We start from the raw sequence: 113,831 nt of genomic DNA, 5'->3' as shown, positions 1-113,831 counted from the left end.
GAAGGTCCGGCCGCCATGCGCGCATTCGCTCTGCGCGACCTCGTTCTCGTGGTGCGGGAACTGCAGGTCGACGCCGCCGGCGTGGATGTCGATGGTTTCGCCCAGGTGGGCGGCGGCCATCGCCGAGCATTCGATGTGCCAGCCCGGGCGCCCGCGGCCCCAGGGTGAATCCCAGCCGGGGAGGTCGTCGGTCGACGGTTTCCACAGCACGAAGTCGCCTGGATTCTTCTTGTATGGCGCGACCTCGATGCGGGCGCCGGCCAGCATCTCATCCAGGTCGCGGCGCGACAGCTTGCCGTACTCGTCGAAACTGTCGACCGCGAACAGTACATGTCCGTCGGCGGCATAGGCGTGACCGCCCTCGATCAGCCGCTCGATCATTGCAATGATCTGTGGAATGTGGGCGGTCGCGGCCGGCTCCAGATCGGGTGGCTTCACCCCGAGCGCCGCCATGTCCTCGCGATAGGCGGCGGCGAAGCGGTCGGTGATGGCCGAGATCGGCACGCCCTGCTCCTTCGCCGCGGCGTTGATCTTGTCATCGACGTCGGTGATGTTGCGGGCGTAGGCGAGGGTGCCGAAGCGCCGGCGCAATACGTCGGCAAGCACGCCGAACACCACCGGGCCACGTGCGTTGCCGATGTGGACGTAGTTGTAGACCGTCGGCCCGCACAGGTACATCGTGGTGCGCGCCGGATCGGCCGGCGAGAAGGCTTCGACCCGCCGGGTCAGGCTGTTGTAGAGATGGAGGCTCATGGGAGATGCAACAGGAAGTCGCGGCATTCTAGCCCGTAAGTTCGGCGGCTTGCCTGTCGCGGTGGCTGCCACACGGTGTTTTCCGGGCAGTGTTTTCCAAAGCGCATTGCATGCGGCCAGGTGGCGGGCCGCGAGCCGGGCAGGTGACAGCGATGACGGAGGACCCGTTCCGGGGCCGGCTGGCGGGGCATGACAGCCGGGGTTCATGCCATACCCGCAGACTGCACTTACAATTTCTGAACAAACCTGACCGCGCCTGCGAGATGACCCGTCCCCCCCTGTTGTCCTGCCCGTTGAAGCTGGCCTTGCTGGCCCTGCTGATCGTCCAGATCGCTCCGATCGCCCGGGCGCAGGACAGCGTGGTCGTCCAGGCGGAGAACGTGCGCTACGACTACGCCCAGGTGCTGCGGGTCACCCCCGTCTACCAGACCCTTACGGCGACCCGGGTGGAAGAGGAGTGCGATCCTCCGATCGAGGAAGGCGATTCCCGTCTGTCGCGGATGGTCGGTGCGGTCCGCGATGCCCTCAGCCGCGACAGGGACAAGGGTGAGGAGGTTCCGGCGCCGGTCGAGTGCCGCCCGGTGCAGGTCGAGCGCGAGTTCCAGCGACCGATCGCCTATGACGTGGATTACCTGTACAAGGGCGCCAAGTACCGCTCGCGGCTGACCGAGGATCCCGGCAACCGGCTCCGGATCCGGGTTTCGATCACCCCCGTGGTGCCGGTCCGTTCCGGCGAATGAGCGTCGTGCCTTGCGCGCGCGCGCAGCCCGTGCGAGCATTCGCCTCCTGATGAATCCCTACTACGCCGACGCCGACATTCTGACTTCCGCCTGGATGGCGGCGGGGATGACCTCGCGCGCGCGCCGACCGTACCCGCCACGACTGGTTGGGTAGGCGACATCGCCTGTTTGTGAAGCATCCGTGATACACGGGTGACACATGAAAAGCCCAGCCTCGCCGCTGGGCTTTTTTGTTTTGGGCGATTTATTGCGTTTCCATCCGCGACACCCCCGCACATCCATGTGCGGACTTCCCAAGAAAGGCAGAATTCGATGACCCTCAAGCACTTCCTGAATACCCAGGACTGGTCCCGTCCCGACCTCGATGCGCTGCTGGAGCAGGCGGCCGGATTCAAGCGCAACAGGCTGGGCGACCAGCTCAAGGGCAGGTCGATTGCGCTGGTGTTCTTCAACCCGTCCATGCGCACCCGCACCAGTTTCGAGCTGGGCACGTTCCAGCTCGGAGGCCACGCCGTGGTGCTGCAGCCGGGCAAGGACGCATGGCCGATCGAGTTCGACCTCGGCACGGTGATGGACGGCGATACCGAGGAGCACATCAAGGAGGTCGCGCAGGTGCTGGGCCGCTACGTCGACCTGATCGGCGTGCGTGCGTTCCCGAAGTTCGTCGACTGGGCCAATGACCGCGAGGACCGGGTGCTGAAGAGCTTCGCGAAGTATTCGCCGGTGCCGGTGATCAACATGGAGACGATCACCCATCCTTGCCAGGAACTGGCCCATGCGCTGGCGCTGCAGGAGCATTTCGGCACCAGCGACCTGCGCGGCAAGAAGTACGTGCTGACCTGGACCTACCATCCCAAGCCGCTCAACACCGCGGTGGCCAATTCGGCGCTGACGATTGCCACCCGCCTGGGCATGGACGTGACCCTGCTGTGCCCGACCGAGCAGTACATCCTCGACGAGCGCTACATGGGGTGGGCGGAGCAGAACGTCGCCGAGAACGGCGGTTCGCTGGCCGTCAGCCATGACATCGAGAGCGCATACGCCGGCGCCGACGTGGTCTACGCCAAGAGCTGGGGCGCGCTGCCGTACTTCGGCAACTGGGCGCCGGAGAAGCCGATCCGCGACCAGTACAAGCACTTCATGGTCGACGAGGCGAAGATGGCACTGACCAACAACGGCGTGTTCAGCCACTGCCTGCCGCTGCGCCGCAACGTCAAGGCCACCGACGCGGTGATGGACAGCCCGCAATGCATCGCGATCAACGAGGCGGAGAACCGCCTGCACGTGCAGAAGGCGATCATGGCAGCGTTGATCGGCCAATGAGTTTGAAGCCCCTCTCCCCGCTTGCGGGAGAGGGGTTGGGGTGAGGGCAGGCATCGCCGCACCCCGTTGCCCCACCACAACCCTCCCCGCAAGCGGGGGAGGGGGAACAAAGACAGAGACTTTTCGACCATGAGCAAAGACATCGTCCTCGCCTTCTCCGGCGGCCTCGACACCAGCTTCTGCGTGCCCTACCTGCAGGAGCGCGGCTGGAACGTGCATACCGTGTTCGCCGATACCGGCGGCGTCGATGCCGGGGAGCGCGACTTCATCGAGAAGCGCGCGGCCGAACTGGGCGTGGCCAGCCACGTCACCGTCGATGGCGGCCCTGCGGTGTGGTCGGGCTTCGTCAAGCCGTTCGTGTGGGCGGGCGCGAGCTACCAGGGCCAGTATCCGCTGCTGGTGTCCGACCGTTACCTGATCGTCGACGCCGCGCTCCGGCGCTGCGCCGAACTGGGCACGAGGGCGATCGCCCACGGCTGCACCGGCATGGGCAACGACCAGGTGCGCTTCGACCTGGCGGTGAAGGCGTCGGGCGACTACGAGATCGTCGCACCGATTCGTGAAATCCAGAAGGAACACACCCAGACCCGTGCCTACGAGCAGGCCTACCTCGAGGAACGCGGCTTCGGCGTGCGTGCCAAGCAGAAGAGCTACACCATCAACGAGAACCTGCTCGGCGTGACCCTGTCCGGCGGGGAGATCGACAAGTGGGAGGCCCCGGGCGAGGGCGCACGTGGCTGGTGCAAGCCGCGCGCCGAATGGCCGGCCGAAGCGCTTCAGGTGAAGCTGCGCTTCGAGAACGGCGAGGCGGTCGCGCTCGACGGCGAGAAGATCGACGGCCACGAGCTGCTCGCGAAGCTCAACGGCCTGTTCGCGCGATATGGCGTCGGTCGCGGCATGTACACCGGCGACACCACCATCGGCCTGAAGGGCCGCATCGTCTACGAAGCCCCGGGCCTGGTCGCGCTGCTCACCGCGCACCGCGCGCTGGAGGAGGCGGTGCTGAGCAAGCAGCAGAACCGCTTCAAGCCCGATGTCGCACGCAAGTGGGTCGAGCTGGTCTACGAAGGTTTCTTCCACGACCCGCTCAAGACCGACCTGGAGGCCTTCCTCGCCTCCAGCCAGTCGACCGTCAACGGCGAGGTCACGCTGGAAACCACCGGCGGCCTCGTCAATGCGGTGGCCGTGGATTCGCCGCATATTCTCAATGCCAAGGGCGCGACCTACGCGCAGTCGGCGGACTGGGGCGTGGAGGAGGCCGAGGGCTTCATCAAGCTGTTCGGCATGAGCAGCACGCTGTGGGCCGAAATCAACCGCAGTGGACAGGACTGAGGGTCGGCCGGCGTGCTCTCCAAGACCCTCAAGCATCTCGAAGCGCTGGTGTCGTTCGACACCCGCAACCCGCCGCGTGAAATCGGCACCGGTGGCATCTTCGACTACCTGCGCGAACAGTTGCCGGGTTTCGAAGTGCGGGTAACCGATCACGGTGCCGGCGCGGTGTCGATGCTGGCCGTGCGTGGCAATCCGAAGCGGCTGTTCAACGTCCATCTCGACACGGTGCCGTCGTCGGAAGCGTGGAGCGCCGATCCGCACGTGCTGCGGGTCGAGGGCGATCGCGCGATCGGGCTCGGTGCCTGCGACATCAAGGGCGCGGCGGCCGGGCTGGTGACCGCGGCCTCGATGACCACGGGCGATGCCGCGTTCCTGTTCTCGACCGACGAGGAAGCCAACGACGCGCGTTGCATCGCAGGTTTCCTCGGCACCGATCATGGCTTCGACGAAGCGATCATCGCCGAGCCGACCCGCTGCGAGGCGGTGCTGGCCCATCGCGGCATCAGTGCGGTACGGATGGCATTCAAGGGTCAGGCCGGCCATGCCTCGGCCGAGAACGCGCTGTCGCTCAGCGCGCTGCACAACGCGATGCGCTGGGGCGTGTCGGCGCTGGACCATGTCGAAGCCCAGAAACACCTGCGCTTTGGTGGCTTGACCGGACTGCGCTTCAACATCGGCAAGGTCGAGGGCGGCATCAAGGCCAATATGATCGCGCCGAGTGCGGAAGTGCGGTTCGGCTTCCGCCCGTTGCCGTCGCAGGACATCGATGCGCTGCATGCGAGCTTGCGCGATATGGCCAATCCGGACGCACTCGCCGAATACGAAGAGACGTTCCGCGGGCCGTCACTGCCTTCGGGGGACGTGTCACGGGCGGAGGAGCGTCGCCTGGCCGCGCGCGATCTTGCCGACGAACTCGGCTTGCCGATCGGCAATGCGGTCGATTTCTGGACCGAGGCCTCGCTGTTTTCCGCCGCCGGCATGACCGCCTTCGTCTACGGCCCGGGCGACATCGCCCAGGCGCATACCGCCGACGAGTGGGTAGAGCTGCAGCAGCTGCAGCGCTATACCGAGTCGATCGTCCGGATTCTCAACAGTTGACCATAGCCCGGGTAAGGCAAAGCCGCGCCCGGGGAAGCATCAAGACAGTCCCGGGTGCGCTCCGCTTGCCCGGGCTACGTGGATCCCACACACACGAATGAACGCGAAACTTTCCAGCCACGACATCCAGACCCGCCAGACCATCGTCCGGCTGCTGTCGAGCATGGCCAGCGCGAAGGAAATCAGTCAGTACCTCAAGCGTTTCTCGCAGCTCGACGCATCGCGCTTCGCGGTGGTCAAGGTTGGCGGCGCGGTACTGCGCGATGACCTCGACGCATTGACCTCGTCGCTGGCGTTCCTGCAGGACGTCGGCCTGACCCCGATCGTGATCCACGGCGCAGGTCCCCAGCTCGACGCGGAACTGACTGCGGCAGGCATCGAGAAGCAGACCGTCGACGGCCTTCGCGTCACCTCGCCGGAGGCACTGGCGATCGTGCGCCGCGTGTTCCAGAGCCAGAACCTGAAACTGGTCGAGGCGCTGCAGGCCTTCGACGCCCGTGCGACATCGATCGTGTCGGGCGTGTTCGAGTCCGAATACCTCGACCGCGATACCTATGGCCTGGTCGGTGAGGTCAAGCGGGTCAATCTGGCGCCGATCGAAGCCGCGCTCCATGCCGGATCGATTCCGGTGATCGCCAGCCTCGGCGAGACCGCGGGCGGGCAGATCCTCAACGTCAACGCCGACTTTGCCGCCAACGAACTGGTGCAGGTACTGCAGCCATACAAGATCGTGTTCCTGACCGGCACCGGTGGTCTGCTCGACGACAAGGGCAAGGTGATCGATTCGATCAACCTGTCGACCGAGTACGACCATCTGATCGCACAGTCGTGGATCAACGGCGGCATGCGAGTGAAGATCGAACAGATCAAGGACCTGCTCGACAAGCTGCCGCTGGCTTCCTCGGTGTCGATCACCAAGCCGTCGGAACTGGCCAAGGAGCTGTTCACCCACAAGGGCTCGGGTACCCTGGTGCGGCGCGGCGAGCGGGTGCTGGAGGTGTCGTCCTGGGACGAACTGGACACCGCCCGCCTGCGAGGGCTGGTCGAATCCGCGTTCGGCCGCAGGCTGTTGCCGGACTACTTCGAACGCACCCCGCTGTACCGGGCCTATGTCAGCGAGAACTATCGTGCCGCGGTAGTCCTCACCCGGGAAGCAGAGGGCATCTACCTCGACAAGTTCGCCGTGCTCGACGATGCACAGGGCGAAGGCCTCGGCCGTGCGGTCTGGCTGGTCATGCGCGAGCAGAACCCGCGCCTGTTCTGGCGCTCGCGGCACGGCAATGCGGTCAATCAGTTCTACTACTCCGAATCGGACGGCTGCTACCGGCAGGAGAAGTGGAAAGTGTTCTGGTACGGGATCGAGGATTTTGGCGAGATCGAGCGCTGCGTGGCGCATTGCGCCGGGCGTGAACCCACGCTGGCGGATGCGGCACGGGAGGTGGCACGGTGATTCGCCGGATCGGCATCGTTGGTGCACGCGGCCACGTCGGGTCGGAACTGATCCGGCTGTTCGCCTCGCACCCCCGGTTCGAATTGGCCTTCGTGTCGTCGCGCGAGCGGGCGGGACAGAAGCTTTCCGATCATGAGCCGGACTACGAAGGTGATCTGTCGTATGTCTCCCATGGGCCCGACGAGGCGGCCGGGCAGGGCGTGGATGCGTTGGTGCTGGCACTGCCCAACGGCAAGGCGGCGCCGTTCGTGGCCGCGGTGGATGCGCGGGCGCCGGATACCTGCATCGTCGACCTGTCGGCCGACTATCGTTTCGACGATGGCTGGTACTACGGCCTGCCGGAACTCACCCGGGACAGATACGCCGGGCAGCGGCGGATCAGCAACCCCGGCTGCTACGCGACTGCGATGCAGCTGGTCGTCGCACCGATGCTCGATGCACTGGCCGGGCCGGTGCAGTGCTTCGGCGTGTCCGGCTACTCCGGTGCCGGCACCACGCCGTCGGACAAGAACGACGTCGAGCTGTTGCGCGACAACCTGATGCCGTATGCGTTGACCAACCACATCCACGAGCGCGAAGTCACCCGCCAGCTCGGTCACGAGGTGCAGTTCCTTCCGCACGTGGCGCCGCATTTTCGCGGGCTGACCATCACCGCCAACATGCCGCTGGCGGCTGTTTTCGAGCTCGACCAGATCGTCGCGCGCTACCGTGAACGCTATGCCGGCGAGCCGTTGGTGCGGGTGGTCGAAGGGACGCCCTGGGTCAGCCGCATCGCCAGCCGCCACGACGTCGAGCTGGGCGGCTTCACGCTGTCGCCGGACGGGCGCCGGCTGGTCGCGGTCGCGACCGAGGACAACCTGCTCAAGGGCGCGGCGACGCAGGCGTTGCAGAACCTCAACATCGCCTTTGGATTTGACGAGATGGCGGGCATCCCCGTCGCGGAGCGGAATACATGAGCCAGTTGCTGTGGCAGAAGCCCGGGGTCAAGGTCGACCAGCGCATCCAGCAGTTCCTCGCCGGCGAGGACGTGATCCTCGATCGCGAGTTCTTCCTGTTCGACATCGAGGCCAGCCGCGCGCATGCCGAGGGGCTGCAGCGCATCGGCATCCTGGACGACGACGAGCTGGATGGGCTCAAGCGCGAGCTGGCGGTACTGGCCGATGACTTCAGTGCCGGCCGCTTTGTGCTCGACGAGCAGTACGAGGACGGCCATTCTGCGATCGAGGCGCGGCTGGTCGAGCGTCTTGGCGACACCGGCAAGAAGATCCACACCGGTCGCAGCCGCAACGACCAGGTGCTGGTCGCGACCCGGCTGTGGCTGCGCGACCGCATGGAGTGCGTGGCCGCGGTGTCGCGCGAGGTGGCCGAGGTCGCGCTGGCGCGGGCCGAGGCCGAGCGCGACGTGCCGCTGCCCGGCTACACCCACCTGCAGCGTGCGGTGGTGTCGTCGCTGGGCATGTGGTGGGCGGCCTGGGCCGAAGGCTTCATCGACAACGCGCAGCGCGCCGCGCAGACCCGCGCCTGGCTCGACGCCAACCCGCTCGGCAGCGCCGCCGGCTACGGCGTCAACCTGCCGCTGGACCGCGACCACACCACGCAGGCACTCGGCTTCGGCCGCATGCAGGTGGCGGCGACCTACGCCCAGCTCTCGCGCGGCAAGTTCGAGATGGCGGCGATCGAGGCGTTGTCCTCGGCGCTGCTCGACCTGCGCCGGCTGGCCTGGGACCTGAGCCTGTTCACCAGCGGCGAGTTCGGCTTCGTCGAACTGCCATCGCAGTACACCACCGGCAGTTCGATCATGCCGAACAAGCGCAACCCGGACGTGATCGAATTGATGCGTGCGAGCTATTCGGCCGCCGCAGCGGCGCGTACCGAGATCGAGCAGTTGCTGTCGCTGCCGTCGGGTTACCACCGCGATCTGCAGTTCTCCAAGGGCGCGATCTTCCATGCCTTCGGTCGTGGCCTCGGCGCGCTGGAGCTGCTGCCGGACCTGCTGCGCAACCTCGAATGGCGGCAGGACCGGATGCGTGCCGCGCTGGAGCCGTCGATGTACGCGACCGACCTGGCCGTCGACATGGCACGCGAGGGCCTGCCGTTTCGCGAGGCCTATCGCCAGGCCGCCGACCCGGCGCGTTGGGCACAAGGCGATCCCGATGCCAGTCTCGCCGCGCGCGTGTCGCCGGGCGCGGCAGGCGAGTTGCGGCTGGATGTGCTGCGGCGGCGGCTGGAGGCGCTCGACGCGGCATGACGACATGATGCTTGGTTATCCAGGCCCTGCCTGGTGCAGGCCAGAATGAAGCAGCCCGGGCAAGGCGAAGCCGCACCCGGGGTTCCGCCAGGCATTCCCGGGCGCGGCTTCGCCTTACCCGGGCTACTAATTCCGTGACCCAATGACCTCATGAGCGCGTCCGACTTCACTCCACAGCCTCTGCCGAACTGGCGCCGTGCCGTGCTCAAGGTCGGCAGCAGCCTGCTGGCCGGCGAGAGCGGGTTGGATGCGTGCCATGCCGGAGCGTTGGCCGGTTTCATCAGCGGCGCGATGGCAGACGGACGCGAAGTGGTGCTGGTGTCGTCTGGCGCGGTCGCGGCCGGTCGTGGCCGGATCCACACCGCGGGTAACAGCTTCGCCGGCCACAGCATCGCCGGTAACAGCAGCACCGGCAGCGGGCTGGTGCTGCGCCAGGCGCTGGCCGCGTTGGGCCAGGCATCGCTGATCGGCTTCTGGCAGCAGCTCATCGAGGTTCCGGTGGCGCAGGTGCTGCTCAGCCACGACGACCTGCGCAATCGCCGGCGCTACCTCAACGCGCGGGCGACGCTGCGCGAGCTGTTGCGGCTGCGCACGCTGCCGGTCATCAACGAGAACGACACCGTCGCCGTCGATGAACTCAAGCTCGGCGACAACGACAATCTTGCCGCCGCGGTGGCCTCGCTGGTCGATGCCGACCTGCTGTTGATCGCCACCGACATAGGCGGGCTGTATAGCGCGAATCCGCATCGCGACCCGGATGCGCGCGCCATCGACCGCATCGAACATCTGACGCCTGAACTCCTGCGCGCGGCCGGTGGCGACGCTGGCATGCTTGGCACCGGGGGCATGCGCACCAAGCTGGAGGCGGCGTCGAAAGCGGCGACTGCAGGCATCCGTACCGTGTTGTTCTCCGGCCGCGATGCCGACGTCGTCGCCGCGCTGTCCCGGGGCCTGCTGAGCGGCACCCTGGTCGATGCTCAAGGCGACCGTCTGCGCGCCCGCAAGCAGTGGTTGCGGCATGCGCCGGGTGCGGGTTCGCTGTTCGTCGATGCCGGTGCTGCCCAGGCCCTGCGCGGTCGTGGTGCGTCGCTGTTGCCGGGCGGGGTGGTGCGGGTGGTGGGCGACTTTCGCCGCGGCGACGTGGTCGAGGTCATCGTCGATGAGGATGACGTGCAGCTTGGCCGTGGCCTGACGCAGTACAGTGCCGACGAGATCCGCCGGATCGCGCGGCGGCGCAGCCACGACATCGAATCCATCCTTGGTTTCCGCTACGGAGAATCCGTGATCCATCGTGACGACCTGGTGCTTCTGAAAGGCCCCTCTTCCATTGCCGGAGGAGAGAGTGGAGTGGGGGCCTCATGAGCGGCTACGTGCGCGCGTTGGCCGAGCAGGCGCGGGCGGCACAGTCGGCGATTGCCGCGCTGGAGCCCGAGGCCAGGCGGCGCCTGATCGAACGCATGGCCGATCGCATCGAATCGGACCAGCCAGCGGTGCTGGCCGCCAATGCCGAAGACATGGTGCGTGGCGAGGCAGCGGCACTGTCGGCCGCGATGCTCGATCGCCTGCGGCTCGACTTCGACCGGCTGGCGTCGATCGCCCGGGCATTGCGCGAGATCGCCGCACAGCCCGACCCGGTCGGCGAGGTCACCCGCAGCGAAACCCTGCCCAACGGCCTGCTGATCGAGCGCAGGCGCATTCCGCTCGGGTTGGTGGCGATGATCTACGAGTCGCGTCCCAACGTGACCGCCGATGCCGCCGCGCTATGCCTGAAGGCCGGCAACGCGGTGCTGCTGCGCGGCGGGTCGGAAGCGCGCTCGAGCAATGCCGCGATCGCCGCCTGCCTGCATGCGGCGCTGCGCGACGAGGGCCTGCCGGAGGCGGCGGTATCGCTGGTGGCCGACCCGGCGCGCGAACACGTGCTGGAACTGTTGCAGCTCACCGACCTGATCGATCTGGCCATTCCGCGTGGCGGCGAGGGCCTGATCCGCTTCGTCGCCGAGCACGCGCGCGTGCCGCTAATCAAACATTACAAGGGCGTTTGCCATCTGTACGTGGACGCGGCCGCCGACCTCGACGTGGCTCGCGACCTGCTGGTCGACGGCAAGGCCTCGCGGCCTGGCGTATGCAATGCGCTGGAAACCCTGCTGGTGCACGAAGCCGTGGCCCGGCCTTCCTGCCCGGCGCGGTGGAGGCGTTGCGTGAGCGCGATGTCGAGGTGCGTGGGTGCGCACGTACCCGGGCGCTGTGCCCTGATGTCGTGCCGGCGGGCGAAGACGACTACGCGGCCGAGTTCCTCGACCTGGTCATCGCGGTGCGCGTGGTGCCCGACCTCGGTGCGGCGTTGGCCCACATCGGCCGCTTTGGTTCGGACCATACCGAGGTCATCGTCACCGCCGATGCTCCGGTGGCCGATGCATTCGTGCGCGGCACCCGCAGCGCCGCGGTGATGGTCAACGCATCCTCGCGCTTCAACGACGGGGGCGAACTCGGCCTCGGGGCCGAGATCGGCATTTCGACAACGCGTCTGCATGCCTACGGCCCGATGGGCGCCGAGGCATTGACCATCGAGCGCTTCGTCGTTCGTGGCCAGGGCCAGGTCCGTCATCCGCAGTCGCGGACGACGTCCTGACCGGACAGGCAGAGTCCGGTCGCCGGGCCGATTTCAGGCCAGGGCTGCCGCCTCGCCTTCCGGGACCGGGCGCGAGTGTGCGATGGCCGCATGGGGGCAGGCCTGCTCATCCATCCTGACCACGATGGTCTTGCCGGCCCGCAGTGTGTCGGCGACCGCCTGCGTTGCGCCCAGGGCATCGGCCACCTCTCTTGCGCTCGCGTCAGGAGTGGCCGAACGGCGTTCGCGGTTGCCGAACCGTGCCCGGTTGAGCTCGGCCCAGCTGATCAACAGCACCGCGACGGCCAACGCGAGCAGAGGCAGTGCCATCAGCATGAACGGCTCCACCTGGTTGTTGCGCAGGTACAGCTCGGTGGCGGCGGTGTGCACGCCGAAAAGCCACAGGATCAGGGTCAGCAATGGCAGCCACAAGTAGGCATACAGCCCCCAGCAGATCGCGGTGACCACGCCCCAGGCGGTGCGGACGGCCAGCGGGCGCGACCTGGAATTCTCGATCAGCAGCGAGTCGTATTTCATCGTACTCCCCTGTCCGGGCTGACCCATACGGCCCGGGTGTTGCGGCGCTTGAGGATGCCCTTGGGTACCGCGACCACGGTGGTCAGCATGCCGACCAGCCAGTAGACCATCGGGTACCAGATCATCCAGTAATAGTTGCGGCCGACCCGGGCTTCATAGCGCCGGTCGATGATGATGCTGGCGGCGAACTGCAGCATGCAGACCAGCGCCAGGATCACGCCGTGCCACTGCGGTAGCAGCGTTTCGATATGCAGCGCGGGCGGAAGCGCGATGAACTTGCCCAGTGCCCACAGCACCATGATCAACAGCATCGTGTAGGCCCAGGTCACGCTGAGCAGGTATTCGCCCAGCACCGCCCACATCCGCCGCTTGCGCCACGACAGCAGGTCCGGGCTGTGCTGGAGCATGACCTCGACGCCACCCTGCGCCCAGCGCAGGCGCTGGCGCCACAGGCCTTTCAGCGTTTCCGGCATCAGGATGAAGCACAGCGCGTTGGGCTCGTAACGGATGTCCCAGTGGTCCATCTGCAGCCGCCAGCTGATGTCGATGTCCTCGGTGACCATGTTGTCGGCCCAGTAGCCGATCCGGTGCAGGGCGGTGCGGCGGAATGCGCTGATCACGCCGGACACGGTGAACAGACGGCCATACACGCGCTGGGCACGCTTGATCATGCCGATGATCGAGGAGAATTCGCCGACCTGCATCCGGCCGAGCAGGGTCGAGCGGTTGCGGATGCGCGGGTTACCGGTGACCGCACCCACGCGTGGTCCGGAGGTCAGGTGCCAGACCATCCAGTGGGTCGCATATTCGTCGAGCAGGGCATCGCCGTCGATGCAGACCAGGTACTCCGAGCGTGCCGCGAGCGTGCCCATGCGCAGGGCGTTCGCCTTGCCCATGTTGCGGTCGAGGTGGACCACCCGCAGGCGCTCATGGTGTGCGGCAAGGCGGTCGAGCTTCTCCGCGGTGTCGTCGCTGCTGCCATCGTTGATCGCGATGACCTCGAAGTCCGGGTAGCGCTGGGCCAGCGCGGCGGCAATCGTCTCGTCGACCTGCTCGCTCTCGTTGAAGCATGGGATCAGGATCGAGGCCATCGGCATGCGGTCCATCGCCGGCGGGCTGGTGCGCGGCGGCGCTTTTCGCTCGCGGCGCCAGTAGTAGTACAGGCCGCCGGACATCCAGAAGAACGACATCACGATCGGGTAGTAGAACGCGAAGCCGAACAGCCAGAAGGGGATGCTTTCCATGTCGGCTCCTCAGGGTTCCAGGTAGGGGAAGGAACGTGCCGAAATCGCTTCACGCGCATCGGACATCGGCGGCACGTCGTCGATGAAGTTGTCCGGGTACCAGGCCAGGTGGCGCACGCCCTGGGCCTGCAGACGCCTGACCTGTGCCTTCAGCAGGTCGGCGGGGATCGGCCTTCCGGTATTCCAGTCGACCGTCTGCAGTTCGAACACGGTCCGCTCTGGTGCGCCGGGGTGGCGCCAGACCTCCTTCACCAGCCGGTCCAGCCACGCCTGCGGCCGGGCGCTGCCTTCCATCCACGGCATCGCCATCACCGCGGTGTAGTCGTAGGCGGCGTTGAATGCATCGAGCCGCTGCGCGAACCAGGCCTCGCTCTCCGGTTGCAGTACCGGTGCGGCGAACAGGTTGCGCACCGTTTGCAGCTTCGGCCGCCACTTGCCGGCGGCGTCACGCAGCTCGAGGGTGAAGTCGATCAGTGCCTGCGTGCGCGCGGCAGGAGTGGACGGGGCGGCGTCGGCCAGTTCGTCCTCGCGCAGCAGGGCATCGTCGTGGAACAGCAGGCCTTCGAAGTAGCTGCTGGCAGCCAGATCCTCGTAGACCTCGGCGATGATGCGCCGGGCTTCGGGTTGGAACGGGTCGAGGCGGAAGGTCTCGGCCGGATTGCTGCTTTCGATCGCCAGCGATCCGCGCAGGCGCGCATCCGGCAGTTCGTAGCCGAGCACAGGCAGCCAGGCGAACACTTTGACCCCGGCGCGGGTACGCAACTGCCAGGCCACGCGATTGAACAGGTCGGCTCGCAGCGGCAGGTGGCGATTGGGGAAGTACAGCGCATCGGCGGAACCGTTCCCGTCGGGATCGGCGAAGGCCTGCAGGAACACATGGTTGGGGCCGATCTGCTTGACCCGCTCGATCAGCGCGTCGAGGTTGCGCTCCATCTGCGCGGCGTCGGCGTCGTACACGTAGTCGAGATCGATCTGCAGTGCGCGCATGCCTTCGAGCTGTTCGTCGTGGCGCAGCTCGTAGGCGAGATCGTCGATGCCGGGATTGTCGAACAGCAACAGGCGCGCCAGGCCGTGCAGGCCGTTGCCATGCATGCCGGCGGTGATTGCCTGGCTGCGGCCCTCGAGGTCGAAGGTCACCGTCATGCCGAGCGCGTCGGCGATCGCGTTGACCTGGCTGTTGTAGGCCGCATAGGGCCACACCATCGCCCTCGGTCGGTGGCCCAGCTCGCGTTCGATCAGCGAAGCGCTGGTCGACAGGTCGTCTCGGATGCGGGCCAGGTATTCGGCCTCGCTTTCGTAGCGTTGCCGCTCCGGATCGAAGATGCGGGTGACCGCGGCCGGGGTCGAGTTGCCCTGCGGATTGGCATTGACGCCGTGATGCAGGTCGTGACTGTGCGAGGCGACTTCGACCAGGCCGCTGGCCTGCATCTCGCGCAACTGGTCCCAGGTCAGGAAGTCGTCACCGGTGAACATGCGCGGGCCGTAATCGATCTGGCGATGCGGCGGCAGGTCGACCCAGTCGGTGACCACCGCCACCAGCGCCGGATAACCGTAGGCACGCAGCAGCGGGAAGGCATGGGTATGGACGCTGCGCAGGCCGTCGTCGAAGGTCAGCAGTACGGCTTTGTCGGGCAGTGGCCTTTCACCGCGTGAAGCCGCGATCACGTCGTCCAACGCGACCGGCCGGTAGCCGTGACCGGCCAGCCAGTCCAGGTGGGCGGCGAAGTTCTGGGTGCTGACGGCGTACTGGTCGGGGTCGCCTTTGCGCGCGATGTCGTCGCGGATGTCGTGGTAGCTGATTATCAACAGCTCGGCAGCGCCGGCCCGGCCGGATACCAGCGTGGCGGCGAGCAGGGCAAGGGCGCAGAGGGCGAGGACGAGGGTGCGCTTCATGTCGGTGCGGCTCATATTTATACGTTCCATGTCATTCCCCCCAGCGGAACGCGAGATCGAAGCCGAGGCGTTCTTCGCGCACGCCGTCGTAGACCGGCCGCGACCAGTTCACCCCGTACTGCAGCAGGCGGCCGATGCCGAAGCGCCATTCGTGTTCGTAGCGCAGCTGTGGGACCCATGCGCTGCCATGACTTTCCTGCCAGTACGGACCGGCGCTGGCGGTGAAGCGCTGGCGGAAGTGGCGGTCGTAGTGGCGCCAGGTGATGTGGTCCAGGCGCGCGCCGATCCGCAGTGAACCGTCGCGGCCCGGGTTGAAGTAGGGCGCGTCGTCGCGACTGCCGCGGCTGGTATAGCCACCGAGCAGGCCGTCGACCAGCAGGTGGGGGCGCGTCACAAAGCGACGCTCGGCGTCAACAAACAGCGCCTCGCGCCGGTTGCCGTCGTCGTAGCGGAGCTGTTGCAGGCCGGCATCCACGCGTCCGTAATCCGAGGGACCCAGCTGGCGCTGAGGCTCAGGCTGTCGGCGGTGATGCCGGAGCGGCGGGCCTGCAGCGAGCCTTCGGGCGTGTTGCGGCGCCAGCCGGCGCCGATGTGCCAGGTATCGCTCAGGCGCCAGCCGGCGTTGAGGTATCCGCCGGTGCCCTGGTCGGTCCAGTCGTCGTGGGCGCGGTCGACGCCGGCGCTGGCTGTCAGCCGGTCGTAGGCATAGGACAGGCCGACGCCGCTGCGGTGGTCGTGCACGCGCGCGCCCTGGAAGTCGGCCCAGGCATCGCGGGTTTCGGCAGTGGCCCGCCAGCGGTCGTTCAACAGCGGGCTCTGGACCGCGACCCGGTAACTGCCGTCACGGTTGCCGAGGGGAGAGGTACCGCCGTCGGCTGCGTCGCCATCGCTGCGTCCGCTGGTGGCTTCCAGCTGCCATTGCCAACCCATCCGGTTGTCCCAGTCACGGGCCATCTGCCGGACCTGGAGATTGCGTGGATGCTCGGCCAGCAGACGGTCGTGCAGCGGACGGGCCAGATCGACCCGGTCCAGATCGAGCAGGGCGCCGATCTGGCCGATAGCGGCGCCGACATGCTCCGGTTCCAGGGTGCCGGCGATCCTGAAGCGTTCCAGTGCGCGCTCGCTCCAGCCGCGCGCACGGTATACCTCGCCGAGCGCGGTCTGCAGGCCGGCGTTGTTGGGGCCGATCACGGCCAGTGCCTCCAGCCGCTGCTGTGCGCCGGCGCTGTCCTGGCCATAGAGGTGGAGCAGGGCGAGGTTGCTGTCGGCGTCGTAATGGCGCGGATTGGCATGATCCTGGCGTGCTCCGGGTACACGTAGCCAGGCTGGTTCAGCGGTCTTGAGCGCTTCCAGATGGGCGTAGGCGGCGTCGAAATCCTCGCTTTCCGAGTATGCATAGCCCAGCAGCAGCCGCGCATCCCAGTCCTCCGGCAACTCACGCTCGACCTGCTGGAACAACGGGATGGCCTCGGCCGGGTGGCGCTCGGCGAGCAGCGACTCGGCGACCCGGGCCAGCGCGTACGGCGGCAGTTCGACCCGTTCGGCCTGCAGGGCACGATAGTGCGCGACCACTTCGTCGTGACGTTCGAGGCGATTGAGCAGCACGATCTCGTCGTACCGGGCGCGCAGGTCGGGACCGCCTGACGATGCCCGGCGATCCTGCAGGGCCTGCTCGGCCAGGGCCAGCTTCTGCGTCCGGGCCTGCTCGGACTCGGCATACAGGCCGCCCCAGGTGACCAGCCGCGCCAGTTGCGCCCCTTCAAGCCGCTCGGCTTCGGCCCGGTCGAACAGCTCCGGCCGGGCCCGGTACAGGGTCCAGGCCTGATGGCTGCTGCCCAGATCGAGCAGGGTCAACACCTGCAGCCGGTACAGGGCCGGGCTTTCAGGGGCTTCAGCGCGGGCCCGGCCGATCGCGGCCAGCGCGTCGAGCCATCGATGCTCCTCACGCAGGTGCTCGATATCGACAATTGCCGTCTCATTGTCTTTTGCGACGCTGGCTCCGGGCATGATGCTCAATGCCAGGGCCAATGCGGTGGTGAGTTGCTGCACTGGATGCATGTTCGGTCCGTGACTGCTGAGTCGTTCTGTAAATGTGATATCCATCACAACTTGTGAAGCTTTCTATGCAATTGGCGTGCCAGCTGAAGGCGGCTGCTCCAGCCAGAGAGCCGTATTCATGAATGCATGGTCAGATCGCGACGAGGCGCGGCTCATCGACGTGGCTGCAGGCTGCCGGCCCATCGGCGGCAGCAAAGGGGGGTGGAATTTTATGCGATCTACGTCACAAAAATGAATCACGGAGTCTCACCGCTTCTCACCCGCTGCACGCGCCCCGGCCGGCTCAAGGGTCTGGCGCGCCCCGAACTCCGGACACAAAAAAACCGGCCGGAGCCGGTTCTTCGTTTCGCATCGGTCATCGTTGAATGACCGGCAAATGGATGGTCGGGGAGACAGGATTTGAACCTGCGACTTCTACGTCCCGAACGTAGCGCTCTACCAGGCTGAGCTACACCCCGACGGCAGAGCGCGCCATTGTAATGAGGCGCCCGGTGGGTGGCAATAGCATCGTTGAAGATTTCGTCCGGTGGATCCGGTGCCGGTCGTGTAACCGTTAGACTGTCGGGCTATCCGCCCTTTGCCCGCGCCGCTGCGCGTGGCCCCTTCCGACAGGAGTTCCGTTCTTGTCCCACACCCCCTCTACCAGCGCGCCGATCAAGCCTCGCACCCCGGCCGGGGTGATGGAGCTGTTGCCTCCCGACCAGATTGCCTTCCAGCGCCTGCTCGACACCATCCGCCGCAACTTCGAACGGTTCGGTTTTCTGCCGGTGGAGACGCCGGTGATGGAATTGTCGGAAGTATTGCTGACCAAGTCCGGTGGCGAGACCGAGCGCCAGGTCTACTTCGTGCAGTCCACCGGTGCGCTTGAAAAAGCGGATTCCGGACGCCCGGAACTGGCGCTGCGTTTCGACCTGACCGTACCGCTGGCGCGCTACGTGGCCGAGCACGAGCACGAACTGGCGTTCCCGTTCCGCCGTTACCAGATGCAGCGGGTCTACCGCGGCGAGCGCCAGCAGCGCGGGCGCTTCCGCGAGTTCTACCAGTGCGACATCGACGTGATCGGCAAGGACAGCCTGAGCGTGCGCTTCGATGCCGAGATGCCGGCTGTGATCCATGCGGTGTTCTCGGAGATGGCGATCGGCAAGTTCACCATCCAGCTCAACAACCGCAAGCTGATGCGCGGCTTCTTCGAGGCGCAGGGCGTATCCGACCCCGAGCAGCAGGCGCTGGTGCTGCGCGAGGTCGACAAGCTCGACAAGCGTGGCGAGGAGCACGTGCGCGACACGCTCACCGGCGAGGGCTTCGGCCTGCCGACGGCAACGGTGGCGGCGATCCTCGATTTCGTGAAGGTGCGTTCGACATCGCATGCCGATGCGATGGCCAGGCTCGATGCGCTCGGCGACGGCGACGGCAACGACGCGCTGCGCGAGGGCGTGGCCGAACTGCGCGAGGTGCTGGAACTGGTGCGCGCGCTGGGCGTGCCCGAGAATCATTACGCGCTCAACTTCTCGATCGCACGCGGCCTGGACTACTACACCGGCACCGTCTACGAGACCATCCTGGATGCCTACCCGCAGATCGGTTCGATCTGCTCCGGCGGCCGCTACGAGAACCTGGCCAGCCACTACACCAAATCGAAACTGCCCGGCGTCGGTATCTCGATCGGCCTGACCCGGCTGTTCTGGCAGCTGCGCGAGGCCGGCGTGATCGACGTGGCCGACAGCACCGTGCAGGCGATGGTCGCGCTGATGGATGCCGATGGCCTGCCCGACGCACTCGACATCGCCCGCCGCCTGCGTGCCGGTGGCATCAACACCGAGGTGCAGATGGAGCCGCGCAAGCTCGGCAAGCAGTTCCAGTACGCCTCGCGCGCCGGCATCCGCTTCGTGGTGCTGGCCGGCGAGGACGAGCAGGCGCGCGGTGTGGTCGCGGTCAAGGATCTCAAGCGCGAGGAGCAGTTCGAGGTCGCGCGCGATCAGCTGGCCAGCACGCTCAAGGTCGAACTGGAACAATCACGCGCGTTGGAAGGACGTTGAATTAATGAAACCGATCAAACTCGATGGCCGCTCGCTGACCCGCGCACAACTGGTGGACGTGGCCTATGGCGCCCATGTCGAACTTGCGCCCGAACAGTTGCCCGCGGTGGCACGCGCGGCCGACTTTCTTGCCGAACAGGTTCGCCGCGAGGAGCCGATCTACGGTGTCTCGACCGGCTTCGGCAGCAATGCCGACCGCCTGCTCGGCGCGCATCGCCTGCGCGAGGAACTGCCGGGCGTCGAAACCAGCGGCGAAACCCTGCATGAGGAGCTGCAGCGCAATCTGATCGTGACCCATGCGGTCTGCGTCGGTGAGCCGTTCGCGCCGGAGATTGTCCGCGCGATGCTGTGCATCCGCATCAACACCCTGATGCGCGGCCATTCCGGCGTGCGGGTCGAAACCTTGCAGGCGCTGACCGACATGCTCAATGCCGGCGTGGTGCCGGTGGTGCCGCAGCTCGGTTCGGTCGGTGCCTCGGGCGATCTGGCACCACTGTCGCACCTGGCCATCGTCCTGCTCGGCGGCGGTGAAGCCTTCTTCGACGGCGATCGCCTGCCTGGGGCGGAGGCGCTGCGCCGTGCCGGCCTGAAGCCCGTCACGCTGTCGTACAAGGAGGGCCTGGCGCTCAACAACGGCACCGCGCAGATGCTGGCCTGCGGCGTACTGGCATTGCACCGGCTGGAGGAACTGCTCGACACCGCCGATCTTGCCGCGGCAATGACCATCGACGCCTTCGCCGGCCGCCTGGGCGCGTTCGCCAAGGAAGTACATGCCTTGCGCCCGCATCCGGGCCAGGTGCAGGTGGCGACCAACCTGCGTCGTCTGCTTGAGGGCTCCACGCTTTCCGACATCCCGTACCACCTCGTCCCGCGTTTCCGGCCGTGGCTGCCGCAGAGCTGGAGCGTGCTTGCCGAGAGCGCGCCGGAATCGCAGGCGCTGCGCTTCGATATCGGCTGGGACTGGGTGCCGCTGACCCAGCGCCACGGCCGCGAGAAGTTCTACGCCCGCTTCCGTCCGTTCCGCGGCGGCAAGAAACACCAGCCGCAGGACAGCTATTCGCTGCGCTGCATTCCGCAGGTCCACGGCGCGGTCCGCGATGCGGCGGCGCAGGCCGCGCGTGTGCTCGAGGTCGAGCTCAACGCGCTGACCGACAACCCGATCGTGTTCCCCGACGCGCAGAAAGAGCATGTGGAGGAGCAGGTGATCTCAGCCGGCCACTTCCACGGCATGCCGCTGGCGCTGGCGATGAGCTACGTCAAGGCGGCGATCCCGGTGTTGGCCAGCATTTCCGAGCGCCGCCTCAACAAACTGGTCGACCCGGCCACCAACGACGGCCTGCCGGCGTTCCTGATCGGCAACGAGGACTCGACCGAATCCGGGCACATGATCGTGCAGTACACCGCCGCGGCGATCGTCAACGACCTGTCCAGCCGGGCGATGCCGGCCTCGGTCTATTCGATCCCGACCAGCGCCAATGCCGAAGACCACGTGTCGATGGGCGCCAACGAGGCACGCCACGTGCTGTCGATGGTAGGCGACCTCGGCAAGGTGCTGGCGCTGGAGCTGTACACCGCCGCGCAGGCGCTGGACCTGCGTCGCGACATGATCAATGCCGCCCGCGACCTGTCGCGTCGCGCCGCTGCGCAGGCATTGGCCGCCAAGGTGGCCGGTGCACCGGCAGCCGACGATGCCGCGCGCGAAGGGTTCCTGGCCGAGGTCGAGGGCCTGCGAATCGAACTGGCCGAAGCCGAGGAATTCCGTCCCGGCATCGCGGTCGCCGCCGCCCATGCCGCGATTCGCGAAGCGATCCCATTCCTGGAGCGCGACCGCGCGATGGATGCGGAAGTCGCGACCGCCGTGCAACTGGTCGCCGACGGCCGGGTGATCGCCGCGGCGCGGGAGGCGTTGAACCGGTAGCTGTTGCTTTTCGGTTGCCGGTGGCCGGTGGCGTATGCCAGCCACCGGCAATGAGCAGGGGGCATCACGACACGGCCGATGTCTGCACGCGATTGCGACCGCTCGACTTGGCCAGGTACAGCGCCCGGTCGGCGTATTCGATCGCGGAGTCGATACCGCCCGATGCCGCGGGGTTGATCTCGTGCACGCCGATGCTGGTGGTGACCCGGGTGGGTCGGCCCAGCGTCTCGCAGGGATTCGACTCCAGCCGGGTACGGATTTTCTCGGCAGCGATTCGCGCCTGGTCGAGATCGTGGCCGGGCAGGGCGGCCACGAACTCCTCGCCGCCGAACCGTGCCAGCAGCGCGCGGTGCGAACGCAGTTCGTCGCCGATCGCATGTGCGACCCAGCGCAGACACGCGTCGCCGGCGAGGTGGCCGTAGCGGTCGTTGATTTCCTTGAAGTGGTCGAGGTCGATCATCAGCAGCGACAACGGCTGCCGGTTCGCGCGTGCCTGATCCAGCATCGGAACCAGTTGTTCGTGGAAATGGCGGCGGTTGTGCAGGCCGGTCAGCGCGTCGCGCTGGTTGGATTCGCGCAGGCGGGCGTTGGCATCACCAAGTTGCGCCAGCGCCTCACGCAGCTCGCGGGTGCGCTCGGCGACCTGGTACTCGAGCTGTCGCTTCGCATCGCGGACGATGCGCTCGTTCTCGTTTCGAAGCGCGGCGTAGCGGTACCCCAGCGCGACCGACAACAGCAGCATTTCCAGTGCCGATCCAATCTGCACGCCGTACTCGGTGACGAAGGTCTTGGGCAATAGCGCGAACGCCACCGAGGCGAACATCGCCGTGCCGACCAGGAAGGTTGCCCAGGCCAGCAGAAAGATCCGTGCCGGCGCATAGCCGAGGCGGATCGCGACGATGGCTTCCACCGCGACCCAGCCGACGCTGATGAACACGCATGCCGAGGCGAGCGGCGTCGAGATTCGGACAGGGAGGAATGCCGAGGCGATGCCGAGCAGGACAAAGAAGGCGATCAATCCCAGTCCGACCCGGTCGCCGAAGCGCCAGCGGTTATTCAGGTCGAGGAACTTGCGTGCGAACTGCTGCACGCCGACCTGGGCCAGACAGATCGAAAGCGGCACCGACTTGTCGGCCAGCCACGACGACTCCGGCCACAGGTACTCGAAGCCCAGGCCGTTGAGGGTGAACAGCACCAGTCCGAACGCGGTCAGGTGGAACACGTACCAGAAGTAGCTCGAATCGCGCGTGGTCAGCCACAACACCAGGTTGTAGAAGAACAGCGCGAGCAGGATCCCGTAGTACAGCCCGATCCCGAACTGGACGTCGCGGGTCATCTCGGCGAACGCGGTGGGCGTGTACAGCACCAGTGGCACCTGCATCGAGCTTTCGCTCTGCACCCGGACGTAGAGGTCGACCGGCTCATCGGCAGGCAGCTCGACCCAGAAGTTCGGATGCCGGTAGCGCACGCTGCGCGCCGAGAAGGGTTGGTGATCGCCGCCATGGTGGCGCACGATCCGGCCGTCGCGGTAGACGGCGTGGAACCGGATGTCGTCGCTGAGCGGGTATTGCTGCACCAGCAGCCAGCGGGTCTGTCCCGGGGCGCGATTGACGACGCGCGCATGGAACCAGAACGCGCCGCGCTGGAAGCCTAGCGCGTCGCTGCCACCGGGAAGCGGTGCGAAGCCGGCCGCTGCGCCGGTCATGACATCTTCCAGTGCATGCCGCCCTTCGCGATCGTGCAGGAAGCTCACGTGGGGGCCAAGGTGGTACTCGGCCGTGTTGTCGTCGAGCACGGCCGGTGGCGGCAGTCCCGGTGCCGAGATGGCCGTTGCCAGTGGTGCGGACACCACCAGCAGCAATACGACCAGCATTGCGATCCACTGGGTTCTGATTCCCATCCCCCAAGTCCCTTGTGACGGAGTTGAGTGGCTACCGACGGCGCCGGTGTGGCGCCTTGATGCCCCCATTGCATTACGGCGACCGTGCCGGGATGCGGACGGCACCCCTCGGGCGAGTGTACTGCCCTCGGCATCGTATCCGCTGCCGCCACAGCCATTCCGTGTGCCTGACCTTCCGGGCCCGTTGACGGTGCTGTTCTCATAAACTAATGTATTAACGCGTTAATACATTAGAAGACGACGATTCATGAAGCGGCGACATGGCGAAGAGGTGCTGGAGGACGCGCTGGCGGGAGGCGTGGCGGAACTGGCCGAGGTTCTGGCGGCGCTGCCGGCACCCGAGCTGATGCAGGCATTCCTCGAAGACCTGTGCACTCCGGCCGAGCTGGAGGCCATGGCCGACCGCTGGCGCGTGGTGCCGCTGCTCGCACAGGGCATTTCGTACCGGGAGATCCACGACCAGACCGGGGTCAGCGTCACCACCATCGGGCGTGTCGCCCGGACCATGGAGCGCGGGGCGGGCGGTTACTCCGCGGCCCTGGAATGCTCGCAATCGAATGTCCGCTGAGGCGGTCGAGGAAAGCAGGATGAGTCAGACCATCGGCAGCGGCGCGCGCGACCGTCTGCGTATCGCAATCCAGAAATCCGGGCGCCTGGCCGAGCCGGCCCGTGCGCTGCTGACCTCGTGCGGGCTGAGCTGGCGCGAAAGCCGCGACCGCCTGTTCTGCTATGGCGAAAGCCTGCCGATCGACCTGCTGCTGGTGCGCGATGACGACATCCCGGGCCTGATCCGTGACGGTGTTTGCGATCTCGGCGTGGTCGGCCGCAACGTGCTGCTCGAGCAGGACATCGCGGTCCGGCGCGAGCGCGAGGCTTCGGTGTTCAGGGAGCTGCGCGCGCTGGGTTTCGGCGGTTGCCGGTTGGCGCTGGCGGTGCCGGAAGGCTGGGAATGGCGCGACCCGTCGCAACTGGCCGGCAAGCGCATCGCCACCAGTTACCCGCAGATCCTGCAGCAGTGGCTGGACGGGCAGGGCGTGCAGGCGGGCGTGGTCGAGTTGTCCGGCTCGGTCGAGATCGCGCCGAAGCTGGGGCAGGCCGACCTGATCTGCGACCTGGTGTCCAGTGGTGCGACCCTGGCCGCGAACCAGCTCAAGCCGGTGATGACCCTGATCGAAAGCGAGGCGGTGCTGGCCGGGCCGGTAGCGGCATTCGATGACGCGCGTGGGGAGTTGGCCGAGCTGCTGCTGCGCCGCCTCGACGGCGTGCTGCGGATGCGCCACAGCAAGCTGTTGATGTTCCGGGCCCCGCGCGAGGCGATTCCGTCGCTGCTGCCGCTGCTGCCGGACGCGGAAGCGCCGACGGTGATGCAGGTCGAGGGCAGCGACGGCCTCGCGTTGCAGGCCCTGTGCCATGGCGTGGTGACCTGGCAGCGGCTGGAGGAGCTCAAGCAGGCCGGTGCCAGCGGACTGCTGGTGCTGCCGGTCGAGGGCATGCTGGCATGAACGCTTCCATCTGCAAGCGGCTCGAATGGTCGCGACTGGACGAGGCCCGGCGCGAAGCGGTACTGGTGCGTCCGGTCGAGGCGCGTGCGCCCGAAGTGGGCGAGGCCGTGGCCGGCATGCTGGCCGACATCCGTGAACGTGGGGCAGCCGCGTTGCGCGAATACACGCGGCGCTTCGACGGCGCCGGTGAGGACGTGCTGGCTGATTTCCGGGCCGGGGCCGACGAGTTCGCCGCCGCGGCCGATGCGCTGTCGCCGACATTGCGCGCCGCGATCGATGAAGCCGCGGTGCGGATCGAACTGTTCCACCGCGAAGGCATGGCGCAGCCATACGGAGTCGATACCGCCGATGGCGTCCGCTGCGAACGCATCCTGCGTCCGATCGAGCGGGTCGGGCTGTACGTCCCCGCCGGTTCCGCGCCGTTGCCGTCCACCGCCTTGATGCTGGGCATACCGGCGCGGCTGGCCGGTTGCCGCGAGGTGGTGCTGTGCACGCCGCCACGTCATGACGGCAGTGCCGATCCGGCGGTGCTGTACGCGGCCGCGCGTTGCGGCATCGACACTGTGTTCAAGCTCGGCGGCGTGCAGGCGATCGGTGCGATGGCCTACGGCGCCGGCGGTGTGCCGCGTTGCGACAAGCTGTTCGGCCCCGGCAACGGCTGGGTCACCGAGGCCAAGCGGCAGGTGTCGTCGGCTGCGGGCGGCGTCGGCGTTGGCATCGACATGCCGGCCGGGCCGTCGGAGGTGCTGGTGATCGCCGATGCCGGCGCCAATCCGGCCTTCGTCGCCGCCGACCTGTTGTCGCAGGCCGAGCACGGCCCCGATTCGCAGGTGCTGTTGCTCAGCGAGGATGCGGCCCTTCTCGATGCGGTGGCTGCCGGGATCGAAACCCAACTGGCAGCACTGCCGCGGGCCGATATCGCCCGCAAGGCGTTGCAGTCGTCGTTGCTGGTGCAGGTCGAATCTCTGGATCAGGCGTTCGAGATCAGCAACCGCTATGCGCCGGAGCACCTGATCCTGGCCCTGCGCGATGCGCGAAGCCAGTTGCCGAAGGTACGCGTGGCCGGCTCGGTGTTTCTCGGCGACTGGGCGCCGGAAGCACTTGGCGACTACTGCAGCGGTACCAACCACGTGCTGCCGACCGGCGGCGCAGCGCGCTTTTGCAGTGGCGTCAGCGTGGCCAGCTTCCAGGTCGCGATCACCGTGCAGGAAGTTTCCGCCGCCGGACTGGCCGTGGTCGGTCCCTGTGCGGCCGAACTTGCCGCGGCGGAGGGACTGGACGCGCACCGGCGTGCGGTCACACTGCGCCTGGAGGCGGCCGCATGAGCGTCGATCCGAAGCCGGGTGTCCTGGACCTCGTGCGCGAGGATCTGCGCGATTTCGGCGGCTACTCGTCGGCGCGGACCGAAGCCCTGTGCGGCGAGATATGGCTCAACGCCAATGAGTCGCCCTGGGCCAATCCGGCCGACGCCGATGGCAACAGCCGGCGCTACCCCGATCCGCAACCGCAGGCGCTGCGCGAGAAGCTCGCCGGGTTGTACGGCTGCGACATAACCCGGCTGTTGATCGGCCGCGGCAGCGACGAGGCCATCGATCTGCTGGTACGCGCGTTGTGCGAACCGGGTCGTGACGCGGTGGTGGTCACGCCACCGGTGTTCGGCATGTATGCGGTCTGCGCGCGGTTGCAGAATGCGCGGCTGGTCGAGGTGCCCCTGGTCGACGACGAAGCCGGCTTCGCGCCGGACTTTGCCGCGATCGCCGATGCCGCGCTGACGAACCGGGCGAAGCTGGTGTTTCTGTGTTCGCCATCGAATCCGACAGGCGGCTCGATCCCGCTTGCGGACGTCGGAGCGCTGGCCCGGAAGCTCGAAGGCCGCGCGCTGGTCGTGGTCGATGAGGCCTATGGCGAGTTTTCGGATGTCGCGTCGGCGATCGGCCTGATCGACAGGTGTTCCAACATCGCCGTGCTGCGCACGCTGTCGAAGGCGCATGCGCTGGCCGCCGCACGGATCGGTTCCCTGATCGCCGATGCCGGCCTGATCGCGGTGCTGCGCTGCTGCCAGGCCCCGTATCCGGTGCCGGCGCCGTGCACGGAGCTGGCCCTGGCTGCACTCACCGGGGCCGCGCTGGCCCGCACCCGGCAGCGGGTCGAAACGGTCAAGGCCGCGCGCGCGCGGTTGCAGACAGACCTCGCCGCACTGCCGTCGGTCGTGCGCGTCTATCCATCGCAAGGCAACTATCTGCTGGTGCGTTTCCGCGATGCGGAAACGGCGTTCCAGGCGCTGCTTTCCTCCGGGGTGGTCGTGCGTGACCAGCGTTCCGCGCCGCAGTTGGACGACGCGCTGCGGATCAGCATCGGCACGCCGGAGCAGAACGCGCTGGTGCTGGATGTATTGCAGCGGCTTGACGCCGGCAGCCGGGCGGTGAACGCATGAGCACGCTGTCATGAGCACGCTGCAGCCGATCCTGTTCGTCGATCGTGACGGCACCCTGATCGCGGAGCCGCCGGACCACCAGATCGACAGTTTCGAGAAGCTGTGCTTTGTCGAGGGCGTGGTGCCGGCGATGTTGCGCCTGCGCGATGCCGGCTACCAGTTCGTGATGGTCACCAACCAGGACGGGCTCGGGACCGATGCCTACCCACGCGAGAGCTTCGAAGGTCCGCACGCGCTGATGATGCAGCTGTTCGAGAGCCAGGGCATCCGCTTCCGCGAGGTGCTGATCGATACCAGCTTCCCGGCCGACAACGCGCCGACGCGCAAGCCGGGTATCGGTCTGGTGCTGCACTACCTCAGGGATCGCGGTATCGACTGGACCCGCTCGGCGATGGTCGGCGACCGCGAGACCGACAACGCCTTCGCCCGCAATCTCGGCATCCGCGCGTTCCAGTTGCGCACCAAGGAGTTCGGCGGCGATTGGGATTGGGCCGGAATCGCACACGAGCTTGCGGATGCGCCGCGCACGGCACGGGTTGGCCGGAATACCCGTGAGACGAAGATCGATGTCGAAGTCGACCTCGACCGCAGTGCCGAGCCGCGGGTGTCGACCGGAATCGGTTTCTACGACCACATGCTGGAGCAGGTCGGCAAGCACGGTGGTTTCGCGCTGTCTTTGCGATGCGAGGGTGACCTGCACATCGACGAGCACCACACCGTCGAGGACTGCGCGCTGGCACTGGGACAGGCATTACGCGAGGCCCTGGGCGACAAGCGTGGTATTGGCCGCTATGGGTTCACCCTGCCGATGGACGAGACCCTGGCGTCCGCCGCGCTGGACTTCTCCGGGCGGCCGTATTTCGTCTTCGATGGCGATTTCAGGCGCGACAAGGTCGGTGGGCTTTCGACCGAAATGGTGCCGCACTTCTTCCGTTCGCTATGCGAAACCGCCGGTCTCAATCTCAACCTCAAGGTCGAGGGCGACAACGACCATCACAAGGTCGAGGCCTGCTTCAAGGCGTTCGCGCGTGCATTGCGACAGGCGATCCGCCGCGAGGGCAATGAGTTGCCGAGCACCAAGGGAGTGCTGTGATGAGGGTCGTGTTGATCGACTCGGGCGGTGCCAACATCGGCTCGGTGCGCTACGCCTTCGAGCGGCTCGGCGTGGACGCCCGGTTGAGCGCCGACCCGGAAACGATCGCATCCGCCGACCGCGTGATCCTGCCCGGTGTTGGCGCTGCAACGGCCGGGATGACCCGCCTGCGCGATCTTGGGCTGATCGAACTGGTGCGCGACCTGCAGCAACCACTGCTGGGTATATGCCTCGGCATGCAAATGCTGTTCGAATCCTCGGAGGAAGGCGACGTGGAATGTCTTGGTCTGATGCCGGGGCGGGTGCGCCGGATGCCCGGCTGGCCCGGCCTGCGGGTTCCGCACATGGGCTGGAATACCCTGCAGATGCAGCGCGAAGATCCGCTGCTTGCAGGCATCGGCGATGGCAGCCATGCCTACTTCGTGCACGGTTATGCCGCGCCGGTCAGCGACGACACTCTGGCGACCAGCGAGCATGGCGAACCGTTCGCTGCCGTCGTGCGCCGTGGCCGTTGCTGGGGCGCGCAGTTCCATCCCGAACGCTCGGCCACGGTCGGTGCGCGCCTGCTCGAGAACTTCCTGTCGGAGTCGCTGGCATGAGTGCCGGGTTCGAACTGTATCCGGCGATCGACGTGCGCGATGGCCGTACCGTGCGCCTGCACCAGGGCGACTATGCGCGGGAAACCCGGTACGAAGATGCGCCGCTGGTTCTCGCCAAGCGGTACGCCGCCGCCGGAGCACGCTGGTTGCATCTGGTCGATCTGGATGCCGCGCGGGCCGGGGGCTACACGCTGGCGCCATTGCTGCGGCGGATCGACACCGAAACCGGCATGCAGGTGCAGACCGGTGGCGGCATCCGTAGCGAGGCCGACGTGGAAGCGTTGCTGGAAGCCGGCGCCACCCGCGTGGTGGTCGGTTCGCTGGCCGTGCGCGAACCGGAAACCGTCGCGGGCTGGATCGATCGGTTCGGTGCCCGGCGCATCACGGTTGCGCTGGATGCGCGGCGGGTGGACGGCAGCTGGCAGCTGCCGGTGGCCGGTTGGACGCAAGACAGCGGCGTTGGCCTGGAAACGATGCTCGCGTACTACGCCAACGCCGGGTTGCAGCACCTGCTGTGCACCGACATCGACCGCGACGGCACCCTCGGCGGGCCGAACATCGACCTGTACCGGCATATCGCCGCCGCTGCATCCGGCCTGCGGGTGCAGGCGTCGGGCGGGATGCGCGACATCGCCGACATCGCCGCTGCGCACGAAGCCGGTTGCGCCGGCGCCGTGCTCGGCAAGGCGCTGCTCGATGGCCGCTTCGCGCTCGCCGACGCGTTGGCGGAGGCGGCATGCTGAGCCGACGCATCATTCCCTGCCTGGACGTGCGCGACGGCCGTGTGGTCAAGGGCGTGCGCTTTCGCGATCACGTCGACATGGGAGACATCGTCGGATTGGCCTTGCGCTATCGCGACGAGGGCGCCGACGAGCTGGTGTTCTACGACATCACCGCCAGTCCGCAAGGCCGCAGCGTCGATCGTGACTGGATCGAGCGCGTGGCGCGGGTGATCGACATCCCGTTCTGCGTCGCCGGTGGCATCCGCAGCGTAGAGGACGCGCGCACGGTGCTTCATGCCGGCGCCGACAAAGTGTCGGTCAACACCCCGGCGCTGGAACGACCGGCGCTGATCGCCGAACTGGCCGAAGCTTTCGGCGTGCAGTGCGTGGTGGTCGGGATCGACAGCCTGCGCGACGCCGATGGCGAGTGGCGGGTGCGCCAGTACACCGGCGATCCTTCCAGGACGCAGGCGCTGGCGAAGCGGACGCTGGACTGGGTGGACGAGGTACAGGGCCTGGGTGCTGGCGAGATCGTGCTCAATTGCATGGGCAGCGACGGCGTACGCCAGGGGTACGATGTCGAACAGCTCGAGGCGGTACGCCTGCTGTGCAACGTGCCGCTGATCGCATCCGGCGGCGCTGGCGTGCCGGAACATTTCAGCGAGGTGTTCCGTCAGGCCGATGTCGATGGCGCGCTGGCGGCCAGCGTGTTCCATTCCGGTGCGATCGCGATACCGACATTGAAGCAGCAGCTCCGTGCAGACGGAATCGAGGTGCGCAGTGTTTGATGAGCATGAGGCCGGTCCCTCGCAAAAGCCCGCACATCCACGCGCGGACCTCTCAATGGATTCCCTGGCCTGGGACAAACAGGGCGGTCTGCTGCCGGCCATCGTGCAGGACGACCGTACGCTCCGGATACTGATGCTGGGCTACATGGATCGCGCCGCACTGCAGGCCACCCTGGACACGCGGCGGGTGACCTTCTTCAGCCGCAGCAAAGGGCGGTTGTGGACCAAGGGCGAGTCGTCCGGGCATTTCCTCGACCTGGTCTCGATCGAGGCCGATTGCGACAGCGACACCCTGTTGCTGATGGCTCGGCCGAATGGTCCGACCTGCCACCTCGGCACCACCAGCTGTTTCCGCCAGGCGCCGGGCGCGTTCCTCACCGAGCTCGACGCGCTGGTCGGACAGCGCGAACGCGAGCGTCCCGAAAAGAGCTACACCACCGGCCTGTTCGAGGCCGGGGTGCGACGGATTGCGCAGAAGGTCGGCGAGGAGGGTGTGGAGACGGCGCTGGCGGCGGTCGCGCAGGACGAAGAGGCGCTGTGCAACGAGGCCGGCGACCTGCTGTTCCACCTGCTGGTGCTGCTGCGCGCACGCGGGCGCTCGCTGGACGACGTGGTCGAGGTGCTCCGGCAGCGGCATCGGGTTTGCTGACGGGCCTCATCGTCCTGCAGGCATCAGGCGGCATAATCGGCCTTCCGCCCGGAGCCGCCCGCCCACATGACGATGAAGGACTCTTTCCGTACCCGCTTCAACCTGCCGGCATTGCTGATGGCAGGGCTGGCGTGGATGTCGTTGTCGGTGTCCGCTACCGATTGCGATGGGGGCCTGGTCTATCTCGACGCCAACCGCAACGGCCAGCGTGACGAGGGCGAGCCGGGCGTGTCCGGCGTGCGGGTTTCCGATGGCGTCGCCATCGTGACCACCGATGCCGAAGGGCGTTACCGCCTGGCCGCGATCGATGGCCGCAGCCGCTTCGCGATCAAGCCGCCGGAGCATGCGGTTCCGATGCGCGCGGACGGCTTGCCGGACTACTGGGGCAATGTGCAGCGCGAACCCGGACCCGAACTGAAGTACGGCGGGGTGCCGGTGACCCGCGACGGTTGCCGCGATTTCGCGCTGTGGCCGCGCGAAACCGGTGATGAGCTCGAAGTGCTCGTGTTCGGCGATCCCCAGCCCAAATCCACCGTCGACGTTGACTACTACCGCCGCGACATCGTCGAGCCGCTGCTGCAGGAACAGGCCGGTGCCGGGCGACCGCTGGCCTCGCTCGGGCTCAGCCTCGGCGACATCGTCAACGACGACCTGTCGCTGTATCCGGTGATGAACGCGCAGACCGCGCGGCTCGGCATCCCGTGGCTGCATGTGCCCGGAAACCACGACCTCGATTTCGATGCGGCGGACGATACCGGCTCGCTGTCGACCTTTCGCCACCATTTCGGCCCCGATACCTTCGCCTGGGAAGAGCCGCAGGCCTCGTTCATCGTGCTCGACGACGTGATCTACCAGCCCGGGCAGCGTCCGGCCTACATCGGCGGGCTGCGCGAGGACCAGTTCGAATTCCTCGAACAGTACCTGGCCGGGGCCCGTCGCGACCGACTGCTGGTGATCGCCGTGCACATCCCGTTCTTCGATACCACGCCGGGCCGGGAGAGCTTCCGCCGTGCCGACCGCGAGCGCCTGTTCGCGATGCTGGAGCCATTCGAACAGGTGCTGCTGCTCAGCGCGCATACCCATATGCAGCAGCATGTCTGGCACGGGCCCGAAAGCGGCTGGCATGGCAGGGAACCGTTGCACGAATACAACGTTGGTGCCACCTGCGGCTCGTTCTGGTCGGGCGTGAAGGACGCCGACGGCATTCCCGATACCACCATGAGCGACGGTACCCCCAACGGTCATGCGCGGATGCAGGTGGCGGCCGATGGCGGCTATTCACTGCAGTGGAAGGTCGCGAGGCGCGGGCCGCAGGAAGGACTGTCCGACGCGATGGCGCTGCATGCACCGAAGGTGCTGCGTCGCGGCGCCTGGCCCGGTTTCGGGGTGCATGCGAATGTGTTCATGGGCGATGCCGACACCCGTGTCGAGTTCCGCATCGACGGTGGCGCATGGGAACCGATGCAGCACGTCGTGAAACCCGACCCTCGGATCCTGGCGATCAATGTCGCCGACGATGCCTCCGCCACACTGCGTGGCTACGACCGCGCCCCGGAAGCCAAGCCTTCGCCGCATCTGTGGCGCGCCGCACTGCCGACCGACCTGCCGGTCGGTGAACATCGCATCGAGGTGCGCGCCTTCGACCGCTGGCAGGGCGAGCAGCGCGCGAGTACGGTCTATCGTCTGGAAGACGCCGAGCCTTGATTCGTAGCCCGGGTGCGGCTTCGCCCTGCCCGGGTTACGAGGCTGCGGGCACGATCCCGGAGAACGACTCGTGGCGCGGGTGGCCGTGGGTGGCTTCGCCTTCGCGTGGTTGCGGATAGTCCTCGCGGCGGTCGAGCAGGGCGGTCTGCAGCCCGGCCTCGCGCGCGGCGTCGAGTTCCTCGACCACGTCCGACAGGAACAGGATCTCGCCAGCCGGGAGGCCGATGCTGTCGACGATGTTGCGGTAGCTCTGCGCTTCGCGCTTGCCGCCGATCTCGGTATCGAACCAGCCCGAGAACAGCGGCGTCAGGTCGCCGGCGTCGCTGTGGCCGAAGAACAGCCGTTGCGCCGGCACGCTGCCGGAGGAATAGACGTACAGCGGCAGCCCGGCCGCGTGCCACGCCTGCAGCATCTCGGCGGCGTCCGGGTAGATGTGGGCGGTGAAGTCGGCGCTGCGATAGCCATCGGCCCAGACCATGCCCTGCAATGCCTTCAGCGCGGTGTGCTTGCGGTCTTCATCGATCCAGCCTTGCAGCACCTCGACGACCATGTGGTCGCTGCACATGCCGCCATTGTCGGTGGCGACGGTGTCGAGCCATTTGCGCACCGCCGGTTCCTTGCCGTGCATCTCGACGAAGCGGGGCAGGGCACGTCGCGCGTAGGGGAACAGCACGTCCTTGACGAAGGAGATGCTGCTGGTCGTGCCTTCGATGTCGGTGAGGATGGCCTTGGGCGCGGACATTCAGACCGCCTGCCCGCGCTCGTAGCGCGGGAACTTCTGTGCGATGTCGGTGCCGGTGAAATGGCCGACCCAGCCATCGGGCTCGGTGAAGAAACGGATCGCGATGAAGCTCGGTTCCGGCCCCATGTCGAACCAGTGGGTGGTGCCGTCCGGTACCGCGATCAGGTCGCCGGCCTCGCACAGCACTTCGTAGACCTTGTCGTCGACGTGCAGGGTGAACAGGCCCGAGCCGGCGACGAAGAAGCGGACCTCGTCTTCCTTGTGGAAGTGTTCGTCGAGGAACTTGCTCCGCATCGCCTCCTTCTGCGGATTGTCCGGTGCGATGCTGACCACGTCGACGGTCTTGAAACCGTGCTCGGAAACAAGGCGGTCTATGTCGGCGCGATAGGCGGCCATGATCGCTTCGGGCGGGTCGCCCGGCTTGACCGGCTGGTCGGCTTCCCATTGTTCGAAGGCGACGTTGATGCGGGCCAGTTCGGCGGCCATCCCGGCATGGTCCGAGGTGGTCAGGTGCGGATTGGCGGGATCGGTGTCGGAAAAAATGCGCAGGCGGCTCATCTCAGCTTCCTCAACTCAAGTTCGGCGGCGAGCAGGAACTCGAATGCCTCAAGGTGGCGGCGGGCCTCGGCCATGTCGCGGCCCCAGGCGTACAGGCCATGGCCATCGATGAGGTAGCCCCACAGGGTCTGCTGGTCGAGCAGGCAGTCGACCTGTGCGGCCAGGGTCGACATGTCCTGGCTGTTGGGCAGTACCGGCAGCTCGATCGCGGTTTCATGGGTGGTATTGCCGGTGAAGGCTTTCAGCAGCTCGTAGCCTTCCAGGTGGACATGCCCGGCTCCGGCGTACAGGCGCGAGGCCACGGTCTGGACCAGCGAATGGGTATGCAGGACGCAGCCTGTCTCCGGGAAGCGCTTGTAAAGCTGGGTGTGCAGCAGCGTTTCGGCCGAGGATTTCTTGTCCGTCGCGACCGGCCTGCCGTCGAGGTCGACGACCATGATGTCGTCTTCGACCAGCCGCCCCTTGTCGCGGCCGGAAACGGTGATGGCGACGTGGCGCTCGTCCATCCGCTGCGAGAAGTTGCTGCTGGTGGCCGGGGTCCAGCCACGCTCGGACAGCTCGCGGATGTTGACGATCAGTTCGCCCGCGCAGTGGGCGAGGCGGGCGGGGTCGTAAGGGAGGGCGCTCATGCCGACAATTCTAGCGGACGCGATGACATGCTCGGGGGAAGCCGGTGGCCATGGGTTTGCGGGACACGCCGCAAGTACGTCCATGTAGGCTCATCGTCGGCATCCTGCCTCCGAAGGTCCCGCAAACCCATGGCCACCGGCTTCTGGACAGTTGGCCGGCGCTTCAAGCCCCCTTGGTAAGGGGGCGGCTCGCGCCGTAGGCGCGAGCGGGGGATTGGAAGCATGGCCTGGAGCCCAAGGTTTGCAACGCAAACTTTGGGAGCTTCATTGGCGCATGCGTCAATGAAGCTGGCTTCAGATCACTGCGCGGATCAGCACGATCAGCACCAGCAGCGGGGCGAGGACGCGCAGCACCCAGCGCAGCGCCACGAACATCCACTCCGGCATCTCGGACAGCTCGCTGCGCAGCACCTTGCGGCTCAGTGCCCAGCCGGCGAACAGGGAGATCAACAGGCCGCCCAGCGGCAGCATCAGATCGTTGGCGAGGAACTCGACGAAATCCATGATGTTCTTGCCGCCGAGCACGTTCATGTCGGCGGGGAACCTCACCCCGACCACAGGTTCAGCGACAGCACCGACAGCAGGCCGACCGCCCAGGACAGGCCGGCAAGCAACAGCGCCGCGCCCTTGCGGTTCTTGATCCCGAACTTCTCGCTCAGGAACGCTGTGCCAGGCTCCAGCAGCGAGATCGACGATGTCCATGCCGCGATCGCAAGCAGGCCGAAGAACAGCAGGCCGTACACGGTGCCGAACGCCATCGCCTCGAACGCCAGTGGCAGCGAGGCGAAGATCAGGCCGGGACCGCCGCCGGCCGGATCGAGACCGAAAGTGATCACGATCGGGAAGATCGCCATGCCGGCGAGCAGGGCGATCGAGGTGTCGGTCAGCGCGACCGCGGCCACCGTGCGCGGGATCGAGATGCCCTCGCGCGGCAGGTAGGCGCCGTAGGTCATCATCGTCGCCATGCCCAGGCTGAGGGTGAAGAAGGCCTGGCCCATCGCGCTCAGGAACACACCGCCGGTGATGCGCGAGAAGTCCGGCTTGAACAGGAACGCCAGCGCCTCGCCGAAGTGGCCGGTGGTCAGGCCATAGCCGACCAGCAACAGCAGCAACAGCAGCAGCGCCGGCATCAGGAAGCGGACCGCGCGTTCCAGTCCCTGTTCCACACCCAGCGCTACCACCACCGTAGTCAGGAGCATGAACAGTGCATGCCAGAAGGTCAGCTCCAGCGGGTTCGACAACAAGGCCGAGAACGTCGCCGCGGGATCGGTGATGCCGGCGCCGCCGAACAGGTGTTTCAGGTACAACCAGGCGTAGTGCAGGGTCCAGCCGGCGACCACGCTGTAGAAACTCAGGATCAGTACCCCGGCGACGATCCCCATCCAGCCGATGGCGACCCAGCCGCGGCTGCTGCCTTCCTCGCGCGAAATCTTGCGCAGGGTGTTGATCGGGCTCATGCGCCCGTGGCGGCCGATCAGCACCTCGGCGATCAGGATCGGCAGTCCGACCAGGACGATGCAGGCCAGATAGACCAGCACGAAGGCGCCGCCGCCGTTGTCCGAGGTCAGGTAGGGGAAGCGCCAGATGTTGCCCAGCCCGACCGCCGAACCGGCGGCGGCGAGGATGAACATCAGGCGGGATGACCACATGCCGTGGATCGAGGTTTTTTCCATGACGGTCTGCTGTGCCTCGTATTGCTGTTGCTCGGGCGACCGGTCGCGGTGCCCTGTCTGCGGATTACGGCTGTGGGGAGGCCGGACGGTTGGATGAGGTGACGGCGGGTTGTGGCGCCACGCGCAGGATCTTGAATCCGAGGTAGGCCAGGAGCGCCGACATGAACGGACTGATCAGATTGAAGAAGGCGTACGGCAGGTAATCGAGCGTGGCCACGCCAAGGGTGACCGCCATGTAGGCGCCACAGGTGTTCCACGGGATCAGCGGCGAGGTGATCGTGCCGGCATCCTCGAGCGCGCGCGACAGGTTGACCGGAGCCAGCCCGCGGCGTTCGTACTCGGGCTTGTACAGGCGGCCGGTCAGCACGATCGACATGTACTGGTCGGCAGCGATCGCGTTCGAGCCGACCGCGGTCGCCAGGGTCGCGGCGATCAGTGAGCCGGTCGACTTCGCCGCCTTCAGCACGCTGCGGATCATCCGTTCCAGCAGGCCGGTCTTCTCCATCACCGCGCCGAACCCCATCGCACAGATGATCAGCCAGATGGTGTTGAGCATGCTGCTCATGCCGCCGCGGCTGAGCAGCTCGTCGACCGCCTCGTTGCCGGTGCCGGCCTTGTAGCCGTCGGCGAGTGCGCTCCACACGCCCGCCAGCATCGCCATCGGCCGCGACAGCGCCTCCTTGTCGGCCAGCTTCAGCACCAGTTCGGGCTGGAAGATCACCGCGAACACGCCGCCGAGCAGGGCGCCGATCAGGATCGTCGGGTAGGCCGGGAAGCGGCGGATCGCCAGTACGAACACCACCGCCATCGGAATCAGCAGATGCAGTCCGAGGTTGAACTGCCCGCCCAGCACCTCCGGCAGATCGCCGAAGCCGCTGTCGCCGCTGCCGCGTGCGGCGTTCAGGCCGACCACGGTGAACAGCACCAGAGCGATCAGGATGCTGGGTACCGTGGTCCAGGTCATGTGCCGGATATGCGCGAACAGTTCGCTGCCGGCGGCGGCCGGCGCGATGTTGGTGGTGTCCGACAACGGCGACATCTTGTCGCCGAAATAGGCGCCGGAAATGACCGCGCCGGCGGTGATCGCCGGCGACATGTCCAGGCCCTGGCCAACGCCGATCAGGGCCACGCCGAGGGTGCCGGCGACCGTCCACGAGCTGCCGATCGCCAGCGCCACGATCGCGCAGATCAGGCAGGCGGCCGGGTAGAAGAACGACGGGTGCAGCAGCTTCAGGCCGTAGACGATCAGGGTCGGCACCGTGCCGGACAGGATCCAGGTGCCGATCAATGCGCCAACCGCAAGCAGGATGAAGATCGGCACGATCGCCAGCGAGATGCCGTGCACCAGGCTGTTCTGGATATCGATCCAGCGCTGGCCGTTGCGCAGGCCGATCAGGGCGGCCACGCCGGCGGCCAGCATCAGCGAGACCTGGTTGGCGCCGTAGGAGGCATCGTCGGCGAACACGTACACCGCGCCGGCCAGCAGCACCGCGAGGAACACCAGGGGGGTCACCGCCTGCCACAAACTGGGTTCGAGCACGCTGGGCTCGCGGCCCGGGCGGGTGTTCACGTTGTCTTGCATCAGGTTCCCCGGCTGGATTCCCGGAAGGTTCGCCGGGAGTACGTTCAACACCGGCGGCGCGTTGCGGCGTCCGTCCGGCGAAGTGGCGCGCCACCATAACCCAGCCGTGAAACCGGCAGCAAGGGACGGTCGTTGGCGATTACGGCCGTCATGGATCGGCGATACTGGGGCGCCCCTCGTTCATTTTTTTGCCCGATGTCCCATAACGAACCCGGTACTGCTTCCCCCGACATCCACGGCCTGGCGGCGGGTCTTGCCGAGGCGCTGCAGATCCACGCCCGGCGCTGGCCCGGCGAGGCGGAGGCTGCCGGGCAGTTCCTGGAACTGCTGGCCGATTCATTCGATCCGTTCGAGCGCTCGCGGCTGGCCGGGCACTTCACCGCTTCGGCCTGGCTGGTCGATCGCTCCGGGACGCGGGTGCTGCTGACCCACCACCGCAAACTCGAACGCTGGCTGCAACTCGGCGGCCATGCCGACGGCGACCGCGACCTGGCCCGGGTGGCCCTGCGAGAAGCGGAAGAGGAGTCCGGGCTGGGTGGATTGAGCGTCGAGCCCGAACCCTTCGATCTCGACCGCCACTGGATTCCCGAACGCGGCGACGTGCCCGGTCACTGGCACTACGACGTGCGCTACGTCGTCCGAGCCGGCACGGACGAGGATTTCGTGGTCAGCGAGGAGTCGCTGGACCTGGCCTGGCGCGACATTCGGGCGCTGGCCGACGACGAAGGCGCCGACCCGTCATTGCTGCGGATGGCGGAGAAGTGGCTGCAGCGGCAGAGACCGCGACCGTAGCCCGTAGCCCGGGTAAGCGAAGCGCACCCGGGATTGCGGACATCATGTCCCGGGTGCGCTTCGCTTACCCGGGCTACGTCCGTCCGCGGGATATCAATCCGCGCGGCCTGAGAACTCGCCGGTGGTGGTGTTCACCAGTACGCGCTCGCCGTTGCCGACGTACTCGGGAACCATGATCTCGATCCCGGTCGCCAGCCTGGCCGGCTTCGGCCGCTTGGTGGCGGTGCCGCCCTTCAGCTCCGGCGGGGTGTCGACCACTTCGATCGCCACCGTCTGCGGCAGTTGCAGGGCCACCGGCTGGTCGTCGATCAACTGCACGTAGCAGCCCGACAGGTCGTCGATGATGTAGCCGGCGTCGTCGCCGATGGCATCGGCATCGAGCATGTACGAGCTGTAGTCCTCGTCGTCGAGGAACACGAAAGTGTCGCCGTCCTTGTACGAATAGGTCGCCTGGCGGCGGGCCAGCTCGACTTCCTTCAGGTCGTCGTCGGCGTCGAAGCTGGCGTCGAGCTTGTTGCCGCCGGGCACCGAGTACATGGTGAAACGGAAGCGGACATTGCCGCCGCGGCCCTGCGGCGAGCTGCGCTCGATGTTGCGGATCTGGTAGACGCCGTTGTTGTGTTCGACGACGTTGCCTTTCTTGATGTCGCTGGCTTTCATGGGATGCCGTGATTGAGGGTTGTTTTTTTTGCTCCTTCCCCCGCTTGCGGGGGAAGGCCGGGATGGGGGCGAAGCGTTACTTCGGCGCCAGCCGGGTCGCGCCATCCAGCCGGATCGTCTCGCCGTTGAGGTAGGTGTTGCCGAGGATGTAGGCGACCAGGTCGGCGAACTCCTCCGGCTTGCCCAGCCGCGACGGGAACGGGATCGAGGCGGCCAGCGACTGCTGCACGCTCTCGGGCATGCCGTCGACCATCGGCGTCCAGAACACGCCCGGCGCGATCGTCATCACCCGGATGCCGAAGCGCGACAGCTCGCGCGCCATCGGCAGGGTCATGCCGACCACGCCGCCCTTGCTGGCCGAGTACGCGGCCTGGCCGATCTGGCCCTCGTAGGCGGCCACCGAGGCGGTGTTGACGATCACTCCGCGCTCGCCGTCGCTGCCGGCCTCGTTGTGCTGCATCAGGTTGGCCGCGGCCTTGGCGACGTTGAAGCTGCCGACCAGGTTGACCATGACCGTGGACTGGAAGTTGGCCAACGGCATCGGCGCCTCGCGTCCGAGCACGCGGCCGGGGCCGAGGATGCCGGCGCAGTTGACCAGCGTGTTGAGCCCGCCAAGGAACTCGCGCGCGGCCTCGACATTGGCGGTCACGCCATCCTCGCTGGTCACGTCGGTCTTGAAGTAGCGGGCGTTCGCCTCGCCCAGTTCGGCTACCGCGGCGGCGCCCTTCTCGTCGTTGACGTCGAACAGCGCGACCTTGCCGCCACGGGCGACGAGGTGTTTGGCGACGGCCAGGCCAAGGCCGGAAACGCCACCGGTGACGATGGCCAGGGAGGAATCAAGCTGCATGTCGGTACGGCTCCACGCGGGTGAGCCGCACATTCTAGGGTTTGTTGACCATTACCAGTAGGCCGCGTTGCCCTGCAGCCGGCAGTGAGGCCGCGTGCGTCTCAGTCCGGAGCCCCGGCCCGGTACCGTTGCAGGAACTGATCGGGCGGCAGGCCTGGTGCATACAGGAAACCCTGCCCGGTGGTGATGCCCAACTGCAGCAGGAAGTCGCGCTGGGCCGGGGTTTCCACGCCCTCGGCCACCACCTGCAGGCCGAGGCTGCTGGCGATCCCGGTCACCGCCTGGCAGACCGCCACGTCGGAGTGGTTGTCGGGGACGCCCTGGATGAACAGCTGGCTGAGCTTGAGACCGCTGATCGGCAGCCGGCGCAGGTAGTTGAGCGCGCTGTAACCCTCGCCGAAGTCGTCGATCGACAGCTGCACCCCCATGCCGCGCAGTTCATCGAATGCGCGATGGGTGTCCGGGTCGTCCTCGATCAGCACCCGTTCGGTGAATTCCAGTTCCAGCATGTGGCCGGGCAGGTCGCTCTGGTCGAGCGCCTCGCGCACGCTCTGGATCAGGTCCTCGCTGAGGAACTGGCGGTAGGAGACGTTGATCGCGATGCGGTCGATCGCGAGCCCGGCATCGCGCCATTGGCGCAGTTGCCGGCAGCCTTCGCGCAGGACCCAGCGGCCGATGCCGACGATGTCGCCGGTGGTCTCGGCATGGTCGATGAAGCGGTCCGGGCGCATCTCGCCGAGCGAGCGGTTGCGCCAGCGGATCAGCGCTTCGCTGCCGACCAGGCGGCCGGAGCCGAGGTCGACCTGTGGTTGGTAGACCAGATGGAACTCATCGTTGTAGACCGCGCGCCGCAGGTGGGTTTCCAGTTGCAGGCGCTGCAGTTGCTGCTCGGCCAGTTCGGCAGTGAATGCCTGCCAGCCGTTGCGGCCACGGCGCTTGCTGTCGTACATCGCCGCGTCGGCGCACTGGATCAGCTGCGAGGAGGCCAGGCCGTCCTGTGGTGCGTGGGCGATGCCGATGCTGGTGGTGATCGCGAACTCCTCGCCGTCGAGATGAAAGGGGGGGTCGAAAGCTTTCAGGATGCCCTCGGCCAGCCGCTGCGGCCGCCCGGCATCGTCTCCATTCACGCAGATGACCAGGAATTCGTCGCCGCCGAAACGGGCCAACTGGCCTTCCAGGCCAACCACCTGCGCGATGCGTCGCGAGGCATGGACCAGCAAGCGATCGCCGGCGGCATGGCCGAGCATGTCGTTGACGATCTTGAACCGGTCCAGGTCGACATAGAGCACGGCGATCTGGGCGTACTCGGGATCTTCCAGCCAGGCGTCGAGTTCGTTGAGGATGGCGTCGCGGTTGAGCAGGCCGGTCAGGGTGTCGGTGCGTGCTTGTTGGCGCAGTGTCTCTTCCGAATGCTTGCGTTCGGTGATGTCCTGCAGGGTGCCGGTCAGGCGCGCGCTGTAGGCGGTACCGACCATCGGTTCGCCGATCACCCGGATCCAGAACGGCTTGCCGCTGCCGTGCATTCCCTGCAGTTCGAGGTCGAGGCCGTTGCCGGTCGCCATCGCGCGGGCGAGGGCGTCGCGCAGGCGTTGCCGGTCCGGTACCCGCAGGCAGGCGGTGAAGGCGTCCATGTAGCGCGGCGGCGGGTGGCAGCCGATGATGCGTTGGGCCTCGTCGGTCAAGTAGAGCTCGTCGCGGCCGCTGTCCCATTCCCAGCCGCCGATGTGGGCAAGGGACTGGGCGCGGTCGAACAGGGCGCTGTCGCGCTTGAGCGCGGTGACGTCCGAATACAGCGACAGGACCTGCCGCGCACGGTCGCCGCCGGCCGGATAGTGCGGCACCGAGGTGACCGACAGCCAGCTCAGTTGGCGGCGCCCTCGGTGGTAGAAGCCGAGCAGGGTGCTGCCGACGGTGCGCCCCCACTGCAGTGCCCGCTGTGCCGGCCACTGGCCAGGCGGCAGCTCGCGGCCGTGTTCGTCGATCACCAGCCAGTTGTCGGGCTGCATTTCCTGTTCCAGGAACTTGCCCTTGCCGATGCCGAAGATCCGCATCGCGGCGGCATTGGCGAACATGTAGCGGCCGTTGGCGTCCTGCACCAGGATGCCCTGGTTGAGGGTCTCGACCAGTTCGCGGTAGCGCAGTTCGGCATCGCGGCGGCCGCTGAGGTCGCGTGCCACCGCGACCAGGCACTCGCGGCCGTCGTACTGCAGCGCCGCCGAATGCACCTCGACCGGGAAGCGGGTGCCGTCGGCGCGCATGTTGGTGACTTCGATGACATAAGTGTCGCCACGGCGCAGGCTTTCCACCACCGGTGCCATATGGTCGGCCGGCAGGTCCGGGTTGAGCACGTGGATCGGCCGCCCGACCACGTCTTCGCGCGGACGGTTGTAGGCCGCCATGCCGGCACGGTTGAGGTCTAGCACGGTGCCGTCGTAGTCGATGATGCTGACCGGGTCGGGGACGGCATTGAACAGCGCGTCGTAGCGCTGGCGGGCGTTGTCGGCGTCCTGGCGGGACTGCCGGAGTGCGTCGCGGGCCTGGCGCAGCAGGGCCCGCGTGGCTTCAGGTTGGGCCGGGTCGCCGAGGGCCCGTTCCAGCGCCGCGAGCACATCATCCGGCGCCGCGCCGTCCGCGGCCATTCCAGCGCTGCGTACGGGCGGGGTATTGTTCACGCGGCCGCCAATGCCTTCGCGACCTTGCTGCCGCTGTCGCGTCCGAGCACGGTGGACAGCCAGCGCCCGGTGTCGGCGAGCGCATCGAGGTCGATGCCGGTCCCGATGCCCAGACCGTGCAGCATGTAGACCACGTCCTCGGTGGCGACGTTGCCGCTGGCGCCTTTTGCGTAAGGGCAGCCGCCGGTGCCGGACACCGCGGCGTCGACCACCGCGACGCCTTCTTCCAGGCAGGCGAGGATGTTGGCCAGTGCCTGGCCCCAGGTATCGTGGAAGTGCACCGCCAGCGCGCTCAGCGGCACTTCAGCGGCGACCGCCTTCAGCATCGCGCGGGCCTTGCCCGGGGTGCCGACGCCGATGGTGTCGCCGAGCGAGATCTCGTAGCAGCCCATGTCGTGCAGGGCGTGCGCGACGCGCACCACGTCGGCCAGCGGCACTGCACCCTGGTAGGGGCAGCCGAGCACGGTGGAGACGTAGCCGCGCACCTTGACCCCGTCGGCCCGGGCGCGTTCCATCACCGGCGCAAAGCGCTGCAGCGACTCGTCGATGGAAGCGTTGATGTTCTTCCGGTTGAAGGCTTCCGAGGCGGCGGTGAACACCGCGATCTCCTCGACGCCGACCTCGCGTGCGCGCTCGTAGCCCTTCTCGTTCGGGACCAGCACCGGGTAGTGCACGCCTTCGCGGCGGGTGATGCCGGCATAGACCTCGGCGGCATCGGCCAGCTGGGGCACCCACTTCGGGCTGACGAAACTGGTCGCTTCGATGCTCTGCAGGCCGGTCGCCGACAGCCGGTCGATCAGCGCGATCTTGTCGGCGGTCGCGACCATCGATTTCTCGTTCTGCAGCCCGTCGCGCGGGCCGACCTCGACGATGCGTACCTGTGTGGGCATGGCGGCGGTCATGCTTCCAACGCCACCAGCACCGCATCGGCCTCGACGAAATCGCCGTCGCTGGCGTGGATGCGTGCGACCACGCCTTCGCGGGGGGACTTCAGGCTGAGTTCCATCTTCATCGCTTCGATCACCACCAGTTCCTGTCCTGCCTCCACCTTATCGCCTTCGCGGATTTTCACCACTACCACCCGCCCCGGCATCGGCGCGAGCAGGGCATCGGCACCGCCAGTGTCGCCGGCCAGTTCGGGCCGGTACATGGCGATCGGCTGGAGTTGCAGGCGACGTTCCCCGTCGTGGACGACCAGGTTGCGGCCGTCGTCATCCACGGACATGCGCAGGCCGCGTTGATCGATCCGGAAGCCGAGCCGGCCATCGGCCAGCCGCGCGCCGGCAATGTCGTGATGGGTGCCGGCATGCTCGATCCGGTAGTGGCCGCCGCTGCCCTGGGCGTGCAGTTCGATCCGCTCGCCGCGGTACAGGAAGGCCAGGCTGCGGCGGCTGCCGTGGCCGAGCCGCCAGCCGTCGGCGATCGCCCACGGTGAATGGGGGTCGGCCGAGGCAAGGGCGGCTTCGCGGGTCCGGCGCTCCTGCCCGAGCAGGGTGGCGATGGTCGCGCCCAGCAGCAGGTCGGTCGGGATGTCGTCGTCCGCGGCAACGAACTCGTCGAGGTGACGGTCGAGATAGCCGGTGTCGATGCTGCCGCCGGTCACCGCCGGGTGCCGCACCAGCCGTTCGAGGAAGGCGATGTTCGACTTCGGCCCCTCGATCGCGCAATACGCGAGCGCCTCGCGCAGGCGGGCCAGGGCGCGCGGACGATCGGCATCGAACACGATCAGCTTGGCGATCATCGGGTCGTAGAAGATGGTGACGGTGTCGCCTTCGACCACGCCGGCATCGATTCGCACATGCGCGTCCGGCGCGGGCAACCGCAGCCGCTCCAGCGTGCCCGAGCCGGGCAGGAAGCCGGCTTCCGGATCCTCCGCATACAGCCGGACCTCGATCGCGTGGCCGTGCTGGCGGATGTCGTCCTGCGCCAGCGGCAACGGTTGGCCGGCGGCGATGCGCAGTTGCCACTCGACCAGGTCGAGCCCGGTGACCATCTCGGTGACCGGATGTTCGACCTGCAGGCGGGTGTTGATTTCCATGAAGTAGAAGTTGCCACCCTGGTCGACGATGAACTCGACCGTGCCGGCGTTGACGTAATCGATCGCGCGCGCGGCCTCTACCGCAGCCTCGCCCATCGCCTGCCGCAGCGAGGGGGGCAGGAAGGGCGAGGGCGATTCCTCCAGCACCTTCTGGTAGCGGCGCTGGGCCGAACATTCGCGCTCGTTGAGGTGGATGACGTCACCAAGGCCGTCGCCGAACACCTGGATCTCGATGTGGCGCGGCTTCTCGACGTAGCGCTCCAGCAGCACCCGGTCGCGTCCGAAGGCGTTCTTCGCCTCGCGCTGGCAGCTTTCGAGATTGGCGATGAACTCGTCCGTCGAACGCACGATGCGCATGCCCTTGCCGCCGCCGCCGTGGGCGGCCTTGATCATCAGCGGGTAGCCGATGCGGTCGGCCTCGGCCTGCAGCACATCCGGCGACTGGTCCTCGTCGGTGTAGCCCGGTACCACCGGCACGCCCGCGGCCTGCATCAGCTGCTTGGCACCGGCCTTGCTGCCCATCTTCCTCATCGACGCTGCCTTCGGGCCGATGAACACCAGCCCCGCAGCCTCGACCGCCTCGGCGAACTCCGCGTTCTCGCTCAGGAAGCCATAGCCGGGGTGGATCGCCTGCGCGCCGGCTTTCTTCGCGACCTCGATGATCGCCTCGCCACGCAGGTAGCTGTCGGCCGGTCGCGGACCGCCGAGCAGGTACGCCTCGTCGGCCTGGCGCACGTGCTGTGCATCGGCGTCGGCTTCGGAATACACCGCCACGGTGCGGACGCCGAGCTTGCGGCAACTGCGGATGACCCGGCAGGCGATCTCGCCACGATTGGCGATCAGGATCTTGTCGAACATGGTCTTTAGCCCTCGGCCCATTTCGGCTTGCGCTTGTCGAGGAATGCGCTCAGCCCTTCCTGCCCCTCTTCCGACACCCGCAATCGGGCGATCAGGGCGGCGTTGTCGGTGTCGTGGCGGTCGCGATCGGTGTGGGCGGTGACCTGGCGGACCAGGACCTTGGCCGAAGACGACGCGATCGGGCCGGCCTTGAGCAGCAGGTCGATCTGCCGCTGCACGGCTGCGTCCAGCGCATCGGCCTCCGCGACCTGATGCAGCAGGCCGATCCGGCAGGCCTCGTCGGCATCGAAGATTTCGGCGCTGGCGAACCATCGCCGCGCCTGGCGCGCGCCTATTGCCGCGATCACGTAGGGCGAGATCACCGCCGGCAGCAGGCCGAGCTTGCTTTCGGTCAGGCCGAACTTCGCCTCGCGGGCACCGATCGCGATGTCGCAGCAGGCGACCAGGCCGACACCGCCTCCAAAGGCCGCGCCGTGGACACGGGCGATGGTCGGCTTGGGCAGTTCGTCGAGGGTCCGCATCAGGCGGGCGAGGGCAAGCGAGTCCTCGCGGTTCTCGGCCTCGCTGGCGGCGGCCATGCCGCGCATCCAGTTCAGGTCGGCACCGGCCGAGAACGAGGGGCCTTCGCCCTCAAGCACGACGACGCGTACCCCTGCATCCGCGCCCAGGGCCCCCAATTCGGCGGTCAGGGCCGCGATCAGGGCCGCGTCGAAGGCGTTGTGCAGGGCCGGGCGGTTCAGCCGCAGGCGCGCGACGGGACCATCGCGCAGCAATTGCATCGGTTCGCTCACTCAGCACTCCTGTTCAGGGCGACCGCACATGATAGCCGGGGGGCGCAATTCGTCGCTGTACGGCCAAAAAGAGAGAATGCGATCTATTCGCATTTGGCATAGAATGGCGAATTGCCGTTCCCCGCCATTTCCTCGCCGAAGGATTCTCCATGCACGCCCTCCGTCGCCTGTCGCTTGCCTTGCTGCTGCTGACGGCATTCATTGCCTCGGCCAATCCCCAGGCGCAGCAGGTGTGGCAACTGCTCGACTACATCGCGGTCGACTATCCCGAGGCGGTGCAGGACGGGGTCGTGGTCAGCGAGCTCGAGTACGACGAGATGCAGGAGTTTTCCGCATCGGTCAGCGAGCGGCTGGCGCAGCTGCCGGAAGCGTCGGGCCGGACCGGTCTGATCGCGCAGGCCGGGCTGCTGCAGGCGGCGATCGACGATAAAGCATCGGCGGCGGACGTGGGCCGCCAGGCGCGCGGACTGGCCGAAGCATTGCTGCAGGTCTACCCGGTGCCGCGTGGCCCGCGACAGGTGCCCGACCTCGGCGGGGCTGCGGCCCTGTACCGCGACCACTGCGCCAGCTGCCATGGCGCCCAGGGGGCCGGCGACGGCCCGGCCGGGGTCGCGCTCGAGCCGGCGCCGATCGACTTCACCGATGTGGAACGCGCGCGCCAGCGCAGCGTGTTCGCACTGCAGCAGGTGATCGAGAACGGCCTGGATGGCACCGCGATGGCCGGGTATCCGCAGCTGTCGGAACATGATCGTTGGGCGCTGGCCTTCCATATCGGCCAGTTCGCGTTTCCGGAAGACCAGGCCGGGCGTGGCCGGGCATTGTGGGAGCAGCGCGCCGACGTTCGTGCCGCACTGCCGGACCTGGACGCGCTGGTGCAGGTGTTGCCGGTGGACATCGCAGGCCTGGAAGAAGCCGATGCCGATGCGCTGAATGCCTGGCTGCGCCGTCAGCCCGGAGCGGTCGCAGCATCCGTGGGCGGTGGCAATGACGGCCTGCTGGACCTGGCCAAGACGCGCCTGCGCGAAGGCGTCGAAGCTTACGCCGACGGCGATTACAAACGTGCGCGCGACAAGGTGCTGTCGGCCTACCTGGACGGTTTCGAGCCGATCGAACCGCTGCTGGCGATCCGTGACTCCGGCCTGCTGGTGGAGGTCGAGGGCGCCATGCAGCAGCTGCGTTCGAGCATTGGAGCGCTGGCACCGCAGGCGGAGGTCGAGGCCCAGGCGGAGCAGCTGTCCGCGTTGCTGGACCGGACCCGGATGGTGATCAACGACCAGACCCGGGGCAGTGCCGGAGCCGCATTCGTCGGCGCGCTGACCATCCTGCTGCGCGAGGGCCTGGAAGCCTTGTTGCTGGTGATCGCGATGATCGCGTTCCTGCGCAAGGCCGAGCGCACCGATGCGATGCCATACGTGCACGCCGGCTGGGTCGGGGCGCTGATCGCCGGTGGCGCGACCTGGCTGGTGGCGACCCGTCTGGTCGAGATCAGCGGCAGCAGCCGCGAGGTCACCGAAGGCATCGCCGCATTGATCGCGGCAGCGGTGCTGGTGTCGGTCGGTATCTGGATGCACGGCAAGAGCCAGGCCGATGCCTGGCAGCGCTACATCCGCGAGAAACTGTCCGGTGCGTTGTCGCGCGGCTCGGCCTGGTTCCTGTTCCTGCTCGCGTTCCTGATCGTGTATCGCGAGGCGTTCGAGACGGTGCTGTTCTATGCTGCGCTCTGGAGCCAGGGCAATCATGCCGCGGTACTGGCCGGCGCGGCGACGGCCGTTGTCGCGCTGGCGGCGATCGCATGGGCGATGCTGCGCTACAGCCGGCGCCTGCCGTTCGGGAAGTTCTTCGCGGCCAGTTCGGTGCTGCTCGCTGTGCTCGCGGTGGTGCTGGCCGGCAAGGGCGTTGCGGCATTGCAGGAAGCCGGCTGGTTGCCGGTCTCGCTGCTGTCGATGCCACGAATCGAGCTGCTCGGCGTCTACCCGACCCTGCAGGGTGTCGTGGTCCAGATCGTGGTGCTGCTGGTGCTGCTGGCCGGCTTTGGCTGGAACGCGCGCAACGCACGCGTTGTTACCGCGGCGGGTTGAGCAGGCGGTTCCGGGTCTACGGCTCAGGCCACTTGCGCCGGGCCATATCGAGACTTCGAGAGCGGGGCTTGCAAGCCCCGCCATGCGGACGCAGACCGGAATCCGGGTCATGGGCTCCCGGATCCCGGCGATTCATGCCGGCCCCGGACGACTAGTGCCGGCTGCGCCCCTTGCCGGCGCGATAGCCCTTGACCTCGAACGCCTCCACCGCGAGCGTGAAACTGCGTTCCTCACCCGGATAGAGGGCGCCGACGCCGATCACCTGGCGATCGATTTCCTCGCCGCGTTCGTTGCGGATCGTCACCACCATCGTGTACTCGAGCGCGCCGTCGGCCGGCTGCGGGCGGATCGTGCCTTCTACCCGCAGCGGCACCGTGCGCTGCGCCTTCGACGCCACCGCATCGGCGTCGAAGCGCAGGTGGTGCTGGCACGAGGGGCAGACGTTCGCGCTTTCGAGAATCGTGGTCTTGCAGTGCGGGCAGGTCCGCGTCGCGCCAGGCGTGCCTGGGCGGGGCACACTCATGAGCTGGTGCCATTCTCCCCGGCGCCCTTGCCGTTGGAACTGCCCGGCTTGCCGCCGTCCTTGCTCCAGCCGAACTCGACCTGGCCGCGCATCTTCGAACCGGCCGCGATGGTCACGGTGCCGGCCTTGATGTCGCCGATCATCATGCCGCTGTCGAGCAGCTCGACACGCTCGGCCGAATCCACATTGCCTTCCAGCTCGCCGGCGATGATCACCTTGCGCGCCTTGACGCCACCGTTGAGCCTGGCGCCGACCTCGATGGTCAGGTCGCCCTGCACGTTGACATCGCCTTTGAACTTGCCCGCCAGGCGGACATGGCCGGAGCCCTCGATCTTGCCTTCGATGGTGAGGTCGGAGGCGATCACCGATTCCTTGCTTTCGCTGGTCGAAGTGCGCGCGACCGGGGCCGGGCTGCTGCTTGTGGTGGGCGTGCTGAATGCCACCGGCTCGGGGCGTTTTTCTTCAGTGCGCGGCGGAGCCTGCGGCGGGGTAGGGGAGTCGGATTTCTGGGAAGCGGTCGGGGTGCCGAAAATTGCCATGGTGCGTTCCTCTGACGGGGCTGGTCCGGCCGAATAGGGGAAAAGGCCGGATTTTTCGAGGCTAGCACGAGGTTTTTACTGCTTTCGTGCAGTTGTTCTCAACAATCGGCAGTTTTCCGACATACGGCGCGAAGCGTGATCAGAGTTGCAGTGATCACATCCGGAACACGCCGAAGCGCGGAGGGCCTTCGATCGGCGCGTTCAGGCTGGCCGATAGACCTAGACCGAGCACGCGACGGGTATCGGCCGGGTCGATGATGCCGTCGTCCCACAGCCGCGCGGTGGCGTACCACGGGCTGCCCTGGGTCTCGTACTGCTCGCGGATCGGGGCCTTGAAGGTTTCTTCCTCCTCCGCAGTCCATTCGCCGCCACGCGCCTCGATGCCATCGCGCCGCACCGTCGCCAGTACGCTCGCGGCCTGCTCGCCGCCCATCACGCTGATCCGTGCGTTCGGCCACATCCACAGGAAGCGGGCCCCGTAGGCACGGCCGCACATCGCATAGTTGCCGGCGCCGAAGCTGCCACCGATCACCACGGTGAACTTGGGCACGTGCGAGCACGCCACCGCGGTGACCATCTTGGCCCCGTCCTTGGCGATGCCGGCGTTCTCGTATTTCCTGCCGACCATGAAGCCGGTGATGTTCTGCAGGAACACCAGCGGGATGCCGCGCTGGTTACACAGCTCGATGAAGTGCGCGCCCTTGAGTGCCGACTCGGCGAACAGGATGCCGTTGTTGGCGACGATGCCGACCGGGTAGCCGTGGATATGGGCGAAGCCGGTGACCAGGGTCTTGCCGTAGCGCGCCTTGAACTCCTGCAGTTCGCTGCCGTCGACGACGCGTGCGATCACCTCGCGGATGTCGAACGGGCGACGGGTGTCCTTCGGCACGATCCCGTACAGCTCCTCGGCCGGATACAGAGGCTCGCGCGAGGGCTGCACCGCGACCGGCAGGGTCTTGCGGCGGTTGAACGTACCGACGATGTCGCGCGCGATCTGCAGCGCGTGGCGGTCGTCCTCGGCAAAGTGGTCGGCTACGCCCGACACGCTGGTGTGCACATCGGCGCCGCCGAGCGCCTCGGCATCGACAACCTCGCCGGTTGCGGCCTTCACCAGCGGCGGACCGCCGAGGAAGATCGTGCCCTGTTCCTTGACGATCACCGACTCGTCGCACATCGCTGGCACGTAGGCGCCGCCCGCGGTGCAGCTGCCCATCACCACCGCGATCTGCGGGATGTTCTGCGCGCTCAGCCGGGCCTGGTTGTAGAAGATGCGGCCGAAGTGCTCCCGGTCGGGGAACACCTCGTCCTGCAGCGGCAGGAACGCGCCGCCGGAATCGACCAGGTAAACGCAGGGCAGGTTGTTCTCGCGTGCGATCTCCTGTGCGCGCAGGTGCTTCTTCACCGTGATCGGGAAATAGGTGCCGCCCTTGACGGTGGCATCGTTGGCGACGATCACCACTTCCTGTCCCATCACCCGGCCGATGCCGCAGACCATGCCGGCGGCAGGAGCGGCGCCGTCGTACATCTCTTCGGCCGCGAGCGGTGCGATCTCGAGGAAAGGCGAGCCGGAGTCGAGCAGGGCGGTGATGCGGTCGCGCACCAGCAGCTTGCCACGTTCGGTATGCCGGGCGCGGGCCTTGTCGCCGCCGCCGTCGGCGGCACGTGCCAGACGTGCATCCAGTTCGCCGACCAGTGCGCGATGCCAGGCCACGTTGTCCTGGAAATCCTGCGAGCGAGGGTCGAGTTGTGAGGTGATCGCGGACATCGGACCAATGGCTTCCTGGAAACGCGGCATCAAACCACAAAGCCCGCGGAGCGGCCAGCGCTGGTTGTCATCAAGCCGGTATGCCCACCGCATGAAGCATGTCGAGTTCTCCGCATAACCTGCTCGCCGCGCGCATCCGGGTCGGCAGACGCGCGGACAAGAAAAGACCCGCCGAAGCGGGTCTTTTCAAAGGAGCATGGCAGAGGATGCTTACTTGTCCTCGACAGCGTCCTGGGCCTTTTCGGCAGTTTCCTTGGCCTTGTCAGCGATGTCCTGGGCCTTGTCGGCGAGGCTGGAAGCAGCATCGGCGGCTTCGGCCTGCGCTTTGTCGGCAGCGTCCGACATCGCATCGCCAGCGTCGCTGGCGCCTTCCTCGATGGCGTCGGCGGCATGGTCGATCGCTTCGCCGGCAGCCTCGGTGGCTTCGGTAGCCATTTCGGCGGCTCGCTCGGCCGCAGCTTCGGCTTCGGCCGCAGCGTTCTGGGCGGTGGAGTTCTCGCCCTGGCACGCCGCCAGGGCCAGCATGGACATGATGAGGGCAACGTGCAGTTTGGTGTTCATGGGGTCTCCAGTTCGGTTCTGGTGGGGAAGCCGGGCATAACCTGGCTGCCTGTCAGTGGATGGCAGCGGCGGATGTAAAGGCCATTGCCATTGCCGTTCCTACATGTAAAAAGCCGCCGGTGCAACCGGCGGCTTTCCGTGTCTGCAGCGCGATCGATCCGACCGGGAAGGCCGAACCGATCGCCAGACGATTACTGCTTGTCTTCCTCGACAGCTTCTTCGATGGCCTCCTCGGCCTCGTCAGCAGCCTCGGCAGCAGCGTCGAAGGCTGCGTCGGCAGAGGTGGCTGCGGCGTCAGCAGCTGCGGCGGCCTCGTCGGCAGCCAGCTGGGCGGCGTCGGAAGCAGCCTCGGCGCCGGCTTCAGCAGCGTCGGCATAGGCCTCGGCAGCCTCGGCGGTTTCGGTGGCGGCGTCGGAAGCGGCTTCCTGAGCAGCTTCCTGCTGGGAGCAGGCAGTCAGAGCGAAACCCAGGGCCAGGGCGATCAGCGCCTTGTTCATGGTCATGGTTTTTGAATCCTCGTCGATTTGAAATGGGGCAACGCGCAGTCGCGCGCCAATATCATGATGGCAACCGGATGACGTGTGTCAAGGGTCAGGATGTTTCTTTTTCGTGAAGCAGGGCCGATGTCGCGCCTGAGAGCAGCGGGATATCGACGTCGTTCAGGCCAGTTCGACGGCGATCGCGGTCGCTTCGCCACCGCCGATGCATAGCGAGGCCACGCCGCGCTTGCCACCGCGCACCTTCAATGCATTCAGCAGGGTGACGATCAAGCGTGCGCCGCTGGCGCCGATCGGGTGGCCCAGGGCGAGCGCGCCGCCGTGGATGTTCAGCTTGTCGTGCGGGATGCCGAGGTCCTTGATCGGCGCCATCGCCACGCAGGCAAAGGCTTCGTTGACTTCGAACACGTCGACGTCATCGACTTTCCAGCCGGCCTTGTCGAGCACGCTGGCGATCGCCTTGACCGGCGCGGTGGTGAACCACTCCGGCGCCTGCGCGTGGCCTGCGTGGGCAACGATGCGCGCGATCGGCTTGAGGCCGCGCTTGTTCGCCTCCTCCGCGCTCATCAGTACGGTGGCGGCGGCGCCGTCGGAGATCTTCGACGATGAGGCGGCAGTCAGCACGCCGTCCTTGCCAAACGCCGCGCGCAGGGTCGGGATACGCGCAGTGTCGATCTTGCCCGGCTCCTCGTCGCTGTCGACCACGACCTCGCCCTTGCGGGTCTTGACCGTGACCGGGACGATCTCGTCCTTGAACACGCCATCGGCCTGGGCCTTGCGGGCGCGGTTCGCGCTTTCGGCGGAGTAGGCGTCGACCGCCTCGCGGTCCAGACCGTACTCGGCGCAGGTGGCGTCGCCGAACACGCCCATCGCCTTGCCATCGTAGGGATTGGTCAGGCCGTCCCAGGACATATGGTCGAGCATCTCGGCACTGCCGTAGCGGACGCCGGTGCGCGAGCCGTTGAGTAGATGCGGGGCGTTGGTCATCGACTCCATGCCACCGGCGACGACAACGCTGGCGGAACCGGCCTTGATCAGGTCGTGGCCCAGCATCACCGCCTTCATGCCCGAGCCGCAGACCTTGTTGATGGTGGTGCAGCCGGCCGAGGTGGGCAGGCCTGCGCCGAGGGCGGCCTGGCGCGCCGGCGCCTGGCCGAGGCCGGCCGGCAGCACGCAGCCCATGATGACCTCGTCGACCTGGTCGGCGGCAACACCGGCCTGCTCCAGTGCGCCACCGATGGCGGCGGTGCCCAGGGCGGGGGTTGGAACGCCTGTGAACTGACCGAGGAAGGAACCGATGCCAGTACGCTTGGCACCGACGATGACGACGTCGCTCATGGGGGAACTCCTGCGTGGACGGGCGGCCCGATCCGGGATGCGGTGGGGGCCGAGTCCAACAATTATGGGCTCCGCGCCACGGTGCGGCAAACGTCCAAGGGTCCAATGGAGACCGGGGCGGGTGGAATCTGAATGCTTCCCGGCGGGATGTCGATCCCGTGACATTCCGCGCTCAAACGGCAATATCGGCAACGGTTTACTGGACTGTGGGCTGACAGTGGATTAAAACTGATTCGATGGCCGGACGCGGTTCGCGTGGAAGCCATCGCGGTGGCGTAGGGCGATCGCGCTGCTGGTCGTTGTAAACAGACAGAGCCTTTGCCGCCTGCCATGGCGGCCCGATGCCCGGGAAGGCGTGACCATCACTTACGGATGCCCCTGAGGGCGACAAGAGACCATCATGAAGAACCTTGAAATCACAAACGCCCGTGGGCTGCGCCGTGGCGCCCTGGCCCTCGCGATCACGTTGAGCCTGGCTGCCTGTGGCGGTGGTGGCTCCAGCAACGTCCGCCCGGTCGATCCGCCGCCCACCGCGCCGCCGCCGCCGGTCGTACTCGATCCCAATCCGGCTTACAGCCAGCACATCGCACTGACCGGTGCCGACCAGGCCCATGCCGCCGGCCTTACCGGCGCGGGCTATCGCATCGGCATCGTCGACAGCGGTGTCAACCGGGACCACCCGGCGCTGTCGCCGCGGGTGGTCAGCAACCTGGTCTATATCAGCTCCAACGGCAACGACCTGTCGGTCGACGACAAGGTCGGCCACGGCACCGCTGTGGCGCAGGCCGCGGCCGGTACCGCGTTTGGCGCCTGGCCGGGCGGCATCGCCCCGGGGGCGGAAATCGTATCGGCGCGGATCATCTCCGACGAGCCGCCCGAGGATGACGGCTCCGGTGGAGGCAACGAAGTCGACGGCCCGCTCGGCCTGGCGCCGATCCACCAGGACCTGATCAACCGCGGCGTGCGGATCATGAACAACTCCTGGGGCGGGCTGTACTGGAACAACCCGAACGCGACCGACGCGATTGCCCAGGAATACCGCCCCTTCATCCTCAGCAACGACGGCCTGGTGGTGTTCGCCACCGGCAACTCGGGTTTCGCCGACCCCTCCGACATGGCGGCGCTGCCCAGCCAACCGGGGCCGAACGGCAGCCTGCCGGCGGCCGACCTGGAGCGTGGCTGGATCGCGGTGGCCGCGCTGGACAAGGACGACCCGACCCAACTGGCCAGCTACTCCAATGCCTGCGGCATCGCCATGAACTACTGCATGGTCGCGCCGGGCACGGTGGTGGTGACCGGTACCGACGATGCGCCCAACGACCCCAGCTACTGGTCGTGGTCGGGCACCTCGCTGGCGGCACCGCTGGTGTCGGGTGCGGCCGCGCTGGTGTGGGAGGCGTTCCCGTACTTCAACAACGACCTGGTGCGGCAGACCCTGCTGGGCACGGCGACCGACCTGGGCGATCCGGGCGTGGACGACGTGTTCGGCCACGGCATGTTGAACGTGGCCAAGGCGATCAGGGGCCCGGGCCGGCTGGACTGGGGCAACGTGACCGCCACCTTCTCCGGCACATCGACCTGGAGCAACGACATCACCGGTGCCGGCGGCATCATCAAGCGCGGCAGCGGCACCCTGCGCCTGACCGGCCGGAACGCGTACCAGGGAACGACCCAGGTGCGGAACGGCACGCTGCGGTCCTCGTTCTCGGTGCCGGGTGCGGCCACGGTGTCTTCCGGCGGCAACCTCGAACTGGTCCGCGGCGTGAACGGCAACCTGACCAACAATGGCACGGTGACCACCCTCTCCACGCGCACGCACCAGGTCAGCGGCAATTACACGCAGTCGTCATCGGCCCGCTTCGCGTTCGAAGTCGGCGCGCCGCTGCGGGTGACCGGCACGGCCACGCTCAATGGCGGCGAGGCGCACGTGCTGGGTGTCGCCGACGGCTACACCACCAGCCAGCGCGAGAACATCCTGATCGCGCAGGGCGGGCTGTCGGGCCAGTTCGACGAACTGACCTGGGCCGATGGCGTGTTCCTGGAAGCGACCCTGAGCTACGACCCGACCACCGCCTGGCTCAACATCGCCCGCCTCGACGTCAGTGCGACCGCAATGGGGTTGGCGGGGGTGACCGCCGCTTCGGCCTCGGCGGCGGTGCGCATGGAGCAGGCATTCCAGGGCCTGGATGAAGCCGGCAACCCGGACAACGGCGGCAATGTCGTCATCGACGGCAACTTCCGCGCGATGGCCGGCGCATTCCAGCGCACCCCGACCGAAGCCGCGGCGCTGTCCACGCTGGAGAGCCTGTCCGGCGAGTTGCACACCGCCGACACCGCGCTGGCGATGATGGCCATCGACGGCGGTCGTCATGCATTGGAATCGCGCCTGGATTCGGCCCACGGTCAGGTCGGTGGCGGCATCTGGGCCGATGCGGTGAGCGGCAAGCGCGCGATGTCGCGACTGGACGTGGATGCCAGCGGCTGGGTGCTGGGCCAGGATCACCGCTTCGGAGCGTTCACCGTCGGTGCTGCGTTCAGCGAGCTCGATGGGGTGGCCTGGAGCTCCGCCCGCGGCGACCGCGAACGCAACCGCCAGGTCGAAGGCCAGCTGTACGCACAGTGGCAGCACAACGATGCCTATGTGTTCGGCCGCTACACCAGCGGGCGGATGGACCGGCGCATGCAGCGCCAGGTCCTGCTTGGCGGCCAGGCATTCGGCGTCGACAGCGACTATGCCAGCCGTTACGACACCCTCGGTCTGCAGGCAGGCTATCGATTCGATGCCGACGGTTCGGTCATCACCCCGTACCTCGGCCTGCAGTCGTTGCGGATGCGCCGCGACGGTTTCGACGAGCCGGGTGCGGCAGGGTTCGGCCTGAGCGCCGAGGATTCGACCCTGCGTGCGAGCCAGGCTCTCGCAGGCCTGCGTTTCGGTCGCGAGTGGCATAGCGGTGCGACGCGCTTCGACCTGACCGGTCGTATCGAGTGGCAGCGCACGCTGTCGCAGTCGGGTACCGATATCGATGCGCGCTTCACCGGTATCGACGTGTGGTCGCCGATCGCGGGACGCGGCCTCGACCGCGACGTGGGTGTGTTCGGGTTCGGATTGGGCAGCGAGCTTCCGGGCTGGGGCCGTTTCAGCCTCAACCTCGATACGCGTCGCGAGTTCGGCGAGACCCTGAATACCGCGTGGGTTGGCTGGAACAAGGCATTCTGAGTGGCTACCCGGGCTGTGCCCGGGTATCCCCAAAGTTTGCTGCGCAAACCTTGGGCCCCGCCGTGCGCTTCCACACCCCCATTCGCACCTGCGGCGCGAATCGCCCCCTGACTCAGGGGCTGTTGATCGGGCTACTGGAACCACTCTTCGGGTGCAATAGCCTGTAGCCCGGATAAGCGGAGCGCATCCGGGGGCTCCGACTCGGCCCCGGGTGCGCTTCGCTTACCCGGGCTACGGGGTTAAGCGGTACCTGGCGCGGCGGGGTGTCGTCCTCAGCTGTTGCCGACGAACAGCTCCCGTCCGATCAGCATGCGGCGGATCTCGTTGGTGCCGGCGCCGATGGCGTAGAGCTTGGCGTCGCGCAGGATGCGGCCGGTCGCGAACTCGTTGATGTAGCCGTTACCGCCGAGCGTCTGGATGGCCTCCAGTGCGACCTGCACCGCCGCCTCGGAGGCGTGCAGCAGGCAGCTGGCGGCGTCGATGCGGCTCTTGCTGCCGGCGTCGTAGTCGCGCGCGACCTGGTATGCGAAGGCACGAGACGACTGCAGCGCGGTGTACATGTCGGCGATCTTGCCCTGCATCAGGCCGAAGGTGCCGATCGGCGCATCGAACTGGCGGCGCTCGCGCACGTAGGGCAGGGCGATGTCGAGCGCGGCCTGCATCAGGCCGATCGGGCCGCCGGTCAGCACCAGCCGCTCGGTGTTGAGGCCGCTCATCAGCACCCTGACGCCCTGGTTGACCTCTCCAAGCACGTTCTCGGTCGGGATCTCGCAGTCCTCGAACACCAGCTCGCAGGTGTTGGAGCCGCGCATGCCGAGCTTGTCGAGCTTCTGCGCGGTGGAAAAACCCTTCATGCCCTTCTCGACGATGAAGGCGGTCATGCACTGGCTGCCCGCGTCCCTGCTGGCGGTGCGCATGTAGACGATCAGCACATCGGCCTCGGGGCCGTTGGTGATCCACATCTTGTTGCCGTTGGCGATCCACACGCCGTCACGCAGCTCGGCGCGACAACCCATCGAGCCGACCACGTCCGAGCCCGCGCCCGGTTCGCTCATCGCCAGCGCGCCCTTCCATTCGCCGCTGCACAGCTTGGGCAGGTACTTCGCGCGCTGCGCTTGGTTGCCGTTGGCGTACAGGTTGCTGACGCACAAATTGGAATGCGCGCCATAGCTCAGGCCGACCGAGCCGGATGCACGCGAGACTTCCTCCATCGCCACCAGGTGGGCGAGGAAGCCCATCTCGCTGCCGCCGAACTCGCCCGGCACGGTCATGCCAAGCAGGCCCATCTCGCCCAGCTTCGGCCACAGCTCCTGCGGGAAGGCGTTTTCGTGGTCGATGGCTTCTGCACGCGGCGCGATCTCCGCCTCGGCGAAGCGGCGGACCGCATCGCGAAGCGCGTCGATTTCTTCACCCAACGGGAATGGACGCATGGCTCCTACCTGGAAGTGGGGACACCGCCATTGCCTGGCGGCTGGTGGAGCCCCCCTTTTAGTAAAGGGGGGCGGCCGCGACAGCGGCGGGGGATCTGGATGTACTCCAGCGGGGCCCAAGGTTTGCTTGCGCAAACCTTGGGATTGATCTGGACTCAGTCCAGATCAATGCCCGCCGCCGCGGATCCGCCCATGGAAGCGCGGCGCGGTGCGGCCCATCGGCAGCTTGAGCTTGCCGATGGTCTCGATCCGCTCCTCGGCCATGCGGTCGGCGGCCAGGTAGGTCGGGATGCCGTCGCGCTCGGCGATCTCGAAGATACGGCCGAGGTTGTGGTAGATCGTCCGCATCATGCGCATTGCGCGCTCGCGGTTGTAGCCGTCGATCTCCAGCGACACGTTCATCACGCCGCCTGCGTTGACCGCGTAGTCCGGCGCGTACAGGATGCCGCGCTTGGACACTTCGTCGCCGATCGCGTTGTTGGCCAGCTGGTTGTTGGCCGCGCCGCAGATCACCTTCGCCTTCAGGCGCGGCAGGGTCTGCTCGTTGACGGTGCCGCCCAGCGCGCACGGCGAATAGACATCGGCGTTGACGTCGTAGATCTCATCCAGACCCACCGCCTCGGCGCCGTACTCGCTCACCGCCTTGTCGACCAGACCCTGGTTGATGTCGGTGACGAAGATCTTCGCGCCGCGCTCCTTGAGCAGCTTCACGAACTCCATGCCGACGTGGCCCAGGCCCTGCACGGCAAAGCTGTACTTGCCGACTTCCTCGTCGCCGAAGCGCTTGTTCAGAGCCGCCATCAGGCCCTGCAGGGTGCCGTAGGCGGTGAACGGCGACGGATCGCCCGAACCGCCGTGGACCTGGTGCACGCCGGTGACGTACTCGGTCTCGCGGTACACGTACTCCATGTCGTTGACGTCGATGCCGACGTCCTCGGCGGTGATGTAGCGGCCACCCAGCGAATCGACGCACTTGCCGAACGCGCGGAACAGCGCCTCGGACTTGTCCTTGGCCGGATCGCCGATGATCACCGCCTTGCCGCCGCCGATGTTCAGGCCGGCCACCGCGTTCTTGTAGGTCATGCCGCGCGACAGGCGGAGCACGTCGTTGAGCGCATCCTGCTCGGTCTTGTACGGCCACATGCGCAGGCCGCCCAGCGACGGGCCAAGCACGGTGTTGTGGATCGCGATTATCGCCTTCAGGCCTGCGTCCTGGTTGTGACAAAACACGACCTGCTCGTGGCCGTAGCTTTCGAGGGTTTCGAAAATCATCGGGTGCTCCGTGTCGACGAGGCCCAATGCACTGGATGTGAAGCACGGTGCATTGGCGCCGACAGTATTTTCTTTTTGGGGAGTTGAACCGGGTTGGTTGATATCGCCATACCCGATCCGGCTTCTGCACGGCGCGCAGTTGGGGCCGCCGCAGGGGCGCTAGTCTAATCCATTAGTTGGATACGGCTACGTATCTTCGATGTTGCGTCGCCGCATGAATTGGAGGGCGTTTCCGTTTCCCGCCAAGTGGTATGGCATGCGGCAACAGCTGGTATTGAAGTGGTATGAAAGCCAGGCTCCGTCAGGCTGCCACGCTACAATTCCAGAATTGCCTCAACCGTATCGAGTCGCATCCATGAGCACTCCCGCCAGTCAACTTCCCCAGGCCGAAACCGACGCCACACCGCTGCGCTTTGTCACCGCCGCGAGCCTGTTCGACGGCCATGACGCCGCGATCAACATCATGCGCCGGCTGATCCAGGGGCAGGGCGCGGAAGTGATCCATCTCGGCCATAACCGCTCGGTCGAGGACGTCGTCCGCGCCGCGCTGCAGGAAGATGCCGACGGCATCGCGCTGTCGTCCTACCAGGGCGGCCACGTCGAATACTTCAAGTACATGGTCGACATGCTCGCCGAGCGCGGTGCCGGCCATATCCGCGTGTTCGGCGGCGGTGGCGGCACCATCACGCCGGAGGAGATCCGCGAGCTGCAGAGCTACGGCGTGGAGCGCATCTACCATCCCAACGACGGCATGCACATGGGCCTGGTGGCGATGATCGAGGATGTCGTGCGTCGCGCCGACCAGTCCCGCCAGACCAACGGCATGCCGGATGATCTCGACCAGCATCCGCTGCCGGACATCGACGACGAGATCGCGATCGGACGCATGCTCAGCGCGATCGAGGACGGCCACTTCTCCGATGCGGAGATGGCCATGTTGCGCAAAGCCTGGGCCCAGCCGCAGGCGTCCGAGTCGCGCCGGTCCACTCCGGTCGTCGGCATCACCGGAACCGGCGGCGCCGGCAAGTCCTCGGTGACCGATGAACTGCTCAACCGATTCCTCGCCAGCTTCCCGGAAATGCGCATCGCGGTGGTATCGGTCGACCCGACCCGTCGCCGCACCGGCGGCGCGCTGCTCGGCGACCGCATCCGCATGAACTCGCTGCGCTCCAGGCGCGTCTACATGCGCTCGATGGCGACCCGCCGGCAACACGCCGCCACCAACGCGGTGCTGCAGGATTCCATCGCCTTCCTCAAGGGCCTGGGCTACGACCTGGTCATCGTCGAGACCGCCGGCATCGGCCAGAGCGACTCGGAGATCGTCGACCTGGTCGACTTCCCGATGTACGTGATGACCAGCGACTTCGGCGCCCCGAGCCAGCTCGAGAAGATCGACATGCTCGACTTCGCCGAACTCGTCGTGCTCAACAAGTTCGACAAGCGTGGCGCGGAAGATGCGCTGCGCGACGTGCGCAAGCAGTGGAAGCGCAACCGCGTCGCGTTCTCGATGAAGGACGAGGACGTGCCGGTCTACCCGACCATCGCCAGCCAGTTCAACGACCCCGGCATCAGCTGGATGTTCGCCAACCTGTGCCGCCTGCTGAAGGAAAAATGGGGTCAGAGTCATTTTTCGAAGGCAGAAGGCAAAGGGGAGGCGGGCAAAGAGTCGAAAAATGACTCTGACCCCATTTTTTCTCCCCGCTGCGACTTCACCCCGAACATCGACACCTCGCTGAAAGAACCGCGCGCGACCGTCCTGATTCCCGGCAACCGCGCGCGCTACCTCGCCGAGATCGCCGAACAGGGCAGGGCGATCAACACGCAGATCGAGACCGAGGCCGAGATCGCCGACCGCGCGCAGAGCTGCTGGCAGGCGCTTGAATCGCTCGAGGACGACAAGCTGCCAAAGGCCCTGGATCTTTACGACGCAGAATCCCTTCTCCCGCATGCGGGAGACAAATCGGCATGGATTGCCGATTTGGACGACGAAGTCGCCCGGAGGGTGAGCCACAAGGATGTGGTGAATCAACGTGCCCGAAGGGCGGATGAGGGCGCCTCTGGCGGAAAAGCCCCTCACCCCAGCCCTCTCCCGCAAGCGGGAGAGGGAGCGAAAGCAGACAAGACCCTGCTGACCCTGCGCCAACGCTACAACGACGCCATCCAGTCGCTCTCCTCCGAAGCCCTCAAACTGCTGCGCGAATGGCCAGCCCGCCTCAAGTCGATCACCGACGAGGTCAACGAGTACCAGGTCCGCGACAAGACCATCCGCGTCGAGAACTACCGCGAATCGCTCAGCCACCAGCAGATCCCGAAGATCGCCGCGCCCACCTACAAGTCATGGGGCGAGCTGCTGGTGTTCCTGCAGAAGGAAAACCTGCCTGGTGCCTACCCGTACACCGGCGGCGTCTACCCGTACCGCCGCAGCGGCGAGGACCCGATCCGCATGTTCGCCGGCGAGGGCACGCCCGAGCGCACCAACCGCCGCTTCCATTACCTGTCCGTCGGCCAGCCCGCCGCGCGCCTGTCCACCGCGTTCGACTCGGTCACCCTCTATGGCGAGGACCCGGCGCCGCGCCCGGACATCTTCGGCAAGATCGGCAACTCCGGCGTCAACATCGCCACACTCGACGACATGAAGAAGCTGTACTCCGGCTTCGACCTGTGCGCGCCGACCACCAGCGTGTCGATGACCATCAACGGCCCCGCGCCGATGATCCTGGCGATGTTCATGAACACCGCCATCGACCAGCAGGTCGAGAAATACCTGCGCGAGGACCAGTCACGCTGGGACGCCGCCCACGACACCATCGAAAAGCTGTTCGAGGGCAAGAGACGCCCCGAATACAGCGGCACCCTGCCCGAAACGAATGACGGCCTCGGCCTCGGCCTGCTCGGCGTTACCGGCGACCAGGTCGTCGATGCCGAAACCTACGCCCGCATCAAGGCCGACACCCTCAAGACCGTGCGCGGCACCGTGCAGGCCGACATCCTCAAGGAAGACCAGGCCCAGAACACCTGCATCTTCAGCACCGAGTTCGCCCTGCGCATGATGGGCGACATCCAGCAGTACTTCGTCGACAAGGGCGTGCGCAACTTCTACTCGGTGTCGATCTCCGGCTACCACATCGCCGAAGCCGGCGCGAACCCGATCAGCCAGCTCGCCTTCACCCTGTCCAACGGCTTCACCATCGTCGAGTACTACCTCGCGCGCGGCATGAAGATCGACGACTTCGCGCCCAACCTGTCGTTCTTCTTCTCCAACGGCATGGACCCGGAGTACACCGTCATCGGCCGCGTCGCCCGCCGCATCTGGGCCCGCGCCATGCGCGAGCGCTACGGCGCAAGCAGCCGCAGCCAGATGATGAAGTACCACATCCAGACCAGCGGCCGCTCCCTGCACGCGCAGGAAATCCAGTTCAACGACATCCGCACCACCCTGCAGGCCCTGTACGCCCTGTTCGATAACTGCAACAGCCTGCACACCAACGCCTACGACGAGGCCATCACCACGCCGACCGAAGAGAGCGTGCGCCGCGCCGTCGCCATCCAGATGATCATCAACAAGGAGCTGGGGCTGAACTTCTGCGAGAACCCCTGGCAGGGCAGCTTCATCGTCGACAAGCTCACCGACATCGTTGAAGAGGCCGTCTACAAGGAGTTCGAAGCCATCAGCGAGCGCGGCGGCGTCCTCGGCGCCATGGACACCATGTACCAGCGCGGCAAGATCCAGGAAGAAAGCCTCTACTACGAGCACAAGAAGCACGACGGCAGCCTGCCCCTGATCGGCGTCAACACCTACCTGCCCAAGGAGCACGCCGGCGACATCGTCACCGAGATCGAACTGATCCGCAGCACGGAAGGCGAGAAAGGCCAGCAGATCGACAACGTCGCCAACTTCCAGCAGCTCCGCAACGGTTTGGAACCCTCTCCCGCCAGCGGGAGAGGGCAGGGTGAGGGCAACTCAGGCCTAACCTACCTCCAGAACACCGCCCGCGAGCGCCGGAATGTGTTTGAATCGCTGATGGAGGCCGTCAAGACCCACAGCCTGGGGCAGATCAGCCATGCGCTGTATGACGTGGGTGGGGAGTATCGGCGGAATATGTAAGGTGTGGCTGCAGTGGCTATGCGCCTCGCGCTGGCAGCTTCTGCATAGAAAACTAGACAGGGGGAAAGCAGGGAATGCGAACACACGGTTCAATTGGGCGGCTGCTGGCTGTTCTCGCCATCGCGATGGCGGTTCCGAATGTCGGAGTGGGCCAGGTCTACAAATGTTCCTCGGGCAGAAACACGGTGTATCAGGACACCGCCTGCGACGGTGCGCCTGACACGCCGCCCCACCGGGCCGCGCCTTCAACTGCCGGACGCCCGGGACCCGCCGTTGCGCCTGCCGCCCCGGCAAGTGACTTGGCTGCGCTTCATCAGCAGATCATGGCCGTGCACGATGAGGAGCGGCGCTTGCAAGCCGATTACCAGCGTGCCGTGGACGAACTCAGAATACGCGCCAAGAGCATGTCCCTCACCGACGCGGGGGATGAGGTCAAGGCACTAAATGCTGTCTGGCAGCAGCGCATGCAGGCAGCGAGTGCGCGAAGTAAGGCGTTGAGGGACGAGCTTCGGCGCCGCTGCCCGAATGGTGCAATGCTCAACTCAAGAACGCAGCACTGCCCCTGAGTCCTGGTTGTGAGGTTCAGTCAGCAGGAGAGGTACTCCGAATGCAAAAAAAGCACGACGGCAGCCTGCCCCTGATCGGCGCCAACACCTACCTGCCCAAGAAGCACGCCGGCGACGTCGTCACCGAGATCGAACTGATCCGCAGCACAGAAGGCGAGAAGGGCCAGCAGATCGACAACGGTGCCAACTTCCGGTAGCTGCGCAACGCCGCTCTTCTCCCTCCCCTTCAAGGGGAGGGCCGGGGTGGGGATGGGTTTGCCCCCGGCTCGCCTACCTACAATCCACCGCCCGCGAACGCCAGAATGTGTTTGAATCGCTCATGGAGGCCGTGAAGACCCACAGCCCGGAGCAGATCTCGCACGCGTTGTATGAGGTGGGTGGGGAGTATCGTAGGAATATGTGAAACCTGACACGGGAAGATGGGGGGCAACGTGTGAGCGAAATTCTAGTGTTAGTTGACTTCGATAATATCGAAGTAGGGGAGTCGCGCCATGGGCTTGAATACGTAGGCAGAAAGATCCTAAGGTTGTGTGACGGCACGTTGACGGCTGATGCGAGTCGAGTGAGGGTTCGACTCTATGGCGGATGGTATGAGCAGGGTCGAATGACTCGCAATGGGCAGCTACTCACAAGGGAGATTGCGTCGTTGGGGCCCATCACTTTTTTGAGGGAAAGCGGATCCTCCTTGCTGGTCAATCTAGAGCTTGCAAACTCCCTGCTGGCCGATCCGTCAACACTAGTCGACAACACTTTCCGAAGACGCGAGGCGCAGAAGAATCTGAGGTGTAAGCGTTCACCTTGGAGAGGGTGTGCCAACCCTGCTGAGTGTCCATGCGCAGGGTTTGTTCGTTTCTTCGATAGTGGATGTAGCACTGACGGCTGTACGGTTAAAGGCGCTGCTGTGCTTGAGCGTGGTGAACAAAAAGTCGTCGACTCAATGCTGGTGGTTGATCTGATCTACGCATCCCAGAACGGTTTTGGAGTGGCACTAGTTTCTCGGGATGATGATATGTGGCCAGGGCTCCGGTTGGCCGCGTCGACTGGTTCTGGCTTAATACATCTGCTAACCAAGCCCAGTTTTAATCTGCCGAGCTACTACTCTTCCCTCAGGGGCGGTTCCTATACTTGTCTGACGTGGGGGTAATGTGGACGTCAAGGATTTCAAGAGAATTGTTGGGTGTTTCTCGGATTCTCCGAACAGCTTTGTTGGTGCGGATGGCGAATTTGTTCTCCAAACCATCGATGAGACGATCGTCGGTCGTTTTCGGAAGACTGATGGAGTGCTCTATGTCGAAGAGGGTGAGTTGGCTATCCCGGCCCAAGCATGGGTAGTTAAGCGTATTAGCAAGTTACGGCTCTTGGCTGATCGAATCCTAGCAGCTGTTCCAGATCCCGATAATTTTGTAGAACCAGACGCTGCCTATCTTCCTGAGTTGGACTCAACGACAGGCGACTCCGAAGAGGAGCCTCAAGGAGCAGAGGTTCTCTGTCTGCGTCTTCTGGCGCGGCAGACTCCGGGAACTACGCAGATCGTCTACCTCACTTCTGACGCGGGCGAGGGAAAGACCACTCTTATCTCACGACTGTCTCGCGCAGCAGCAGAGAGTTACAAATCAGGGAAGCAGGATTGGATTATCTTGCCTATCCCGCTCGGAGGTAGGGCATTTCTCCGATTCGATGAGGCTGTTCTAGCTGCGTTGATGGGACGTTATCGCTTTCCGTTTTGGTTCTTTGAAAGCTTTGTTGAGCTGGTCAGGATGGGAGTAGTCGTTCCCGCGTTTGACGGGTTCGAAGAGATGATTGTCGAGAACTCGTCTGGTGATGCGCTTTCCGCACTGGGGTCGTTTATTGATCAGTTAAGCTCTGAGGGTAAGGCGCTGTTCGCAGCTCGGAAGGCATTCTTCGAGTACCAGAGCTTTCGCACGCAGGCCCGTCTGTTCGATGCAATAGGCTCAGAACAATCGGTGGCGTTTTCGCGTGTTTCTTTGCATCGATGGACGAGGAAACAATTTGAACAGTATGCCTCACGAAGAGGTCGCAAGGATGGTGCAGAGATATACGATGCGGTTTCCGCGCGGCTCGGCGAGACGCATCCACTGATCACACGTGCTGTGCTTGTGCGAAGACTGTTTGATGTGGCCAAGGATGTGAATGAAGTCGATATTCTCGTGGCTAAGCTTGGCGATACGCCTCAGGCTTATTTTCACGCGTTCGTGCTTGCCATCATCGAGCGCGAGGCGCAAGAGAAGTGGAGGGACACGGCAGATCAAAGACCTCTTCTCACATTGGCAGAGCATCATCGATTGCTCGCGGATGTGGCGAAGGAGATGTGGGTTTCCGGAGTGGATGTGCTTCGCAGTGATCTACTTGACTTTGTCGCGGACCTCTTTTGTGAGGAAGGTAAGAAGTCTCCTAGCGTAGCTCGTCAAGTTAGGGAACGACTGACCCATCATGCCTTGCTTGTTAAGGTCGGTGGCGGTCGGCCTGGGTTCTCATTCGATCACGAAGATTTTCGACAGTTCTTCTTGGGTGTCTCCCTCAGCTTGGCATTGGCTAAGCTAGATGTTGAGTTGCTGCGCTCGCTATTGCGTACGGCATTGATCCCGAGTGTCGCCTTAGATGAGGCTGTTCTCTCTTGCATCAAGGGCGGCACTTCGCATCAATCGCTGACCAGCCTCCTCGTCTCTGTAGTCGCCGGCGAGCTTCCTACCTCGTTTGTGCCTGAGAATGCGGGCAACCTGCTTGTACGCGTGTTGGACGGCGAGGTTGAGTCGGACGGTGGGGAGCGAATCGCGGAAGGGTTTGCTTTCTCGTCACAGTCTCTTGTAGATCGGAAGCTTGCGCGGGTAAGGTTTTTGAAATGTTATTTCGGGCCTACTTCACTCAATGGAACGGTGCTTTCGAGAGTGGCTTTCGAGCACTGCACGTTTGAACGGATAGAATTCGCAAATAGCCGCGTCTTCGAAACATCGTTGAGTGAGTGCGATATTGCGTGTGTTGTGCTTCCAGACGGCGAGTCGACGGTCTATGACCCGGCGGGTATAGATGACGCGCTTCGTAAGGCAGGGTTTTCTGGCATTGGTGATGCGGCAGGTGAGAAATCTGGAAAGGCATCGCCCGATCCAGAGCTTGAGATAGTTTCACGTGCCATGCGTGCATTTATGCGTGCGACTCAACATAATGAGCAGACTCTGCGGGTAAAGTTGGGGGTGGAGGCCCCGGTATTCTTTGATTCGGTTTTGCCTGCCCTTCTCAGGTCAGGCGTCCTAGCTGAAACCGATTACCGGGGGGCTGGTGTTCAAAAGAGGTATCGACTGGCCATGCCGATGAGCCGCATCCAATCAGCGCTGGCGACGGCAGCGGGTGATTTTGAGGCTTTCTGTTCGAAGGTGTCCAGCTGAGCAGGCCCCGAAAGCAAAAAAGGCAAAAAAGGGGTCCAAAAAAAGGAAAAAAAGGGGTCAGGTTGAGCTACCCCCGATTTCTCGGACAGGTTAATTAAGCACTCGCCAGTTGCTCCTGTTCAACCGGCGTCCGATAGCCGAGGCTGCTATGCAGCCGTTGGCGGTTGTAGAAGACCTCGATGTAGTCGAACAGCTTCTGCCTGGCTTCGTCGAGGCCGACGAAGCGCTCATGGTGCGTCAACTCCTGCTTGAGCGAGCTGAAGAAGCTCTCCATTACCGCATTGTCGTAAGGCATGCCCTTGCGGCTCATGCTCGGCTGCAGACCGGCGGCCTTGAGCTGGGTCTGATAGGCGCCGCTGGTGTATTGGCTGCCCTGATCGCTGTGATGGATCGCGCCCGGCGCAGGCTTGCGGCGTTCGACCGCCATCCGCAGCGCGGCGCTGACCAGGGCCTGGTCGGCGCGCTCGCCCATCGCCCAGCCGACGATCTGACGGGTATGCAGGTCGAGGACCGCGGCCAGGTACAGCCAGCCGGCGCGCGTGGGCACAAAGGTGATGTCAGCGACCCAGACCGCGCCCGGCTTGGGGCTGACAAAGGGCCAAGCCAGCAGGTTCGGGGCTGGGGGCACGCGCTGGTAGGTGCCGCGCGTGCGTATATATCGCTGCCGCCGTTTGGCCTGGATCCCATGCTTGCGGCGCAGCCGGCGCACGCGATGCCGACCGCAGGTCTCGCCCTCGCGACGTAGCGCCTGCCACAGTCGCACTGCACCGTAGGTTTGCCGGCTCCGCGCGTGGAGCGCCTGGATGCGTTCCAGCAGCTGCGCGTTCGCCTTGGCGCGCGAACTGGGCCGGCGATCCCGCCAGGCGTAGTAGCCGCTTGTTGAGACGTTCAATGCCCGGCATAGCCGACGCACCGGGTAGCCGGATTGATCCCGGATCCATGCGTACTTCACGGCAGTTCCCGCGCGAAGTACGCCGCCGCTTTTTTTAAGATCTCGTTCTCTTCCTTCAGCCGCGCGATCTCGCGCTTGAGCGCGGCCGGATCGTCGATACCGGCCGGACGACGACCGCTGCCGGCAAAGGCCTGGCTGCCCTTCTTCTCCAGATCCTGCGCCCACTTGTAGAGCCGATTACGCGGGATCCCCAGCTCCCGCGCCACGACCGCCGCTGGCCGATCGCCCGCCTTGAGCAGTCGAACCGCCTCGCGCTTGAACTCCGCCGTGAACCGTTGACGCTTCTGCATCGAACACCTCCATGCGAGGATTGTCCTCGAAAAAAGGGGTCAGGTTCATTTATCCGAAGATTTGGGGCGTCCGCGGGGTCTGACGCTTGCGGATCGCTGGGTCAGGGCTTCGATCTGTTGACGAAAGCGGTCGAAAAGAAAAAAGGGGTCAGGTTCATTTATCCGAAGATTTGGGGCGCCCGCGGGGTCTGACGCTTGCGGATCGCTGGGTCAGCGCTTCGATCTGTTGACGAAAGCGGTCGCTGCCCCAGGCCTTCTGTTGCTGGGTGTGGGCACGAAGGTCGTCTATCTTGTTCGAGCCCAGTTCGGCATTGAACAGTTCGCGGTACGCTAGCTGGCGCTCGATAGCGTTCGCTCCGAGTCCGAGGTAGAGCGGATGGGGAGTGATGCGGGACTCATGTGCGCCAAGGGCGTTGTGGGCATGGCTGGACCAGCGGTAATCCGCGGGTTTCGCCACCATGCCGGCACGGACGGGGTTGAGCTCGATGTAGCGATAGCAGGTGAGCAGGTAGTCGGCGCTGTCGACCAGTGCCGACTTGAAGCGGCCTTCCCAGAGCGTGCCGGTGCGGCGATACCGGGCATTGAAACAACCGACATAGCGTCGGCCAATGGCCTGCATCATCCTTGAGACGGCGCCGATCTCGTGCGGAGTGACCAGCAGGTGCACGTGGTTGGTCATCAGCACGTAGGCGTGCAGGTCGCAGCCATGCTTGAGCGCAGCCTGGCCGAGCTCCTGGCGATAGTGCAGGTGGTCGGCGTCGTCGGCGAAGCAGGCTTGCCGGTCATTGCCGCGTTGCACGATGTGCTGGGCGATACCGGGAAAGTCGAGGCGGGGCAGGCGGGCCATGTCGCATCCATGCGGTGAAGAGACCCCTAGTGTTCGATATCGCTTGCGCCGCGACCATCAGACAACTGCGTGCGCGTATGTAGGAAATGTACCTGACCCCATTTTGGTCACCGTCATCTCGACACGCTTCAGGACCCCAGGCGGGCGTCGCGCCTGAGTGACTGAGGCGGCTTGCCGAAGCCCCGCATGAACGCCTCGCGAAGATGGCGTCGGTCGCGAAAGCCTGTTTCGCGTGCCACCACCTCCAGCGGATGGCGGCTGCGCTCGATCATCAAACGCGCTGCCTCCACGCGCAGACGCTCTACCGCCTTGGCTGGCGACTGGCCGGTCTCGGCCGTGAACACGCGGCTGAACTGGCGCGGGCTGAGGTTCGCGGCCGCAGCGAGTTCTTCCACGCTCAGCGACTGCGCCAGGTGGCCGCGGGCATGCTCCAGCGCCCGCGCGATGCGGTCCGAGCGCGGCGCGAGATTCAGGATCTCCGAATGCTGCGACTGGCCGCCCGAACGGCGCTGATGCATGACCAGCCGGTGCGCCACCGATCGCGCCACGTCGTCGCCCAGGTCCTTCTCGACGAGGCCGAGCGCCAGATCCAGTTCGGCCGTCATGCCGGCCGAGGTCCAGATCGGGTCATCGGCGATGAAGATGCGGTCCGGCTCGACCTGGACATCGGGATACCGCTGTTGCAGTGCGTTCGCATAGGCCCAGTGCGTCGTGGCGCGCCGCCCTGCCAGCAGGCCGGCCTGGGCCAGCACGAAAGCTCCGGTGCACAGGCCTACGGTCCGACGTGCCCGAGCGCTGCACTTTCGCAGCGCACGCAGCAATTCGGATGGTGATGGCGTGGCCAACGGGTCGATCACGCCCACCACCATCCAGGTGTCGGCCGTGCTGCGTGCGGTGAAGGGACGCGTCTGCAGGGCCGTGCCTAGCGATGTCTTCACGCTGCCCCCGGGCATCGAGTGGCAAGTCACCTCGTAGAAGGGCTCGCCCGCCACAAAATTGGCGAACTCGAAGACCGCCTGCGTGGCCAGCGCCATCACCTGGAAGCCGGCCGGCAGGACGTAGCCGATTTTGTGCATGTGCGTCTCCGGAGCCAATGGCATAAAACATGACTATAAGCGTCATTTGCGCCAAACGCTAGACGGTGCAACATGGGTTCCATCGCAACCCCGAAACGGAGCATCACCATGACACAGACGAACCTGGGCACCGCCCTCATCACCGGAGCATCTTCCGGCATAGGCGCCCTCTACGCCGACCGCCTGGCGCGACTCGGCTACGACCTGATCCTCGTCGCCCGCAACCGCGATCGCTTGAACCCGTTGGCTGAGGAAATCACCAGCCGCCACGGCCGCGCGGTGGAGGTCTTTCCCGCCGACCTGAACAACCCGGTGGCGCTGCGCAGCGTGGAGAACAAGCTCAAGCAAGATGCCAGCATCACCCTGCTGGTCAACAACGCCGGCATCGGCACGCACACGCCGCTGCTGGAGAGCGGCGTGGACGAGATGGTGCGCATGATTGACCTCAACGTGACGGCGCTGACCCGGTTGAGCTACGCGGCGGTGCCCGGCTTCGTGGCACGCGGCAAAGGCGCGTTGATCAACATCGCCTCCGCTGTCGCCGTCTCGCCGGAAACCCTCAATGGCGTGTATGGCGGCAGCAAGGCCTTCGTATTGGCCTTCAGTCAATCGCTGCAGCACGAGCTCGCCGGCAAAGGCGTGCGGGTGCAAGCCGTGCTGCCGGGTGCGACGGCCACCGAGTTCTGGGCCCGCGGCGGCCTTCCCGTGGAGCACCTGCCGGCACAGATCGTGATGCGTGCCGAAGACCTGGTGGATGCCGCCTTGCAGGGCTTCGAGCGCGGGGAGTCGGTGACGATTCCTGCACTGCATGACGTGGCTCTCTGGGATGCCTTTGAGGGCGCGCGCAAGGCGATGGCGCCCCAGCTCTCGAGCAACGAAGTGGCATCGCGCTACCAGCCCTTGCGCTGAGTGGCCGCATCGCATTCGGCCTGCGCACCGCTCTGAAATCCGCATGAAGCCGCATGGGGTGCGCCAGCAAGCATCCCTAAAAATAGAAGGAAACCCACCGTGTCACCCACCAGCATTCAATCACTGTCGTCCATCAAGATTCCCGGGACCGAGGAACACTTTCTCGATCCGCTCGGGTCCAGCGAGGGAAGCCTGGGGCGTTTGCGCTATCTCTCGGGCGGAAAGGGGCCAGCGTTGATCTTGCTGCACACGGTGCGCACCCAGGCCGAGCACTTCCGTCACCTGATCCCGCTCGTCAAGGATCGGTACACGGTTTATGCCCTCGACCTTCCTGGAATGGGCTACTCGCAGATCGTGCCGAACGCCTCCTATGAGGAGCCGGCCATGCGCGCGGCGGTCAAGCGCCTCATCACCCGACTCGACTTGCGTGACGTGACGCTGCTCGGCGAATCGATGGGCGCGACGCTCGCCCTCACCACTGCGGCCGATCTGCCCGAGCGGGTGCGGCGTGTCGTGGCCATCAATGCCTATGACTATGCGGGCGGCATCAAGCGGTCCAGCCTGCTGGCCCGGTTCGTCGTGACCGGCGCGCTGGCGCCGGGTGTCGGCCCGACCATCGCGGGCGTCCAACCCAAGCCGATCGTGCGCGCCGTGCTCCGTGGGGGCCTCGGGAACAAGGCCGCCCTGCGCGATGACTACCTCGATGAACTGTTGAAGGTTGGACGTCGGCCCGGCTATCCGGTTGTTGCCCGCGCGGTGTACGGCAACCTGCCCAGCCTCATCGCGGCCCGCGCCCGCTACCCCGAGGTCCGCGCACCCGTGCACCTCATCTACGGAGAGACGGATTGGTCCAGACCCTCGGACCGACAAGCCAACCAGCAGATCCTCCCCGCGGCCGAGTTTGTCCAGGTGCCTGGCGCCGGCCACTTCATCGTCCTCGAGCGGCCGGACGTGGCTGCCAAGGTTTTGAATGACGCGCTGTGACTCGCGAACGTTCCGACACCTACTGCACACGTCGCCTGCGCGCGCAGCTGAACACTCTCGAACAAACCGCTATTTCACAAGGAGCAATGCAATGACATTCAAAGCACTACTGAGCACCCAGTCTGGTGAGGCGATTTCGACCGACCTGGTCGATTTCTCCGAGGCTGATCTGATGCCCGGCGACGTCACCGTCGCGATCGACTACTCGACGGTGAACTACAAGGACGCGGCGGCAATCAGCGGCCGCGCGCCGGTCATCCGCCAGTTCCCACTGATTCCAGGCATCGATTTCGCTGGCGTGGTGGAAACGTCCTCACACCCGGCGTTCGCGCCGGGGGACCGCGTGGTTGCCAACGGCTGGGGCCTGAGCCAGACGCATCACGGCGGCTTCGCGCAGAAGGCCCGCGTCAGTGGTGACTGGTTGATCAAGCTGCCAGACGTGTTCTCGACGCGAGACGCCATGGCCATCGGCACGGCGGGCTACACGGCAATGCTTGCCGTGCTGGCGCTGGAGCATGCTGGCCTGACACCGGACAAGGGCGAGGTGCTGGTGACCGGCGCCGGCGGTGGGTCCGGATCCGTCGCCATCGCGCTGCTGTCCAAGCTCGGCTACCGCGTCGTCGCCTCGACCGGGCGCGCCGAGGAGACGGCCTATCTGCGTGATCTGGGCGCCGTGGAGGTGATTGATCGCCGCACGCTGTCCGAACCGGGCGCGCCGATTGGCAACGAGCGCTGGGCTGGAGCCGTCGACTCGGTGGGTAGCCACACACTGGCCAATGTGCTGGCCCAGATCCGCTACCGCGGCGCCGTGGCCGCGTTTGGCCTGGCACAGGGTATGGACCTTCCCGGCTCGGTCCTTCCCTTCATCTTGCGCAATGTCACGCTGGCCGGCATCGATTCGGTCAACGCACCGCAGGACGTGCGCCTGGCAGCGTGGTCCCGCCTGGCGACGGACCTCGATCTGGGCAAGCTGGCGCGCGCCACCCAGGTGGTCGGCCTCGCGGATGTGCCCGGCCTCGCGGAGCCCGTGCTGCGAGGGCAGGTGCGTGGGCGCACGGTGGTGGACGTGAGTGCCTGAGCTGCGGCAAGGCATCAGTAACTTCGAATCCTGGGTCGCGCGGCTGCCGCCTGACCTTCCATTTCAAGAGAAAGAGATCCCCATGAAAGCCTTCATCATCGACCGCTACGGCAAGAAGGAAGTCGGTCGCCTCGCCGACATGCCTGAACCGGGCATGCAAGACGACGACGTGCTGATCCAGATTCACGCCGCCAGCGTGAACGTGCTGGACCTCAAGATCAGGACTGGCGAGTTCAAGAACGTCATTCCCTACCCCATGCCGCTCATCCTCGGCAACGACGTGGCCGGCACCGTCGTGCGGGTCGGCCGTCTCGTTCGGGACTTCCATGTGGGTGACGAGGTCTATGCCCGTCCCGACGACGACCGGATTGGCACGTTCGCAGAGCTGATCGCGGTCAAGGCCACGTCGGTGGCTCGCAAGCCCGCCAACATCGGCATGGGCGAAGCGGCTTCGCTGCCGCTCGTGGCGCTGACGGCCTGGCAGGTCTTGGTCGAGACGGCCAAGCTGAAGAAGGGGCAGAAGGTGTTCATTCAGGCGGGCTCCGGTGGCGTCGGCACCATCGCGATCCAGTTGGCCAAGCACCTTGGGGCCTGGGTCGCCACGAACACGAGCACGGCAAACGTCGATTGGGTCAAGGCCTTGGGCGCCGATGTGGTCATCGACTACAAGAAGCAGGACTTCGCCACCGAATTGCGTGACTACGACGTGGTGCTCAACAGCCTCGGCAGCGATGAACTGCACAAGTCGCTGCAGGTGCTCAAGCCCGGCGGGCACCTCATCTCGATCTCCGGGCCGCCCACGCCCGGCTTCGCTGCCGAGCGGGGATTCCCCTGGCCGGTGAAGCAGGTGCTGCGTCTGCTGAGCTTCGGCATTCGAAGGAAGGCCAAGGCGCGCGGCGTCAACTATACGTTCGTCCTCATGCGCGCAGAAGGCAAGCAGCTGAGCCAGATCACGGCGCTGGTGGAGAAGGGTGCGATCCGTCCCGTCGTCGACCGATCGTTCACGCTGGACCAGACCGCAGAGGCGCTCGCCTATGTTGAGCAGGGGCGTGCCAAAGGCAAGGTCGTGGTGGAGGTCCGCTGAGAGCGACCCTGAGCTGCCCTCGAACGGATGCGGGCATCAGTTCGCTTGCGACAGCTGCCCCCGCTTTTTTCAAGTCACCGCGCTTAAGGCGACGCTGATTAAGTCCCCCACTTCCGGGTTGACCTGGTACCCCGACGGAATGGGCGTTGGCATGATGAAGGCATGAAGCAAGCAACGCTGGCAGCGGCTGCAGATCAGGGTGCGGAGTCCGAGCGGTCCCGAACGCCCACCAGACGCGATGTGTTCCTGCAGACGATGGACTCCATCGTTCCGTGGGCTGATCTGTGTGCGGTCATCGAGCCCCACTACCCGAAGGCCGGCAAGGGTCGGCCGCCCATCGGGCTGGAGCGCATGCTGCGCATGTACTTCGTGCCGCACTGGTTCAACCTCGCCGACGAGGCGACCGCAAGCTCAAGCGCCTCTTCAGGGCTGCCGCGTTGCCAGAGGCAGCGAGGGCTCAGCGCGGGATGGATCGGGCGCAGATCGCGAGTCTGATCAGCTGCGACTGGATTCGACAGCAGCAGAACCTCATCTTCCAGGGCGCCACCCGCGTGGGCAAGACCTGGCTCGCCTGCGCATCGGCTGGCCAGGCGTGCCGAGTCGACATTCCGGTGCTGTTCTTCCGGGCTAGCGAGCTGTGCAGCACTATTCGAGATCGCGCTCACGAGGCGCGTTGCCGGACCTCAAGCTGACGTCGGTCCCGCGGGTGTGCTGCATCGATTCGAGAATCCGGGGCCCGGTCGGCTGCAGACGATCGACATCCACCACTCGCGGCGCTGGATCCAGGCGGATCTGGACTAGCGGGGGGAAGTCGCCGTCACCCAGCCGTGGTGGATGCACCTGTCGACAGGCCAACGCGCCTGCCCGGGGCCTCCGAACTCAGCCCTGTGCCGGCTTCCAGTCCGCCGACGGCACGGTGTTGACCATCCACGGCACCCCGAAGCGGTCGACCAGCGCACCGTAGCCGGGTGACCAGAAGGTCTCGGCGAACGGCATCACTTGCCTGCCGCCCTCGGACAGCTGTTCGAACCAGCGCCTGGCCTGGTCGATATCGTCGGTGTGCAGGGTGACGTCGAAACCGTTCTTGGGCTTGTCGACGTTGGGAGCCCACTCGACGTCCATGTCGGCGCCCATCAGGGACTGGTCGCCGACGTCCAGCCAGCAGTGCATGAGCCACGTCTTGTACTTCTCGTTGGTGATCGGCATGTCCGGCGGCGCGTCGGAGTAGGGGATGGCAGCGGTGATCTTGCCGCCCAATACGTTGGCGTAGAACTCGAACGCTTCGCGGCATTGTCCCTGGAAGCTCAGGCTGGTGACGATCTTCATGTCATGTCCTCGGTAGCGGGGTGGGTGGGGCAGGCGATGGGTTCTGGTGCAACTGCGCAGGGGTGTCGCATCAAGGGTGTTGCATCAAGCCCTGGCTGTCACCGGGCGGGCCTGCGACCGCGTTGACGGTGGGTGGCATCAGGGCTCGCGGTGCGAGAGGGCACATACGCCCGTTCGACGGATGGCGGGGCGGGGTTTCGACAAGGAGTACTTCTCGCGCCGTTATGGCGCCGTCTTTCGGTTGATAGGAAACAGTTTCCTCAGCCGTGCGTCGCGCAGCCAGAGGCCGCCCCACATGAACAGCCCAAGGTAGAGGCTGAAAAGAACATGGCTGAACAGAGGGCTTTCGGCCCTGACCTGCGTCGCCATCGCGCCGCCGAGCAGGCTCATCATCAGCACCGCACCGAACATGCTGGTGCGCGGGATGAGGTACAGCAACAGGCAGGCCAACTCGATCAGCCCGATCGTGAAGGCATAACCCGGGGGCCAGCCGAGCTGCGCCAGCGTCTGTTCGGCGACCGGCATGCCGAGCAGCTTGGGCGCGATCGATGCGCCGAGCATGAAAAGCGCGAAAAGGCCGGTCGCGATGCGACCGGTCCAGAGCATCTTTGATGTGTTCACGGCATTGCCTCGCGTGGATTGGTTGCGACTCATCTACCCGACGAACGTCGCATCCGCGTTTCGACATGCTGCAACACAAAAAAGGGGCAGGTTCATTTATCCGCTGATCCGGGGCAGCCGCGGAACCTGAGGCCGGCGGAAGACTGTTGAGAAATGAACCTGACTCCATCTCCGGATTCGGGCATCGTCATGCCCGTGCATCGGGTTCTGATATAGTTGCATAGCTAACTAAGTGGTGCTAGTCTCTACCGCATGTTCGATGGCTGCCTATACTTCAATACCGCTGCCTTGTCGCGAATGCTTGAGCGCGTCTGGACGCAGGCATTCAATCCGTTCGGCCTGAGCCCCCCGCAGGCATTCCTGCTGCGTGCGGTGATAGCGCAACCGGGGCAGTTGCAGCGCGAACTGGCCGACGCCATGACCATCACCCGTCCTACCGCGACCCGGCTACTGGATGGGCTGCAACAACGGAAGTTGATCGAACGCCGCAGTTCGGGCAACGACGGCCGCGAGCTGGAAATCCACCCCACCGCCGCCGCGCTGGCGATTGCCAACGATCTCAACCGCGCCAGCGCGGCTGTTACCCGCCGCCTGCAGAAGACGCTCGGGGAAAGGCGCTTCGGCGACGTCGTCGCGGAGATGCGGCAGGTACGCAAGATGCTGGGCTGAACTACGCCCATATAGTTGCTTAGCTAACTAAAAGGAGAACTGACATGCCCATCCTCAACGTCAAGGTTGCCGCGGTGCGCTCGCAGGCACTGTCGAAGGCGATAGCGTCGCTGCTGCAGGACCTGACCGCGCGCGTTCTGCGCAAGGACCCGGCGGTGACCGCCATCGCCATTGATTTCGTCGCCCCCGAGGATTGGTACGCCGGCGGCCGCAGCCTCGCCGAGCAGCGCAAGAGCAGCGTCTATTTCGACATAAAGGTCACCGACGAAACCAATACCAAGGACGAGAAGGCGGAGTTCATCCGCGAGGCCTTCTCCGGGCTGGCCGCCTTGCTCGGAAACCTGCACGAGGAAAGCTATATCCATGTCCATGATGTGCGTGCGGCAGCCTATGGCTACGGCGGCGTCACCCAGGAAGCGCGTTACCACCAGCGCGGCTGACTATCCGGACGTCTGGTCGCCCACCGTGCCAGGTTCCAGATCGAAGCGGCCGCACGCCAGCCGGATCCAAAAATGGAGGCAGGTTCTTTTATCCCCTGATCTGGGCCAGCCGCGGGACCTGAGCCCGGTGGGAAAAAAACAGGGGCAGAGTGCACTTTCCCCACCAGAAAGTGCACTCTGCCCCCTGTGTTCCCTCTGAGCTACCCCCGACTTCCTCGAGCGCATCCAGGTCCTGGCCGAGGCGCTGGCCCCGGTACCGTAGCCCGTAACCTGGGTTGAGCCCAGGGCGAAGCCCAGGCTACGGATTCGGTGGCACCGTGCAGCAGAAGGCGTGGCCCGCATTGCCCACGCCTTCCACTTTCCACCGGCTCCGCCGCGACACTGGCAGAGCCGCCTCAGCTCCAGGATCGACCGCTACTTCTGCGCCGTCAGCGCGTCGAAGCTGGTGATCAGGTTGCGGTAGTCCGGGATGTGTCTGGAGAGCAACGCGGCGAGGCCCTCGATGTCGTTGCGCCAGTCGCGGTGCAGTTCGCAGGCCGCGCCGAACCAGGTCATCAGCTGCGCGCCGGCCTGTGACATGCGGTCCCATGCGGCGTGACGGGTAACCTCGTTGAACGTGCCTGAGGCATCGGTGACCACGAACACGTCGAAGCCTTCCTCGATCGCCGAGAGGGCCGGGAAGGTCACGCAGACCTCGGTCACCACGCCGGCGATGATCAGCTGCTTCTTGCCGGTGGCCTTGACCGCCGCCACGAATTCCTCGTTGTCCCAGGCGTTGATGTTGCCCGGTCGCGCGATGTACGGAGCCTCCGGAAACATCTGCTTCAGCTCCGGCACCAGCGGACCGTTGGGGCCGTTCTCGAAGCTGGTGGTGAGGATGGTCGGCAGCTTGAAGTACCTGGCCAGGTCGCCCAGGGCCAGCACGTTGTTCTTGAATCTGTCCGGCTCGATGTCGCGCACCAGCGACAGCAGGCCGGCCTGATGGTCGACCAGCAGGACGGCGGCATCGTTCTTGTCCAGACGCTTGTAGGGCTTGCTCATGTCGTTCTCCTCATGGTGGTGTTGCGTGAAAGGGGCCAGGCCCCGGGTGACACGCGACGCCGGGCCGGCACCGGCGTCGTGCGGAACAGGAAAGGCGAAACAGGGCGATGCGAAGAAGCGCATCGCCATTCGCTCCGCCGTGGTGCGAGGTGGCGCAGGGTGCCGCAAGGCGGGGCGCGCCGATGAACGCCCGAGGGCTATGCAGGAGGGCCGGGACGTTGGGTGGGGATGGTGTTGCTCTTGCTGGGGCCTCCAACTTGGTCAAACCGCCCACCTTCGTAGTCCGCAATGGCCTGCGAAATCTCCGTCTGCGTGTTCATCACGAAGGGCCCATATCCCACGATCGGCTCCTCGATCGGCTCACCACCCAACAGCAGCAACGTGGCCTCGTTGTTGGCCACCACATCGATCTCACTGCCGTCGCGGTCGAACACCAGCATCTGAGCCTCGCGCGCCACCGCACTGCCGTTGACCAGCACCGTGCCGCGCAGCACCACCAACGCCAGCGTGTGCCCGGCCGGCAGACTGAAGCGCGCATGGCCGCCCTGGTTCAGGCGCAGGTCCCACACGTTCATAGGTGTAAAGGTGCGCGCCGGCCCGCGATGACCCTCGAACTCGCCGGCGATCACCCGTACCCGCCCGGCCTCATCGGCCAGCGGCACGGAAGGAATGTCGGCATCCAGCAGGGTCTGGTAGCCCGGCTCGGCCATCTTGTCCCGCGCCGGCAGGTTCACCCACAGCTGCACCATCTCCAGCGTGCCGCCCCGGCGGGTGAAGGCCTCCGAATGGAACTCCTCGTGCACGATGCCCGAGGCCGCCGTCATCCACTGCACGTCGCCCGGCCCGATGTGGCCGCCGGCGCCGGTGGAATCGCGGTGGTCCACCTCGCCCTGGTAGACGATGGTGACCGTCTCGAAGCCGCGATGCGGGTGCTCGCCCACCCCGCGCCGCCGGGTCCCGGGCTCGAAATTGGCTGGACCGGCGTAGTCCAGCAGCAGGAAGGGGCTCAGATGGCGGCCGTGGCTGTTGTAGGAAAACAGCGAGCGGACCGGGAAGCCGTCGCCCACCCAGTGCGGGTGTGGCGCGCTGTAGGTGCCGAGGACCTTCTTCATGGCTTTCTCCGGTTGGCCCCGACAGGGGGCTGCGTTGCCGGAGAGCATGCGACGGGAACGATAGGTTCGGTAGCTGGCCTGATTTATCCTCACAGTCCTATCTGGTGAACGATGCCTCGGCCATGCAGGACCTCAACGACCTCTACTACTTCGTCCAGGTGGTGGACCACGGCGGCTTCGCCCCCGCCGGCCGCGCCCTGGGCATGCCCAAGTCCAAGCTGAGCCGGCGCATTGCCCTGCTGGAAGAGCGCCTGGGCGTGCGCCTGATCCAGCGCTCCACCCGCCGCTTCGCCGTTACCGAGATCGGCCAGGTCTACCTGGCCCACTGCCGCGCCATGCTGGTGGAGGCCGAGGCCGCACAGGAGGCCATCGACCTCACCCGCACCGACCCCTGCGGCACGGTGCGCCTGAGCTGCCCCGTGGCCCTGCTGGAGACCCGCGTGGGCGCCATGCTGGCCGAGTTCATGGCCGCCAACCCGCGCGTGGATGTGCACCTGGACGCCACCAACCGCCGCGTCGACGTGATCGGCGAAGGCCTGGACTTCGCCATCCGCGTGCGCCCCCCACCGCTGGAGGACAGCGACCTGGTCATGCGCGTGCTGGCCGAACGCAGCCAATGCCTGCTGGCCGCCCCCGCCCTGATCGAAGCCCACGGCCTCCCCTCCACCCCCGCCGACCTCCCGCACCTGCCGAGCCTGGACCTGGGCCAACCCTCGCACGAACACGTCTGGCACCTGTACGGTCCCGACGGCGCCCAGGCCAGCGTCCACCACCGCCCGCGCCTGATCACGCGCAGCATGATGACTCTGCGCACGGCGGCCGCGGCCGGCATCGGCGTGGTGCAGTTGCCGCACATGATGGTCACCGCCGAACTGGCTGCCGGGCAGTTGGTGCCGGTGTTGCCCGAGTGGGCGCCGCGCGCGGAGATCATCCACGCGGTATTTCCCTCACGGCGCGGGCTGCTGCCGGCGGTGAGGGCCTTGATCGAGCATCTGGTGGCAGGGTTTGGGGGGATCGAGGAGGAGTGAGGGGAGGGGCCGTGCCTCGGACGTCCCTGGAGAACAAAAAAACAGAGGATCAGAGTCGGCTTTTTCCTGTTTGACCGTCAGGGACGGATTCCTGAGTTCCTACTCGTCCTCGTCCGGTCCACGCCACCATTCGTGGCCATCTTCCCGTTCGGGGATGTCGCACTCGCGGGTCTCGATGCCATCAATGCGCCGAGACCCGCCGGCGCCAACCCAGTCTTTCAATAGCTTCTCCACCGACTTGCGGCTTTGCGCCGCGATGCCCAGGTTGCGGTCCGGTTGCCATTCGCCGGAATCATCCGCGTCGTGCTGGTGCGGCGTGCCGTAGCTGCAGCGCATGCAGTAGTAGCGGACGGTCTCCGTCCAGTCCTCGGCGTAGCCGATGCCCGGCGCGGTGGCGTCGAGCAGGGCTTGCAGGTCGTCGCGGCTGTCGCAGTTGACGAAGACGACGAAGGTCTGGAACTCCGATGGCACCAGGCGCTGCAGTTCGTTGAATACCGGCACCTTGTGTTCGCCGTCGAACCTGTGGCCGGTGGCCGCGCCGTCGTGCAGGACGATGTCGCCAAAGCGATGCCCGCTTTCCGGCAGTGGGACATTGAGCAGGCGGCCGCGCACCGGGTCGATGCGCCGGATGAACACGGTCTCGCCGCCGTGCCACGGGTTGAGGCGCACCACGGCCACGCCGTAGTCGTCGACGATGGAGCCTTCGCCCTCGGGCACGCGGATGCCGCAAGCGGTCCACAGGCGCCGGACCTGTGGCCAATCGCCGAGCGCAGTGGCGGCGATGGCGGCGTTCCAGTGTTCGGCTTCGCCCGCTTCGTCAGACAGTTCGATGGCGCGGAGGTTGTGGCGGAGCGCCACCGGCCAGTCGAGCATGTATTTGTGCGCCAGCCCGCGCATGTAGTGGTAGTAGGGGTCGTCGGGCTCGCGCTGCAGCAGCGCCTCGAAATGCCGTGATGACTCGGCCAGTGCGCCACGATCCATGGCGTCGTAGGCTTCCTTGCGCAGGGCTTTGAAATCGTCCTGATGGTCAGTCATGCGTCGAGTGCGTTGGCCATTGTGAGGACATCATTGCATGTCCCCGCAGAGTGTCGCCTCAGCGGCACGGCCCCCTGTAGTCGCCGTGACCGAGGTGGGCGTTGATTGCTTCGGGTGGCAGTTCCAGCGTCTTCTTGCCCTTGTGGCAGACCCACTCCTTGCCGGCGGGGCCGACATCTACCGGCAACAGCACGCAGCCGGACAGTGGCAGGACGAGCAGGAGGGCAAGCAGGCATTTCATTCGGGATATATCGCGATGGGATGGTGGCGTGCAGGGTAGTGGCGCGTCCTGCCGCGGCGTCGTGACGGATGTCGTGATTGGCGGAACGTGGAAAAATGGGGTGAGATTGAGCCACCCCTGATTTCTCGGACTGCTTGATTTTCCCCGGTGGCCGGGCGCCGTATGCGATCCAGCCGCCCCACCTTCTGCGAGGAGGTAAGCTACCCAGCGCACGGGCCGCGTGGCGCAATAGCATTCGCGGTATCCCGAAATGACCTTGGCGCTGGGTGTTGCTGCGAGGAATCATGGCGAACGTGAAGGGTTTTCTCACTACTTTCTTCGCGCTTTGTGCAGGCCCGTTGGCGCATGCGGATGCAGGGGGCCACGCTGATTCTGCACAGCCGTCGCCGGCGACGATGGATCGTGCCGACCATGCGCTGCAGGTCACTCCTTATCTGTGGGCGGCCGGTCTGGACGGGAGGCTCTCCCCGTTCCGGCGCGGGTCGACCATCGGTGTCGAGAAGTCGTTCTCCGATGTTGTGGACGGACTGGAATTCGGCGGGTTCGCGAACCTGTGGCTGCGTCGCGACCGGTTCGTGTTCTCCGGCGACGTGATGTACGTCGCCACCTCCGATGACCATGCCTTCGGCCCGCTGCCGCCGCTTCCCGTGCCGGTGCCGCCGAGTACGGTCGTCGACGGCCGCGTCGACAGCCGGCAATTCAACGCGACCGCGCAAGCGGGTTATCGGCTTGTCGAAGCCCAGGACTTCACGCTCGACGCGCTGGCAGGCCTGCGCGCGTGGCGCATCTCCAACGACGTGACCGTCAGCGCCCTGGGTACGTCGCGCAGCTACGGCGAGCGCTTCGATTGGGTGGATCCGGTGATTGGCTTGCGTGCGTTCCGACGCCTGTCGGAGGCATGGTCCCTGCAGGCCCAGCTGGATGCGGGCGGGCTGGGCGTCGGCGCGGATTCGACGTGGTCGGCGCTTGCGACCATCAACTACGTGGCCACCGAACATCTTTCGGTGGCCGCGGGCTACAAGGTGCTCGACGTCGATTACGACCATGGCGGCCACGTCTACGACGCGCGCCTGAAGGGCCGGCGTTCGGGCTGACCTGGCGCTTCTAGGCCAGGGCGGGAATCATGCGGAGAGGATGGAGATGATGATGGTGATGAGCTTGATGCGCCGGTGGTCGATCGTGCTGTTGCTCCTGCCTGCGGCGCTCGCCCATGCACAAACGCCCGCCAGTGGGAGCGAACTGCTGTTCCGCGAGGTTCGCGTGCTGGATACCGCGCGCGGGGTGCTGGGGCCGTCCACCGACGTGCTGGTGCGCGGCAATCGCATCGCCGCCATCGGCGATGGTGTGCAGCCATCGGCATCGGCCCGCGTGATCGAAGGGCGCGGACGCACGCTGATGCCGGGCCTGATCGACGTGCACTGGCACAGCACGTTCACCGCCCTGCCGCAGGCCGACCTGCTGGCGCCGGACGCGTCGCCGGAGAAGCTCACGGCCATCGTCGCGGCCGAATCGCAGCGCACCTTGCTGCGCGGTTTCACCAGCGTGCGCGATGCGGGCGGGCCGATCTTCGAGCTGAAGGCCGCCATCGACGCGGGGAAGGTGCAGGGGCCGCGCATCTGGCCCTCGGGCGCCTTCATCAGCCAGACCGCGGGTCACGGCGACATGCGCCAGCCGCACGAGCGCTCGCGCCGCTTCTTCGGCAAGCCGTCCATGGCCGAGGAGATGGGCGCGACCTTCATCGCCGACGGCCGCGACGAAGTCCTGACCGCGGTGCGCGAAAACCTGCGCATGGGCGCCAGCCAGATCAAGCTGATGGCCGGGGGCGGCACTTCGTCGGCCTACGATCCCATCGACGTCACCCAGTACACCTTCGACGAGCTGCGCGCGGCCGTGGAGGCGGCCGAGGACTGGGGCACCTACGTCATGGTGCATGCCTACACGGCGCGCGCGGTGCGCCGTGCCATCGAGGCCGGGGTGAAGTGCATCGAGCACGGTCAGTTGCTCGACGAGGAGACGCTGGCGTTGATGGCGGAACGCGGCGTATGGCTGTCCACCCAGACCCTGCGGCCGAGCACCGAGGCGTTGGATCCGCTGCGACGCGAAAAACGCAAGCCGGTGATAGAAGGACAGGCGCGCACGATCGCACTGGCCAAACGCGCGGGCGTGCGTATGGCCTGGGGCACGGACTTCCTGTTCGAGCCCGCGCTCAATACCGAGCAGAACGCCTTCATTCTCTTGCTGCGCGAGTGGTTCACCCCGGCGGAGATCCTCCGGATGGTGACCCGTGACAATGCCGATCTGCTGGCGTTGTCAGGCCTGCGCAGCCCCTACGAGGGTCGCTTAGGCGTGGTGGAGGAGGGCGCCTTGGCAGATCTGCTGCTGGTGGACGGCGATCCGCTGCAGGATCTCGATGTCATCGCCGATCCCGCGCGCAACTTCGCGGTAATCGTGAAGGATGGACGCATCGTCAAGGATGCGGACTGAGGAAACAGCAGGGCCAGGTCATTCGCCATTGGGTACCGGCTTCAGAACCGGCCTCAGAGTGGACTTTCCACTGGTCCCAGGCAGCGGTGGTCAGAGTAAACTTTCCCGCTGAACAACTAGGGATAGCCGAACTGCGGCTAAAGGGGAACAGGGTGGAAATCAGGCAGCAGAAGAACTCCAACAAGATCCGCTTCGTCTTCGACGAAGACAGCCTGGGCTACAGCATCGAAGACTCATCGGGTAGCCGCTCGTTCTCGGTGGGCTATACCGACATCAGCCGTGACCGCCAGACCTTGCTGGAGCGCAATCAGTGGTTGGGCAACGTGGGCCTGTTGTGGCTGGCGCTTGGCGCGGCATTGACTGGTTTCAGCCTCATGGGCGACGAAGGGCTGAAGGTCTCGATCTGGCTCTGGGTCGGTGCGGCCTGCTATGCGGTCTATCGCTTTCGCACTACGCGTTTCACCATCGTGCCCACCGACAAGGGCAACCTGTACGTGATCGACGGTGAAGAGGGCCAGCGCATCCTCCAGGAGATCGAATCGCGCCGCGCGGTCCAGTACCGCAACGAGTACGACTTCATGCCCGAGAGCGAAACCCCTGAGCAGCATCGCGCGCGCTTCAAGTGGCTGCACCGCGAGGGCGCCCTGTCCGACGACGATCTCAGGCAGCGACTGGCAACGGTGGACGCACTGGACCCGGCGAGGGTGGAGCAAGCCACCCCGGAACTTGGCGTTCGCCTGAATTGATGTCGAGCCAGGCCCGACATGTGCATTTTGTGAGCGATTAGGGGGCGCCTTGCATCAGTCTGACGACGTCCGAGATTTCTTCCAGAAGCTCGAGCGGCATATGGAGAGGCTCTCGCCAGCGGTGCAATTTGGCTTGCGGCGAGTGCCAATAGGATGGCCAAACAGGGGTCAGAGTAGCTGCAATGCCTGCCCGTAGGTATCGGTCCCGGCAGGGGGTAGAAAAAATTCCACTCTGACCCCGGTTTTGTTTTTGGTTTTTTGGGTAACACCTGTCCGGTTGCGCCTGCTTCGGGCGTTGATCCTGTTGGTGTCCCCGGGGCGAAACGAGGAGAAGCGACGATGGCCGTGACGCGCAGACAGTTCCTGGTGGCACCGGCGATGTTGGCGGCGACGACTGCATTGCCCGGCGGCCTGCTGGCTGCTCTGGCCGCGGAAACGCCGGTCGTGCCGGATTTGTCCGACTGGAGCCGGGTGCGCGCGCAGTTCGCGCTTGATCCGTCCTACGCACACTTCGCGAGCTTCTTCATCGTCAGCCATCCCGCACCCGTGCGCGAGGCGATCGAGGCCTATCGGCGCGCCATCGACCGCAACGCCTTCCGCTTCGTCGAGGAGGCCCTGTTCGAGGACGACGCGCACAATATCCCGTTGCAGGTGCGGACCGAAATGGCTGGCTACCTCGGTGGCCAGGCCGACGAGATCTGCCTCACCCGCAGCACCACCGAATCGCTGGCGCTGGTCTACCACGGCCTGCCGTTGAAGGCCGGCGACGAGGTGCTGGCCACCACGCACGACCACTACTCGCACCACGAGTCGATCCGGCTCGCCACCGAACGGGTCGGTGCGTCGATGCGCAAGGTGTCGCTGTTCGAGGAGGCCGCCGATGCCAGCACCGACCGCATCATCGAGCGGCTGCTCGCGGGCATCGGACCGAAGACGCGCGTGGTCGGCGTGACCTGGGTGCATTCGAGCAGCGGCATCCGCCTGCCGGTCCGCGAGATCGCCTCCGCCCTGAAGACGCGCCACGGCGAGGTGCTGCTGGTGGTCGATGGCGTGCACGGACTCGGCGCGGCCGACGAGACGGTCGCCACGATGGGCGCGGATTATTTCTGCGCGGGCACGCACAAGTGGATGCTCGGGCCGCGCGGCACCGGCCTGATCCAGGCGAGCGCGGACAACTGGGCACGGCTGCGGCCGACGGTTCCCGATTTCAGCGACCTGGAGAGCTATGTCGCGTGGACCGAAAACCGCGCACCGAAGACGCCGACCAACGCCGCCCGCATGACCCCCGGCGGCTTCCATGCATTCGAGCACCAGTGGGCGGCGGCGGCCGCGTTCCGCATGCACAAGGCGATGGGCCGCGACCGGGTCGCCGCCCGCATCCGCGTGCTGAACGACCAGCTCAAGTCCGGGCTGGCCGAGAACCCGAAAGTGAAGATGCATACGCCGCGCAGCGGCGACCTGTCGGCCGGCCTGGTTGCATTCGAAGTAGACGGCGTCAAACCCGAAGAAGTGGTCAGGCAGCTGTTGGCCAAACGCATCATCGCCAGTACCAGCCCTTACGCAGTCACTTACGCGCGCCTTGCGCCAAGCCTGGTGAACACGCCGGAGGAAGTCGACGCCGCCGTTCGCGCCGTGCGCGAGATCTCCGGATGAAGTAAGGGGGTACCAGCGTTGGAAGAGGACGAAGCTCGTCTGTTCCCGGCGCGACGACGGGCCGCCACACCGGAATCCATGCGGTCACCGCATGCTTGCGACTCAGCTATTGCCGCACCTGCTCGCACCAAAACAGGAGTCCACCAAAACAGGAGTCAGATTGCACTTTCCAGAGTGCACTTTTCCTGCCAGAAAGCACTCTGCCCCCTGTTTTGGCGTTACCATCTTTCGTGGCCGCCCCCGTCAGGCCGTCGCCGGACCCGACACTGCTACGTCGCATTCGATGCCGCAAAGGAACGCAATCCATGATCCTGTCTACCGAGCTGCGCGAATACAATTCGTATAGCAGCGATCCGCGCTCAGCCCGATTGCATAATAACTTCGAAGCGTTCATGGAGCGCGCGGAAAGGAATCGTCCTGTCATGGAGCAGGCCGAGTTCGAATTCGAGGCGAGCGGAGAGGGTCGGGAGGCGCTGGGCGAAGATGGGTCGGATTCGTGGAAGGAGTAGGGGCGATGAGCGAATATCCAAAGCCGTTTGACTGGCAGCAGTTCCCCGAAGGGCGAGCGCGCTTTTCCGGCAGTGTCCGTGGCGCTGATGAGCGCGGTCACGAGACTTTCGCAGTGGAGTTGAGGGGGGAGACTTATTACGGCGAAGTTCGTCGAACTTTTTTGCAAAATGAGAACGATTTCAATATTGAAATCGTCTCGTTCGGCTGGCCAGGAACGGAGTGGGTGGGAATGCCAATGCCTGGCATGTGCCACACATTTTCTCCTGAAGAGTCGGATGAGGCAAAAAAGCTGATCGTCGGAATGATTCAGGCTGCCGCTGCTTCAGAGACCAGGCCGGGCTTGTTGAACGAATATGCCGATGCCCGGTTCATGGGGCAGGTTGTTTTTCGGGAAGGATGGGCTCTCCTTGAAGCAGGGGAGTCCTCCACATGATGGACCATGGGCCTCAGATCGAACGCATTCGCAATGCGACCTCGTTGGAGGAAATTCGAGAGGTTGTTCGAGAGTTTTCGGCGAAGGCCACCGGGGATGGCGGTGTTCTCTATAGCCGACCCGTGGGCGATGTTCCTTCTGAGTCAATCGCAAAAGAGCTCGCAAGACAAGCTGGGCTTCCTATTATCAATGACACGCCGCGCGCGAAATTTCTGTCCAGCGCTGATGACATAATCAGCGAATCGGCCGAGCGAATATTTCGGGCGAATGGGCAGAGCCTCGCGCAAGCAGAAAAGTCAAAGATGGCTTTTCTTTACGGAGACTCCAAGGCTGCTGTCAACAGTGCCACCTCTCTCGACAATTGCCTGTGGGGTGAGGCCTCACGTGAGTTCGCCGGCTCCTTGCGTGGCGATGTCAAGGTCGTTGCATCGAATGCCAATATCGAGCGCGTCTTCGGAAAGGTCGAGCTTCCCACCCTTCTGGAAAACCCCAACGTAAGGTCTTTGGGTGGACAGCCAATTGCGGAACTGAAAGTGCTCTATGTCCAGGGCGGTGCGGAAGCCGTGCTGCCCAAGGTGCAGGCGCCATTCATTGAAGCAGCGCCGAAGGGCCTTTTTTCCTTACCCGATACCACGGGCGCCAAGGTCAGCAAGGTGACGCTGTCGCGTGAATTTGCAAGCGCGATGGATATTGATGCAAACCAGTTGTCCAGATTCGCTTCGTCGGCCGAGATCAGGGCGTCCGGACTGACCCGGGCTCCAATCGGGTTCGGAGCCCAAGGCGTGGCAATCGGTGAAACCGCATTGGCTGCCGAAGCAGCGGCTACGCGTCAAGGGCTGCGGCCGGGTACGGGTATGAAAGCCTTGGGCGCAGCCGGTGTGATCGTGTCAATTTACGACGCCGCCGACACGGTCCATGGCATGTCGCAGTTGCGCGGCCAGGGCAACAACACCGCCGCCCAGTCGCGTATCGAGCGTTTTGCCGTGCAGAACGTCACCGGCTGGGGCGGCGCGGCGGCGGGCATGGCGGGGGGCGCGGCGGCAGGCGTGACGAGCGGTCCGGGCCTGCTGGTCACTGGCGCGATCGGCGGTATCGTCGGTGCGGTGGCCGGCGACAAGGTGGCCGATTGGCTCGACGAGCGCAAGATCAATCGCCAGCAGGATCCGGAGGGCAGAACCTGGACCTTCGACCCGAAGCACCCGGAAAAGGGCTGGACGCATCAGGAGCGTACGATCGATGCCGAGGCGATGCGCTATCACACTCGCGACTCGACCCTCTACAAGACCCGAACCCTGACCGCAGATCCGGCGTTATCGGACCGGCTGGACTACCAGGCGTCGAGCACCTCGGTCGAGTTGGCGCTGGGCGCACCGCCACGATCACGCGATCCGTACACGCTCCAAGCCGGCGACCAGGATGCACGTAGTGCGCGTGAAGCAGCGTGGACCCGCGATCCGGACACCCAGCAATGGTCGCGGGAGGTCAGTCGCCTCGTTGATTACCGCATCAACAGCGCGGTCTACAAGACGGAGCGGGTGGAGGCGAGTCCGGAGCGCGCGGCGGAGCTGGAGGCCGCCTCGCAGGCAATCATCGCGCAGAACGCCGCGCAGACGCCGGCGGCGATGGCGGCCACGTTCCAGCAGATACATGAGCAAAACGGCTGGGCGCAACACGGTTCGGTGCCCGATGCGGTGACCCAGGCCTTGCAGAATCCGGGTCGGGTGGTGGGCTCCAACGGCCGGCTGTACCAGCGCGATGCCGAGGGCCAATGGACCCACGATGGCCTGCTCTGGGACAGCCAGGCCAAGGGCAACCTGCGGCAGGAACTGGAAGCCACCTACCAGCAGCAACAGGCGGAGGCACGGATTCCGACGCTGGACACGGTGCGAGTGACCGCGTCGCCGGCGATCGACGCGCCCGAGACCACGACGACCCGCGATCCGCGGGTCAGCCAGTTCCTGGCTGCTCTGGAGGCTGGCGACGAGCAGGGCATGCGCGAGGCCTCGATCGCATTCGCCGAGTCCGAGCGCGGGCAGCAGATCGTCGCCGAAGCGGAGCAGCGGGTGTGGGATCAGCAGCAACAGCTGTCCGGTCGCGACCATCCGCTGTTCGGTCAGGCATTGGAGCAATTGGAGAAGGCCGGGCCGGAGGTCGGCGGCTACCTCGATCGGTTGCAGATGGAAAGCGTGGCCGGCGCGCTGGCTCACGAGGCCCAAGTGAGGCACATGCCGGGTATCGATGGGCTGGCGCTGAGCCGGGACGGTCAGACCTTGATGGCAACCTGGACCCATCCACACAATAACGTGCTTGATCGCCACTGCACGGTCGACCGCTTCCAGGCCGGTATCCAGCCTTTGGATCAGAGCCTGCAGGATCTGGCGGCTGAAACCCAACGGCAGGAAGAGCAGGCCCTGTTGCAGGCACAGCAGCGGCAGATGCAGCAGGAAACGGCGCTATCGCGCTGATGACAATACCTCTGGAGGCAGGAACGTGGATCGCACCATGGAAGGCACTTTGGATCAGGTCACCGCCATTTTCGGGCGCCTGGAAAAGCTGATCATCGATCACCAGCGGCAATTGCAGGCCTCCCAGGAGGCGCTGCATGCCGCACGCGAGCGCGAGGAAGCACAGTTCAAGCAGGCGATGGTGGCCATGTTCCATGAGCACCAGCAGCGCATGGAGGCGGCCTTGCGTCCGGCGATCGTTCGAGCTTGGCAGATCGTGGCGGCGGTGGCCGGCGTGCTGGTGCTGTTGCTGGCTGGCGGCATGCTCCTGCTGAAGCAGACGAACGACCGCCTGAATGCCGCACAGGCACGCGCCGATGCCGCCGAGGTCAAGGCGGAAGTGATGGAAGCGTCCCGGCATGTCGAGATCACTTCCTGCGGTGGCCGGCCCTGCATCCGGCTCGACAAGGATGCCTCGACGTGGAAGAGCAAGGGAAGCGAATACATCCTTGTTGACGGAAAGTAGGAGAGCTCTACAGGCAGGCATCCCCTGTATCTTCCTGAGTGCCCTCCGCCGGTTGAGGGTGGGAAAAAGCCCACGCCGACCCCGGTTTTGATATCGTCGAAGTCGATCCCGCCATCGAACCGGAACCCATCATGCGCGTTCTTGCTGCCTGCCTGCTGTCCACCGTTGCGCTGCTCGCCCATGCGGGCGATGCCTCGACCTATGGCGAGCCCTTTGCCGACGGCCAGGCGGTGCCGGTCTCCCAGGCCATCACGGCGTTTGAGGAGCATGCCGGCGAGCCCCGTCGTTTCAGCGGCCGTATCACCGAGGTCTGCCAGACCAAGGGCTGCTGGATGATGCTGGAGCACGACGGCCAGGTGGCGCGCGTGATGTTTGGCAACCACGCGTTCTACCTGCCCAAGGACACGAGCGGAACTGCGGTGGTGCATGGCGTGCTGGAGCGCAAGCAGCTCACGCCGGAACAGGCCGCGCATTTCAGTGCGGACAGCGGCAAGGGGCTTGCGGTGGATCCGGTGGAGTACCGGATCGTCGCCGATGGCGTGCGGGTTGCGGGCGCACCGTAGCCGCTGGGTGCGGATACGCCCCGCCTGCGCGCCCGTGTGGATCTGGCGCCCGTAACGGCGTGGCGCGTCAGGAGTCGCCCTGCATCTGCTGTACGCGCGCGCGATAGGCCCGCACGTTGTTGCCGGAGATACTCGTTGCCCGCGTGCCCTTGATCTCGCGGATTTTCCTGTCCTGGTCCGCACCGGTTACCGGTTGGGCAACGACATCGGTTTCGTGTTCGAACGCGTGCGACTTGTCGGTGTTGCGGTAGTACCGGTACAGCAGCCAGTACAGCCCGGCGCCGCCGGTCGGGCCCAGCAGGAGTAGAAACAGACCGCCGTCTTCGCTCATGTCGAGTGCCCCAGGATCCAGAGTGCAATGCCTTCAAGGAAGGTGCCCACGGTGATCGCCGCAGTGAGCAGTTTCCACTGCTGCACGGGCACGCTGCCCATGGTCTCGCCGGTGCGGCCGTTCACCGCAATGTAGTGCAGCATGCCGCCGTTGCGGCCCGGCTGGTGGTACGAGTACAGCCACACCGGCAGATACATCGATACCCAGCGCGTGCCGTGCACGTCCAGGCGTTCGCGTTCCCAGCGCACGCCGCGGTCGAAGCGCCGCACCGAGGGTGCGACCTGGCAGCGGCCAATGGACAGCAGCTGGTCCTCCAGGCGCGGGTGCAGGTGCGCCACGTCGCGGTCGCGCTTTTCCGAGCTGAAACCCACCAGGTACGACGCGTTCCACTTCACCGCGTTCTTGGTGTCGAACGGCAGGATGGTGTTGATGATGTTGTTGGTGTTGGCGCCAGTGTCCAGGTTGCCCCGTTCGGCGGAGGATTCCAGCGGCAGATCGTCGACGGTGAAGTCCACGTGCCGGGCCACGCGGTACACGTCGGCGTCGTAGTAGGTCTTCTTCTTGTCGCCGCTGCCCCTGGTGTAGCGGCGCGTTTCGATTTCGCCCTCGCCAACCACGTCGACGCTCGCCTTGCCGTCGACGATCATGTACGGCAGGTAGACGCCGACCACGTTCTCGGGCGTGAACTGTTCCTTGAACTCCTTCAGTGCGAACAGCCGCCGCTTGTCCACGAACTGGCGGATGCGCGCGACTGCGTCGTCCTTCTTGATGCGGAACGGCAGCACGGCATCGGGGACGGCGCCGTTGGCCACCTGCTCGTTGACGCCAAACACGTGCCGGCACCAGTGGCAGCGCGCGGTCATGGCGTTTTCGGTGTTGACCGTGACTTCGGCACCGCAGCCGCTGCAATGGAAGGTCATCAGGCTGGCGGCATCGGCTTCGATGTTGCGCGCGCCGGAGGCGATGACCGTGCCGCTCAGTTCGTCGATGCCGGTGCCGAGGCCGAACTCCTCCTCCACTCGCTGGCCGTGCCATTCGTTGCGGCAGTACAGGCAGATCAGCAGATCGCTGCCGGGTTTGTGGCGGATGTCGGTGGCGCCGCATTTGGGGCAGCGGTTGAGGCCGTCCTTCAGCTCCTCGGCGGAGGTGTCGATGGCCACCGGGTCGGGCGCCAGCAACTCGTCGCGGATCGGCGGGGGCAGGGTGGCCGGGTCGATGGGCGTGCTGCCGGGCTGCGGCGGCACGTCCTGCGGCGACCCCGGGCCGGTGTAGGGCGGCACGGGGGGCGGGTTGTTGGGGTTTTGCATGGTGGCCGGGCGTCGTGCGGCTTACAGGCCCAGCGCCTTGGCCTTGAGTGCGTCGTAATCGGCCTGGGTGATCAGCCCCAGGTCCAGCATCTCCTTGGCCTTCTTCAACTTTTCTACCGGGTCGTCGGCGGCCGGTGCGGGCGGTGCCACGGGCTGCTGCAGGCCGCCCAGGCCCATCATGCCCGTCGCCATGCCCACGCCCACCAGCCCTGCCGCGCCGCCATTCTCGCCGGCCGACTGGATGCCTTGCGCCACGCTGGCCTGCAAATTGACGTTGCCACGCGTACCGGCCAGTGCATCGGCGCGCTGCACGGTCTTGAGCAGCTCGCGGGTGTTGGGATCGTATTCGATGGAGACGATGGCGGTCTTGACGATGGCCAGGCCGCGTTCGGACTGCCACTGGTAGGCGTTTTCCACCGCTTCGGACAGGCTCGTGGCGAACCCGACCGAATCCTGCTGCAGTTTGGTGATGCGATTGCCCTTGCCCGGGTCGTTGGTGTACAGGCTGAACGCGGGCGCAAGCGAGCCGACAACCTCGTTGAACAACTGGGTGGCCGCGGCGTTATCGATGTCGGTGAAATCGAAGACCGTGCCCGGCTGCAGGTATGAGGCCGGCACGAAGTTCTTCACGAACAGGATCGGGTCCACGATCTTCAGCGTATACGAGCCACGGGTCACCGCGCCTACCTGGGTGTTGAGGAAGCCGTCGTCCCAGTAGATTTCGGACTGCGTGCCGAAGCGGTTGTCCGGCAGCTCCTTCAGCGAGACGAAGAACGCCGCCTGCTGCGAACCCGGCCGGCCACCGAACTTGAAGCGCTCCCAGCTCTGCCTGATCAGCGTATCGACCAGGCCATCACCGGCGAAGAGCGACTGGGAGTTGATGTCGTCGGAGCGCCATTCGTAACCGCCCGGCTCGGCGGCGAAGCCGGTGATCTTGCCGTCCTGCATCAGCAGCAGGCCGTAGCCCTCGGGCACGACGATCTTCGAGCCGTTGGTGATGATGTTGGAGGAGGCGCTCGTATTGGAGCCGCGCCCGGCATTGGTGCCCCTGGGCACTGCGGCGAACAGCGCCGCCGTTGACGGCAGGCCGTCCGGCACCGTGTAGAAGTCCTTCCACTGGTCGCCCAGCATGCCGCCGACCGTACCCGCTACTGCCTGCACAAGACCCATGACATCTCTCCGTGAATGGTGGCCGGACATCGTGCCCGCCATGCGCGACAACTTATACGTTTTCCGGAAGCCCGAACAGGCCAGGGAGGGCAGTCAACAGGAGTTGACGGCGCCGGAACGGCTGCTGCGGCGCTCCGAAAAAAGGGGGCAGGTTCATTCATTCCGTGATCCGGGGCGGCCGTGTGGCCTGATGCCCATGTTTCGCTGCAAGCTTGCAAAGCCATGCGGTTGTCGCGTCCGCTCGATGGAGACTGTGTGGCCTCGCGCGCTTGCGAGTCGATAACAGACAACCGCCAGCAGAGCGAAGACACAGAGCAGCAACAGCCACATTCAGCACAGCTCATTGCGGATGGAGAAGCCCGCCTGCAGCCTCGCCTGCGAAGTCGCGGTGTGGCGCCCGCAGGCGGTCGGCGATCTTCGCATGCCTGCCCACCCACGTTCCATCCGGAACGCAGACGTGTTGGATCAGCCCCTCCACGGGTCGTGCCGGCAACTACAGATGATTGAAGGGGGGGCATGGCCGTCAGTCGATTCGTTTCCACTGTGCGCCATCGAAGGCCATGATGTCTTTGCCTCCGATGGACCACAGCACGCCGTCGGCGACGCTCAGGCGGTGGCAGCTGTCGGGAGTGTCGTCGCCGAAGTCGACGGGCAGGAGCTTGTCGCCGTCGAGCGCGAACAGCCCGTGCATGGTGGAGAGGTAAAGCTCCTCCCGATACCAGGCGAGGTCCCAGATGTCGTCGATCATGCTTTGGTGATCGATGATTTCCCATGCATTTCCGCACCCCCGCAGCAGAAGGCCTTTGCGGCCCGATGCGTAGACCGCGCCATCGCCTGCGCACAGTACCCGGGTCAGCACGAGAGGGGTGGGGCTTTCCTTCTGGCTCCAGGCCTTGCCGTCGAACTGCCAGATTTCGCCATTCCATCCCACCGCATAGATGTCCGATTCGGAGAATCCGTCCACTGCCTCGAAACCGACGACTTCCTTGTGACCATCGACAGGTTTTGCGCCCTGGTCCAGGGAAACCCACTGCTGGGCATCATCCCGACGCCACACCTGGCGGTTCATTCCGACGGCGTAGACGTCTCGCCGATGGTGCGGACGCCCCGCAGCGGGCCGCGGGCCTGGATGGCCTCGCGGCTATCGCCGATCTGCTCTTCGTGGCGATCGCCACTCCCCAGCAGCAGGACCTCTCCATGGATGCCGACAGCGCACATCTGCTGCAGCGGCTTCTGTGCAATGCTCATGCCGGCAGTTGGCCACAGCACCCTCCCTCCATCGCGCCAGGCATGGTTGTCCCACTCGACGAAGTCGGTATGGGGGTAGTTGGCTTTATCGAGCTCGTCGGCACTCATCGCGATGTAGGCCAGATCGGAAAAACGAACTGCGCCGGTTACAAACGAATAAGTGCCAGTCCAATGACCACTCATTGATTTTCCTCCTTGGGATTTTTATCTGTCTGGCAGCGCGTTGGGAGAAGGCCTGGAGCCGTGAGACGGGAGGTTGGGTCTACTTGTCCGCTCCGTGGCAGACGCGGGGCCTGGGTGCGGTTGAACATTGCAAGTCGGCGTGGCTGTCCCCGTTTCCGGCCTAGATCCTTCTCAAGTAAGGGTTCCGATCCGTGTCGAGGCCCTCGAGGAAGTCCGCAACGCTCTTCTGCGCATCAAGGGCGTGCAGGGGCATTGCGGGGTCCAGAGCTTCCTTTGGGACCGGAGGGCCCAGTGAGTCAGTTGGCAAGCGCGGACAGAGCTGCGCGAGTCGCTGCAAGGCCTCCCGGCGCCATTCGGGGAAGCCGGAAGGCCCGGGTAGCACCCGCAGGGCGATCTGTTCGGCCAAGGCACCTTCGTCGGCCGATGTTGCATCCTCGGTTCCGTAGATGGCGTTCAGGATCGTCATCAGCGCCAGATCGATTGGAGCCAACTCCTTGCCTTGCCATTCACGCTCGTCGCTCTCGGGAGGAAGCCAGAACAGGTTGTCCGTCATGTTGTAGGCCCAGCAGGCCTCCATGAACCGAAACGGCGTGGGTTCGGGCCGGTTTCTCCACAATCGGGCAGCCACCCATTCGGCACAGCCAATGGTGAAGGCGATGATCGCCCGATCGGACATCGCCGAGAGGCGCTCTTCCGTATCGGGGTCGAACTTGCCCAATGAAGCATAGGGATCCCAGTCATCCCAGAGGAAGGCGACCGGGCTTCGTTGCAGCGCTGCGAGGTCTATGTAGGCGGGTATCTTGTGCATGTTCCGGCGATTCACCTTCAGGCTGGATGCAACTCTTGCCAGTCATTCCCGTCGAACAGGACGACATGGAAGTCGCAGGCGAACAGCAGGCTTCGTTCATTGAACGAGAGGGATCCTCCTCCAGGCGATGCCGGCAGGCCGGTGTCTACCCGGCCGAGCGCGCCGTCGCGGCCGATGCAGAACAGATTGCCCTGGTCGGTGCAAAGGTAGATCTTTCCGAATGCTTCCTCGATGCTCGAGAACGTCTCTTTCGTGGAATCCTGTTCCAGTGCGCGCAGGGTTTCTCCATCGCCCATGATGATGGTGCCTTCGGCTCCGGCAGCGATGAATCCTGTACCGCCAAGATGCTTTACCGCCTCCAGCCTGACATGGGTGGGGCTGTCCAGCTTTTCCCATGTTCCAGATGTCGAGAGCCATATTTCTCCGCCGAGCCCTGCCGCGACCAGAAAATTCTCGTCTGGGCCGTCAATGTCGTGGAAGCTGCCGATTTCATGGCTTGAGCAGGGAATGACGCAGCCGTGGTCGCTGCGCGTCCATTCGGTCTCGCCGAGCCGCCGTCTGAATACCTGACGTGCCGTGCCGGCTACATAGGCGTGATCGCCGATGATCCGGATGCAGTGCAGAGGGCACAGGAGGCCGGGGGCGGTTTCATTGTCGCCTGCAGTGATGCGCTCTTCCTGGGCCCCATCGAAATCTGCCGTTTCGATATGCCCATCCACCCCGGCAGTGATGAGCTTCGCGATGCCGTTTTCCTCATAACTGGCGATCCCGGCCAGTCGATGCTCGAAAGACCACTTGTCCCAATCGCCATCGACATGCTCGAACAGGATTGCGTGATGGACGTCATCGTCCTCCAGTTCCACAGCGACTCCGGCGACATACATTTTGTTGTCATTGAGGACCGAACAGCGTGTAAAGCCAAATTCCTTGCTCATGTTTTTGTTCCTTGCTTCCGGTGGAAGCTGCTTGTCACGAACTGCATATGCTCCTCACAGAAGCAGGAGTCAGTGTCGTTGTAAGAGGCTGGGGGTAGATTGGATTTTTTTTTTTCTCCGGACTAGCCCCAATTCCGGTTACTGCGCCTTCGCCAGAAGCTTGCGACGAATGAATTCGGAATGCGGGACGGCGAGCAGATCGGCCACGCGGCGGACCATCAGTTCCTCATGCTTGTCCAGGCGCGCGTCGGCGAATGCCACCCGCCACAGCCATTCGACGAGTTCGGCGCGTTGCTCGGGGTCGAGTGCGGGTCGCAGTTCGCGGGTGAATTCGTGCAGGGATATCGATTCCCGCCTTGCCTGGTGGGCCTGCTCCATCAGCGATTCGAGCTCGGCCGGCGCCATGCCGAAGACCTGGGCCATCGCCTCGTGGACCACGTCCAGTTCGACTTGATCGCCACCTTCGGCGGTGACCGCCATTTCCAGCAGCAGCGCGGCGGCGGCCCTGGGCAGCGCGTGCGGGTCGGACGAAGGTTCGTGGCGGTTGACGATGCTCGTAAGAGCCTTGAACCAGTCGGTCAAGACAGTGCCTCCGGTGTGGTACGGCGGAATTGCAGAAGCTGGGGCCTTCCCATGTGATTTCAACCCGACTAAAAGGGACGGAGACGATCCTTCCGCCTCCTCGCCCCGGGGTGGTCCACCCTGACTGGCTTTCGAGGAATCGAACCCATGAATACCCCGTCCAAAGTTCCGATGCCTGATGAGGAAGGCCAACAGTGGGATCGGGTTGCCGCCGGTTGGAAGAAGTGGTGGCCCACGATCGAGAACGCGGCGCGATGCGTCAGTAAACGGATGCTGGAACTGGCGGAAGTTGAACCCGGGCAGCGAGTGCTCGACATCGCAACGGGGATTGGCGAGCCCGCCTTGCTGGCGGCAAGTCGTGTCGGACCTTCGGGACGGGTGGTCGCGACGGACATTTCATCGCGGATGCTCGATATCGCCCGGGAGAGGGCGGCCATGTCCGGGGTGTCGAACGTGGAGTTCAGGCAGGCCGATGCAGGGCAGCTGGATTTCCCCGACGGCAGCTTCGATGCGGTTCTCTGTCGGTGGGGCGTGACGTCGCTGCCGAATCCGCCGGATGCCCTGGCGGCGATACGCCGCATGCTGGCCCCCGATGGTGCGTTCGCCACGGCTGTGTGGGGCGCAGCGGCCGACAGCCGCCCGTTGGCGGGTCTTGCGACGGCTGTCGCCCGGGAAGTGTTCGATCTGCCAGCGCCACGACCACAGGTGCCTTCACTGCCTGGATCAGCGGAGGACGCGTTGGAGAAGATGATGATCCATGCCGGGTTTGCGGACGTGCGCACCGAACGGATCAGGCTGACCCTGGAGTGGGCGTCCACCGATGAGTGCACGCAGTACGTCCTGGACGTATCTCCGGAACTCGCCGCCCTGTTCCTCGACAGACCGTCCGGGCAGCAGGTGGAGTATCGGCAGAGACTCGCCGAAAGGCTTCGGCCGTACGTGATCGCCGATGGCGGCGTCCGCATCCCGAACATGACGATCTGTGCGGCGGGGCGGAGATGACTGAAGGGGACGCAGGCCATTAAGCCGTGGGACGGAGCTTCCGAAGGCAACTGCGTCATCAGTCAAAAGGGACCGAGGGGATCAACCCACCTCCGTGCCCGGTTCCCGCTGCGGTCGCCCCTTGGCCTGATGGGGGCGGGTCATCATGAAAGCGGAAGGGCATGCCGATCGACTCGTGACGCCGCACGCGGCATGGCTGGCACTCGATGCGGACCCCGCATCACGCCGCGCGCGTTACGCAGCCTGGGTGTCGGAGGGCGCCGACGCGGTCGAGATGGAGGGGATCCGAGTGCACCTGATGCAGGGCAAGGTTTATGGCAGCCAGCGTTTTCAGCGTCACATCGGATCGCTGGCCGGGCTGTGCTCTGAGGTTCGTCCGCGTGGGCGAACGTGTCTCATCCAGCGTGAAATTGAATCTGGAACCTTTTAGGTCGCAAAAAAAGTTATCGCTCGCGCTGAACAATTCATTGGATATGGCACGACGCGCCTGCCTATGCTTCGCCTCGAAGTTAATCCATGACAGTTCGTGACACAACGGCAGCAGCCGGCAACGCGAAGCCCTGGAACGCCAGCTGGTGGCGTAGCGGAACCGCAAAAAAGGTGCCAAGGACAACTTCCCGAGGCTGCGCCGGGCAGGGCGGTCGCCGGCCGAGACTAATTGTCCCTGACACCCCTTCTCGTTGCCGAATCCCTGTAAACATCAGTGGTTGAAGTTATGCACAACTACAAATCCTCCCTTGCCGGGTTCAATGCACTCTGGTTCGCGTCATGCCTGGCATTGAGCACGCTCGCTCATGCGGCGGAACCCGCGACTCGCGCCAAACCTTTTGAATGGAAATCCAGCGAGCCCCTGATCAAGCCTCCAGCCGATGCCAAGGATATCCATGGCGTCAAAGACCCGACCATCGTCTATCACGACGGCCGATACCACGTTTTCATCACCACGGCCGCGGCAACGGGCTGGGGCATGGCCTATACGAGCTTTGTGGACTGGGACGAAGCGCCGAATGCGCCCCTGTTCATGCTCGACCAGTCCCCCATCGGGCCGGGTTACCGCGCAGCGCCGCAGGTTTTCTATTTCGCGCCGCAAGAACTCTGGTATCTGATCTACCAAGGCGGCGACCCGTTGTATTCCACGACCAGGAACCTGGCCGATCCCGGCTCATGGACGGCGCCGCAGCCCTTCTACCCGACCATCCCGGAGAGTGTCAAAGACGCCAACGGCAAGGCGGCCTGGCTGGACTTCTGGAACATCTGCGACGACAAGAAGTGCCATCTGTTCTTCACCGACGACCACGGCAGCTTCTTCCGCGGTGAAACAACAGTGGAGCGCTTCCCTCATGGCTTTTCCGAACCCGTCGTCGTCATGAAGGAAAAGCGCGACGACATGTTCGAGGCGAGCAATACCTACAGGATCACCGGTACCCATCAGTACTTGACGCTGATCGAAGCGATTGGGCCCAACGGCAGGTATTTCCGGGCCTGGACGGCGGATCGCCTGGACGGCAAGTGGCAACCCATTCCCGGCGCCAGGATGAACATGTTCGCTGGCGCGGAAAACGTCACATTCAACGGCCGGATCTGGTCCGAAGGCGTATCCCATGGCGAACTGATCCGCGACGGCGTCGATCAGACGCTGAGCATCGACCCCTGCCAGCCACTGAGATTCCTCTACCAGGGCCTGGATATGGAAAAAGACAAGAAGTACGAATACATCGAGCTGCCCTATCGGCTGGGCGTGATCACCGCCACCGCCCCCAACGCCATCAGCGAGTTGTGCAAGAAATGAATGCAGAAAAGCCCTTGAGTGTAGTGAAGAGCAGCGTACTGGCGCTTGCAATGCTGGCGACCGCGCCAGTGTTCGCCGCCGTGACCATCGACATCGATCCGGCCAAGCCTGGTGCCGTCATCAACAAGAACGTCTATGGCCAGTTCGCCGAGCACCTGGGCACCGGCGTCTACGAAGGCATGTGGGTCGGCCCGAAGTCGAACATCCCCAACACCAGGGGCTGGCGCAACGACGTCGTCGGCGCGCTCAAGGAGTTGCATGTGCCGCTGGTGCGCTGGCCGGGCGGCTGCTTCGCCGACGTATACCATTGGCGCGACGGCATAGGCCCGCAGGACAAGCGCCCGAGCAACGTCCACACCAACGCGGACGGCGTAGTAGAGATCGACGCGATCAACGCCGTCGGCACCCACGAATTCTTCGACCTGATCGACATGCTGGGCGCCGACGCCTACGTCAACGGCAACGTCGGTACCGGCAGCGTGCAGGAGATGTCCGATTGGGTCGAGTACATGACTTCGGACGGCGGCTCGCCCCTGGCCAGGCTGCGCGCCCAGAATGGGCGCGAAAAGCCGTTCAAAGTCGCCTACTTCGGCATCGGCAATGAGTTGTGGGGCTGCGGCGGCAACATGAAGCCCGAGTACTACGCGAACCTGTACAGCAATTACGAGCATTTCCTGTGGGCGCCCGAGAAGTCCAGGCCGAAAATGATCGCCAGCGGCGGCAGTGGCTTCGACACCACGTGGACCGACGTCCTGAGCAAGGAACTGAAGGACCGCACGATCGGCATCAGCGTCCATCAGTACACCGTCCCCACCGGAAACTGGGACATCAAGGGCAAGACCCTCGGTTTCAAGGAAGGCGAGTGGATCTCGACCCTTGCCAATACCTTGAAGATGGATCAGCTCGTCAAAGATCACGTGGCCGTACTGGACAAGAACGATCCCGAGAAAAAGATCGGGCTGATGATCGATGAGTGGGGCACCTGGTATGACGAAGAGAAGGATGCCAAAAGTGCCCTGTTCCAGCAGAACTCCCTGCGCGACGCACTCGTGGCGGCGCTCAACTTCCACATCTTCCATGAGCACGCGGAGCGGGTCCCCATGACCACCATCGCCCAGATGGTCAACGTCCTGCAAGCGATGATCCTGACCGACAAGGAGAAGATGGTCCTGACCCCGACCTACTACGCGTTCCAGATGTATGTGCCGTTCCAGGATGCCACGTCGCTGCCGCTGGCCATCAAGGACAACACCAGCTACACCCTGGGCGCATTGACCATTCCGGGCGTGAGCGCTTCGGCGGCACGCGCCAAGGACGGCAAGCTGTACCTGGCGCTGGTCAACACCGATCCGTCCAATGCAGTCGATGTAGCCGTCAACGTCGCCGGCACGGAGCTGCAAGGTGCGGCCGGCAAGGTGCTGACCGCGGCCACGATGGATGCGCACAACACGTTCCAGAATCCGCAGGCGATCAAGCCGGCGGCGTTCAGCGCGCGTGCCGCAGGCGACAAGCTGTCGATCAAGGTGCCGGCCAAGGCCGTGATGGTGGTCGCTTTGGAGGAGTAAACGCCTCGCGATCACCTTCAGCATGCACGCGCTGAACGCAAGCGCAAATCGCATATCCGCTTTTGGACCCTTATTTTCCTCATGAAAAAAGCAAGCCGCTCCGCTGCCCTTCTCTTGCCCGTGTTGGCTGCGCTGCCCGCGGCGTCATTCGCGCTCAACCCGGTTATTCAAACGATGTATACCGCCGATCCGGCCCCCATGGTCCATGACGGCACGCTCTACCTGTTTTCCAGCCGCGACGAAGACGTCGGGGAGCCCAACAACTTCAACATGAAGAGCTGGGTGCTCGCCACGACGACGGATATGGTGAACTGGACCCAGCACGGCGAGATCGCCTCCCTCCGGGATTTCCCCTGGGCCGCCAAGGAGATCTCCGGCTGGGACGGTTTTGACAACGGCGCCTGGGCTCCCCAGGCGATCGAGCGGGATGGCAAATGGTATCTCTACGCCCCGGTGCAAGGCCGGGGCATTGGCGTGCTGGTGGCGGATAATCCCCTCGGGCCCTACACCGATCCCCTCAAAAAACCGCTGATCGCCGGCCATGCCGGCGGCCTATACGACAGCATCGATCCGACTGTATACATCGACGACAAGGGCCAGGCCTATCTCGCCTGGGGCAACCCCAATCTGTGGTCGGTGAAGCTCAACAAGGACATGATTTCCTACGACACCAGCGTCGGGGAGAACGGCATCATTCGCCATCCGATGACCGTCAAGGCCCTGGGCGAGCGCAACCCTCCGGACACACAAGGCACTACGCTGCCAAAGCCTGCTTTGCGCGGCACATCCTACGAAGAGGGTCCCTGGCTCTATAAGCGCAATGATCTCCACTACCTGTTTTTTGCCGGAGGCCCCCTCCCTGAGCATCTCGCGTACTCCACTGGGCCCACGCCCGAAGGTCCGTGGACCTACGGCGGCGTCATCATGGCCCCGCAAAGCGCCTTCACCAACCACCCGGGCGTGGTGGATTACAAGGGCAAGACCTACCTTTTCTACCACGACGCCGCGCTTCCGGGAGGCGACGGATTCAAGCGTTCCGTGCGCGTCGATGAGTTGAAGTTCAACCCGGATGGCTCGATCCCGATGGTGCAGCCGACCAAGGAAGGGCCGGCACCGGTCGCCACCCTCGATCCCTACAAGCGAGTGGAAGCCGAGACCATCGCCTGGTCTTCCGGTGTCAAAATCGAGCCCAGCAGCGCCGGCGGCCAGAATGTGCGAGACATTCATGACGGGGACCACATCCGGGTGCGAAATGTCGATTTCGGCGCGACCGGCGCGCGCGCCTTCATGGCCAGCCTCTCCAGCAAGGCCAAGGCGAAGCAGGCCACCGGGGCGAAGATCGAGATTCGTTTGGGCAAGCTCGACGGCCAGTTGATCGGCACGCTGCCGGTCTCGGGAACCGGCGGCGAATGGAAGCCGCAGTCTGCCCGGATCTCCGGAGCCTCCGGCATCAACGATCTTTTCTTCGTGTTCCGCGGCGCGGCCGGCGAAGAACTGTTCAAGTTCGATTACTGGCAATTTTCCCAGCGCGACCTGGCCGCGGACAGTGCTTCCGTCGCGTCTCAGCCGCTTCCGGCGGCACAGGCGGCACTGGCGGATCTAGCCCACAATCCCCTTATCTGGGCAGACGTCCCGGACATCGCAATCATCCGCGTAGGAAACACCTACTACATGAGCAGCACGACGATGCACATGAGCCCGGGCCTGCCGATCATGAAGTCGACGGATCTGGTCAACTGGAGCATGGCCTCTTACGCTTATGAAACCCTCGCCGACAACGAAGCCCTCCGCCTCGAAAACGGCAAGAACGCCTACGGTGCCGGCTCCTGGGCCAGCAGCCTGCGTTACCACGACGGCGTGTTCCATGCCTCGACTTTCTCCGCCACCAGCGGGCGCACCCACGTCTACACCACGCGCGATCCGGATCGCGGCCCGTGGAAAGAGACGAGTTTCGAGCCCGTGCTGGGTGACCACAGCCTGTTTTTCGACGACGACGGTCGTGTTTACGTGGTTTACGGGGGCGGTCGCATCATGCTCACCGAGCTGAAACCCGATCTCTCCGGAATCAAGCCCGGCGGCGTGAACAAGGTCCTCATCGAAAACGTCAACACCCTCTTCGGCGACGACCTGGGCGGTCTCAATGGCGAGGGCTCGCAGCTTATCAAGATCGACGGCCGCTACTACCTCTTCAACATCGCCTCGCCCGGGAGCCGCTGGGCGCGCACCGTCATCGTCCACCGCGCCGACGCAATCGACGGTCCCTACGAGGGTCGCATCGCGCTCGATGATCGCGGTATCGCCCAGGGCGGCCTCATCGACACCCCGGAAGGCAAATGGTATGCCTATCTTTTCAAGGACAACGCCGCCGTCGGTCGCATCCCCTATCTGGTGCCCGTGACCTGGAAGGACGGCTGGCCCGTGCTCGGCGAAAACGGCGAGGTGCCCATGACGCTCGACATCCCCGCTGGTGGACAGGGCGTGTCCGGCGTCTCCGGCATCGTCGCCTCCGACGAATTCGACCGTCGGCCCGGCGACCCCGACCTGCCCCTCGCCTGGCAATGGAATCACAATCCCGAGCCTGGTGACTGGTCGCTCGCCAAGCGCCCGGGCTACCTGAGCCTGGTCACCAGCCGGATCGTTTCCGCACTGCCCGAGGCCCCGAATACCCTCACCCAGCGCACCTTTGGTCCTGACAGTTTCGCCACTACCCGCATCGACGTGAGCGGCATGAAAGACGGCGACTGGGCTGGCCTCGCCGCTTTTCAGAGACAGTATGGTTTTGTTGGCGTAAAGATGAGCGGCGGCGTCAGATCTCTCGTCATGGTGAGCGCCGACTCCGAACATCCCGAGGAAGTCGCCTCCATTCCCCTCTCTGGAGAAACCATTCACCTCAAGGTCGAATGCGAATTTGAGCCCGCGCCTGAACTCGCCCGCTTCTCCTACAGCCTCGATGGCAAATCCTGGACCCCCATCGGTCGTCCCTCGCGCCTGGCCTACACCTTCCCGCACTTCATGGGTTACCGCTTCGCCCTCTTCTATTTTTCGACCGAGACCGCCGGCGGCCGTGTGGACTTCGACTACTACCGGATCGGGCAAAGCGGCGGCTCCCGCTGACCTTCGCCGGCGCCGGAGCCGAGATCCAACACCGACTAAAAGGGACGGAGACGATCCTTCCGCCTCCTCGCCCGGGGTGGTCCACCCTGACCGGCTTTCGAGGAATCGAACCCATGAATACCCCGTCCAAAGTCCCGATGCCTGATGAGGAAGGCCAACAGTGGGATCGGGTTGCCGCCGGTTGGAAGAATGTGGTGGCGCACGATCGAGAACGCGGCGCGATGCGTCAGCGAACGCATGTTGGAACTGGCGGAAGTTGAACCCGGGCAGCGAGTGCTCGACATCGCGACGGGGATTGGCGAGCCCGCCTTGCTGGCGGCAAGCCGTGTCGGATCTGCGGGACGGGTGGTCGCGACGGACATTTCATCGCGGATGCTCGATATCGCCCGGGAGAGGGCGGCCATGTCGGGGGTGTCGAACGTGGAGTTCAGGCAGGCCGATGCAGGGCAGCTGGATTTCCCCGACGGCAGCTTCGATGCGGTTTTCTGTCGGTGGGGCGTGACGTCGCTGCCGAATCCGCCGGATGCCCTGGCGGCGATACGCCGCATGCTGGCCCCCGGATGGTGCGTTCGCCACGGCTGTGTGGGCAGGGGCCAACAGCCGCCCGTTGGCGGACCTTGCGACGGCTGTCGCCCGGGAGATGTTCGATCTGCCTGCGCCAGGCCCCCAGGCGCCTGCGCCGCCTGGATCAGCGCAGGACGCGTTGGAGAAGATGATGATCCATGCCGGGTTTGCGGACGTACGCACCGAACGGATCAGGCTGACCCTGGAGTGGGCGTCCACCGATGAGTGCACGCAGTACGTCCTGGACGTGTCTCCGGAACTTGCCGCCCTGTTCCTCGACAGCCCGCCCGGGCAGCGGGCGGAGTATCGACAGAGGCTCGCCGAAAGACTTCGACCGTACGTGATCGTCGATGGCAGCGTCCGCATCCCGAACATGACGATCTGCGCGGCGGGTCATCACATCCGGGGCGGGTATGATCAGCCATCCCGACCCCGGGCTTTGTCGGCCCGATCCTGAAGCCGGATACGCTGCAAGGACGATGGACGCCTACGCGCTCGCAATATTGATAGTGGGTTTGGCACTGCTGGGCGCCGCGTGGGTGCCTCATCTCGTCAAGCGCAATCCGCTGACCTTCCCCATCATTTACGTGGCGGCAGGTGCGTTGCTTTACGCGCTGCCCTTGCCGCTGCCGCCGGCCGATCCGGTGCGCTATCCGCTCATTACCGAGCACCTGACCGAACTGGCGGTCATCGTGGCCCTGGTGGGCGTGGGCCTGCGCATCGACACGCGCTTTGGCTGGCGGCGGTGGGCGCTTACCTGGCGGTTGCTGGGCATCACCATGCCGCTGACCATCCTGGCCGGGCTGTGGCTGGGGCAGGCCTGGCTCGGCTACAGCGTGGCCACGGCCATGCTGCTGGGTGCGGTGCTGGCGCCCACCGATCCGGTGCTGGCTGGGGACGTCCAGGTGCATGCGCCCGGCAAGGGCGGCGAGGACCCGGTTCGCTTCGCGCTGACCTCGGAAGCCGGACTGAACGACGGCCTGGCCTTTCCCTTCGTCTGGCTGGCGGTGGTCATGGCGTTGGCCTCCGCCGGCGAGCCGATGGACTGGGGCCGCTGGCTGGCCCTGGATGTCCTGTGGCGGGTGCTGGGCGGTGTGGCGATCGGCGTGCTCGTGGGCTACGCCCTTATGCACCTGATCTTCCGCAGCGAAAGCGAACCCACGCTTTCCAAGAGCGGCGAAGGACTGGCCGCCCTGGCGATCACGCTGACCGTCTATGGCGTGGCCGAGCTGTGCCATACCTACGGATTCCTGGCCGTGTTCGTGGCCGCGTTGATGGTGCGGCAGAAAGAACGGGACCACGACTACCACGGCATCCTCGACACGTTCGCGCAGCAGTGCGAGAAACTGCTGATGGCGGTGATGCTGCTGTTGCTGGGCGGCGCGCTCGCCAGTGGAATCCTGTCTGACCTGGACTGGCGCGGCATCGTGTTCGCGCTGGTCTTCGTGTTGCTGGTACGCCCCCTTGCCGGCTGGCTGGGACTGATCGGCGCGTCGCTGACGACGCGGGATCGATGGGCCATCGCCGTATTCGGCGTGCGCGGCATCGGCTCACTGTATTACCTGGCCTTTGCCGTGAATCACGCCGAGTTCCGCGATGCCGGTGAACTGTGGGCGGTGGTCTGCCTGGTGGTGGTGCTGTCCATCCTGATCCACGGCTTGACTGCCAGCGGCGCGATGGCCTGGCTGGATCGACGCAGGCGAGGTCGGACCAAAGCGACCAAAGGGGACCTCACCGATGAAAATCATCCCTGACACCACTTCGCCCAGCGTAGCGCTGGCCGTAACCATCATCCTGGCCGTGCTGGCCAGCGGTTGCATGGGCAATCCCGAGGTTGGTATCCGGCGCGTTCAGAAAAATGTCTATCTGATCAGCAGCGATCGCTGCGCCGTGCTCGGTGACGAACTGGAACGCGACATCCGCGATCGGGCCACCTTGCAGTGCCGGCATGGGGTAGCGGAGATGGGCGAGTTCCGCTCGCGACCGTCCAGGCAGGGCAGCCTGCTGGGCGAATGCCTGAGATCGGGCGCGCTGGAAGCGCAGGTGACCTGCCATGGCGGCAAAAACAAAGCTGAGTAGGCTGACGTGTCCTGCTGCCCGGGGCAGCAGCTGAATAAAGTTCTGCAACAGGGGCGTTTATTGAACGATCAAGGGCCGCGCGCATGATCGTCGATGGCAGCGTCCTCATCCTGAACATGACGATCTGTGCGGCGGGGCGGCGCTGGGCGTCCGGTATCATTCCGGTATGGCCAAACTCCTGCTCAACCTGCGCAACGTACCCGATGACGAGGCCGACGATGTGCGCGCGATGCTCGATGCGGCGCGCATCGATTTTTATGAAACCCCGCCCAGCATGTGGGGCATTTCGGCGGGCGGGATCTATGTCAGGGAGGACGAGGATGTCGCCCAGGCCAAGCGCCTGATGGCCGACTACCAGGCGCAACGCCGTGTGCGCGTGCGCGCCGAGCACGAGGCCGCGGTCCGCGACGGCACCTCGGAGACGTTCTGGAGCGTGCTGCGTGCCGAGCCCTTGCGCGTCGTGCTGACGGTGATCGCGATCGTCTTGCTGCTTGGCCTGATGGCGCTGCCGATGGCCCTGCTCGGCGGGTTTTTATGAAGACTCCCACCGAGCTGCAGGCGCTGATCGACGATGGCGTCATCGACGCGGTGATGCGACCGCTCAAGAGCGGCAAGGAAGCGTCGGTCTACGTGGTACGCAGCGGCCACGAGGTGCGCTGTGCGAAGGTCTACAAGGACATGGCGCAGCGCAGCTTCCAGCAGCGCGTGCAGTACCAGGAAGGGCGGAAGGTGCGCGGCAGCCGCGAGATGCGCGCTATCGGCAAGGCCACCCGATACGGGCGCAAGCAGCAGGAAGCCGCCTGGAAGAACACCGAGGTGGATGCGCTGTACCTGCTGCGCGATGCCGGCGTGCGCGTGCCGGAACCGTATGGCTACTTCAACGGCGTACTGGTGATGGAGCTGGTGGTGGACGCCGATGGGCATTCCGCGCCACGGTTGTGCGAAGTGGAGCTGTCGCACGACCAGGCTTGCGGCTTCCATCGCTTCCTCATGCGGCAGGTCGTGAAGATGCTGTGCGTTGGCCTGATCCACGGCGATCTGTCGGAATACAACGTGCTGGTCGCGCCCGATGGCCCGGTGATCATCGATTTCCCGCAGGTGGTCAGCGCCGCCGGCAACAATGCCGCGCGCACGATGCTCCTGCGCGACGTCAACAACCTCACCGCCAGCCTGGGCGCCTGGGCACCGGAACTGCTGGAGACCTGGTTCGGCGAGGAAATATGGGCGCTGTTCGAGTCCGGCGCCCTGCGGCCCGACAGCGAACTGACCGGCGAGTTCGTCCATGATGAATCGGCGCCCGATATCGATAGCGTGCGGCATGCCATCAACGATGCGCGCGAGGAAGCGCTGATCCGCCAGCAGGGCCGCGAAGCCGCCGCGCAGGAAGACTGAGGTCATTGTCGGCAGGACAAGCTGGCCCCATTCCTCGAGTCGCCCAGACAGGGCTTGAAATCGGAAATGTCTTGATTCTCTCCGTCTCCAGTCTGGGCGCCGGTCTGGACGAGTGCGCTATCGCTGGTCCAGTTCGTGGTGAATCAGCACCACGCATTGCGATGCGAACAGCATTCTGGATCCAAGCGCGATCTTCTTCGCGCCCAGGCGCTCCAGGCTGTTGAAGGTCTTCTTCGGCATCGGGATGTGGTCGGTCAGCAGGAAGCACGGGTTGCCGTCGAACACCTGCTCACGGATCGATGTGCCTTTTCGATCCATGACGAACAGCTGGTGATCTTCGGCCAGCGCCTGCACCAGCCGCTCGAAACTCGTGGTGCGCACGGTGACGCCCGATTCCACCGGTCGCGCCTCGTCCTTGCCCATGCCTCTGGATGCATCCAGCGCCTTCGCGATCTTGCCCAGCAGCGCCTGTTCGTGGAAGCCGCCAATGTCCTGCATGGCGTTGGCGTCGAAGCTGATCGTGCGGCTGAAGTCGCGGGTGCTTTCCAGCACCAGGTGGACCGTGACGTCCGGGCGATGCGACTGGGCCACGAACACCGCGTTCATCAGCGTGTGTGCCAGGATTTCGGTATGCGCCTCCTTGCCGACGGACGCCAGCAGGGCCTGGCTGTCGGTGGGGGCGGCGCGTGCTCTGAGGACGAAGGTTCGCATGGAATCAGGATAGGTTTTTTACGCCCTGGTGAGTAACGATTGCGTCTTCCGCCATGGTGCAGGCGTTTCCGCAGCGGTTTCGCGGATCGGGTGCGGTTGTTCCGGCCCCGGTCCTCCTATCGCAGCATGTCCTCGAAGCGTTCTTCCATCGGGTTCCACTGGAACACCGCGCCGGGGCAGTGGGCGGTCTGCTCCATCCGAACCTGGGTGAGGCCACGTTCCAGTACCACCTGCACCGTTTCCATTCCGCGATTGCAGCCGGGCTGCGGCAATGCGAGTGTCTGCCAGCGCTCCCCGCTGGATTTGTCCATCACCTCGAGGGTGTTCACCGCCGTATAGCCCTGGCCCGTCGGGATCTGGAAGTAGAACCGTTCGCTCGATGCCGCCTGCAGCAGTGGATGGCCCTCCGCCGGCCAGCTCTCGTCGTAGTCCAGGTAGGCCAGCAGCTTCAGTTCGAGGGGCAGTGACTTGCCGCTGCGGTAGTCGGTCCAGGTGCCCGTGAGCTGCGGCGTCCAGCGATTGAAATTCGCGACATTGAAGCGCAGCCGCGCGACCGGCAGCCCGGCCGCGTCCAGCTCGTCCATGCCGAAGTCGTACGTCTGGTGCAAAAAGGCCGGCTTCAGTCGGATCGGCGTGCGATAGCGATCGTAGGAATAGATCGCCCGCTGCACCGCATTGCGGCTTTCGATCACGAAAGTGATTTCGCTGTTGCCGATGCGGCCGGTATAGATCGCATGCCCGGCCAGCGAGGGAGCCGATGCGCACAGCAGCACGAGGCCGGCAAGCCATGCGTTCCATCTGCGGGGAAGTCCCATCATCAGAAACGCTCCTCGCTCTCGCTGAACAGCTCAAGCCGGGTAGGCGTGACGAATCGGTAGTGCCGCCACTGAATGGTGCCGGCGCGGTAGTCGACGCCGTTCTGCGGTCGCAGGCTCACGCTGCCGCCGGAACCGAATTTCAGCACGCCCTGCGCGGCAAGCGCTTCCAGTTGCGGCTCGCGGTCGTAGCTGCCGGTGTCCTGCCGGTAGACGTAATAGTGCCGGTGGTCGGCGGTACGCGAAGGGTCGTCGGGCCGCATCGGCGTCACCGAGAAGTCGAGCGTGCCGTCATCGTTGAAGTCGTCCAGCTGCAGGGTGTCGGTGCCGAAGAAGAACAGGTTCAGTCCATCCAGCACCTGCACCGGCTCGCCGCTGTCGCGATCGAAGACGGTGATGGCGTCGACCCGGCCGCCATGTTCGCCTCGTTCCTTGCGTGCACGCACCCGGAAATGGAAACGTTCGTCGGCCTGTCCCTGCAGCAGGTCGCCGGCGTAGGCATCGCGCTCGTCGCTGGAGAACCGCGTCACCCGCTCCAGCCGGACCTCCTGCTGCTCGCGGCTGCGCAGATCGATCGAGCGCCCACGCAGGGTCTTCGCGCCGGGTGCAAACGGGTGCAGTGCGATCACGGCCGTGGGCAACAAGGGGTCGCCCAGTACGTTGATCAGCAGGCTTTCGTCCTCGGCGTATGGTGTCTTTTCCAAGGGCACCGGCTTGCGCTGCGCTTCGGTGAACAGATAGCCGCTCATGCCGTCGAGCTGCCAGTCGTGGATCAGCAGCAGTTCCACCTGCGTGTCGCCGACCGTGCCGTGGTACGTCGTGATCGGTCGTGCCTGGGCGAAGACCGGGGCCGACAGCAACAGCAGCGCGCACGCGACTAGCAGCATGCTTCCGGCACGCCGCCAACGCTGGCGGGCTTCGGTACGAGACATCTGTGGCAAGCGCGTTTCCTCGCAGATCAATCGGACAACGGCGGGTGAATCAGGCGCGACACGATACCCGATCAACCGCAAAACAGGAGGCGGCAATTCCCTACAGCTTGCGTACCCGGAACTTGCGTCCCTTGATCTTGCCTGCCTGCAGTCGCGCCAGCGCCTGGCCGGCCTTGGACTGGGCGATGGCGACGTAGCTGCGGGTCGGGAAGATGTCGATCTTGCCCAGGGCGTCCGCGGGCAGCCCGGCGTCGCCGGTGAGGGCGCCGACGATGTCGCCCGGGCGCAGCTTGTCGGTGCGGCCGGCGTCGATCCGCAAGGTGGCCATGGCGGCGCGCGGGGCCGAGTTGGGGCGCAGGGCGGCCATCGGCGGTTTCTGCCAGTTCAACGGCGCACCTTGCTGGACCTCGAGTGCCTGGGCGCGCGCGATCTCGCGCGGGGTGCACAGGCTGAGCGCGAAACCCTTGCGTCCGGCGCGGCCGGTGCGGCCGATACGATGCACGTAGACGGCCGGATCGGTCGGCAGTTCGTAGTTGATGACGGCGCCGATGCTCTCGACATCCAGCCCGCGGGCGGCGACGTCGCTGGCCACCAGTACCTGGCAGCTTCGGTTGGCGAAGCGCACCAGGACTTCCTCGCGGTCGCGCTGCTCCATGTCGCCATGCAGGGCGGCGGCGGTGAAGCCCAGATGGGTGAGGGAAGAGACCACCTCCTCGGTGTCGCGGCGCATGTTGCAGAACACCACCGCCGATTCGGGGTTGTATTCCATCAGCAGGCCGGCGAGGGCGGCGGGCTTGCGCGCCGGGTCGACCTCGAAGAAGCGCTGCTCGATGTTGGCGTGCGGCTCGCCGGTTTCGACGGCGACCGTCAGCGGGTTGCGCATGATGCTGTCGGCGACCGCGCCCATGTTGTCGGGCCAGGTGGCGGAGAACAGCAGCGTCTGCCGCTGCTTCGGGGTCCGGGCGACGATCTTGCGGATCGGTTCCTCGAAGCCCATGTCGAGCATGCGGTCGGACTCGTCGAGGACCAGCATGCGGATGTCGCGCAGATCGAGGGCCTTCTTGGCCAGCAATTCCAGCACCCGGCCGGGGGTGCCGACCACGACATGCGGAGTGTGCGTGAGCGAGGCGAGTTGGGGCCCCAGCGCAATGCCGCCGGTCAGGGTGAGCAGCTTGAGATTGGCGATACCGGTGGCCAGCTTGCGGATGTGCTTGCTGACCTGGTCCGCCAGTTCGCGCGTCGGGCACAGCACCAGCGCCTGCAGGCGGATCTGCAGCGGATCGAGGTGGTGCAGCAGGGCCAGGCCGAACGCGGCGGTCTTGCCGCTGCCGGTAGGCGCCTGGGCGATCAGGTCGCGGCCTTCGAGCAGGGCCGGCAGGCCCTGGGCCTGGATCGGCGTCATCTGCACGTGGCCGAACGCGTCCAGGCCCTGCAGCAGCGCCGGATTGA

Annotated in this window: 102 protein-coding genes, 1 tRNA gene and 3 pseudogenes (2 of these 106 running past the window's edge); 56 read left to right on the top strand and 50 right to left on the bottom strand. The window is 65.5% G+C overall.

What is annotated here, in order from left to right:
• Positions 1 to 753, bottom strand: the 5' portion of a protein-coding gene (gene cysS / locus FKV23_RS10195) for a cysteine--tRNA ligase (RefSeq protein ID WP_141623748.1). It extends 627 nt beyond the left edge of the window; the window shows 753 of its 1,380 coding nt (coding positions 1-753); its start codon is at positions 751 to 753; its stop codon lies off the left edge, out of view.
• 263 nt (positions 754 to 1,016) lie between these two features.
• Between cysS and FKV23_RS10190 the strand changes: the two genes are divergently transcribed.
• The 9 genes and pseudogenes from FKV23_RS10190 (at position 1,017) to FKV23_RS10150 (ending at position 11,573) form a co-directional block, all read left to right on the top strand.
• Entirely contained in the window at positions 1,017 to 1,493 is a 477-nt protein-coding gene (locus FKV23_RS10190; protein ID WP_244243975.1) for a hypothetical protein, read from the top strand.
• A gap of 312 nt (positions 1,494 to 1,805) precedes the next feature.
• On the top strand, positions 1,806 to 2,816 hold the full coding sequence (locus tag FKV23_RS10185) for an N-acetylornithine carbamoyltransferase (RefSeq protein ID WP_141623747.1): 1,011 nt from the start codon (positions 1,806 to 1,808) through the stop codon (positions 2,814 to 2,816).
• Positions 2,817 to 2,945: 129 nt separating this feature from the next.
• Complete coding sequence (locus FKV23_RS10180; protein WP_141623746.1) at positions 2,946 to 4,148, top strand: argininosuccinate synthase; 1,203 nt, start codon at positions 2,946 to 2,948, stop codon at positions 4,146 to 4,148.
• Positions 4,149 to 4,160: 12 nt separating this feature from the next.
• Positions 4,161 to 5,246, top strand: a complete 1,086-nt coding sequence (locus tag FKV23_RS10175) for an acetylornithine deacetylase (protein ID WP_141623745.1) — start codon at positions 4,161 to 4,163, stop codon at positions 5,244 to 5,246.
• 97 nt (positions 5,247 to 5,343) lie between these two features.
• Positions 5,344 to 6,696: an acetylglutamate kinase gene (locus tag FKV23_RS10170; protein WP_141623744.1), complete on the top strand. Its 1,353-nt coding sequence runs from the start codon at positions 5,344 to 5,346 to the stop codon at positions 6,694 to 6,696.
• Positions 6,693 to 7,652: an N-acetyl-gamma-glutamyl-phosphate reductase gene (gene argC / locus FKV23_RS10165; protein ID WP_141623743.1), complete on the top strand. Its 960-nt coding sequence runs from the start codon at positions 6,693 to 6,695 to the stop codon at positions 7,650 to 7,652. The genes FKV23_RS10170 and argC overlap by 4 nt, the downstream gene beginning before the upstream one ends.
• Positions 7,649 to 8,944: an argininosuccinate lyase gene (argH, locus tag FKV23_RS10160; RefSeq protein WP_141623742.1), complete on the top strand. Its 1,296-nt coding sequence runs from the start codon at positions 7,649 to 7,651 to the stop codon at positions 8,942 to 8,944. Before argC ends, argH begins: the two co-directional genes overlap by 4 nt.
• A gap of 150 nt (positions 8,945 to 9,094) precedes the next feature.
• Complete coding sequence (proB, locus tag FKV23_RS10155; protein WP_141623741.1) at positions 9,095 to 10,306, top strand: glutamate 5-kinase; 1,212 nt, start codon at positions 9,095 to 9,097, stop codon at positions 10,304 to 10,306.
• Positions 10,303 to 11,573: pseudogene (locus FKV23_RS10150) on the top strand (glutamate-5-semialdehyde dehydrogenase). Before proB ends, FKV23_RS10150 begins: the two are co-directional and overlap by 4 nt.
• A 33-nt stretch (positions 11,574 to 11,606) precedes the next feature.
• Here FKV23_RS10150 and pgaD read toward each other — a convergent pair.
• The 6 genes from pgaD to FKV23_RS10120 form a co-directional block, all read right to left on the bottom strand.
• Positions 11,607 to 12,089 (bottom strand): poly-beta-1,6-N-acetyl-D-glucosamine biosynthesis protein PgaD, encoded by a 483-nt coding sequence (pgaD, locus tag FKV23_RS10145; protein ID WP_167285153.1) that lies wholly within the window; start codon positions 12,087 to 12,089, stop codon positions 11,607 to 11,609.
• The gene (gene pgaC, locus FKV23_RS10140; RefSeq protein ID WP_141623739.1) at positions 12,086 to 13,333 is read right to left on the bottom strand and encodes a poly-beta-1,6-N-acetyl-D-glucosamine synthase; all 1,248 of its coding nucleotides are present in this window, start codon (positions 13,331 to 13,333) and stop codon (positions 12,086 to 12,088) included. The genes pgaD and pgaC overlap by 4 nt, the downstream gene beginning before the upstream one ends.
• 9 nt (positions 13,334 to 13,342) lie before the next feature.
• On the bottom strand, positions 13,343 to 15,241 hold the full coding sequence (pgaB, locus tag FKV23_RS10135) for a poly-beta-1,6-N-acetyl-D-glucosamine N-deacetylase PgaB (protein ID WP_141623738.1): 1,899 nt from the start codon (positions 15,239 to 15,241) through the stop codon (positions 13,343 to 13,345).
• 16 nt (positions 15,242 to 15,257) lie between these two features.
• Positions 15,258 to 15,701 (bottom strand): hypothetical protein, encoded by a 444-nt coding sequence (locus tag FKV23_RS10130; protein WP_341867554.1) that lies wholly within the window; start codon positions 15,699 to 15,701, stop codon positions 15,258 to 15,260.
• Entirely contained in the window at positions 15,617 to 17,284 is a 1,668-nt protein-coding gene (locus FKV23_RS10125; RefSeq protein WP_167285151.1) for a tetratricopeptide repeat protein, read from the bottom strand. The genes FKV23_RS10130 and FKV23_RS10125 overlap by 85 nt, the downstream gene beginning before the upstream one ends.
• 381 nt (positions 17,285 to 17,665) lie before the next feature.
• Positions 17,666 to 17,742: transfer RNA gene (locus FKV23_RS10120), tRNA-Pro, on the bottom strand.
• Positions 17,743 to 17,907: 165 nt separating this feature from the next.
• Here FKV23_RS10120 and hisS point away from each other — a divergent pair.
• Entirely contained in the window at positions 17,908 to 19,320 is a 1,413-nt protein-coding gene (gene hisS / locus FKV23_RS10115; protein WP_141623735.1) for a histidine--tRNA ligase, read from the top strand.
• 4 nt (positions 19,321 to 19,324) lie between these two features.
• A complete protein-coding gene (locus tag FKV23_RS10110; protein ID WP_141623734.1) occupies positions 19,325 to 21,238 on the top strand; it encodes an HAL/PAL/TAL family ammonia-lyase in 1,914 nt (637 codons plus the stop codon).
• Positions 21,239 to 21,302: 64 nt separating this feature from the next.
• On the opposite strand, the gene FKV23_RS10105 is transcribed toward FKV23_RS10110, so the two are convergent.
• Positions 21,303 to 23,138: a sensor domain-containing diguanylate cyclase gene (locus tag FKV23_RS10105; RefSeq protein WP_167285150.1), complete on the bottom strand. Its 1,836-nt coding sequence runs from the start codon at positions 23,136 to 23,138 to the stop codon at positions 21,303 to 21,305.
• Between the two features lie 247 nt (positions 23,139 to 23,385).
• Between FKV23_RS10105 and FKV23_RS10100 the strand changes: the two genes are divergently transcribed.
• The 10 genes from FKV23_RS10100 (at position 23,386) to FKV23_RS10055 (ending at position 32,629) form a co-directional block, all read left to right on the top strand.
• Complete coding sequence (locus FKV23_RS10100) at positions 23,386 to 23,706, top strand: YerC/YecD family TrpR-related protein (protein WP_141623732.1); 321 nt, start codon at positions 23,386 to 23,388, stop codon at positions 23,704 to 23,706.
• A 19-nt stretch (positions 23,707 to 23,725) separates the two neighbouring features.
• A complete protein-coding gene (hisG, locus tag FKV23_RS10095; RefSeq protein WP_141623731.1) occupies positions 23,726 to 24,640 on the top strand; it encodes an ATP phosphoribosyltransferase in 915 nt (304 codons plus the stop codon).
• Entirely contained in the window at positions 24,637 to 25,965 is a 1,329-nt protein-coding gene (hisD, locus tag FKV23_RS10090) for a histidinol dehydrogenase (protein WP_141623730.1), read from the top strand. The genes hisG and hisD overlap by 4 nt, the downstream gene beginning before the upstream one ends.
• Positions 25,962 to 27,074, top strand: coding sequence for a histidinol-phosphate transaminase (hisC, locus tag FKV23_RS10085; RefSeq protein ID WP_141623729.1), 1,113 nt, complete (start codon positions 25,962 to 25,964; stop codon positions 27,072 to 27,074). Before hisD ends, hisC begins: the two co-directional genes overlap by 4 nt.
• A 19-nt stretch (positions 27,075 to 27,093) precedes the next feature.
• The gene (gene hisB, locus FKV23_RS10080) at positions 27,094 to 28,167 is read left to right on the top strand and encodes a bifunctional histidinol-phosphatase/imidazoleglycerol-phosphate dehydratase HisB (RefSeq protein ID WP_141625156.1); all 1,074 of its coding nucleotides are present in this window, start codon (positions 27,094 to 27,096) and stop codon (positions 28,165 to 28,167) included.
• Positions 28,167 to 28,766, top strand: coding sequence for an imidazole glycerol phosphate synthase subunit HisH (gene hisH / locus FKV23_RS10075; protein ID WP_208543151.1), 600 nt, complete (start codon positions 28,167 to 28,169; stop codon positions 28,764 to 28,766). Before hisB ends, hisH begins: the two co-directional genes overlap by 1 nt.
• Positions 28,763 to 29,509, top strand: coding sequence for a 1-(5-phosphoribosyl)-5-[(5-phosphoribosylamino)methylideneamino]imidazole-4-carboxamide isomerase (gene hisA / locus FKV23_RS10070; protein ID WP_141623727.1), 747 nt, complete (start codon positions 28,763 to 28,765; stop codon positions 29,507 to 29,509). Before hisH ends, hisA begins: the two co-directional genes overlap by 4 nt.
• Complete coding sequence (gene hisF, locus FKV23_RS10065; RefSeq protein WP_141623726.1) at positions 29,503 to 30,276, top strand: imidazole glycerol phosphate synthase subunit HisF; 774 nt, start codon at positions 29,503 to 29,505, stop codon at positions 30,274 to 30,276. The genes hisA and hisF overlap by 7 nt, the downstream gene beginning before the upstream one ends.
• 55 nt (positions 30,277 to 30,331) lie before the next feature.
• Positions 30,332 to 30,925, top strand: a complete 594-nt coding sequence (hisIE, locus tag FKV23_RS10060; protein ID WP_141623725.1) for a bifunctional phosphoribosyl-AMP cyclohydrolase/phosphoribosyl-ATP diphosphatase HisIE — start codon at positions 30,332 to 30,334, stop codon at positions 30,923 to 30,925.
• A gap of 72 nt (positions 30,926 to 30,997) precedes the next feature.
• Positions 30,998 to 32,629 carry a calcineurin-like phosphoesterase C-terminal domain-containing protein gene (locus tag FKV23_RS10055; protein ID WP_407067674.1) on the top strand — a complete coding sequence of 544 codons (1,632 nt, stop codon included), beginning with the start codon at positions 30,998 to 31,000 and terminating at the stop codon, positions 32,627 to 32,629.
• Positions 32,630 to 32,663: 34 nt separating this feature from the next.
• Here FKV23_RS10055 and mtnC read toward each other — a convergent pair whose 3' ends face one another.
• The 6 genes from mtnC to nhaC form a co-directional block, all read right to left on the bottom strand.
• Positions 32,664 to 33,371, bottom strand: coding sequence for an acireductone synthase (mtnC, locus tag FKV23_RS10050; RefSeq protein ID WP_141623724.1), 708 nt, complete (start codon positions 33,369 to 33,371; stop codon positions 32,664 to 32,666).
• Positions 33,372 to 33,929, bottom strand: a complete 558-nt coding sequence (locus tag FKV23_RS10045) for a 1,2-dihydroxy-3-keto-5-methylthiopentene dioxygenase (RefSeq protein ID WP_141623723.1) — start codon at positions 33,927 to 33,929, stop codon at positions 33,372 to 33,374.
• Entirely contained in the window at positions 33,926 to 34,558 is a 633-nt protein-coding gene (locus tag FKV23_RS10040; RefSeq protein ID WP_141623722.1) for a methylthioribulose 1-phosphate dehydratase, read from the bottom strand. The genes FKV23_RS10045 and FKV23_RS10040 overlap by 4 nt, the downstream gene beginning before the upstream one ends.
• Before the next feature lie 294 nt (positions 34,559 to 34,852).
• Positions 34,853 to 35,089 carry a hypothetical protein gene (locus FKV23_RS17365; RefSeq protein WP_208543150.1) on the bottom strand — a complete coding sequence of 79 codons (237 nt, stop codon included), beginning with the start codon at positions 35,087 to 35,089 and terminating at the stop codon, positions 34,853 to 34,855.
• A 14-nt stretch (positions 35,090 to 35,103) separates the two neighbouring features.
• Complete coding sequence (locus tag FKV23_RS10035; RefSeq protein WP_208543149.1) at positions 35,104 to 36,231, bottom strand: sodium-dependent transporter; 1,128 nt, start codon at positions 36,229 to 36,231, stop codon at positions 35,104 to 35,106.
• Positions 36,232 to 36,295: 64 nt separating this feature from the next.
• Positions 36,296 to 37,813 (bottom strand): Na+/H+ antiporter NhaC, encoded by a 1,518-nt coding sequence (gene nhaC / locus FKV23_RS10030; protein ID WP_141623721.1) that lies wholly within the window; start codon positions 37,811 to 37,813, stop codon positions 36,296 to 36,298.
• A 195-nt stretch (positions 37,814 to 38,008) separates the two neighbouring features.
• On the opposite strand from nhaC, the gene FKV23_RS10025 reads away from it, so the two are divergent.
• Positions 38,009 to 38,605: an NUDIX hydrolase gene (locus tag FKV23_RS10025; RefSeq protein ID WP_141623720.1), complete on the top strand. Its 597-nt coding sequence runs from the start codon at positions 38,009 to 38,011 to the stop codon at positions 38,603 to 38,605.
• A 93-nt stretch (positions 38,606 to 38,698) separates the two neighbouring features.
• Here the strand turns inward: FKV23_RS10025 and yeiP are convergent, their stop codons facing one another.
• The 6 genes from yeiP to FKV23_RS09995 form a co-directional block, all read right to left on the bottom strand.
• Positions 38,699 to 39,265 carry an elongation factor P-like protein YeiP gene (gene yeiP / locus FKV23_RS10020; protein WP_141623719.1) on the bottom strand — a complete coding sequence of 189 codons (567 nt, stop codon included), beginning with the start codon at positions 39,263 to 39,265 and terminating at the stop codon, positions 38,699 to 38,701.
• Positions 39,266 to 39,341: 76 nt separating this feature from the next.
• On the bottom strand, positions 39,342 to 40,112 hold the full coding sequence (locus tag FKV23_RS10015) for an SDR family NAD(P)-dependent oxidoreductase (protein ID WP_141623718.1): 771 nt from the start codon (positions 40,110 to 40,112) through the stop codon (positions 39,342 to 39,344).
• Positions 40,113 to 40,213: 101 nt separating this feature from the next.
• Positions 40,214 to 42,784: a sensor domain-containing protein gene (locus FKV23_RS10010; RefSeq protein WP_244243973.1), complete on the bottom strand. Its 2,571-nt coding sequence runs from the start codon at positions 42,782 to 42,784 to the stop codon at positions 40,214 to 40,216.
• Positions 42,781 to 43,674, bottom strand: coding sequence for a hydroxymethylglutaryl-CoA lyase (locus FKV23_RS10005; RefSeq protein ID WP_141623717.1), 894 nt, complete (start codon positions 43,672 to 43,674; stop codon positions 42,781 to 42,783). Before FKV23_RS10005 ends, FKV23_RS10010 begins: the two co-directional genes overlap by 4 nt.
• A gap of 8 nt (positions 43,675 to 43,682) precedes the next feature.
• On the bottom strand, positions 43,683 to 45,680 hold the full coding sequence (locus FKV23_RS10000) for an acetyl/propionyl/methylcrotonyl-CoA carboxylase subunit alpha (RefSeq protein WP_141623716.1): 1,998 nt from the start codon (positions 45,678 to 45,680) through the stop codon (positions 43,683 to 43,685).
• A 5-nt stretch (positions 45,681 to 45,685) separates the two neighbouring features.
• A complete protein-coding gene (locus tag FKV23_RS09995; RefSeq protein ID WP_141625153.1) occupies positions 45,686 to 46,459 on the bottom strand; it encodes an enoyl-CoA hydratase-related protein in 774 nt (257 codons plus the stop codon).
• A gap of 161 nt (positions 46,460 to 46,620) precedes the next feature.
• Here FKV23_RS09995 and FKV23_RS09990 point away from each other — a divergent pair, with 161 nt between their 5' ends.
• Positions 46,621 to 48,549 (top strand): FTR1 family protein, encoded by a 1,929-nt coding sequence (locus FKV23_RS09990; RefSeq protein ID WP_141623715.1) that lies wholly within the window; start codon positions 46,621 to 46,623, stop codon positions 48,547 to 48,549.
• A gap of 151 nt (positions 48,550 to 48,700) precedes the next feature.
• Here FKV23_RS09990 and FKV23_RS09985 read toward each other — a convergent pair whose 3' ends face one another.
• From FKV23_RS09985 to FKV23_RS09960, 6 genes are all read right to left on the bottom strand, one after another.
• Positions 48,701 to 49,072 (bottom strand): hypothetical protein, encoded by a 372-nt coding sequence (locus tag FKV23_RS09985; protein ID WP_141623714.1) that lies wholly within the window; start codon positions 49,070 to 49,072, stop codon positions 48,701 to 48,703.
• Complete coding sequence (locus tag FKV23_RS09980; RefSeq protein ID WP_141623713.1) at positions 49,069 to 49,611, bottom strand: bactofilin family protein; 543 nt, start codon at positions 49,609 to 49,611, stop codon at positions 49,069 to 49,071. Before FKV23_RS09980 ends, FKV23_RS09985 begins: the two co-directional genes overlap by 4 nt.
• A gap of 154 nt (positions 49,612 to 49,765) precedes the next feature.
• Positions 49,766 to 51,376 (bottom strand): carboxyl transferase domain-containing protein, encoded by a 1,611-nt coding sequence (locus FKV23_RS09975; protein ID WP_141623712.1) that lies wholly within the window; start codon positions 51,374 to 51,376, stop codon positions 49,766 to 49,768.
• Between the two features lie 210 nt (positions 51,377 to 51,586).
• The gene (locus FKV23_RS09970) at positions 51,587 to 51,937 is read right to left on the bottom strand and encodes a hypothetical protein (RefSeq protein WP_141623711.1); all 351 of its coding nucleotides are present in this window, start codon (positions 51,935 to 51,937) and stop codon (positions 51,587 to 51,589) included.
• Positions 51,938 to 52,128: 191 nt separating this feature from the next.
• Complete coding sequence (locus FKV23_RS09965) at positions 52,129 to 52,440, bottom strand: hypothetical protein (protein WP_141623710.1); 312 nt, start codon at positions 52,438 to 52,440, stop codon at positions 52,129 to 52,131.
• Between the two features lie 156 nt (positions 52,441 to 52,596).
• Entirely contained in the window at positions 52,597 to 53,772 is a 1,176-nt protein-coding gene (locus tag FKV23_RS09960) for a thiolase family protein (protein WP_141623709.1), read from the bottom strand.
• A 400-nt stretch (positions 53,773 to 54,172) separates the two neighbouring features.
• Here FKV23_RS09960 and FKV23_RS09955 point away from each other — a divergent pair, with 400 nt between their 5' ends.
• On the top strand, positions 54,173 to 56,989 hold the full coding sequence (locus FKV23_RS09955) for a S8 family serine peptidase (RefSeq protein WP_141623708.1): 2,817 nt from the start codon (positions 54,173 to 54,175) through the stop codon (positions 56,987 to 56,989).
• Between the two features lie 272 nt (positions 56,990 to 57,261).
• Here FKV23_RS09955 and FKV23_RS09950 read toward each other — a convergent pair whose 3' ends face one another.
• Together FKV23_RS09950 and FKV23_RS09945 are read right to left on the bottom strand one after the other, a co-directional pair.
• Entirely contained in the window at positions 57,262 to 58,419 is a 1,158-nt protein-coding gene (locus FKV23_RS09950) for an isovaleryl-CoA dehydrogenase (RefSeq protein WP_141623707.1), read from the bottom strand.
• Positions 58,420 to 58,584: 165 nt separating this feature from the next.
• Positions 58,585 to 59,691 carry a Glu/Leu/Phe/Val dehydrogenase dimerization domain-containing protein gene (locus FKV23_RS09945; protein WP_141623706.1) on the bottom strand — a complete coding sequence of 369 codons (1,107 nt, stop codon included), beginning with the start codon at positions 59,689 to 59,691 and terminating at the stop codon, positions 58,585 to 58,587.
• 355 nt (positions 59,692 to 60,046) lie between these two features.
• Between FKV23_RS09945 and FKV23_RS09940 the strand changes: the two genes are divergently transcribed.
• The 3 genes and pseudogenes from FKV23_RS09940 (at position 60,047) to FKV23_RS09930 (ending at position 67,763) form a co-directional block, all read left to right on the top strand.
• Positions 60,047 to 63,796 (top strand): methylmalonyl-CoA mutase family protein, encoded by a 3,750-nt coding sequence (locus tag FKV23_RS09940; protein WP_141623705.1) that lies wholly within the window; start codon positions 60,047 to 60,049, stop codon positions 63,794 to 63,796.
• Between the two features lie 613 nt (positions 63,797 to 64,409).
• Positions 64,410 to 64,765 (top strand): annotated as a pseudogene (locus tag FKV23_RS17820) (hypothetical protein); the annotation flags it as partial.
• A 742-nt stretch (positions 64,766 to 65,507) separates the two neighbouring features.
• Positions 65,508 to 67,763 carry an NACHT domain-containing protein gene (locus FKV23_RS09930; protein WP_141623704.1) on the top strand — a complete coding sequence of 752 codons (2,256 nt, stop codon included), beginning with the start codon at positions 65,508 to 65,510 and terminating at the stop codon, positions 67,761 to 67,763.
• Positions 67,764 to 67,857: 94 nt separating this feature from the next.
• On the opposite strand, the gene FKV23_RS09925 is transcribed toward FKV23_RS09930, so the two are convergent.
• From FKV23_RS09925 to FKV23_RS09915, 4 genes are all read right to left on the bottom strand, one after another.
• A complete protein-coding gene (locus FKV23_RS09925) occupies positions 67,858 to 68,715 on the bottom strand; it encodes an IS3 family transposase (protein WP_407067623.1) in 858 nt (285 codons plus the stop codon).
• On the bottom strand, positions 68,712 to 69,005 hold the full coding sequence (locus FKV23_RS17815; RefSeq protein WP_407067622.1) for a transposase: 294 nt from the start codon (positions 69,003 to 69,005) through the stop codon (positions 68,712 to 68,714). Before FKV23_RS17815 ends, FKV23_RS09925 begins: the two co-directional genes overlap by 4 nt.
• A gap of 154 nt (positions 69,006 to 69,159) precedes the next feature.
• Positions 69,160 to 69,852, bottom strand: coding sequence for a transposase (locus FKV23_RS09920; protein WP_141623703.1), 693 nt, complete (start codon positions 69,850 to 69,852; stop codon positions 69,160 to 69,162).
• A 128-nt stretch (positions 69,853 to 69,980) separates the two neighbouring features.
• Entirely contained in the window at positions 69,981 to 70,928 is a 948-nt protein-coding gene (locus tag FKV23_RS09915) for a GlxA family transcriptional regulator (protein ID WP_141623702.1), read from the bottom strand.
• A gap of 72 nt (positions 70,929 to 71,000) precedes the next feature.
• Between FKV23_RS09915 and FKV23_RS09910 the strand changes: the two genes are divergently transcribed.
• The 6 genes and pseudogenes from FKV23_RS09910 (at position 71,001) to FKV23_RS17810 (ending at position 75,675) form a co-directional block, all read left to right on the top strand.
• Positions 71,001 to 71,837: an SDR family NAD(P)-dependent oxidoreductase gene (locus FKV23_RS09910; RefSeq protein WP_244243972.1), complete on the top strand. Its 837-nt coding sequence runs from the start codon at positions 71,001 to 71,003 to the stop codon at positions 71,835 to 71,837.
• A 99-nt stretch (positions 71,838 to 71,936) separates the two neighbouring features.
• A complete protein-coding gene (locus FKV23_RS09905) occupies positions 71,937 to 72,821 on the top strand; it encodes an alpha/beta fold hydrolase (protein WP_208543147.1) in 885 nt (294 codons plus the stop codon).
• 91 nt (positions 72,822 to 72,912) lie between these two features.
• Positions 72,913 to 73,899: an acrylyl-CoA reductase (NADPH) gene (gene acuI / locus FKV23_RS09900; RefSeq protein WP_141623701.1), complete on the top strand. Its 987-nt coding sequence runs from the start codon at positions 72,913 to 72,915 to the stop codon at positions 73,897 to 73,899.
• Positions 73,900 to 73,981: 82 nt separating this feature from the next.
• On the top strand, positions 73,982 to 74,983 hold the full coding sequence (locus FKV23_RS09895) for an NADP-dependent oxidoreductase (protein WP_141623700.1): 1,002 nt from the start codon (positions 73,982 to 73,984) through the stop codon (positions 74,981 to 74,983).
• Between the two features lie 162 nt (positions 74,984 to 75,145).
• Positions 75,146 to 75,385 (top strand): annotated as a pseudogene (locus tag FKV23_RS09890) (IS5/IS1182 family transposase); the annotation flags it as partial.
• Positions 75,268 to 75,675, top strand: a complete 408-nt coding sequence (locus tag FKV23_RS17810) for an ATP-binding protein (protein WP_208543146.1) — start codon at positions 75,268 to 75,270, stop codon at positions 75,673 to 75,675. The pseudogene FKV23_RS09890 and the gene FKV23_RS17810, both read left to right, overlap by 118 nt.
• A 187-nt stretch (positions 75,676 to 75,862) precedes the next feature.
• Here FKV23_RS17810 and FKV23_RS09880 read toward each other — a convergent pair whose 3' ends face one another.
• On the bottom strand, positions 75,863 to 76,309 hold the full coding sequence (locus tag FKV23_RS09880; protein WP_141623699.1) for a VOC family protein: 447 nt from the start codon (positions 76,307 to 76,309) through the stop codon (positions 75,863 to 75,865).
• A 222-nt stretch (positions 76,310 to 76,531) separates the two neighbouring features.
• Positions 76,532 to 76,930: a DoxX family protein gene (locus tag FKV23_RS09875; RefSeq protein ID WP_141623698.1), complete on the bottom strand. Its 399-nt coding sequence runs from the start codon at positions 76,928 to 76,930 to the stop codon at positions 76,532 to 76,534.
• Between the two features lie 297 nt (positions 76,931 to 77,227).
• Here FKV23_RS09875 and FKV23_RS09870 point away from each other — a divergent pair, with 297 nt between their 5' ends.
• The gene (locus FKV23_RS09870; RefSeq protein WP_244244173.1) at positions 77,228 to 77,599 is read left to right on the top strand and encodes a MarR family winged helix-turn-helix transcriptional regulator; all 372 of its coding nucleotides are present in this window, start codon (positions 77,228 to 77,230) and stop codon (positions 77,597 to 77,599) included.
• A 44-nt stretch (positions 77,600 to 77,643) separates the two neighbouring features.
• Complete coding sequence (locus FKV23_RS09865; protein ID WP_141623696.1) at positions 77,644 to 78,039, top strand: tautomerase family protein; 396 nt, start codon at positions 77,644 to 77,646, stop codon at positions 78,037 to 78,039.
• Between the two features lie 414 nt (positions 78,040 to 78,453).
• Here FKV23_RS09865 and ycaC read toward each other — a convergent pair whose 3' ends face one another.
• The gene (gene ycaC / locus FKV23_RS09860) at positions 78,454 to 79,080 is read right to left on the bottom strand and encodes an isochorismate family cysteine hydrolase YcaC (RefSeq protein ID WP_141623695.1); all 627 of its coding nucleotides are present in this window, start codon (positions 79,078 to 79,080) and stop codon (positions 78,454 to 78,456) included.
• A gap of 197 nt (positions 79,081 to 79,277) precedes the next feature.
• Entirely contained in the window at positions 79,278 to 80,192 is a 915-nt protein-coding gene (locus FKV23_RS09855) for a pirin family protein (protein ID WP_141623694.1), read from the bottom strand.
• 122 nt (positions 80,193 to 80,314) lie between these two features.
• Here FKV23_RS09855 and FKV23_RS09850 point away from each other — a divergent pair, with 122 nt between their 5' ends.
• Positions 80,315 to 81,220: a LysR family transcriptional regulator gene (locus FKV23_RS09850; protein WP_141625150.1), complete on the top strand. Its 906-nt coding sequence runs from the start codon at positions 80,315 to 80,317 to the stop codon at positions 81,218 to 81,220.
• A 99-nt stretch (positions 81,221 to 81,319) separates the two neighbouring features.
• Here FKV23_RS09850 and FKV23_RS09845 read toward each other — a convergent pair whose 3' ends face one another.
• Together FKV23_RS09845 and FKV23_RS09840 are read right to left on the bottom strand one after the other, a co-directional pair.
• Positions 81,320 to 82,255 carry a tetratricopeptide repeat protein gene (locus FKV23_RS09845; RefSeq protein WP_141623693.1) on the bottom strand — a complete coding sequence of 312 codons (936 nt, stop codon included), beginning with the start codon at positions 82,253 to 82,255 and terminating at the stop codon, positions 81,320 to 81,322.
• Positions 82,256 to 82,313: 58 nt separating this feature from the next.
• The gene (locus FKV23_RS09840) at positions 82,314 to 82,496 is read right to left on the bottom strand and encodes a hypothetical protein (RefSeq protein WP_141623692.1); all 183 of its coding nucleotides are present in this window, start codon (positions 82,494 to 82,496) and stop codon (positions 82,314 to 82,316) included.
• A 284-nt stretch (positions 82,497 to 82,780) separates the two neighbouring features.
• Here FKV23_RS09840 and FKV23_RS09835 point away from each other — a divergent pair, with 284 nt between their 5' ends.
• From FKV23_RS09835 to FKV23_RS09795, 9 genes are all read left to right on the top strand, one after another.
• A complete protein-coding gene (locus tag FKV23_RS09835) occupies positions 82,781 to 83,590 on the top strand; it encodes a hypothetical protein (RefSeq protein ID WP_208543144.1) in 810 nt (269 codons plus the stop codon).
• A 58-nt stretch (positions 83,591 to 83,648) separates the two neighbouring features.
• Positions 83,649 to 84,980, top strand: coding sequence for a metal-dependent hydrolase family protein (locus FKV23_RS09830; RefSeq protein WP_208543143.1), 1,332 nt, complete (start codon positions 83,649 to 83,651; stop codon positions 84,978 to 84,980).
• Between the two features lie 152 nt (positions 84,981 to 85,132).
• A complete protein-coding gene (locus tag FKV23_RS09825; RefSeq protein ID WP_141623691.1) occupies positions 85,133 to 85,726 on the top strand; it encodes a hypothetical protein in 594 nt (197 codons plus the stop codon).
• Between the two features lie 339 nt (positions 85,727 to 86,065).
• The gene (locus FKV23_RS09820) at positions 86,066 to 87,379 is read left to right on the top strand and encodes an aminotransferase class V-fold PLP-dependent enzyme (protein ID WP_141623690.1); all 1,314 of its coding nucleotides are present in this window, start codon (positions 86,066 to 86,068) and stop codon (positions 87,377 to 87,379) included.
• A 305-nt stretch (positions 87,380 to 87,684) separates the two neighbouring features.
• Entirely contained in the window at positions 87,685 to 87,888 is a 204-nt protein-coding gene (locus FKV23_RS09815; RefSeq protein ID WP_141623689.1) for a hypothetical protein, read from the top strand.
• A 5-nt stretch (positions 87,889 to 87,893) separates the two neighbouring features.
• Positions 87,894 to 88,322, top strand: coding sequence for a hypothetical protein (locus FKV23_RS09810; RefSeq protein WP_141623688.1), 429 nt, complete (start codon positions 87,894 to 87,896; stop codon positions 88,320 to 88,322).
• Entirely contained in the window at positions 88,319 to 90,787 is a 2,469-nt protein-coding gene (locus FKV23_RS09805; protein WP_141623687.1) for an XVIPCD domain-containing protein, read from the top strand. The genes FKV23_RS09810 and FKV23_RS09805 overlap by 4 nt, the downstream gene beginning before the upstream one ends.
• Before the next feature lie 25 nt (positions 90,788 to 90,812).
• Positions 90,813 to 91,292 (top strand): hypothetical protein, encoded by a 480-nt coding sequence (locus FKV23_RS09800; RefSeq protein ID WP_244243970.1) that lies wholly within the window; start codon positions 90,813 to 90,815, stop codon positions 91,290 to 91,292.
• Between the two features lie 131 nt (positions 91,293 to 91,423).
• The gene (locus FKV23_RS09795) at positions 91,424 to 91,855 is read left to right on the top strand and encodes a DUF4920 domain-containing protein (protein WP_141623686.1); all 432 of its coding nucleotides are present in this window, start codon (positions 91,424 to 91,426) and stop codon (positions 91,853 to 91,855) included.
• A 67-nt stretch (positions 91,856 to 91,922) separates the two neighbouring features.
• On the opposite strand, the gene FKV23_RS09790 is transcribed toward FKV23_RS09795, so the two are convergent.
• The 8 genes from FKV23_RS09790 to FKV23_RS09755 form a co-directional block, all read right to left on the bottom strand.
• On the bottom strand, positions 91,923 to 92,186 hold the full coding sequence (locus tag FKV23_RS09790; RefSeq protein WP_141623685.1) for a hypothetical protein: 264 nt from the start codon (positions 92,184 to 92,186) through the stop codon (positions 91,923 to 91,925).
• Positions 92,183 to 93,493, bottom strand: a complete 1,311-nt coding sequence (locus FKV23_RS09785; RefSeq protein WP_141623684.1) for a TFIIB-type zinc ribbon-containing protein — start codon at positions 93,491 to 93,493, stop codon at positions 92,183 to 92,185. The genes FKV23_RS09790 and FKV23_RS09785 overlap by 4 nt, the downstream gene beginning before the upstream one ends.
• 21 nt (positions 93,494 to 93,514) lie before the next feature.
• Complete coding sequence (locus FKV23_RS09780; protein WP_141623683.1) at positions 93,515 to 94,663, bottom strand: SPFH domain-containing protein; 1,149 nt, start codon at positions 94,661 to 94,663, stop codon at positions 93,515 to 93,517.
• A 523-nt stretch (positions 94,664 to 95,186) separates the two neighbouring features.
• Positions 95,187 to 95,732 carry a hypothetical protein gene (locus FKV23_RS09775; protein ID WP_141623682.1) on the bottom strand — a complete coding sequence of 182 codons (546 nt, stop codon included), beginning with the start codon at positions 95,730 to 95,732 and terminating at the stop codon, positions 95,187 to 95,189.
• Entirely contained in the window at positions 95,729 to 96,094 is a 366-nt protein-coding gene (locus FKV23_RS09770) for a hypothetical protein (RefSeq protein WP_141623681.1), read from the bottom strand. The genes FKV23_RS09775 and FKV23_RS09770 overlap by 4 nt, the downstream gene beginning before the upstream one ends.
• Before the next feature lie 160 nt (positions 96,095 to 96,254).
• Entirely contained in the window at positions 96,255 to 96,902 is a 648-nt protein-coding gene (locus FKV23_RS09765; RefSeq protein ID WP_141623680.1) for a hypothetical protein, read from the bottom strand.
• Between the two features lie 17 nt (positions 96,903 to 96,919).
• A complete protein-coding gene (locus FKV23_RS09760; protein WP_141623679.1) occupies positions 96,920 to 97,837 on the bottom strand; it encodes a hypothetical protein in 918 nt (305 codons plus the stop codon).
• A gap of 138 nt (positions 97,838 to 97,975) precedes the next feature.
• A complete protein-coding gene (locus FKV23_RS09755) occupies positions 97,976 to 98,419 on the bottom strand; it encodes a tellurite resistance TerB family protein (protein WP_141623678.1) in 444 nt (147 codons plus the stop codon).
• Between the two features lie 147 nt (positions 98,420 to 98,566).
• Here FKV23_RS09755 and FKV23_RS09750 point away from each other — a divergent pair, with 147 nt between their 5' ends.
• The 11 genes from FKV23_RS09750 (at position 98,567) to FKV23_RS09700 (ending at position 109,924) form a co-directional block, all read left to right on the top strand.
• Entirely contained in the window at positions 98,567 to 99,421 is an 855-nt protein-coding gene (locus FKV23_RS09750) for a class I SAM-dependent methyltransferase (protein ID WP_141623677.1), read from the top strand.
• Between the two features lie 145 nt (positions 99,422 to 99,566).
• Positions 99,567 to 99,851, top strand: coding sequence for a hypothetical protein (locus tag FKV23_RS09745; RefSeq protein WP_141623676.1), 285 nt, complete (start codon positions 99,567 to 99,569; stop codon positions 99,849 to 99,851).
• 285 nt (positions 99,852 to 100,136) lie between these two features.
• The gene (locus FKV23_RS09740; protein WP_141623675.1) at positions 100,137 to 101,210 is read left to right on the top strand and encodes a non-reducing end alpha-L-arabinofuranosidase family hydrolase; all 1,074 of its coding nucleotides are present in this window, start codon (positions 100,137 to 100,139) and stop codon (positions 101,208 to 101,210) included.
• 23 nt (positions 101,211 to 101,233) lie between these two features.
• Positions 101,234 to 102,775, top strand: coding sequence for an alpha-N-arabinofuranosidase (locus tag FKV23_RS09735; RefSeq protein WP_244244172.1), 1,542 nt, complete (start codon positions 101,234 to 101,236; stop codon positions 102,773 to 102,775).
• Positions 102,776 to 102,856: 81 nt separating this feature from the next.
• Positions 102,857 to 105,889 carry a family 43 glycosylhydrolase gene (locus FKV23_RS17350; protein WP_208543141.1) on the top strand — a complete coding sequence of 1,011 codons (3,033 nt, stop codon included), beginning with the start codon at positions 102,857 to 102,859 and terminating at the stop codon, positions 105,887 to 105,889.
• 144 nt (positions 105,890 to 106,033) lie between these two features.
• A complete protein-coding gene (locus tag FKV23_RS17805; protein WP_141623673.1) occupies positions 106,034 to 106,678 on the top strand; it encodes a class I SAM-dependent methyltransferase in 645 nt (214 codons plus the stop codon).
• Positions 106,593 to 106,910 (top strand): hypothetical protein, encoded by a 318-nt coding sequence (locus FKV23_RS17230; protein WP_167284830.1) that lies wholly within the window; start codon positions 106,593 to 106,595, stop codon positions 106,908 to 106,910. Before FKV23_RS17805 ends, FKV23_RS17230 begins: the two co-directional genes overlap by 86 nt.
• Before the next feature lie 22 nt (positions 106,911 to 106,932).
• Complete coding sequence (locus FKV23_RS09715) at positions 106,933 to 108,207, top strand: cation:proton antiporter (protein WP_141623672.1); 1,275 nt, start codon at positions 106,933 to 106,935, stop codon at positions 108,205 to 108,207.
• Positions 108,191 to 108,532 carry a hypothetical protein gene (locus tag FKV23_RS09710; RefSeq protein ID WP_141623671.1) on the top strand — a complete coding sequence of 114 codons (342 nt, stop codon included), beginning with the start codon at positions 108,191 to 108,193 and terminating at the stop codon, positions 108,530 to 108,532. Before FKV23_RS09715 ends, FKV23_RS09710 begins: the two co-directional genes overlap by 17 nt.
• A 166-nt stretch (positions 108,533 to 108,698) precedes the next feature.
• Entirely contained in the window at positions 108,699 to 109,070 is a 372-nt protein-coding gene (locus tag FKV23_RS09705) for a DUF6164 family protein (protein ID WP_141623670.1), read from the top strand.
• Entirely contained in the window at positions 109,067 to 109,924 is an 858-nt protein-coding gene (locus FKV23_RS09700) for a PA4780 family RIO1-like protein kinase (RefSeq protein ID WP_141623669.1), read from the top strand. Before FKV23_RS09705 ends, FKV23_RS09700 begins: the two co-directional genes overlap by 4 nt.
• Before the next feature lie 117 nt (positions 109,925 to 110,041).
• On the opposite strand, the gene trmY is transcribed toward FKV23_RS09700, so the two are convergent.
• The 4 genes from trmY to dbpA all read right to left on the bottom strand — a co-directional run.
• Positions 110,042 to 110,635 (bottom strand): tRNA (pseudouridine(54)-N(1))-methyltransferase TrmY, encoded by a 594-nt coding sequence (gene trmY / locus FKV23_RS09695; protein WP_141623668.1) that lies wholly within the window; start codon positions 110,633 to 110,635, stop codon positions 110,042 to 110,044.
• Positions 110,636 to 110,751: 116 nt separating this feature from the next.
• Positions 110,752 to 111,453 carry a hypothetical protein gene (locus tag FKV23_RS09690; protein ID WP_141623667.1) on the bottom strand — a complete coding sequence of 234 codons (702 nt, stop codon included), beginning with the start codon at positions 111,451 to 111,453 and terminating at the stop codon, positions 110,752 to 110,754.
• Positions 111,453 to 112,382 (bottom strand): hypothetical protein, encoded by a 930-nt coding sequence (locus FKV23_RS09685; protein ID WP_167285147.1) that lies wholly within the window; start codon positions 112,380 to 112,382, stop codon positions 111,453 to 111,455. Before FKV23_RS09685 ends, FKV23_RS09690 begins: the two co-directional genes overlap by 1 nt.
• A 100-nt stretch (positions 112,383 to 112,482) precedes the next feature.
• Positions 112,483 to 113,831, bottom strand: the 3' portion of a protein-coding gene (gene dbpA, locus FKV23_RS09680) for an ATP-dependent RNA helicase DbpA (protein WP_141623665.1). The gene runs 37 nt beyond the window's last position; the window shows 1,349 of its 1,386 coding nt (coding positions 38-1,386); its start codon lies off the right edge, out of view — the gene reads right to left on this strand; the stop codon is at positions 112,483 to 112,485.

This window comes from Lysobacter alkalisoli (genome assembly GCF_006547045.1).
GTDB lineage: Bacteria > Pseudomonadota > Gammaproteobacteria > Xanthomonadales > Xanthomonadaceae > Marilutibacter > Marilutibacter alkalisoli.
Note: the sequence above shows the minus strand (reverse complement) of the source record. Positions and strands in the feature narration are given on the sequence as shown.

Coding starts and splice junctions, on each gene's coding strand:
- FKV23_RS10040 (WP_141623722.1), bottom strand. CDS start 34,558: ATGAGCGCCCTCCCTTACGACCCCGCCCGCCTCGCCCACTGCGCGGGC.
- FKV23_RS09950 (WP_141623707.1), bottom strand. CDS start 58,419: ATGCGTCCATTCCCGTTGGGTGAAGAAATCGACGCGCTTCGCGATGCG.
- FKV23_RS09805 (WP_141623687.1), top strand. CDS start 88,319: ATGATGGACCATGGGCCTCAGATCGAACGCATTCGCAATGCGACCTCG.
- FKV23_RS09700 (WP_141623669.1), top strand. CDS start 109,067: ATGAAGACTCCCACCGAGCTGCAGGCGCTGATCGACGATGGCGTCATC.
- FKV23_RS10015 (WP_141623718.1), bottom strand. CDS start 40,112: ATGCAGCTTGATTCCTCCCTGGCCATCGTCACCGGTGGCGTTTCCGGC.
- FKV23_RS10110 (WP_141623734.1), top strand. CDS start 19,325: ATGAAACCGATCAAACTCGATGGCCGCTCGCTGACCCGCGCACAACTG.
- FKV23_RS09745 (WP_141623676.1), top strand. CDS start 99,567: ATGAAAGCGGAAGGGCATGCCGATCGACTCGTGACGCCGCACGCGGCA.
- FKV23_RS09960 (WP_141623709.1), bottom strand. CDS start 53,772: ATGAGCGACGTCGTCATCGTCGGTGCCAAGCGTACTGGCATCGGTTCC.
- FKV23_RS09870 (WP_244244173.1), top strand. CDS start 77,228: ATGCTTGAGCGCGTCTGGACGCAGGCATTCAATCCGTTCGGCCTGAGC.
- proB (WP_141623741.1), top strand. CDS start 9,095: ATGAGCGCGTCCGACTTCACTCCACAGCCTCTGCCGAACTGGCGCCGT.
- FKV23_RS09970 (WP_141623711.1), bottom strand. CDS start 51,937: ATGAACACCAAACTGCACGTTGCCCTCATCATGTCCATGCTGGCCCTG.
- hisG (WP_141623731.1), top strand. CDS start 23,726: ATGAGTCAGACCATCGGCAGCGGCGCGCGCGACCGTCTGCGTATCGCA.
- FKV23_RS09765 (WP_141623680.1), bottom strand. CDS start 96,902: ATGCACAAGATACCCGCCTACATAGACCTCGCAGCGCTGCAACGAAGC.
- FKV23_RS09770 (WP_141623681.1), bottom strand. CDS start 96,094: ATGAGTGGTCATTGGACTGGCACTTATTCGTTTGTAACCGGCGCAGTT.
- FKV23_RS09715 (WP_141623672.1), top strand. CDS start 106,933: ATGGACGCCTACGCGCTCGCAATATTGATAGTGGGTTTGGCACTGCTG.
- FKV23_RS09990 (WP_141623715.1), top strand. CDS start 46,621: ATGCACGCCCTCCGTCGCCTGTCGCTTGCCTTGCTGCTGCTGACGGCA.
- FKV23_RS09780 (WP_141623683.1), bottom strand. CDS start 94,663: ATGGGTCTTGTGCAGGCAGTAGCGGGTACGGTCGGCGGCATGCTGGGC.
- FKV23_RS09895 (WP_141623700.1), top strand. CDS start 73,982: ATGAAAGCCTTCATCATCGACCGCTACGGCAAGAAGGAAGTCGGTCGC.
- FKV23_RS09975 (WP_141623712.1), bottom strand. CDS start 51,376: ATGTCCGCGATCACCTCACAACTCGACCCTCGCTCGCAGGATTTCCAG.
- FKV23_RS17805 (WP_141623673.1), top strand. CDS start 106,034: ATGAGGAAGGCCAACAGTGGGATCGGGTTGCCGCCGGTTGGAAGAATG.
- ycaC (WP_141623695.1), bottom strand. CDS start 79,080: ATGAGCAAGCCCTACAAGCGTCTGGACAAGAACGATGCCGCCGTCCTG.
- acuI (WP_141623701.1), top strand. CDS start 72,913: ATGACATTCAAAGCACTACTGAGCACCCAGTCTGGTGAGGCGATTTCG.
- FKV23_RS09880 (WP_141623699.1), bottom strand. CDS start 76,309: ATGAAGATCGTCACCAGCCTGAGCTTCCAGGGACAATGCCGCGAAGCG.
- FKV23_RS09865 (WP_141623696.1), top strand. CDS start 77,644: ATGCCCATCCTCAACGTCAAGGTTGCCGCGGTGCGCTCGCAGGCACTG.
- FKV23_RS09690 (WP_141623667.1), bottom strand. CDS start 111,453: ATGATGGGACTTCCCCGCAGATGGAACGCATGGCTTGCCGGCCTCGTG.
- FKV23_RS09685 (WP_167285147.1), bottom strand. CDS start 112,382: ATGTCTCGTACCGAAGCCCGCCAGCGTTGGCGGCGTGCCGGAAGCATG.
- FKV23_RS09830 (WP_208543143.1), top strand. CDS start 83,649: ATGAGCTTGATGCGCCGGTGGTCGATCGTGCTGTTGCTCCTGCCTGCG.
- FKV23_RS09785 (WP_141623684.1), bottom strand. CDS start 93,493: ATGCAAAACCCCAACAACCCGCCCCCCGTGCCGCCCTACACCGGCCCG.
- FKV23_RS09820 (WP_141623690.1), top strand. CDS start 86,066: ATGGCCGTGACGCGCAGACAGTTCCTGGTGGCACCGGCGATGTTGGCG.
- FKV23_RS09790 (WP_141623685.1), bottom strand. CDS start 92,186: ATGAGCGAAGACGGCGGTCTGTTTCTACTCCTGCTGGGCCCGACCGGC.
- FKV23_RS09810 (WP_141623688.1), top strand. CDS start 87,894: ATGAGCGAATATCCAAAGCCGTTTGACTGGCAGCAGTTCCCCGAAGGG.
- FKV23_RS09710 (WP_141623671.1), top strand. CDS start 108,191: ATGAAAATCATCCCTGACACCACTTCGCCCAGCGTAGCGCTGGCCGTA.
- hisIE (WP_141623725.1), top strand. CDS start 30,332: ATGGATTCCCTGGCCTGGGACAAACAGGGCGGTCTGCTGCCGGCCATC.
- hisA (WP_141623727.1), top strand. CDS start 28,763: ATGAGTGCCGGGTTCGAACTGTATCCGGCGATCGACGTGCGCGATGGC.
- FKV23_RS17365 (WP_208543150.1), bottom strand. CDS start 35,089: ATGAACGTGCTCGGCGGCAAGAACATCATGGATTTCGTCGAGTTCCTC.
- FKV23_RS09760 (WP_141623679.1), bottom strand. CDS start 97,837: ATGAGCAAGGAATTTGGCTTTACACGCTGTTCGGTCCTCAATGACAAC.
- hisH (WP_208543151.1), top strand. CDS start 28,167: ATGAGGGTCGTGTTGATCGACTCGGGCGGTGCCAACATCGGCTCGGTG.
- yeiP (WP_141623719.1), bottom strand. CDS start 39,265: ATGAAAGCCAGCGACATCAAGAAAGGCAACGTCGTCGAACACAACAAC.
- FKV23_RS09920 (WP_141623703.1), bottom strand. CDS start 69,852: ATGGCCCGCCTGCCCCGCCTCGACTTTCCCGGTATCGCCCAGCACATC.
- FKV23_RS17350 (WP_208543141.1), top strand. CDS start 102,857: ATGAAAAAAGCAAGCCGCTCCGCTGCCCTTCTCTTGCCCGTGTTGGCT.
- FKV23_RS09815 (WP_141623689.1), top strand. CDS start 87,685: ATGATCCTGTCTACCGAGCTGCGCGAATACAATTCGTATAGCAGCGAT.
- FKV23_RS09985 (WP_141623714.1), bottom strand. CDS start 49,072: ATGAGTGTGCCCCGCCCAGGCACGCCTGGCGCGACGCGGACCTGCCCG.
- FKV23_RS09855 (WP_141623694.1), bottom strand. CDS start 80,192: ATGAAGAAGGTCCTCGGCACCTACAGCGCGCCACACCCGCACTGGGTG.
- nhaC (WP_141623721.1), bottom strand. CDS start 37,813: ATGCAAGACAACGTGAACACCCGCCCGGGCCGCGAGCCCAGCGTGCTC.
- hisC (WP_141623729.1), top strand. CDS start 25,962: ATGAGCGTCGATCCGAAGCCGGGTGTCCTGGACCTCGTGCGCGAGGAT.
- mtnC (WP_141623724.1), bottom strand. CDS start 33,371: ATGTCCGCGCCCAAGGCCATCCTCACCGACATCGAAGGCACGACCAGC.
- argH (WP_141623742.1), top strand. CDS start 7,649: ATGAGCCAGTTGCTGTGGCAGAAGCCCGGGGTCAAGGTCGACCAGCGC.
- FKV23_RS10170 (WP_141623744.1), top strand. CDS start 5,344: ATGAACGCGAAACTTTCCAGCCACGACATCCAGACCCGCCAGACCATC.
- FKV23_RS10055 (WP_407067674.1), top strand. CDS start 30,998: ATGAAGGACTCTTTCCGTACCCGCTTCAACCTGCCGGCATTGCTGATG.
- pgaC (WP_141623739.1), bottom strand. CDS start 13,333: ATGGAAAGCATCCCCTTCTGGCTGTTCGGCTTCGCGTTCTACTACCCG.
- FKV23_RS09705 (WP_141623670.1), top strand. CDS start 108,699: ATGGCCAAACTCCTGCTCAACCTGCGCAACGTACCCGATGACGAGGCC.
- FKV23_RS09995 (WP_141625153.1), bottom strand. CDS start 46,459: ATGCAATTGCTGCGCGATGGTCCCGTCGCGCGCCTGCGGCTGAACCGC.
- hisF (WP_141623726.1), top strand. CDS start 29,503: ATGCTGAGCCGACGCATCATTCCCTGCCTGGACGTGCGCGACGGCCGT.
- FKV23_RS09915 (WP_141623702.1), bottom strand. CDS start 70,928: ATGCACAAAATCGGCTACGTCCTGCCGGCCGGCTTCCAGGTGATGGCG.
- FKV23_RS10125 (WP_167285151.1), bottom strand. CDS start 17,284: ATGCATCCAGTGCAGCAACTCACCACCGCATTGGCCCTGGCATTGAGC.
- FKV23_RS09955 (WP_141623708.1), top strand. CDS start 54,173: ATGAAGAACCTTGAAATCACAAACGCCCGTGGGCTGCGCCGTGGCGCC.
- FKV23_RS09835 (WP_208543144.1), top strand. CDS start 82,781: ATGGCGAACGTGAAGGGTTTTCTCACTACTTTCTTCGCGCTTTGTGCA.
- FKV23_RS09945 (WP_141623706.1), bottom strand. CDS start 59,691: ATGATTTTCGAAACCCTCGAAAGCTACGGCCACGAGCAGGTCGTGTTT.
- FKV23_RS09850 (WP_141625150.1), top strand. CDS start 80,315: ATGCAGGACCTCAACGACCTCTACTACTTCGTCCAGGTGGTGGACCAC.
- FKV23_RS09845 (WP_141623693.1), bottom strand. CDS start 82,255: ATGACTGACCATCAGGACGATTTCAAAGCCCTGCGCAAGGAAGCCTAC.
- FKV23_RS10005 (WP_141623717.1), bottom strand. CDS start 43,674: ATGCCCACACAGGTACGCATCGTCGAGGTCGGCCCGCGCGACGGGCTG.
- FKV23_RS09965 (WP_141623710.1), bottom strand. CDS start 52,440: ATGACCATGAACAAGGCGCTGATCGCCCTGGCCCTGGGTTTCGCTCTG.
- pgaD (WP_167285153.1), bottom strand. CDS start 12,089: ATGAAATACGACTCGCTGCTGATCGAGAATTCCAGGTCGCGCCCGCTG.
- FKV23_RS09750 (WP_141623677.1), top strand. CDS start 98,567: ATGAATACCCCGTCCAAAGTTCCGATGCCTGATGAGGAAGGCCAACAG.
- FKV23_RS10185 (WP_141623747.1), top strand. CDS start 1,806: ATGACCCTCAAGCACTTCCTGAATACCCAGGACTGGTCCCGTCCCGAC.
- FKV23_RS10190 (WP_244243975.1), top strand. CDS start 1,017: ATGACCCGTCCCCCCCTGTTGTCCTGCCCGTTGAAGCTGGCCTTGCTG.
- hisD (WP_141623730.1), top strand. CDS start 24,637: ATGAACGCTTCCATCTGCAAGCGGCTCGAATGGTCGCGACTGGACGAG.
- FKV23_RS09795 (WP_141623686.1), top strand. CDS start 91,424: ATGCGCGTTCTTGCTGCCTGCCTGCTGTCCACCGTTGCGCTGCTCGCC.
- FKV23_RS09980 (WP_141623713.1), bottom strand. CDS start 49,611: ATGGCAATTTTCGGCACCCCGACCGCTTCCCAGAAATCCGACTCCCCT.
- FKV23_RS10025 (WP_141623720.1), top strand. CDS start 38,009: ATGTCCCATAACGAACCCGGTACTGCTTCCCCCGACATCCACGGCCTG.
- FKV23_RS09940 (WP_141623705.1), top strand. CDS start 60,047: ATGAGCACTCCCGCCAGTCAACTTCCCCAGGCCGAAACCGACGCCACA.
- FKV23_RS09775 (WP_141623682.1), bottom strand. CDS start 95,732: ATGAACCGCCAGGTGTGGCGTCGGGATGATGCCCAGCAGTGGGTTTCC.
- FKV23_RS10035 (WP_208543149.1), bottom strand. CDS start 36,231: ATGGAAAAAACCTCGATCCACGGCATGTGGTCATCCCGCCTGATGTTC.
- FKV23_RS10105 (WP_167285150.1), bottom strand. CDS start 23,138: ATGGGAATCAGAACCCAGTGGATCGCAATGCTGGTCGTATTGCTGCTG.
- FKV23_RS10000 (WP_141623716.1), bottom strand. CDS start 45,680: ATGTTCGACAAGATCCTGATCGCCAATCGTGGCGAGATCGCCTGCCGG.
- FKV23_RS09910 (WP_244243972.1), top strand. CDS start 71,001: ATGGGTTCCATCGCAACCCCGAAACGGAGCATCACCATGACACAGACG.
- FKV23_RS17815 (WP_407067622.1), bottom strand. CDS start 69,005: ATGCAGAAGCGTCAACGGTTCACGGCGGAGTTCAAGCGCGAGGCGGTT.
- trmY (WP_141623668.1), bottom strand. CDS start 110,635: ATGCGAACCTTCGTCCTCAGAGCACGCGCCGCCCCCACCGACAGCCAG.
- FKV23_RS10100 (WP_141623732.1), top strand. CDS start 23,386: ATGAAGCGGCGACATGGCGAAGAGGTGCTGGAGGACGCGCTGGCGGGA.
- FKV23_RS10180 (WP_141623746.1), top strand. CDS start 2,946: ATGAGCAAAGACATCGTCCTCGCCTTCTCCGGCGGCCTCGACACCAGC.
- FKV23_RS09840 (WP_141623692.1), bottom strand. CDS start 82,496: ATGAAATGCCTGCTTGCCCTCCTGCTCGTCCTGCCACTGTCCGGCTGC.
- FKV23_RS10045 (WP_141623723.1), bottom strand. CDS start 33,929: ATGAGCCGCCTGCGCATTTTTTCCGACACCGATCCCGCCAATCCGCAC.
- FKV23_RS09740 (WP_141623675.1), top strand. CDS start 100,137: ATGCACAACTACAAATCCTCCCTTGCCGGGTTCAATGCACTCTGGTTC.
- pgaB (WP_141623738.1), bottom strand. CDS start 15,241: ATGAGCCGCACCGACATGAAGCGCACCCTCGTCCTCGCCCTCTGCGCC.